At 45.0% G+C, this 115,343-nt stretch carries 101 protein-coding genes and 1 other RNA gene (1 of these 102 running past the window's edge); 93 read left to right on the forward strand and 9 right to left on the reverse strand.

Annotated elements, in window-relative coordinates; translation table 11 throughout:
* Window positions 1-175: 175 nt before the first annotated feature.
* Window positions 176-1,312 (reverse strand): hypothetical protein, encoded by a 1,137-nt coding sequence (locus GC098_RS33155; RefSeq protein WP_171648250.1) that lies wholly within the window; start codon window positions 1,310-1,312, stop codon window positions 176-178.
* A 222-nt stretch (window positions 1,313-1,534) separates the two neighbouring features.
* Here GC098_RS33155 and GC098_RS33160 point away from each other — a divergent pair, with 222 nt between their 5' ends.
* The 8 genes from GC098_RS33160 (at window position 1,535) to GC098_RS33195 (ending at window position 17,523) form a co-directional block, all read left to right on the forward strand.
* Window positions 1,535-2,560, forward strand: coding sequence for a LacI family DNA-binding transcriptional regulator (locus tag GC098_RS33160; protein ID WP_171648252.1), 1,026 nt, complete (start codon window positions 1,535-1,537; stop codon window positions 2,558-2,560).
* A gap of 32 nt (window positions 2,561-2,592) precedes the next feature.
* Complete coding sequence (locus tag GC098_RS33165; RefSeq protein WP_171648254.1) at window positions 2,593-3,477, forward strand: carbohydrate ABC transporter permease; 885 nt, start codon at window positions 2,593-2,595, stop codon at window positions 3,475-3,477.
* Window positions 3,467-4,297 carry a carbohydrate ABC transporter permease gene (locus tag GC098_RS33170; RefSeq protein WP_171648256.1) on the forward strand — a complete coding sequence of 277 codons (831 nt, stop codon included), beginning with the start codon at window positions 3,467-3,469 and terminating at the stop codon, window positions 4,295-4,297. Before GC098_RS33165 ends, GC098_RS33170 begins: the two co-directional genes overlap by 11 nt.
* A gap of 99 nt (window positions 4,298-4,396) precedes the next feature.
* Window positions 4,397-5,746, forward strand: a complete 1,350-nt coding sequence (locus GC098_RS33175; protein ID WP_171648258.1) for an ABC transporter substrate-binding protein — start codon at window positions 4,397-4,399, stop codon at window positions 5,744-5,746.
* Between the two features lie 95 nt (window positions 5,747-5,841).
* The gene (locus GC098_RS41380; RefSeq protein ID WP_171648260.1) at window positions 5,842-9,552 is read left to right on the forward strand and encodes a glycoside hydrolase family 31 protein; all 3,711 of its coding nucleotides are present in this window, start codon (window positions 5,842-5,844) and stop codon (window positions 9,550-9,552) included.
* Complete coding sequence (locus GC098_RS33185; protein ID WP_171648262.1) at window positions 9,549-10,175, forward strand: thioesterase II family protein; 627 nt, start codon at window positions 9,549-9,551, stop codon at window positions 10,173-10,175. Before GC098_RS41380 ends, GC098_RS33185 begins: the two co-directional genes overlap by 4 nt.
* 156 nt (window positions 10,176-10,331) lie before the next feature.
* Window positions 10,332-13,613, forward strand: coding sequence for a TIM-barrel domain-containing protein (locus GC098_RS33190; protein WP_216625509.1), 3,282 nt, complete (start codon window positions 10,332-10,334; stop codon window positions 13,611-13,613).
* Between the two features lie 55 nt (window positions 13,614-13,668).
* On the forward strand, window positions 13,669-17,523 hold the full coding sequence (locus GC098_RS33195) for a TIM-barrel domain-containing protein (protein WP_171648264.1): 3,855 nt from the start codon (window positions 13,669-13,671) through the stop codon (window positions 17,521-17,523).
* Between the two features lie 75 nt (window positions 17,524-17,598).
* Here the strand turns inward: GC098_RS33195 and GC098_RS33200 are convergent, their stop codons facing one another.
* Window positions 17,599-19,521, reverse strand: coding sequence for an FAD-dependent oxidoreductase (locus tag GC098_RS33200; RefSeq protein WP_171648266.1), 1,923 nt, complete (start codon window positions 19,519-19,521; stop codon window positions 17,599-17,601).
* Window positions 19,522-19,713: 192 nt separating this feature from the next.
* On the opposite strand from GC098_RS33200, the gene rsgA reads away from it, so the two are divergent.
* From rsgA to rnpB, 26 genes are all read left to right on the forward strand, one after another.
* Window positions 19,714-20,775 carry a ribosome small subunit-dependent GTPase A gene (gene rsgA / locus GC098_RS33205; RefSeq protein WP_171648268.1) on the forward strand — a complete coding sequence of 354 codons (1,062 nt, stop codon included), beginning with the start codon at window positions 19,714-19,716 and terminating at the stop codon, window positions 20,773-20,775.
* A 95-nt stretch (window positions 20,776-20,870) separates the two neighbouring features.
* Window positions 20,871-21,188 carry a hypothetical protein gene (locus GC098_RS33210; protein WP_171648270.1) on the forward strand — a complete coding sequence of 106 codons (318 nt, stop codon included), beginning with the start codon at window positions 20,871-20,873 and terminating at the stop codon, window positions 21,186-21,188.
* A gap of 162 nt (window positions 21,189-21,350) precedes the next feature.
* Window positions 21,351-21,701 carry a histidine triad nucleotide-binding protein gene (locus GC098_RS33215; protein ID WP_171648272.1) on the forward strand — a complete coding sequence of 117 codons (351 nt, stop codon included), beginning with the start codon at window positions 21,351-21,353 and terminating at the stop codon, window positions 21,699-21,701.
* Between the two features lie 114 nt (window positions 21,702-21,815).
* The gene (gene rpsU / locus GC098_RS33220; protein ID WP_029195880.1) at window positions 21,816-21,989 is read left to right on the forward strand and encodes a 30S ribosomal protein S21; all 174 of its coding nucleotides are present in this window, start codon (window positions 21,816-21,818) and stop codon (window positions 21,987-21,989) included.
* Between the two features lie 8 nt (window positions 21,990-21,997).
* On the forward strand, window positions 21,998-22,441 hold the full coding sequence (locus tag GC098_RS33225) for a GatB/YqeY domain-containing protein (RefSeq protein ID WP_171648274.1): 444 nt from the start codon (window positions 21,998-22,000) through the stop codon (window positions 22,439-22,441).
* Between the two features lie 286 nt (window positions 22,442-22,727).
* Window positions 22,728-23,393 carry an NfeD family protein gene (locus GC098_RS33230; RefSeq protein ID WP_171648276.1) on the forward strand — a complete coding sequence of 222 codons (666 nt, stop codon included), beginning with the start codon at window positions 22,728-22,730 and terminating at the stop codon, window positions 23,391-23,393.
* A gap of 45 nt (window positions 23,394-23,438) precedes the next feature.
* A complete protein-coding gene (floA, locus tag GC098_RS33235) occupies window positions 23,439-24,428 on the forward strand; it encodes a flotillin-like protein FloA (protein ID WP_216625510.1) in 990 nt (329 codons plus the stop codon).
* Window positions 24,429-24,449: 21 nt separating this feature from the next.
* Complete coding sequence (locus GC098_RS33240; protein WP_171648278.1) at window positions 24,450-24,911, forward strand: YqfB family membrane protein; 462 nt, start codon at window positions 24,450-24,452, stop codon at window positions 24,909-24,911.
* 153 nt (window positions 24,912-25,064) lie between these two features.
* Window positions 25,065-25,343, forward strand: a complete 279-nt coding sequence (gene yqfC / locus GC098_RS33245) for a sporulation protein YqfC (RefSeq protein ID WP_171648280.1) — start codon at window positions 25,065-25,067, stop codon at window positions 25,341-25,343.
* 32 nt (window positions 25,344-25,375) lie between these two features.
* Window positions 25,376-26,569 carry a sporulation protein YqfD gene (yqfD, locus tag GC098_RS33250; RefSeq protein WP_171648282.1) on the forward strand — a complete coding sequence of 398 codons (1,194 nt, stop codon included), beginning with the start codon at window positions 25,376-25,378 and terminating at the stop codon, window positions 26,567-26,569.
* Window positions 26,570-26,575: 6 nt separating this feature from the next.
* Window positions 26,576-27,541 carry a PhoH family protein gene (locus GC098_RS33255; protein ID WP_171648284.1) on the forward strand — a complete coding sequence of 322 codons (966 nt, stop codon included), beginning with the start codon at window positions 26,576-26,578 and terminating at the stop codon, window positions 27,539-27,541.
* Between the two features lie 58 nt (window positions 27,542-27,599).
* Window positions 27,600-29,810: an HD family phosphohydrolase gene (locus GC098_RS33260; protein WP_171649054.1), complete on the forward strand. Its 2,211-nt coding sequence runs from the start codon at window positions 27,600-27,602 to the stop codon at window positions 29,808-29,810.
* 42 nt (window positions 29,811-29,852) lie between these two features.
* Window positions 29,853-30,380 (forward strand): rRNA maturation RNase YbeY, encoded by a 528-nt coding sequence (gene ybeY / locus GC098_RS33265; RefSeq protein WP_171649056.1) that lies wholly within the window; start codon window positions 29,853-29,855, stop codon window positions 30,378-30,380.
* Window positions 30,380-31,084, forward strand: a complete 705-nt coding sequence (locus tag GC098_RS33270; RefSeq protein WP_171648286.1) for a diacylglycerol kinase — start codon at window positions 30,380-30,382, stop codon at window positions 31,082-31,084. Before ybeY ends, GC098_RS33270 begins: the two co-directional genes overlap by 1 nt.
* Before the next feature lie 32 nt (window positions 31,085-31,116).
* Window positions 31,117-31,530 carry a cytidine deaminase gene (gene cdd, locus GC098_RS33275; protein WP_171648288.1) on the forward strand — a complete coding sequence of 138 codons (414 nt, stop codon included), beginning with the start codon at window positions 31,117-31,119 and terminating at the stop codon, window positions 31,528-31,530.
* A 6-nt stretch (window positions 31,531-31,536) separates the two neighbouring features.
* On the forward strand, window positions 31,537-32,436 hold the full coding sequence (gene era / locus GC098_RS33280) for a GTPase Era (protein WP_057303091.1): 900 nt from the start codon (window positions 31,537-31,539) through the stop codon (window positions 32,434-32,436).
* 95 nt (window positions 32,437-32,531) lie between these two features.
* Window positions 32,532-32,684, forward strand: a complete 153-nt coding sequence (locus tag GC098_RS33285) for a YqzL family protein (RefSeq protein ID WP_082562144.1) — start codon at window positions 32,532-32,534, stop codon at window positions 32,682-32,684.
* 52 nt (window positions 32,685-32,736) lie between these two features.
* Window positions 32,737-33,486 (forward strand): DNA repair protein RecO, encoded by a 750-nt coding sequence (gene recO, locus GC098_RS33290; protein ID WP_171648290.1) that lies wholly within the window; start codon window positions 32,737-32,739, stop codon window positions 33,484-33,486.
* Between the two features lie 178 nt (window positions 33,487-33,664).
* Window positions 33,665-34,480: a pyruvate, water dikinase regulatory protein gene (locus GC098_RS33295; protein ID WP_171648292.1), complete on the forward strand. Its 816-nt coding sequence runs from the start codon at window positions 33,665-33,667 to the stop codon at window positions 34,478-34,480.
* A 91-nt stretch (window positions 34,481-34,571) separates the two neighbouring features.
* Window positions 34,572-35,036, forward strand: a complete 465-nt coding sequence (locus GC098_RS33300) for a YaiI/YqxD family protein (protein ID WP_057303088.1) — start codon at window positions 34,572-34,574, stop codon at window positions 35,034-35,036.
* Window positions 35,037-35,085: 49 nt separating this feature from the next.
* A complete protein-coding gene (dnaG, locus tag GC098_RS33305; RefSeq protein WP_171648294.1) occupies window positions 35,086-36,933 on the forward strand; it encodes a DNA primase in 1,848 nt (615 codons plus the stop codon).
* 37 nt (window positions 36,934-36,970) lie between these two features.
* Window positions 36,971-38,086, forward strand: a complete 1,116-nt coding sequence (gene rpoD / locus GC098_RS33310; protein ID WP_028558036.1) for an RNA polymerase sigma factor RpoD — start codon at window positions 36,971-36,973, stop codon at window positions 38,084-38,086.
* Between the two features lie 114 nt (window positions 38,087-38,200).
* Window positions 38,201-39,031, forward strand: coding sequence for a hypothetical protein (locus tag GC098_RS33315; protein WP_171648296.1), 831 nt, complete (start codon window positions 38,201-38,203; stop codon window positions 39,029-39,031).
* A 3-nt stretch (window positions 39,032-39,034) separates the two neighbouring features.
* Window positions 39,035-39,799 (forward strand): tRNA (adenine(22)-N(1))-methyltransferase, encoded by a 765-nt coding sequence (locus tag GC098_RS33320; protein WP_171648298.1) that lies wholly within the window; start codon window positions 39,035-39,037, stop codon window positions 39,797-39,799.
* Window positions 39,775-40,884, forward strand: a complete 1,110-nt coding sequence (locus tag GC098_RS33325; protein WP_171648308.1) for a Nif3-like dinuclear metal center hexameric protein — start codon at window positions 39,775-39,777, stop codon at window positions 40,882-40,884. Before GC098_RS33320 ends, GC098_RS33325 begins: the two co-directional genes overlap by 25 nt.
* A gap of 89 nt (window positions 40,885-40,973) precedes the next feature.
* Window positions 40,974-41,391, forward strand: an RNA gene (gene rnpB, locus GC098_RS33330) — RNase P RNA component class A.
* 478 nt (window positions 41,392-41,869) lie between these two features.
* Here rnpB and GC098_RS33335 read toward each other — a convergent pair.
* Window positions 41,870-43,780 (reverse strand): S8 family peptidase, encoded by a 1,911-nt coding sequence (locus GC098_RS33335; protein ID WP_171648310.1) that lies wholly within the window; start codon window positions 43,778-43,780, stop codon window positions 41,870-41,872.
* Window positions 43,781-43,954: 174 nt separating this feature from the next.
* Here GC098_RS33335 and GC098_RS33340 point away from each other — a divergent pair, with 174 nt between their 5' ends.
* From GC098_RS33340 to GC098_RS33410, 15 genes are all read left to right on the forward strand, one after another.
* Entirely contained in the window at window positions 43,955-44,455 is a 501-nt protein-coding gene (locus GC098_RS33340; protein ID WP_029195899.1) for a YpuI family protein, read from the forward strand.
* 78 nt (window positions 44,456-44,533) lie between these two features.
* On the forward strand, window positions 44,534-45,628 hold the full coding sequence (locus GC098_RS33345; RefSeq protein ID WP_171648312.1) for a glycoside hydrolase family 15 protein: 1,095 nt from the start codon (window positions 44,534-44,536) through the stop codon (window positions 45,626-45,628).
* A 47-nt stretch (window positions 45,629-45,675) separates the two neighbouring features.
* Entirely contained in the window at window positions 45,676-45,891 is a 216-nt protein-coding gene (locus GC098_RS33350; protein ID WP_171648314.1) for a DUF1540 domain-containing protein, read from the forward strand.
* A 21-nt stretch (window positions 45,892-45,912) separates the two neighbouring features.
* A complete protein-coding gene (locus tag GC098_RS33355; RefSeq protein WP_171648316.1) occupies window positions 45,913-46,344 on the forward strand; it encodes a hypothetical protein in 432 nt (143 codons plus the stop codon).
* A 337-nt stretch (window positions 46,345-46,681) separates the two neighbouring features.
* Window positions 46,682-47,974 (forward strand): hemolysin family protein, encoded by a 1,293-nt coding sequence (locus tag GC098_RS33360; protein WP_171649058.1) that lies wholly within the window; start codon window positions 46,682-46,684, stop codon window positions 47,972-47,974.
* Window positions 47,975-48,101: 127 nt separating this feature from the next.
* A complete protein-coding gene (locus GC098_RS33365) occupies window positions 48,102-48,809 on the forward strand; it encodes a lytic transglycosylase domain-containing protein (protein ID WP_171648318.1) in 708 nt (235 codons plus the stop codon).
* 162 nt (window positions 48,810-48,971) lie between these two features.
* The gene (locus tag GC098_RS33370; RefSeq protein WP_171648320.1) at window positions 48,972-50,150 is read left to right on the forward strand and encodes a cysteine desulfurase family protein; all 1,179 of its coding nucleotides are present in this window, start codon (window positions 48,972-48,974) and stop codon (window positions 50,148-50,150) included.
* Window positions 50,147-51,355 (forward strand): tRNA uracil 4-sulfurtransferase ThiI, encoded by a 1,209-nt coding sequence (gene thiI, locus GC098_RS33375; RefSeq protein ID WP_171648322.1) that lies wholly within the window; start codon window positions 50,147-50,149, stop codon window positions 51,353-51,355. The genes GC098_RS33370 and thiI overlap by 4 nt, the downstream gene beginning before the upstream one ends.
* Window positions 51,356-51,422: 67 nt before the next feature.
* Window positions 51,423-52,103: a TerC family protein gene (locus tag GC098_RS33380; RefSeq protein WP_171648324.1), complete on the forward strand. Its 681-nt coding sequence runs from the start codon at window positions 51,423-51,425 to the stop codon at window positions 52,101-52,103.
* A gap of 129 nt (window positions 52,104-52,232) precedes the next feature.
* On the forward strand, window positions 52,233-54,659 hold the full coding sequence (locus GC098_RS33385) for a DUF8726 domain-containing protein (protein ID WP_171648326.1): 2,427 nt from the start codon (window positions 52,233-52,235) through the stop codon (window positions 54,657-54,659).
* Window positions 54,656-55,609 (forward strand): ABC transporter ATP-binding protein, encoded by a 954-nt coding sequence (locus GC098_RS33390; RefSeq protein WP_171648328.1) that lies wholly within the window; start codon window positions 54,656-54,658, stop codon window positions 55,607-55,609. Before GC098_RS33385 ends, GC098_RS33390 begins: the two co-directional genes overlap by 4 nt.
* Complete coding sequence (locus GC098_RS33395) at window positions 55,584-56,417, forward strand: ABC transporter permease (protein ID WP_171648330.1); 834 nt, start codon at window positions 55,584-55,586, stop codon at window positions 56,415-56,417. Before GC098_RS33390 ends, GC098_RS33395 begins: the two co-directional genes overlap by 26 nt.
* 74 nt (window positions 56,418-56,491) lie before the next feature.
* Complete coding sequence (locus GC098_RS33400) at window positions 56,492-58,204, forward strand: DUF8809 domain-containing protein (protein ID WP_171648332.1); 1,713 nt, start codon at window positions 56,492-56,494, stop codon at window positions 58,202-58,204.
* A gap of 33 nt (window positions 58,205-58,237) precedes the next feature.
* Window positions 58,238-59,227 carry an AAA family ATPase gene (locus GC098_RS33405; RefSeq protein ID WP_171648334.1) on the forward strand — a complete coding sequence of 330 codons (990 nt, stop codon included), beginning with the start codon at window positions 58,238-58,240 and terminating at the stop codon, window positions 59,225-59,227.
* Window positions 59,224-60,135: a DUF58 domain-containing protein gene (locus GC098_RS33410; protein WP_171648336.1), complete on the forward strand. Its 912-nt coding sequence runs from the start codon at window positions 59,224-59,226 to the stop codon at window positions 60,133-60,135. The genes GC098_RS33405 and GC098_RS33410 overlap by 4 nt, the downstream gene beginning before the upstream one ends.
* A 148-nt stretch (window positions 60,136-60,283) precedes the next feature.
* Here the strand turns inward: GC098_RS33410 and GC098_RS33415 are convergent, their stop codons facing one another.
* Window positions 60,284-61,489, reverse strand: a complete 1,206-nt coding sequence (locus tag GC098_RS33415) for an MFS transporter (RefSeq protein WP_171648338.1) — start codon at window positions 61,487-61,489, stop codon at window positions 60,284-60,286.
* Window positions 61,490-61,625: 136 nt separating this feature from the next.
* Here GC098_RS33415 and GC098_RS33420 point away from each other — a divergent pair, with 136 nt between their 5' ends.
* From GC098_RS33420 to GC098_RS33455, 8 genes are all read left to right on the forward strand, one after another.
* Complete coding sequence (locus GC098_RS33420) at window positions 61,626-63,563, forward strand: vWA domain-containing protein (protein WP_171648340.1); 1,938 nt, start codon at window positions 61,626-61,628, stop codon at window positions 63,561-63,563.
* Window positions 63,547-66,417 carry a VWA domain-containing protein gene (locus GC098_RS41385; RefSeq protein WP_171648342.1) on the forward strand — a complete coding sequence of 957 codons (2,871 nt, stop codon included), beginning with the start codon at window positions 63,547-63,549 and terminating at the stop codon, window positions 66,415-66,417. The genes GC098_RS33420 and GC098_RS41385 overlap by 17 nt, the downstream gene beginning before the upstream one ends.
* Before the next feature lie 100 nt (window positions 66,418-66,517).
* A complete protein-coding gene (locus GC098_RS33430; RefSeq protein WP_171648344.1) occupies window positions 66,518-67,000 on the forward strand; it encodes a hypothetical protein in 483 nt (160 codons plus the stop codon).
* A gap of 164 nt (window positions 67,001-67,164) precedes the next feature.
* Window positions 67,165-69,006, forward strand: a complete 1,842-nt coding sequence (gene typA / locus GC098_RS33435; protein ID WP_171648346.1) for a translational GTPase TypA — start codon at window positions 67,165-67,167, stop codon at window positions 69,004-69,006.
* 131 nt (window positions 69,007-69,137) lie between these two features.
* Complete coding sequence (locus tag GC098_RS33440) at window positions 69,138-69,413, forward strand: YlaH-like family protein (protein ID WP_171649060.1); 276 nt, start codon at window positions 69,138-69,140, stop codon at window positions 69,411-69,413.
* Between the two features lie 115 nt (window positions 69,414-69,528).
* Entirely contained in the window at window positions 69,529-69,960 is a 432-nt protein-coding gene (locus tag GC098_RS33445) for a hypothetical protein (protein ID WP_171648348.1), read from the forward strand.
* A gap of 1 nt (window position 69,961) precedes the next feature.
* Window positions 69,962-70,243, forward strand: coding sequence for a hypothetical protein (locus GC098_RS33450; protein ID WP_171648350.1), 282 nt, complete (start codon window positions 69,962-69,964; stop codon window positions 70,241-70,243).
* Between the two features lie 179 nt (window positions 70,244-70,422).
* Window positions 70,423-70,566: a hypothetical protein gene (locus GC098_RS33455; RefSeq protein ID WP_171648352.1), complete on the forward strand. Its 144-nt coding sequence runs from the start codon at window positions 70,423-70,425 to the stop codon at window positions 70,564-70,566.
* Window positions 70,567-70,606: 40 nt separating this feature from the next.
* On the opposite strand, the gene GC098_RS33460 is transcribed toward GC098_RS33455, so the two are convergent.
* Window positions 70,607-71,152, reverse strand: coding sequence for a YhcN/YlaJ family sporulation lipoprotein (locus GC098_RS33460; protein ID WP_171648354.1), 546 nt, complete (start codon window positions 71,150-71,152; stop codon window positions 70,607-70,609).
* Window positions 71,153-71,265: 113 nt separating this feature from the next.
* Between GC098_RS33460 and GC098_RS33465 the strand changes: the two genes are divergently transcribed.
* Window positions 71,266-72,597 carry a PhoH family protein gene (locus GC098_RS33465; RefSeq protein ID WP_171648356.1) on the forward strand — a complete coding sequence of 444 codons (1,332 nt, stop codon included), beginning with the start codon at window positions 71,266-71,268 and terminating at the stop codon, window positions 72,595-72,597.
* Window positions 72,598-72,651: 54 nt separating this feature from the next.
* Here GC098_RS33465 and GC098_RS33470 read toward each other — a convergent pair whose 3' ends face one another.
* From GC098_RS33470 to GC098_RS33480, 3 genes are all read right to left on the reverse strand, one after another.
* Complete coding sequence (locus GC098_RS33470) at window positions 72,652-73,140, reverse strand: hypothetical protein (protein WP_171648358.1); 489 nt, start codon at window positions 73,138-73,140, stop codon at window positions 72,652-72,654.
* 37 nt (window positions 73,141-73,177) lie between these two features.
* Complete coding sequence (locus GC098_RS33475; RefSeq protein ID WP_171648359.1) at window positions 73,178-74,272, reverse strand: coiled-coil domain-containing protein; 1,095 nt, start codon at window positions 74,270-74,272, stop codon at window positions 73,178-73,180.
* A 101-nt stretch (window positions 74,273-74,373) separates the two neighbouring features.
* Window positions 74,374-75,339 carry a hypothetical protein gene (locus GC098_RS33480; protein ID WP_171648361.1) on the reverse strand — a complete coding sequence of 322 codons (966 nt, stop codon included), beginning with the start codon at window positions 75,337-75,339 and terminating at the stop codon, window positions 74,374-74,376.
* An 89-nt stretch (window positions 75,340-75,428) separates the two neighbouring features.
* Here GC098_RS33480 and GC098_RS33485 point away from each other — a divergent pair, with 89 nt between their 5' ends.
* Window positions 75,429-76,580, forward strand: a complete 1,152-nt coding sequence (locus GC098_RS33485; protein ID WP_171648363.1) for a class I SAM-dependent methyltransferase — start codon at window positions 75,429-75,431, stop codon at window positions 76,578-76,580.
* A 45-nt stretch (window positions 76,581-76,625) separates the two neighbouring features.
* On the opposite strand, the gene GC098_RS33490 is transcribed toward GC098_RS33485, so the two are convergent.
* A complete protein-coding gene (locus GC098_RS33490; protein ID WP_029196536.1) occupies window positions 76,626-76,856 on the reverse strand; it encodes a DUF2626 domain-containing protein in 231 nt (76 codons plus the stop codon).
* A 351-nt stretch (window positions 76,857-77,207) separates the two neighbouring features.
* Between GC098_RS33490 and GC098_RS33495 the strand changes: the two genes are divergently transcribed.
* The 34 genes from GC098_RS33495 to GC098_RS33660 form a co-directional block, all read left to right on the forward strand.
* Window positions 77,208-77,861 (forward strand): RsfA family transcriptional regulator, encoded by a 654-nt coding sequence (locus GC098_RS33495; protein WP_171648365.1) that lies wholly within the window; start codon window positions 77,208-77,210, stop codon window positions 77,859-77,861.
* 104 nt (window positions 77,862-77,965) lie between these two features.
* Window positions 77,966-78,913, forward strand: coding sequence for a ketopantoate reductase family protein (locus GC098_RS33500; protein ID WP_171648367.1), 948 nt, complete (start codon window positions 77,966-77,968; stop codon window positions 78,911-78,913).
* Between the two features lie 14 nt (window positions 78,914-78,927).
* Window positions 78,928-79,329 (forward strand): DUF3397 domain-containing protein, encoded by a 402-nt coding sequence (locus GC098_RS33505; RefSeq protein ID WP_171648369.1) that lies wholly within the window; start codon window positions 78,928-78,930, stop codon window positions 79,327-79,329.
* A 416-nt stretch (window positions 79,330-79,745) separates the two neighbouring features.
* Window positions 79,746-81,428, forward strand: coding sequence for a peptide ABC transporter substrate-binding protein (locus tag GC098_RS33510; protein WP_171648371.1), 1,683 nt, complete (start codon window positions 79,746-79,748; stop codon window positions 81,426-81,428).
* 102 nt (window positions 81,429-81,530) lie between these two features.
* Entirely contained in the window at window positions 81,531-82,463 is a 933-nt protein-coding gene (locus GC098_RS33515; protein WP_171648373.1) for an ABC transporter permease, read from the forward strand.
* A gap of 3 nt (window positions 82,464-82,466) precedes the next feature.
* Window positions 82,467-83,399 (forward strand): ABC transporter permease, encoded by a 933-nt coding sequence (locus tag GC098_RS33520; RefSeq protein ID WP_171648375.1) that lies wholly within the window; start codon window positions 82,467-82,469, stop codon window positions 83,397-83,399.
* A 16-nt stretch (window positions 83,400-83,415) separates the two neighbouring features.
* Entirely contained in the window at window positions 83,416-84,450 is a 1,035-nt protein-coding gene (locus GC098_RS33525; protein WP_171648377.1) for an ABC transporter ATP-binding protein, read from the forward strand.
* Window positions 84,443-85,405: an ABC transporter ATP-binding protein gene (locus GC098_RS33530; RefSeq protein WP_171648379.1), complete on the forward strand. Its 963-nt coding sequence runs from the start codon at window positions 84,443-84,445 to the stop codon at window positions 85,403-85,405. The genes GC098_RS33525 and GC098_RS33530 overlap by 8 nt, the downstream gene beginning before the upstream one ends.
* 144 nt (window positions 85,406-85,549) lie before the next feature.
* Window positions 85,550-87,184, forward strand: coding sequence for a bacillithiol biosynthesis cysteine-adding enzyme BshC (bshC, locus tag GC098_RS33535; RefSeq protein WP_171648381.1), 1,635 nt, complete (start codon window positions 85,550-85,552; stop codon window positions 87,182-87,184).
* A 12-nt stretch (window positions 87,185-87,196) separates the two neighbouring features.
* Window positions 87,197-88,459 (forward strand): adenosylhomocysteinase, encoded by a 1,263-nt coding sequence (locus GC098_RS33540; RefSeq protein ID WP_047672343.1) that lies wholly within the window; start codon window positions 87,197-87,199, stop codon window positions 88,457-88,459.
* Between the two features lie 248 nt (window positions 88,460-88,707).
* Window positions 88,708-89,877, forward strand: a complete 1,170-nt coding sequence (locus GC098_RS33545) for a DUF4349 domain-containing protein (RefSeq protein WP_171648383.1) — start codon at window positions 88,708-88,710, stop codon at window positions 89,875-89,877.
* A gap of 124 nt (window positions 89,878-90,001) precedes the next feature.
* Window positions 90,002-90,439, forward strand: coding sequence for a division/cell wall cluster transcriptional repressor MraZ (gene mraZ, locus GC098_RS33550; RefSeq protein WP_029196525.1), 438 nt, complete (start codon window positions 90,002-90,004; stop codon window positions 90,437-90,439).
* A 130-nt stretch (window positions 90,440-90,569) separates the two neighbouring features.
* Window positions 90,570-91,520 carry a 16S rRNA (cytosine(1402)-N(4))-methyltransferase RsmH gene (gene rsmH / locus GC098_RS33555; protein WP_171648385.1) on the forward strand — a complete coding sequence of 317 codons (951 nt, stop codon included), beginning with the start codon at window positions 90,570-90,572 and terminating at the stop codon, window positions 91,518-91,520.
* A gap of 88 nt (window positions 91,521-91,608) precedes the next feature.
* Window positions 91,609-92,043: a septum formation initiator family protein gene (locus tag GC098_RS33560; RefSeq protein WP_171648387.1), complete on the forward strand. Its 435-nt coding sequence runs from the start codon at window positions 91,609-91,611 to the stop codon at window positions 92,041-92,043.
* A gap of 16 nt (window positions 92,044-92,059) precedes the next feature.
* Window positions 92,060-94,342: a penicillin-binding transpeptidase domain-containing protein gene (locus GC098_RS33565; RefSeq protein WP_171648389.1), complete on the forward strand. Its 2,283-nt coding sequence runs from the start codon at window positions 92,060-92,062 to the stop codon at window positions 94,340-94,342.
* 85 nt (window positions 94,343-94,427) lie between these two features.
* Window positions 94,428-96,356 carry a stage V sporulation protein D gene (locus GC098_RS33570; RefSeq protein WP_171648391.1) on the forward strand — a complete coding sequence of 643 codons (1,929 nt, stop codon included), beginning with the start codon at window positions 94,428-94,430 and terminating at the stop codon, window positions 96,354-96,356.
* 111 nt (window positions 96,357-96,467) lie between these two features.
* Window positions 96,468-97,955, forward strand: coding sequence for a UDP-N-acetylmuramoyl-L-alanyl-D-glutamate--2,6-diaminopimelate ligase (locus tag GC098_RS33575; RefSeq protein ID WP_171648393.1), 1,488 nt, complete (start codon window positions 96,468-96,470; stop codon window positions 97,953-97,955).
* Window positions 97,952-99,346, forward strand: coding sequence for a UDP-N-acetylmuramoyl-tripeptide--D-alanyl-D-alanine ligase (locus GC098_RS33580; RefSeq protein WP_171648395.1), 1,395 nt, complete (start codon window positions 97,952-97,954; stop codon window positions 99,344-99,346). The genes GC098_RS33575 and GC098_RS33580 overlap by 4 nt, the downstream gene beginning before the upstream one ends.
* A gap of 99 nt (window positions 99,347-99,445) precedes the next feature.
* On the forward strand, window positions 99,446-100,381 hold the full coding sequence (mraY, locus tag GC098_RS33585) for a phospho-N-acetylmuramoyl-pentapeptide-transferase (protein WP_171649062.1): 936 nt from the start codon (window positions 99,446-99,448) through the stop codon (window positions 100,379-100,381).
* 3 nt (window positions 100,382-100,384) lie between these two features.
* Entirely contained in the window at window positions 100,385-101,779 is a 1,395-nt protein-coding gene (gene murD, locus GC098_RS33590; RefSeq protein ID WP_171648397.1) for a UDP-N-acetylmuramoyl-L-alanine--D-glutamate ligase, read from the forward strand.
* Between the two features lie 99 nt (window positions 101,780-101,878).
* Window positions 101,879-102,976 (forward strand): stage V sporulation protein E, encoded by a 1,098-nt coding sequence (gene spoVE / locus GC098_RS33595; protein ID WP_171648399.1) that lies wholly within the window; start codon window positions 101,879-101,881, stop codon window positions 102,974-102,976.
* A 7-nt stretch (window positions 102,977-102,983) separates the two neighbouring features.
* Window positions 102,984-104,054, forward strand: a complete 1,071-nt coding sequence (gene murG, locus GC098_RS33600; RefSeq protein ID WP_171648401.1) for an undecaprenyldiphospho-muramoylpentapeptide beta-N-acetylglucosaminyltransferase — start codon at window positions 102,984-102,986, stop codon at window positions 104,052-104,054.
* A 204-nt stretch (window positions 104,055-104,258) separates the two neighbouring features.
* The gene (gene murB, locus GC098_RS33605; RefSeq protein WP_171648403.1) at window positions 104,259-105,164 is read left to right on the forward strand and encodes a UDP-N-acetylmuramate dehydrogenase; all 906 of its coding nucleotides are present in this window, start codon (window positions 104,259-104,261) and stop codon (window positions 105,162-105,164) included.
* Between the two features lie 15 nt (window positions 105,165-105,179).
* On the forward strand, window positions 105,180-106,448 hold the full coding sequence (gene murA, locus GC098_RS33610) for a UDP-N-acetylglucosamine 1-carboxyvinyltransferase (protein WP_171648405.1): 1,269 nt from the start codon (window positions 105,180-105,182) through the stop codon (window positions 106,446-106,448).
* Between the two features lie 88 nt (window positions 106,449-106,536).
* The gene (locus tag GC098_RS33615; protein WP_376774054.1) at window positions 106,537-107,454 is read left to right on the forward strand and encodes a cell division protein FtsQ/DivIB; all 918 of its coding nucleotides are present in this window, start codon (window positions 106,537-106,539) and stop codon (window positions 107,452-107,454) included.
* 277 nt (window positions 107,455-107,731) lie between these two features.
* Complete coding sequence (gene ftsA / locus GC098_RS33620) at window positions 107,732-108,979, forward strand: cell division protein FtsA (RefSeq protein ID WP_171648409.1); 1,248 nt, start codon at window positions 107,732-107,734, stop codon at window positions 108,977-108,979.
* Between the two features lie 30 nt (window positions 108,980-109,009).
* The gene (gene ftsZ / locus GC098_RS33625; RefSeq protein WP_171648411.1) at window positions 109,010-110,131 is read left to right on the forward strand and encodes a cell division protein FtsZ; all 1,122 of its coding nucleotides are present in this window, start codon (window positions 109,010-109,012) and stop codon (window positions 110,129-110,131) included.
* 234 nt (window positions 110,132-110,365) lie between these two features.
* Window positions 110,366-111,289 carry a sigma-E processing peptidase SpoIIGA gene (spoIIGA, locus tag GC098_RS33630; protein ID WP_047672362.1) on the forward strand — a complete coding sequence of 308 codons (924 nt, stop codon included), beginning with the start codon at window positions 110,366-110,368 and terminating at the stop codon, window positions 111,287-111,289.
* Between the two features lie 139 nt (window positions 111,290-111,428).
* The gene (gene sigE / locus GC098_RS33635) at window positions 111,429-112,151 is read left to right on the forward strand and encodes an RNA polymerase sporulation sigma factor SigE (protein WP_047672364.1); all 723 of its coding nucleotides are present in this window, start codon (window positions 111,429-111,431) and stop codon (window positions 112,149-112,151) included.
* A gap of 161 nt (window positions 112,152-112,312) precedes the next feature.
* Window positions 112,313-113,095, forward strand: coding sequence for an RNA polymerase sporulation sigma factor SigG (gene sigG, locus GC098_RS33640; RefSeq protein ID WP_057303043.1), 783 nt, complete (start codon window positions 112,313-112,315; stop codon window positions 113,093-113,095).
* 135 nt (window positions 113,096-113,230) lie between these two features.
* Entirely contained in the window at window positions 113,231-113,530 is a 300-nt protein-coding gene (locus GC098_RS33645; protein WP_047672367.1) for a YlmC/YmxH family sporulation protein, read from the forward strand.
* A 119-nt stretch (window positions 113,531-113,649) separates the two neighbouring features.
* On the forward strand, window positions 113,650-114,495 hold the full coding sequence (gene pgeF, locus GC098_RS33650; RefSeq protein ID WP_171648413.1) for a peptidoglycan editing factor PgeF: 846 nt from the start codon (window positions 113,650-113,652) through the stop codon (window positions 114,493-114,495).
* A gap of 44 nt (window positions 114,496-114,539) precedes the next feature.
* Window positions 114,540-115,226, forward strand: coding sequence for a YggS family pyridoxal phosphate-dependent enzyme (locus GC098_RS33655; protein ID WP_171648415.1), 687 nt, complete (start codon window positions 114,540-114,542; stop codon window positions 115,224-115,226).
* 38 nt (window positions 115,227-115,264) lie between these two features.
* Window positions 115,265-115,343, forward strand: the 5' end (the start) of a protein-coding gene (locus GC098_RS33660; RefSeq protein ID WP_171648417.1) for a cell division protein SepF. The gene runs 344 nt beyond the window's last position; only the first 79 of its 423 coding nucleotides appear in the window; its start codon is at window positions 115,265-115,267; the stop codon falls past the right edge of the window.

Consider the following 115,343-nt stretch of genomic DNA (forward strand, 5'->3'; position numbering starts at 1 on the left):
TTATACAACATCGTTCAACCGCGAAAAATGGATTCACTCATCCAGCGACCAGAATTGAGCATACAACATGACACTGATGAGCAAGCGAAGGATTAAACCTATACGTCTTGGGCGTAAGTTGCTTGGCATCAGCCTTGACAAACACGCTCGTCAAGGAAGGAATAAGCCGTTTTCTTCATATAAGTTTCATCTCATATTGATGGACTTTCCAAGCCCCATTTACACGTTTTAAAACATAAGTGAACTGAGCGTCATGGGTGCCTGATAGGATGTATAAAGCCTTAAAACTTAATGTCTCTGAATCTTCAAGTTTGAGCTCCTGATTTTTAATTTCTTTGACTTCACCAAATGGTTTAAGATCAAGTGAACTGCTGGAAAGAAGATGGTGAATTCCTGATTGGGGTGCGTGTATGGCAAGTATTTCTTTGGCTTTGGCTTCGGTGAAAGACTGCATAAGCCACTCTTGAAGTTGATCTTTTTGTGCAGGGCTAATTCGTTTGAAATGAAATGAACCTAAGCTTTTGGTGAATTGATTGTTAACTTGCTTGAACCAATCTTGCATGAGTTGAACTGATCCAGCATCCGTCTCTTTGCCAGCATCCAAAGCGAGTGGAGACAAAGGGAAAGTTTGAAGTGTTTTATTAAATTCAGTTTGTACGATTTCCGTGGCAGGGGGTGGCGTAGTTTCCACCTTGTTAATATGGCTAACTTCCGCGACATCGGAAACTCCTTCGAGGATGTCAGCGTAAACCGAAAAGTATTTATGGATGACGATTGTTGCACGTCCCGTAGAACCGGGAATCCCGAATCTACTCTGATCTTCGGACTTAGGTATATGCAGAATCATTCTGTTGGAATGTCCTTTAAAAACTAGAGGCTGAGGTAATCCAAAGGAGGATTTCTCATCTGCAATAAACACTATTTGATTGCTATTGTAATCTGCATCCTCGTAGTTAACCATAAACGAACCGGATATTATTGCCTCACTTTCCATGGTGTAGGCAACAGATCCTTTACCGTAAGTTTCTTGCTGCTTATCCGTGATTTTCCACGCGGCTACTTGATCTCCGATACGAATAGATGCAGGATCATACCAACGCATCGTTGGTTTTAAGTCGATTGGAACAACTGGGGTTGGCGAGCTTGAACGAACAGGATCTGAGTTTGTTGGTATCGTTGTACTAGGCAGGATAGTTGCTGCAGGATTCGATGGTTTAGGGGGAGGCTGCAGCGTTATGTTCAAAACAAGCAGGAGAATTGCAATTGCAATGATGATCCCCGCGTATAACTTCAAACTTCGCTTAACTTTCATACGAAAAGCACCCCCAACAGATGTCATTCACTATTGATTAGACGGCTGACGCTGCATGAAGTTGCAAGGAATTCGCCCATTTCAATTAGACATTAAAAATAATTTAGTTAAACGCGTAACTGATAAATCAATTTAATGGTAAAAAGATAGCGCTATCATATTGTAATATCGACTATTGTGTCTTATAATCTAGTTAAACGTGTAACTAAAGAGGGTAGAGGAATGAAGAAACCAACAATTAAAGATGTGGCCAAAGTCGCAGGCGTTTCAGCAGCCGCAGTGTCCTATGCTTTAAACGGCAGAACGGATAAAGTCTCCAATGAGACGATCGAACGCATTAAGAAAATTATTGAAACCTTAAACTACATACCGGATTTCTCAGCGAGAAGTTTAGTCAAAAACCAATCCAAGTTGATTGGCATCGTGATTCCACAGACAGAATCTCACAAGCAGCTTATACTTGAAAATCCTTTCTACAGCGAAATGATAAGTGGAATTGAAGGCAAGCTTCGTGAGTATGGGTACCACCTCTTGTTATCTGGCGTTAACCAAGGGGAAAGTTATCTGGATTTATCCGTTCAACGTAATCTGGATGGTGCCATTATGATGGGTATTTATCCCGAACAGTTTTATGACGGCTTTAAGAAGATTAATATTCCGATTGTCCTGATCGACAGTTACATTAACGACAGTTATTTCAAGCGAATCGGCATTGATGACGAATACGGCGGATATTTGGCAACGAAGTATCTAATTGATAAGGGTCACTCTAACATTGGACTTGTGACAGGAGCGATTCGTAAAGACGGTGTTGTCGAGAAACGTTTCCTCGGCTATAAACGTGCGATTCGTGAAGCGAATTTCTTTTATAATCCGGACTATGTGTTTGAAGAATCCATGAGTTATGAGCATGGTATGGCTGCAGGACAGCTCATTGCAAACAAGTTTCCCGAAATCACCGCTGTATTTGCTACGGGGGACATGGTTGCATTCGGAGCGATTCGGAGCTTGATGGACATGGGTAAAAAAGTCCCGGAAGACATCTCAGTCATTGGCTTTGATGATATCACGATGTCGAAGATGTTTATCCCGCCTTTAACAACAATCCGGCAAAATATTACTGAAAAAGGCGCTATTGCGGCCGAACACCTCATCAACATGATTCAAGGCGGCGTGGAGCAAGAAGCGAATGAAATCATGCTGCCGCTAACGATTGTGGAGAGAGCAACAGTTAGAGCCAAGGAATAATTAACACGTAGGAATCGGAAAAGGAGAACGTCATGGTCGGACAAAAAAGATTTTCCAAAGCAGTTGTCATTATCGGATTTTTATTGCCAAGTTTAGCGGGTTTGTTTCTGTTCCAACTCATCCCGATGCTTTCATCCGCTGTCATCTCCTTTACGAATTGGGATTTGTTAACCCCGGCGAAGTTCGTTGGGGTGGATAATTACACGGAAGCTTTGCAGGATGAGAAAACGCTTACATCACTGATGAACATTCTTCAGTACATCCTTGGTTACTTGCCGTCTGTTCTTGCTTTTGGTTTATTGTTCGCCGTTTTACTGAATAGAAAGCTAAGGGGTATTAAGCTTTATCGAATTTTCATCTTTGTACCCGTCATCACCTCGTGGGTAGCTGTTTCCATCGTATGGCGCTGGCTGCTGAATGGACAGAGCGGACTCATTAACTACCTGTTATCACTAATCGGAATACAAGGACCTGTATGGCTGCAGGACTTTGTATGGGCAATGCCCTCAATTATCGCGGTAAGTGTATGGAAGGATATCGGCTATGTGACTGTCATACTTCTTGCGGGGCTGCAGGATATTTCGGAGGATTATTACGAAGCAGCTACGATTGATGGCGCAGGTGGATTTCAGCAGTTTTTTCGTGTAACGCTACCGTTGCTCACGCCTAGTATTTTTTTCGTGCTTGTCATTTCCCTCATCAATGGCTTCCAACTCTTTGATCAGGTGCTAGTTATGACAGGTGGCGGTCCGGCTGGGCAAACGAGCACGCTTGTACAGCAAATTTATGGGAATGCTTTTCAAAGCTATAAAATGGGCTTTGCCTCTGCGCAGTCATGGATTTTATTCGTAATTATTTTCGCCGTCACCATCGTTCAGCAGCAGCTTCAGAAAAGGTGGGTTACCTATGACAGATAAATATATGCCGTATCGGAACCTGCTTTCACATCTCATTTTGATTGTGGCGGCTGTCGTTCTCATGTTTCCTTTCGTCTGGATGCTGTCGGGTTCATTTAAGGATAACTTGGAAGTCGTCAGAATGCCGCCTAATTTAATTCCCGATACATTTAAATTCAGCAACTACGTCGAGATTACGAAATACTTTCCGATCTATCGCTTTTTGGGCAACAGTGTAGGCGTTTCCTTAGTGACGACGGCAGCGCAGATTGTTGTGTGTGCGATGGCTGCATTTGTTTTTGCTAAAATACCTTTCCGAGGCAGGGAAACTTTATTTGTTCTCTATTTGATCACGATGATGATTCCCATGCAGGTGACGATGACGCCACTTTTTATCGTGTTTCAGAAACTGCACCTGACGAATACATATCTCGGTCTCATTTTGCCAGGAATCTTCAGTGCTTACGGGACTTTCCTGCTCCGACAACACATCATGACCATTCCCGATCCGTTGATCGAAGCGGCTAGAATGGACGGAGCTTCCTATTTGAGGGTGTTTATGAGCATCATTCTTCCGCTTAGCAAACCTGCTCTTGCAACACTAGCTATTTTTGCTTTCATGGCTTCGTGGAACAATTTTTTGTGGCCGCTTATTATTACGAGCGATAAGGAGTTGATGACACTTCCGATTGGACTAAGTAAGCTACAGGGTAGATGGGCGACGGAGTGGAACATTTTGATGGCGGGGAATGTGATCAGCTTTATACCGATTTTCATTGTGTTTTTGTTCGCATCGAAATACTTCATTAAGGGAATGACCATGAGTGGCGTTAAAGGATAATGAGAGGGGTGATGGAAGTCGTTTGAGACGTAAGTGATGAAAATAAAATGACAATGGTGAGTTAACTGGAGAAAATTCATAAGAAGAGAGGGTTTAAAGATGGTTACTAAAAAAACAGGTTGGGTCGTAGCGTTAGGTGTGGTTGTTTCTCTTGCAGCAACGGGTTGTGGAGCGGATACGAAAAAGGAAGCTACGTCAACGCCAAAACAAGAGCCGACGGCTGCTGCAACGGCAGCGGCAACACCGGAGACAAAGAAAGAACCGGTTACCCTCAAGTTCATGCAGTATACCGCTAGCGGTTCTCAAGAGCAGACGCTCGGCGATATGGTGAAAGCGTTCGAGTCGGCCAATCCTGACGTGAAGGTCAAAGTGGATATCGTCGATTACAACAACTACTACACGAAGCTCAATACACAGCTCGCATCGGGGGATGCGCCTGATGTATTTGAGGTCGGTTACGAAAACTTCGTCTCTTATGCAGCCAAAAATACACTAAAAGACTTGACGCCGATCATTGCGAAGGACACGACGTTCAAGCCGGAAATCTACAAAGGTCTCGCTTATGACTCTTTCAAATATAGCGGAAAACAATATGGAGTCGTAGAGTCATTTTCAGACGTAGTTCTTTTCTATAATAAGGATTTGTTTGACAAAAAGCAAGTTGAGTATCCAAAGGCGGATTGGACGTGGAAGCAAGAGCTGGAAGCGGCTCAGAAGCTAACTGACGCCAAAAGCGGCGTATGGGGAACCTACTCGCCAATTCAATTCTATGAGTTTTACAAAACAATTGCTCAGAACGGCGGAGGTATCTGGAGTGCAGATGGCAAGCCTACTGTAAACAGTAAAGAAAATATTGAAGCCTTGAACTGGATGCTGGATAAAGCGAAGAAGTATAAAGTGTCTCCAGCGCTCAACGACGATACCTTTAACCAGCCAGATGCTGACTTAAACGCATTTAAAGCAGGTAAGCTTGCTATGCTGCGTGGTGGAATTTGGAACTTTGGCCGCTTTGCGGATGCCCCGTTCAAATGGGACATTGCACTCGAGCCTGGTAATACGAAGAAAGCACATCATTTCTTTGCGGATGGTCTTGTTGTTTCTGAAAAAACGAAAAATGCCGAAGCGGCTTGGAAATTTATTAAATTCATGTCCTCCGATCCTTCTGTTGTCAGCAAGCGGATTGAGAAAGGCTGGAGTGTACCTGCTGTTTCTGATGAAAAAGTCATGGAGGCTTATTTCAAACAAACGCCGCCAGCTTCGAAGAAAATCGTGCTTGAAGCATTGAATTCGCTTGTACTGACGCCAGTAGGTCCAATTCCGGACAAATGGAACGACTTGACGAAAGCGATCGGCGACGAGCTGGATAAAGCGAAATTGAAATCCGATTATACAGCGGAAAAAGCACTCAATGAAGCGCAAGCGAAGATTGAAAAATTAGTAACTAAATAGCGTAGTGCGGACATAGAGTCGGCAGGGAAGGGGCATTGTTGCGGCAACGGCCCCTTTCTCATTCATACACATGGGATGGAGTAGGAGGATTTATGGTGCAAACAGTAGATTCAAATCAGAATGTTAAATACTTTTTAGATGAACATACAGGTCAGATTACGATCTCGGGGCAGCTTGCCACTTTTAGAGATATTGCTTTTTTGAGTTACGCGCTTATTCAGCGAGGTGATGTCGAACGTGTATTGCCTGTACTACGTTTGATGAGCAGCGATCAATTTAAGGGACAGTTGGCACTGACGGATGCTGCGCTTCGGATATGGGCTTTCGGAGAATATCTGAAGGTAACGGAAGATCAGGATTTTAGGTTGGAGATAGAAGGGATGATTGAGGAAACCACCTTGTTTCTAGATAGCAATTGGCAGAATCCGCAGCCTCACTGGCTGCATCGTGGAAGCGAAGGTATTTATTTGAGTCATTTGGCGATGTACTTCGCTGCGGTTCAAGCCAATATTCAGAACGGAGTTGGCGAGCGGGGTGTGCGTTTACTGAAGGCGATCCGTGAGCTTGTCTTTGCCAGCTTCATTAAAGAGGGCCGAGTTGTCAGCGAACTAGGTGATACAGCGATTCATGGGGATATCATCACAGCGGCGATTCCATTCGGTATGCTGGGTATCGAAGACCGTATTCTGATCGAAGCGTTGTATAAATTGGAAGAAACACTTGTTAGTAAAGGTGTGAGTTTCAAAGCTGGCGACACGTATTATGGAGGCTGTGAGCGATCCGACCTTACCTGCCTGTTGGCGTGGTACTACGCTAAAAAAGGGGACACGGTTCGGGCGAAGGAACTGCTCGCTCATGTGGAGTCGCTTCAGAAGGAAGATTCGAAGTTGTATGAGGTAGACACTTCTACAGCCAAGGAGCCTTTATTGTTTACGTATTGGCGCGAACATGCAGGGGAACCACCCGTCAGTACATGGGGAGGCGTACTGATGGAGCTTGCACAGGCTGCACTTGTTTCAGGTGATGTCCGTACTGACAGCTTGGACAGCGTCTCTCTGGTGCATCAACCAACAGGTTACGATGACCCTTACGTCATCCTGCCTTACGAGCGGTTTCCCCGTCATCCCGAAGCGGGTGATTCGGTGCTTGTGCGCCTCTTGACTCAGCCTTTTCAGGCGAGTCAGGTCGTGACCGTGCAGGCCGCCGTGGGTGGGATTCCGGCGGCCCAAGCTGTGAGCGCCGTCATGAAAGTGACGGACGGCGGGGAAAAGGTCTGGGAAGCGCAGCTTGGCCCTTTCCTCGCAGGTGACGAGGTCAGCTATGCTTTTGCGCTTCAAAGCGGAAGCAAGTCGCTGAGTTCAGCGACTTACAGCTTTAAAGTGCGGGCATGGACGGCGCTGGAGCGCGTCCATGCTATGTACGAGACGACGGATGGCTTCGTTGTCGAATTGGATTACGGTGCGGAGGGTACTCGCACAGCTCAGTTGTCTTTCCGCGCCGACGCGAGCGGCGCGATCAAGCTGACGTTCGCCGCAGACGGCGAACGCTCGCAGGGCGCGCCGGTGCAGCAGGCGGCGCTGGCAGTTGGACGCGCACGGCTGGAAGCCGAGGTGCGCGGTGGCAAGCTTGCGCTCGCGCTGCGCAGCACGGAGGGCGTGCTGATGGAAGGCTTCGCCGCCGAAGGGAAGCCGCTTATTGAGGCTTTAACCGATGGCTCGGGATGCCTGCATAAGCTTCGCTTGAACTTGAAAACGAGGCCGGAGCATCGCTGGTTCGGCATGGGGGAACGCTTTTCCCATTATGAATATTCGGGTCATGAAGTCGATCAATATGTGTACAATCAGTACCGGGATCAAGGACTGAAGACGTACATGCCGGTTCCTTTTGCCATATCCTCAGGTGGATATGCGATCTTCGTGGATACGGCGCTTTATTCGACCTTCCGTTTTCATACACGATTATCTGATCTTGTTGAAGTGGAAGCGGATGTGTCGCAGGCAAATCAACAGCTGGTTGCGTATTTATTTGCGGAGGAGCCGCTCACGATGGTCGGACAGTTCACCCATCTATCGGGCAAACCTGTATTGCCGCCGAAGTGGTCGTTTGGACCATGGATGTCCAGCAATAACTGGGATTCCCAGGCAGAGGTTTTGAAACAGGCCGAGTTAACGGCGAAGTATCAAATCCCGTCCACTGTGCTAGTTATCGAGCAATGGAGTGACGAAGCGACGTTCTATATTTTTAACGATGCGCAGTACAATGTCAAAGACGGTAACCAACCGTTTCGCTATGATGAGTTCCAGTTCCCAGAGTGGGGCCGTTGGCCGAATCCGAAGGGAATGGTCGAAGAGCTGCATGAGAAGGGTTTGAAGGTGCTGTTATGGCAAATACCCATTCATAAACATATGTATGGCGTTACTCACGGTCAGCGCGATCAGGATGAAATTACACTGCTGGAGCAAGGTTACTGTGTGAAAACGGCCGATGGGGAGCCGTACACATTGCCCTATAACTGGTTTAAAGATTGTCATATTCTTGACTTTACGAATCCAGAAGCGGCGAAATGGTGGTTTAATAAACGCCAATACCTCGCAGATGAGATCGGTGTGGATGGCTTTAAAACAGATGGCGGCGAATTCGTCTTCGGTCACGATCTGCAGTTCTATGATGGCTCTACTGGCCGCGAAATGCGCAATTTGTATCCGAATTTGTATGTGGGCGGCTATTACGATTTCATTCAGCAGTATGCCAAAGATGGAGGCATTACCTTTAGCCGGGCGGGCTACACCGGAGCGCAGCGGTACCCGATGCACTGGGCTGGCGACGAGCGTTCGACCTTTCAGGCCTTCCGCTCTTCGATGATTGCTGGGTTATCCAGCAGTATGTCGGGCATTCCGTTCTGGGGATGGGATCTGGGTGGCTTTCATGGGGACATTCCGACGGCGGAGCTGTTTATAAGATCCACACAAATGGCCGCTTTTTGCCCAGTGATGCAGTATCATGCCGAAACAAAAGGCGAGTTCAATCAAGACCGAACGCCGTGGAACATCGCTGAACGAACAAATCAACCACTTGTTATCGATTTATACAAAAGGTACGCGGACATTCGGATGAACTTATTACCTTACATCTATGATCAAGCGATTCGTACCAGCCGAACAGGGTTGCCTATGATGCGTGCGATGTCCCTTCAATTCCCTTCTGATCCGCATTGTACCGAAATGATTAGTGAGTACATGTTCGGAGAAAGCTTGCTGGTCGCTCCCGTTACGGAGGAGGGTCATGGTGCAAAAGAGATTTATTTTCCGGAAGGGTCATGGTTATCTTTGTTCGATCAAGATGAGGTCCAAGGTCCTTGCCTAATGAAAGTTGCTGCACCTTTGGAAACGATCCCTGTTTATCAGAAACAGGATAGTGTCATTGCGCTCAATCTCGCTGAGAATTATTCACTTGGCGATCATGTGGGCAATATCGTAAACCGCTATGAGCATTTATGTTTCCGAGTTTATGTTGTGGGTGAACTGCAGGCAGAGTTTGAGGATGACCTAGGCAATCGTGTGAACATTTCAGCAAAAAGAGTCAGTGGTCAGATTCGTTTGCACTGGTCAAGCAGTCTTAGTCATAATCAAGCAATAACCTTTATTTTACATCAACCAGATGGTGTATCCATCGTTTCAAATTCAGAAACGGAACTCTCACCAGTCGATCATGTGGAACTACTGCTTCCGGGTCATTATTTGATTAGCCAAAAGAATCTACTCATTACTGTCTCGGAATCGGCAGGAAGTCTGGTGATAGCGCAGTGATTTTGTTCGGGTTCCCTCACTGTGGAGATCACTCAAAGTCTTACCTTACTTGGAGCAGAGGATTACCCGCTCGTGTTAGGTTCCAACATATTGAACTGAGTCAAGCCCGATTATCCATGCGCGAGGTTTCCTCTGAACTGTGGGAGCAAGCTCTGCACGAGACCTGTCAATACGTCAAGCAGCAGCTGATGCCTGGTGAAGAATATGTGTTTATCGGCCACTGCTGGGGCAGCTTGCTTGCCTTCGAGGCCAGTCATCGCTTGAAAGCAGAAGGCATTGCTGAGCCACGGCACTTATTTCTATCTGGCTGCAGCGCCCCACATCTTCTTCGGCCTCGCGGTGTACTGAATCGCATGCAGGGGGATGCACCTGAGATTGGCTGCCTGCCTGTGGAGGAATATCGTGGTCAGGTCAATAGAGAGCCACTTCGTGCTAGGTTCAGTGTTTTTACAGGTAAGAAGGATGAACATGCGCTAGTTGATCATTTGTCGGAGTGGAGCCGTTATACCGCGAAAATATGCGATGTGCACGTTTGTGAAGGCGATCATCACTACTGGCAATCGGATTCAAACAAATGGCTGCAGCTCGCACAGACGATTGTAGAAAGGGAATATCTGATGTAAGCAAACGGCGGTCACGATTATATAGGATTCGTGGTCGCCCAATATTGAAAGGGGGGATGCTTGGAGCGGCGCATACATGGCGAGGAATAACAGTAGTGGAGCCTCTAAGTCATTCGTGTTTAGCAAACAAATTTCGGTACGAAAGGGGAAACGTTTATGTATGTAAGGAATTTATCAGTACCATTCCGATTTTCTCTCTCTTTTTTGTTCTGTTTCTGTCTCTTCGTCCCCCCTATTTATGCCATTGATGGTGTCCATCATGCGCCATACGGCATCGATGATCTGTACGAGATTCAGGCAACGGAGCGGAGTCCAAGAGATCCCGTTGCTGGCGACACCGTGTATATCAAAATAACAACGTGGCCCATAGAATCTGGACAAACGGCTTGGGTGACCTGGACGAAAAATGGTGTCAATCAAGCTGCTGTCGGAGCAGCTTACAAATACAACAGCGGCAACAACACTTACTGGGAAGCGAACCTTGGTACTTTTGCTAAAGGGGATGTGATCAGTTATACCGTTCATGGCAACAAGGATGGTGCGAATGAGAAGACTAGCGGACCTTTTACTTTTACGGTAACTGGATGGGAATCCATTAGCAGTGTCAGCTCCATCACGAATAATACGAACCGTGTTGTGCTGAATGCGGTGCCGAATACAGGCACTTTGACGCCGAAGATCAACCTGTCATTTTCAGCGGACGATGTACTCCGTGTTCAGGTTTCTCCAACGGGAACAGGAACGTTAAGCAGTGGACTTAGTAATTACACGGTTTCAGATACCGCATCAACCACTTGGCTTACAACCTCCAAGCTGAAGGTGAAGGTCGATAAGAATCCTTTCAAACTTAGTGTGTATAAGCCTGATGGAACGACGTTGATTGCCCGTCAATATGACAGCACCACGAATCGTAACATAGCCTGGTTAACCAATGGCAGTACCATCATCAACAAGGTAGAAGATCATTTTTATTCGCCGGCTTCAGAGGAGTTTTTTGGCTTAGGCGAGCATTACAACAACTTCCGTAAACGCGGAAATGATGTGGACACCTATGTGTTCAATCAGTATAAGAATCAAAATGACCGAACCTACATGGCAATTCCTTTTATGCTTAATAGCAGCGGATATGGCATCTTCGTAAATTCAACGTATTATTCCAAATTCCGGTTAGCAACCGAACGTTCCGATATGTTCAGCTTTACGGCTGATACAGGGGGGAGTGCTGCCTCGACACTGGATTATTATTTCATTTACGGAAATGATTTGAAAAATGTGGTGGGGAACTACACGACCATTACCGGTAAGCCAACAGCGCTGCCGAAATGGGCTTTCGGGTTATGGATGTCAGCTAACGAGTGGGATCGTCAATCCAAGGTAACTACAGCCATTAATAACGCGAATACCAACAATATTCCGGCAACGGCAGTTGTGCTTGAACAGTGGAGTGATGAGAACACGTTCTACATTTTCAATGATGCCACGTATACCCCTAAAACGGGCAGCGCTGCACATGCATATACCGATTTCACTTTCCCGACATCGGGGAAATGGACGGATCCAAAAGCTATGGCGGACAATGTGCATAACAATGGGATGAAGCTGGTGCTCTGGCAGGTCCCTATTCAGAAATGGACTTCGACGCCTTATACCCAGAAAGATAATGACGAAGCTTATATGACTGCTCAGAATTATGCCGTAGGCAACGGCAGTGGAGGTCAGTACCGGATACCAGCAGGACAATGGTTCGAGAACAGTTTACTGCTTGATTTTACAAATACGAGCGCGAAAAACTGGTGGATGTCTAAACGCGCTTATCTGTTTGATGGTGTAGGAATTGACGGCTTCAAAACAGATGGCGGTGAAATGGTATGGGGGCGCTCGAATACCTTCGCAAGCGGTATGAAGGGCGATGAAATGCGCAATCAATACCCAAATGAGTATGTGAAGGCGTATAACGAGTACGCACGCTCGAAGAAAGCTGATGCGGTCTCCTTCAGCCGTTCGGGCACACAAGGCGCGCAGGCGAATCAGATTTTCTGGTCCGGTGACCAAGAGTCCACCTTTGGTGCTTTTCAACAGGCTGTGAACGCAGGGCTCACGGCAAGTATGTCTGGCGTTCCTTATTGGAGCTGGGATATGGCAGGCTTCACAGGTACTTATCCAACGGCCGAGTTGTACAAACGTGCTACCGAAATGGCTGCTTTTGCACCGGTTATGCAGTTTCATTCCGAGTCTAACGGCAGCTCTGGTATTAATGAGGAGCGTTCGCCATGGAACGCACAAGCGCGTACGGGCGACAATACGATCATTAGTCATTTTGCCAAATATACGAATACACGTATGAATTTACTTCCGTATATTTATAGCGAGGCAAAGAAATCAAGTGATACCGGCGTTCCGATGATGCGCGCCATGGCGCTTGAATATGGGGCGGACACGAACACGTACGGTTTGACGCAGCAGTATATGTTCGGGGGTAATTTGCTTGTTGCTCCTGTCATGAATCAGGGAGAAACAAACAAGAGTATTTATCTTCCGCAGGGGGATTGGATCGATTTCTGGTTCGGTGCTCAGCGTCCTGGCGGTCGTACAATCAGCTACAATGCCGGCATAGATGATCTACCGGTTTTTGTGAAGTCCGGCAGCATTCTTCCGCTGAATTTAAACGCGCAATATCAGGTGGGTGGAACCATTGGCAACAGCTTAACGAGCTACACCAACCTCGCATTCCGCATTTATCCGCTTGGTACTACAACGTATGACTGGAATGATGATATCGGCGGTTCGGTGAAAACCATAACGTCTACAGAGCAATATGGGTTGAATAAAGAAACAGTCACTGTTCCAGCGATTAATTCTACGAAGACATTGCAAGTGTATACGACTAAGCCTTCCTCTGTAACGGTGGGTGGTTCTGCGATGACAGAGTACAGTACATTAACCGCCTTAATCGGAGCATCGACAGGCTGGTATTACGACACAGTACAGAAATTCACTTACGTCAAGCTTGGTTCAAGTGCATCTGCTCAATCTGTTGTACTAAATGGCGTCAACAAGGTGGAATATGAAGCTGAGTTCGGAACGCAAAGCGGCGTAACTACGAACACGAACCATATGGGTTATACAGGTACTGGGTTTGTGGACGGCTTTGAGACCCTTGGAGACAATGTTACTTTTGATGTTTCCGTCAAAGCCGCAGGTACTTATACCATGAAGGTTCGCTATTCATCCGGTGCAGGCAATGGGTCAAGAGCCATTTATGTGAATAACACGAAAGTGACGGACCTTGCTTTACCGCAAACAACGAACTGGGATACGTGGGGTACGGCTACGGTCAACGTCTCGCTCAGTGCAGGTCTCAACACGGTGAAAGTCAGCTATGATGGTACCAGTTCACTCGGTATTAATCTCGATAACATCGCGATCGTAGAGCAATAAAAAGTTGGGAGGGCATGTCCCTCCCTTAATTTCTAATCGAAAGGGAGTATCATTGATGAGTCCTCCAAACAAAGAAGTTCCACGTATCTTTGCTTTATTCACAGCATTTACGTTGTTTGGTTCAACCCTTACCTTGCTTCCTGCTTCTCCTGCTCATGCTTATGTCAGCAGCTTAGGCAATCTCATCTCTTCGAGCGTAACCGGAGATACCTTGACGCTAACTGTTGATAATGGTGCGGAGCCGAGTGATGACCTCTTGATTGTACAAGCGGTGCAAAACGGTATCTTGAAGGTAGATTATCGACCGAATGGCATAGCGGCAAGCGCGAAGACACCGATGCTGGATCCAAACAAAACTTGGTCAGCTGTAGGAGCTACGATTAACGCGGCAGCCAATCCAATGACCATCACGACCTCCACTATGAAGATTGAGATTACCAAGAACCCCGTGCGAATGACGGTCAAAAAGGCTGACGGCACTGCGTTATTCTGGGAACCTTCTGGCGGTGGTGTATTCTCAGACGGTGTTCGCTTCGTTCATGGCACTGGTGACAATATGTATGGCATACGGAGCTTTAATGCTTTTGATAGCGGGGGTGACCTGCTGCGGAATTCGTCCAGTCATGCCGCCCATGCGGGTGAACAGGGAGATTCCGGTGGTCCGCTTATTTGGAGTACAGCGGGTTATGGATTATTAGTCGATAGCGATGGCGGCTACCCCTATACAGATAGCACAACCGGCCAAATGGAGTTTTATTATGGTGGAACCCCTCCTGAGGGACGTCGTTATGTGAAACAAAACGTGGAGTATTATATTATGCTCGGAACCCCCAAGGAAATTATGACCGGCGTAGGGGAGATCACGGGAAAACCACCCATGCTTCCTAAGTGGTCGCTTGGCTTCATGAACTTTGAGTGGGATACGAATCAAACGGAATTTACGAATAATGTGGATACGTATCGTGCCAAAAATATCCCTATAGATGCTTACGCCTTTGACTATGACTGGAAAAAGTATGGAGAAACCAACTACGGTGAATTCGCGTGGAATACGACTAATTTCCCTTCTGCTTCCTCAACTTCACTAAAGACAACAATGGATGCTAAAGGCATCAAAATGATCGGAATTACGAAACCTCGAATCGTTACCAAGGATGCTTCTACGAATGTGACGACCCAGGGGACGGACGCGACAAACGGCGGTTATTTTTATCCGGGCCATAACGAGTATCAGGATTATTTCATACCCGTTACTGTACGCAGTATCGATCCTTATAATGCTAGCGAACGTACCTGGTTCTGGAATCATTCTACAGACGCACTCAATAAAGGGATTGTTGGTTGGTGGAATGACGAGACGGATAAAGTATCTTCGGGTGGAGCATCGTACTGGTTTGGCAATTTCACAACAGGCCACATGTCTCAAACCATGTACGAGGGTCAAAGGGCCTACACGAGTGGAGCACAGCGCGTTTGGCAAACGGCTAGAACTTTCTACCCAGGTGCCCAACGGTATGCGACTACGCTTTGGTCTGGTGATATTGGCATTCAATACAATAAAGGCGAACGGATCAACTGGGCTGCTGGAATGCAGGAGCAAAGGGCAGTTATGCTATCCTCAGTGAACAACGGCCAGGTGAAATGGGGCATGGATACCGGTGGATTCAATCAGCAGGATGGCACGACAAACAATCCGAATCCCGATTTATACGCACGGTGGATGCAGTTCAGCGCTTTAACACCTGTTTTCCGTGTACATGGGAACAATCATCAGCAGCGCCAGCCATGGTACTTCGGATCGACGGCGGAAGAGGCTTCCAAAGAGGCTATTCAGCTGCGGTACTCCTTGATCCCTTATATGTACGCCTATGAGAGAAGTGCTTACGAGAATGGGAATGGGCTCGTTCGACCCTTGATGCAGGTATATCCGACTGATGCTGCTGTCAATAATTACACGGATGCTTGGATGTTCGGTGACTGGCTGCTAGCTGCGCCTGTGGTAGATAAACAGCAGACGAGTAAAGATATCTATTTGCCGTCTGGTTCATGGATTGACTATGCGCGAGGTAACGCAATAAACGGCGGTCAAACCATCCGTTACTCGGTTAATCCGGACACGTTGACAGACATTCCTCTCTTTATTAAAAAAGGTGCGATTATTCCAACACAGAAAGTACAGGATTACGTTGGGCAGGCTCCCGTCACTTCCGTTGATGTGGATGTGTTTCCGGATACGACGCAGTCGAGTTTCACATATTACGATGATGATGGCGCCAGTTATAACTACGAAGGCAGCACTTATTTTAAGCAAAATATGACTGCGCAGGATAATGGTGCAGGCTCGCTAAGTTTTGCGTTAGGGGCAAAGAGTGGCAGTTACACGCCAGCTCTTCGATCCTATATCGTTAAGCTGCACGGTTCTGCAGGAACTTCTGTAACGAATAACAGCGCAGCTATGACGTCTTATGCAAGCTTGGAAGCACTAAAAGCTGCCGCTGGAGAAGGTTGGGCAACTGGGAAGGACATCTATGGGGATGTCACCTATGTGAAAGTGGCGGCAGCTGCAGCTTCTTCTAAATCTATTGCTGTTACAGGTGTTGCTGCCGTGAGCGCAACTTCGTCGCAATATGAAGCGGAGGATGCGTCGCTTTCTGGCGGCACAGTTGCTACAAAAGCTTCCGTTAACACTAATCATACAGGATATACCGGAACTGGATTTGTTGATGGTTTGGGTAATGCAGGCGCGGGTGTCACATTCTATCCCAAGGTGAAAACAGGCGGTGACTATAATGTCTCCCTACGTTATGCGAATGCTTCAGGCTCAGCTAAGTCAGTCAGTATTTTTGTAAATGGAAAAAGAGTGAAGTCCACCTCGCTCGCTAATCTCGCCAACTGGGATACTTGGTCTACACAATCCGAAACTCTGCCGCTAACTGCTGGTGTGAATGTTGTGACCTATAAGTATTACTCCGATGCGGGCGATACGGGCAATGCTAACCTTGATAACATTACGATACCCTTTGCACCAACCGTCGGTAAATATGAAGCAGAGAGTGCTGAGCTTTCTGGTGGCAGTGCAATGAACACGAACCATTGGTACTATAGTGGTACAGCATTTGTAGACGGATTAAGTGCTGTAGGTGCGCAGGTGAAATACAATGTGAATGTCCCTAGCGCTGGGAGCTATCAGGTAACGCTGCGATATGCTAATGGCAGTGCAGCAACTAAAACGTTGAGTACTTATATCAATGGATCCAAGCTAGGACAAACCAGTTTCACGAGTGCTGGTACGAATTGGAATGTCTGGCAGGATAATGTGCAAACGGTAACGTTAAATTCAGGGGCAAACACGATTGCGTTTAAATACGACGCCGCTGACAGTGGGAACATTAACTTAGATCGTCTGCTTCTTTCAACTTCGCCAGCGGGAACGCCGGTTTCTGAGCAGAATCTGCTAGACAATCCTGGTTTCGAGCGTGACACGAGCCAAAGCAATAACTGGGTTGAGTGGCATCCAAGTACGCAAGCTGTTGGTTATGGCGTTGATAGCGGCTCAACAACCAATCCGCCGGAATCCCCATGGACGGGTGATAAGCGGGCATACTTCTTTGCAGCAGGCGCTTATCAACAAAGCATCCATCAAACTATTAGTGTTCCTGTTAATAATGTGAAATACAAATTCGAAGCCTGGGTCCGCATGAAGAATACGACACCTACGACGGCCAGAGCCGAAATTCAAAACTATGGCGGATCTGCCATTTATGCGAATATCAGTAACAGCGGTGATTGGAAATACATCAGTGTAAGTGATATTATGGTGACCAATGGTCAGATTGATGTTGGATTTTACGTGGATTCACCTGGCGGAACTACGCTTCACTTTGATGATGTGCGCGTGACCAAACAATAAACAAATAACCAGCTCCCCCGCGAATGGGAGGGCTGGTTGTTTGTTCGTTACGATAATCCATCCATGTGGAGCGGATTAAACATTTTGTAGTGCTTGCTGAACTTCTTGCACAATGGATGCCGCCGCGGAACGGGCACTAGAGAATGCACGTTCTGCAAGTTCACCCTTACCTGTGCAGCCGTCTCCGCAGAAGTAGAAAGGCACATTTTCCACGCGTGTCGGCAGTAGATTATTGGAAGCAACGTTTTTCACGCTGGATACCATCGCTTTCTTCGAAACCCGTTTCACGGCTGTGACATCGCGCCAGCCTGGATAATGTTTGTCAAATAGGGCTTCCATTTGGAGGTTCTTTTCTTCTAAATACGCTTTGCGCTGCTCTTCGTTATCAAAGCGGTCGCTTAAGTATGCGATACCTTGCAGCAGCTGCCCGCCTTCTGGTACCAGTGTGTGATCTGTCGCGGAAACATCGCTGATGAACAGCTTGTTATCCATGTCGCTGATGTAGCTGAACGGTCTCGCGACAACGCGGCTTAACCCAACGTCATACACCATGACTTCAGTTGCGGTATTGGATTCATACGGAGCTAGGAACGGTTCCCATGCTGTACCTTTCAGAAGCTTGACGACTTGCTGAACCGGCATAGCGAAAATCACTTTGTCAAAGGCGACTTCACGGTTTTTGGTTTGCAATACAAATTTACGATCTGCGTATCGGAGGCTTTCCACGCCTTCTTGAAGGGCAATTTCCCATTTGCCGGACGTTGTCAGCTTTTGTTTAAGCTGATTCGTAATAACGGCCCAGCTTCCCAATACATAATTGACAGGCTTCGTGGAAAGGAACAAGTTGTGATAGTACTCGCTGATTACTGCTCCAGAAACATTGCGAGCATCCTCAGGTGTTATAAAAAAGTTGGAGCAAACCAGATGCTCCCATAACTCTTTAACATCCTCGTCCGCATTGGACTCTGCCAAATAATCAGCAAGAGTTGCGTAGTTTTTTAAGTTGTGAATATTCGCGATAATGGCTGTAATTTCACCGACGAATCTTACTTTTTGCATCGTGCTGAGCAGATCAGTTTTTAAGAGGTTTATCGCGTCAAGTGGTGCTGGCGTAAGCTGATTATTTTTCGCATAAAAAACTTTGCGTTTATCTACTTGCTTAGAAGAAAAAGATAGTCCAAGTTCACGTTCCATGTTTGTTAACGTATGTCGATCAATCCCGTAGATGGCATGTGCGCCATAATTGAGTGTAAATCCTGCTTTTTCATACGTAAAAGCTCGCCCACCAAGCTGTGGACTGCGCTCGAAAAGAATGCCTTCGACATGCGGATTCTCAGATAAATAAGCGGCCGCTGTCAATCCTGCTAAGCCTCCGCCAATAATAGCTACTTTCATTTTGTTTTCCTCCTTGGGGACTGGTTCTACCTGCAGAGATGCGTAAGGTTCCTCAGAGCGCAATCCTACCCACAGCCAGGCTAAGTTGTTTTTCATCATGGAGAGTAAATCGGCTTCATCTTGATTGCACCATGTGCGGACTGTTCCCGCATACATGCAAACGAGCAGTTCAATTTTTCTTGGTTCAGGAAGCCAATGTAATAAGCTTTCAGAAAGTACGTTTAATTGCTGTTGTTCTTCCGTTTTTATAGTTTCATTTTGTAAGGATAAAGCTTGTAAACTGCGGACTAATCGGGGTGAAGATTGAATGTTGGACGATAAGTCTAAGAATAAGCGATTAATGTGTCCTTCAAGGGATTGGACCTTGGAGGGAGGTTGCTTCACCCATTCTTGAATTAATTGAATCTGTTTACTGTAAAGCGCTGAAATGATGGCATCTTTGCTTTTAAAATAATGATAAAACGTTCCCTTTGATGATCCCGTCGCCGCGATGATATCGTCTACGGATACATGCTCATAACCTTTTTCCATAAACATGGTTAAGGCGACTTCCATCATCACATCACGCTTTTTGCGGGTAGAGGCTCTCATGAATTGGCTCATCCGCTCACTCCATTCCAACCAACGATTTACTCTTATTATATGCAAAAATAGACTTCCAGTCTACAATTTAATTGACCATTCGCATAAAGTTTGAAGAAGGAAAAAACAATCTAAATCATTATTTACCGTGTGATGTCGATACTAGCGGTCTATACTTCAGAATAGAACCACTTGAGAGGATGAAATACACACTTGAAAAATGAAGATTTAGGATGGAATTCCTTTTTTGAAAAAGCATTCGAACCTTACCTAAACGAGGGATACCAGGTTGGACGGGTGTCCTTGGAACATAAACATATGTATCGCGTCCAGACGGAAGTTGGGGAAGCGCTTGCCGAGGTATCGGGTAAAATGCGGCATCTAGCTTTCCGTCGCGAAGACTACCCGGCTGTAGGCGATTGGGTCGTATTGTCCATCAGGGGAGAAGAACAACGAGCAACGATCCATGCTGTATTGCCACGCAAAAGTAAGTTTTCCCGTAAAGTCGCTGGTCAAGTCACTGAAGAACAAATTGTTGCCTCGAATGTAGATACAGTGTTTCTGTTCACAGCGCTAAATCTAGATTTTAATGTACGCCGTATAGAACGTTATATGGTGTTAGCTTGGGAGAGCGGGGCAAATCCGGTTATTGTTCTAAGTAAAGCGGATTTATGTGAGGATCCGGAAGCACTGGCTGCAGAGGTCGCGGCAGTTGCCGTTGGTGTGCCCATTCATATTATCAGCTCGGCAGAAAACCGCGGACTAGACGAGCTTGCTGCTTATATTACTCCAGGCCAAACAGTCGCGCTTCTCGGCTCGTCCGGTGTTGGCAAATCAACCTTGGTGAATCGTATCTATGGGAAGGATATTCTAGATACAGGGGATATCCGTTCGGGGGATGACAAAGGGAAGCATACGACGACTCACCGCGAGCTTATCACGCTGCCTGGAGGAGGCATATTGATAGATACGCCAGGTATGCGTGAACTCCAGCTGTGGGATGTTTCAGAAGGGTTAAGCACGTCATTTCAAGATATCAAAGAGCTTGCAGAAATGTGTTACTTTCAGGATTGTAAGCATGAAAATGAACCGAAATGCGCTGTGAATCATGCACTAGATGAAGGGACTTTGGCAGTTGAACGATTTAATAACTACGTAAAATTACAAAAGGAACTCGCTTATTTGGCGCGCAAAGAAGATAAAGGGCTTCAAGCAGCCGAGAAAGCGAAATGGAAAAAGCTGCGCCAGTCCTTAAAAAGTCAGCATAACCGTTAAAACTTTTCGTAGTTAGATAAGCCCTAACGCGTTCACAGAGTAGCCTTTTGCCTATGCTGAAATATGCTGTTGGTAAAAAGGAGTGTGATGAGCCTATGAAACATCAGGAAGCACATGAGATATGTAAAAAGCATATGTACCGTTATGTGAGCGTCACAATGACAAGTGGTGTGGTTTATGACGGTATTGTGGAAAATGTGGATGATGACCATCTGTACTTAGCCGTTCCGATTGGTGGAATGGATCAGGAACAAATGAGAGCTTTTTTACCCTATCCGGGTTTTGGCTACCCATACGGATATCCAGGTTATGGATTTCCAGGTTACGGTTTCGGCTTTCCAAGGCGCCGCTTTGCCAGACAAATCCTACCGCTTGCTGGATTACTAGTCTTATCCTTACTCCCATATTATTAATAGAATGAAACCTGTTCAATCTAGAAATATCTTACAATCAATAAGATGTTTCTTTTTTTTGCAATTATTCCATTTAAAATTGTAGATTGGATTGGATTTTTTAGCTCTTTTCCGATAAAATTAAAAGTAGTAGTTTCACGAAAGTGGGGGACAAGCCGAACAATGAGTGATTGTATTTTCTGTAAAATTATTGCGGGGGAACTTCCCTCTAAGAAAGTGTATGAGGACGAACAAATTGTTGCTTTTCATGATATTCAGCCAGCTTCGCCCATTCATGTCCTTATCATTCCTAAGAAGCATATTGCTTCATTAGCCGATGCGGGAGAAGAGGATTGGAACATGATCGGGCAAATTCAGCGAGTGGCTGCGCAAATTGCTAGAGAACTAGAAGTAGAAGAATCTGGTTATCGAGTTATAACGAATATTGGAGCTAACGCGGGGCAAATTGTTCACCATCTTCATTATCATCTAATGGCTGGGGCACGTTTATCGCCATTAGGGGTGCATAATTAAGCTTCCTTTCACGAATCGAAAGGTTTGCGATTGACACCCTAATTACTATGACCTATAATGAGATTTGATGAACCGTTTTGTCTTAGATGGTCTGTTCGGAGGGAGGGAAAACTGTTGTCAGAAACTCGAGTTCGTAAGAACGAAACTATAGATGCTGCACTTCGTCGCTTTAAGCGTTCCATCGCTAAGGATGGCATTCTTGCAGAAGTTAAAAAACGTAAACATTATGACAAGCCTAGCGTTAAGCGTAAGCTTAAATCTGAGGCTGCTCGTAAGAGAAAGTTCTAGGAGGCAATATGAGCTTAAGCGATCGATTGAACGAAGATATGAAGCAAGCGATGAAGAGTCAGGACAAGTTCAAACTCTCCGTAATTCGAATGGTAAGATCTACCATTAAGAATTCAGAGATTGAACTGAAAAGAGCCTTAGATGACAATGAAGTGCTTGACGTTCTAACTCGTGAAATCAAACAGCGTAAGGATTCCCTCCATGAATTTACGAAGGCCGGCAGAGATGATTTGGCCGAGAGCCTGAAGGCAGAACTTGTTATTCTAGCTGAGTACATGCCGCAACAGCTTTCTGAGGAAGAAGTGAAAGCCATTGTACAGCAGACCATCCAGCAAATTGGTGCTTCTTCCAAAGCGGATATGGGCAAAGTGATGACGGCATTGATGCCTCAGGTTAAAGGACGCGCTGATGGTAAACTTATCAATCAGTTAGTTCAACAATTATTAGGTTAATACAAAATATGTTAGAAAAGACCGAGTGGACCAAGTCCTCTCGGTTTTTTGTTTCCGCATAAGAAAGTTTAAGTTTTCGGATCTCGAAAACCGCTTTCTTATTGGCGATATAACCTAATATAGGGATGTTTGGTCGTAGACCAAAGTTTCACTTCGCTAAACGCGGTCGCGCATCCCTGAATGGCCTCGATAGAGGTTTTTTCATTCTCTTTAACAAAAACGAAACAGTTTGTGTGTTGGAACGTACATATTAATGATAAGGAAGATTCAGGGAAAGGAGTGAAAGATGATGTTTGTAGAAAACTTATCTGCCTTTCTGACTCATCCCGTTACAGCGACGGTATTATTAGTGGTTGGGATCATTGGAATTGCATTGGAGCTGCTTTTTTTCAGCAGTGGATTGCTCGCCTTAGCGGGGGTAGCTGGTTTTGCTCTTTATTTTCTCGGGTTTTATTTAGCTGGTTTTGCTGGTTTCGGTGACTTGGCTGTCTTTGGAATCGGGTTACTTCTTCTTATCCTAGAATTGGTCGTTCCGAGTTTTGGGATTCTAGGTGTATTAGGTGCAATATGCCTCTTTGGCGGGGTTCTGATGGCATCTTCAGATCCCTCACAAGCGGCGATAATGTTGGGTATCGCCTTGTTGTTAGCAATCGTTGCGATCTCCTTCGCGATCAAAACCTTTAAGCACCGCGGTATTTGGAATCGTTTTATTCTAAGGGAGCAGCTAACGACGAACAAAGGATTTACTTCCAGCCCAGATCGATCCTATTTGATTGGAATGACGGGAGAAGCGATTACTCCGCTCCGCCCGGCCGGGACTGCAATTATTCAAGGTGAGAGCGTGGATGTGGTGACGAATGGCAGCTTTATTGCCACAGGAAAGAATATAGTCGTTGTTGAAGTAGAAGGAGTTCGCGTTGTAGTACGAGAGAATGATAGCAATAACGCATAAAGACTTTGAGCTACGCTCAAAGATCCCTATATTAGGAGGAACAAAATGAATATAGAACCAGGATTATATTTGGTGTTGGTTGCGGCCATCGTTATTATTGCACTTTCGGTATTGTTGAGCATTGTACCTGTCATGCTTTGGATTTCAGCACTTGCTTCTGGAGTAAGAATTAGCATCATTACTTTAATTGCTATGAGGCTTCGTCGCGTGACCCCAAGTAGGATCGTCAATCCGATGATTAAAGCTACTAAAGCGGGTATTGATTTAAGTGTCAATCAGCTAGAAAGCCACTTTCTTGCAGGCGGTAACGTTGATCGGGTTGTCAATGCTTTAATTGCTGCTCACCGCGCGAAGATTCACTTGGAATTTGAGCGTGCAGCGGCTATCGATCTCGCAGGGCGGGATGTCTTGTTAGCCGTTCAAATGAGTGTAAATCCACGTGTCATTGAAACACCTAATGTTTCAGCAGTGGCGAAGAACGGCATTGAAGTAAAGGTTATTGCCAGGGTTACGGTTCGAGCCAACATTGACCGACTTGTTGGGGGGGCGGGCGAGGAAACGATTATCGCTCGTGTAGGTGAGGGGATTGTAACTACAGTTGGTTCCAGTGACTCTCACAAAGATGTCTTAGAGAATCCAGATTTGATTTCTCGAACGGTTCTGGGTAAAGGGTTAGATGCCGGAACAGCTTTTGAAATATTATCGATTGATATCGCGGATGTGGATGTAGGTAAAAATATTGGCGCCCATTTACAAACGGAACAGGCAGAAGCTGATAAGCGAATCGCTCAGGCTAAAGCTGAGGAAAGACGTGCGATGGCCGTTGCTGCCGAGCAAGAAATGAAAGCCAGAGTTGTAGAAATGCGCGCGAAAGTTGTCGAATCAGAGTCACAGGTGCCGCTTGCGATGGCTGAAGCACTTCGAAATGGTAAACTAGGTGTCATGGACTATATGAATCTTAAAAATATCGATGCAGATACACAAATGCGTTCTTCACTTGGCAAAATAAATGATGGTAAGAGTGAGAAAGAATAGTAGTTTTGAAGAGGTGATCAGATGGAACAGCTCATTGGAATTTTGTTGAAGAACTGGTATCTGGTTATTATTGCATTCGCCTTTTTCTATCAAATTCGAAGTAAGGGCCGGCGAGCGAATCAGGAAACCAAGGCAAGGACGGGTATGCCATCCTTTGGTGATGCCCCTAATGGCGCTAGGCGACCATTAGAAGCGAAGAAGTCAGACCAGAAGGGGTTTGGGTCGACCTTGCAATCGGGACGCGAGCAAGACGAGTATGGTCGTTCTAACAAAGCTAAGGCGGGCTCGACTAAGCCCAATCAGAAAGCTTCTCCATTCAGCTCATCTACACAGATAATAAATGAAAGCTCACCTGTTTACGCAGATGTGATCTCTACGCCGAGTCCTTTTCCTGAACAACCGAGCCGAGATCAGCTCCTGCAAGGAATTGTGTGGGCTGAAATTCTCGGTCCGCCTAGGTCAAAGAAGCCTTATCGCAGATAATGTATGTAAGAACGCCCTCTCGACTGATCGAGAGGGCGTTCTTTGCTTTGCAGGTTTTTCACATAAAACTGGCGCTCTCCGCATAATTTGGTAGAAAGTCTCTGCGCATTTTCTGTATTTATGATCATCTAGTTAGAGGGGGTACTCCCAGCTATGCGTCGCTTGACCCGCAAATGGAACCAGTTCACGGCCAAAATCCTTGATCTTCCTCAGGATGTGGTACAGGACTTGCCGCGAATTACGATGATCGGCAACGTACAGCTTTATGTAGAGAATCATCGGGGTGTACTTCATTTTTCAAGTGAGAAGTTGAAGCTCGAATTAACAAAAGGGACGTTAGAAGTGTTCGGGAAGCAATTAGTTATTCGAGCTATTCTCTCAGAAGAAGTGTTTATTGAAGGCTTGATCGATAATGTGAAATATGAACCATAGATGAGAGTATGGACTGAACAGGAGGCTGAGTCATGAAACAATCCCTTTTCATTGCTCGTTTGCGAGGTTATGTGCGCATTCAAATACGAGGTGAAGGTTGTGAAAGATTAATTAATCCCATGATGGAGAAGGGATTCTCCATATGGGATATTCAAGCTGGAGATGAGGGGAAACTTGAGCTTTTCATCCTGATCAAAGATTTTTTCAGACTTAGACCGCTGTTAAAACGGACAGGCTGCAGGGTGCATGTTACGGAAAGGCACGGGCTGCCTTTTTTTATGGATAGACTGGGCCGTAGAAAAATTTTTTTTGCAGGAATGGCCGCTTTCATCATAGGTCTTTATTTATTGACTTCGCTCGTATGGCAAGTTAGTGTGGAAGGGAATGATCGTATCTCTGAGTCGGAAATTTTGCAAGCTGCGTCCAAACAGGGCATACATACGTTTCAATGGAAGTTTAAATTGAAGAAAGCAGAGGATTTATCGCGCGAAATTCAAGGGTTGCTGCCTCATGTGGCTTGGGTGGGTGTCGAAATTCGTGGTACCCATATCACGATCAAGGTTGTCGAGGCAACCATTCCTGACAAGGGACCACTTATGAATCCTCGGAATTTGGTTGCTGCCAAAAACGCGCTCGTTACCGAGATTTTATCAGATAAAGGCAAACCCATGGTGAAGCCGAATACGTATGTGCGAAAAGGGGACGTGCTGATCTCGGGAACCATTGGCGATGAACAAAATAGCCAAGTGGTGGTTGCAAGTGGTAAAGTTAAGGGTATCGTTTGGTTTACCTCACGAATCGAAACGCCACTAACGAAAACATATAGAGTATATTCAGGTGAAGTTATGGCTCGCAACTATCTTGTTTTTGGGACAAGAGCACTGCAAGTAAGCGGTTATGGTAAACAGAAATTCGAACATTTCGAAACGATTCCAGAGCGTAAAACGTTGGCTTGGCGGTCTTTTTCACTTCCGCTCGGTTGGCTTCATGAAAAGGTGATGGAAGTTCATATTGTCGAGGAACCTATTGATCCAGCGATTGCAAAAAAGGCGGGCTTAGAGCAGGCTAAAGCGAAATTACTTGGAGCTGAAGGAGCAGATGCTAGAATTGTCGGCGAAAAAATTTTGCATGAAAAAACAGAGAATGGTAAAATTTATATAGACGTGCATTTTGAAGTCGAAGAAAATATCGCCGAAGAACAACCAATTGTGATACGAGGAGAATGAGGCCTGTTGGTAGAATACGCGCAATCTGTGAAAATTACATTGAAAAATCCGGTTGAAGGACTAGCCTTGTTCGGACCGCAAGACAAATTTCTGCATGTCATCGAACGGGAGATTCCTGCACAAATCTATACGCGTGAAGCCGAAATAACGATACAAGGGGCTGCTGCGGAAGTGAACTCACTTCAGCAGCTTTTTGAGGTTCTCCTACAGCTCATCCGTAATAACTATACGTTGACAGAGCGAGATGTTTTGTATGCGGTTGAACTTGCGAAGCAGATGAAAACCGACCAATTGCTTGATTTGTTCAAAGGTGAAATTACAACAACACATAAGGGTAAGCCTATACGTGTCAAAACGATCGGACAAAGGAAGTATGTCGAGACGATTAAGAAGAAAGATATCGTCTTCGGTATTGGACCCGCAGGAACAGGTAAAACCTATTTAGCTGTTGTGCTTGCCGTGACGAGGCTTAAAGAAGGGGCTGTCAAAAGGATTGTATTAACGCGCCCTGCTGTCGAGGCTGGGGAAAGTCTGGGCTTTCTGCCGGGGGACTTGCAGGAAAAAGTTGACCCCTATTTACGCCCATTGTATGATGCTCTTAATGATGTCCTGGGACCTGACCAGGTAGCCAAGTCATTAGAACGAGGACTTATTGAGATTGCACCACTGGCTTATATGCGCGGGAGAACGTTAGATGATTCTTTCATCATTCTAGATGAAGCGCAAAATACAACGCCTGAACAAATGAAAATGTTTCTGACAAGACTTGGTTTTGGTTCCAAAATGGTGATTACCGGGGACGTTACGCAAATTGATTTGCCGCGTGGCAAATCGTCTGGTCTCGTAGAAGCAAACCGCATTCTCAGTGGTATCGAGGAACTTGGTTTTATTTATTTTGATGAGCAGGATGTGGTTCGACATTCACTTGTTCAGAAAATCATTGTTGCGTACAATGCTGAAAATGATAAGTAACTGAGCAGGGTTGTTAGGTAGAGAGGAATGACCTTCCGTGAAGAAAAATGAAGTGCAAATGAAAGGCAAATTTCATTACCAGCTAAACGGATGGAAATACAGTACAGGTATACGGGTACTGTTGTTTCTCTTGCTGGCGTTAATTTTTTATATGTCCCTTTACGTCAAGCTTGTGCCTCAAGTTTATGATATTGTGTTAGGAACGACGAGTGAAAAAACCATTTATGCGCCTAGGCAGATTGAAAATGCAATTGCTACTGAACAAGCGAAAGAAGATGCTGCCAAGCGCGTCCAACCCGTTTATCGAATTGTAAATCTCAAAAATGATACGCTGATTGATGTTATTTATGATAAATTATTGCAAATCAATGCGGATGAAGAAGTGAAATTTGATGACAAAGTCAGCATTTATCGCCGGGTTATTCCGCAGCTAATCAGCGATACGCAAAATCAATCTATCAAGTCACTTCGTATCAGCGGTCAATATAACGATTTATTGCTTGAACAAATCCAGCAGGGGCTTGCCGAACAGAATTACCCGCTACCGGAGGAAACTTATTTTAAGCTTCCAAGGTTGACCAAGGATGATTTAGCGGCTATGCGTCCTGTGACGAAAGACATCGTTAATAAATTGATGAATGATCAAATCTTGGATGCGCAGACGGCCCGAGCTAAAGTTGCTGAGCTTGTGAATACATCGAACCTAACGAAGAATACTTCCCGTGAAATGGTTACCGAGATCTCCAGAGCCCTCATAACGCCGAATAAATTTTTTGATCAAAAGGGCACCGAGGATGCCAAAGGACAAGCTAGAGAGAGCGTGAAACCGGTATACATCAATAAAAATGAAGTTCTCGTTAAAGTCGGGGATGTCATAACGGAAGAGATATACGCTAGACTAGATAAACTGGAGCTTTTGAAGGACAAAGCGAATTATTTGCCGCAACTAGGGCTCAGTATTCTTTCGGCTCTCTTGTCATTCGCCATATATATGTTTGTCCGACAAAGCACATTGCCGATCAAATACAATAATTCTCAGCTCGTGATGCTCATTCTTATTTTTCTTATCAATGTTATTGGAATGAAAATGATCTCTCTCGTGCAAAATCTAGATTATCCTTATATTGGTTATCTGGCTCCGACCGCGTTAGGAAGTATCCTGATTGCCATTTTACTGGATGCTCCGCTAGCGTTCATTGCATCGGTCTTATTCTCCTTAATGGCTAGTATTATCTTTAACACGGAGCACGTGTTGCTTTTTGACTACCGTTTCGGATTAGTTAGCTTGGCTATTTGTTTTAGTGCAGTGTTTACGATTCAAAGGGCAAGCCAACGGGCCACCATCCTGAAAGCTGGTCTTATGATTGCTTTCTTCTCCATGTTAACAATTACATCGATGCTGTTGATGGAAGATCATTTTCAGAAGAAAGAAGCCCTTATGTCGCTTTCTTTCGCAGCTGCTGGCGGTTTATTAACGGTTGTGTTCGTTATTGGGCTGCTGCCCTTTTTCGAAGTCGCATTCGGTATTTTATCACCGCTCAAACTGGTGGAGCTCTCAAATCCGAATCATTCGTTACTGCGCAAGCTGCTTACGGAGACACCGGGGACTTATCATCACAGTGTAATGGTGGGGAATTTGTCGGAGGCTGCAGCTGAATCCATCGGAGCTGACGGGCTGCTGTGCCGAGTTGGTTCTTATTATCATGATATTGGCAAGACAAAGCGCCCAAGCTACTTTATTGAAAATCAAACCAATATTGAGAATCCGCATGATCGAATTGATCCGAATTTAAGTAAGTCCATCATCATAGCGCATCCTCGTGATGGCGTTGAAATGTTGAAAGATTTCAAAATGCCTAAGCCGATCAGAGACATTGCTGAACAGCATCATGGGACGACGCTGCTGCACTTTTTCTATCATAAAGCGATGAAACAAGCCGAAGAAGAGGGCAGTGAGAAAGAAATCCGCGAAGAGGATTTTCGTTACCCAGGGCCCAAAGCGCAATCCAAAGAAGCAGCAATTGTGGGTATAGCGGATAGCGTGGAGGCTGCTGTTCGATCACTGCGTAATCCTACGCTTGAACAAATCGATTCAATGGTGCACAAAATTATTAAGTCCCGTTTGGACGATGGACAATTTAATGAGTGCGATCTCACGCTCAAAGAACTCGATAAGATTGCCAAAACATTAAACGAAACCTTGTTAGGGATCTTTCACTCAAGGATCGAGTATCCAAGTGAGCTAGCTCCAAAGAAGTCAGGGGCTTGATGATATCGACGACAAATTAAAGGAGGGTACATAATGGCAAGTATGGATTTAACGTTAGAGTGGAGCAGTGAGCAAGAAGTGAAAGAAATTACGACTGCTTTTATTGAAAAGCTTGAAGAGCTGCTGCGCTTAGCAGGCGAGCTTGAAGGTGTTAAAGAGGGGGAAGTTGCCCTTACATTCGTAGATGATGAAGCGATTCAAGAGCTTAATAAACAGTACCGTGACTTAGATAAACCGACCGATGTCCTCTCGTTTGCAATGAGCGAGTTCGGAGATGATGAAATTCGTATCAACTACGAGGATGATGGTGAAGCCGACCTAGATGATCTTCAAGACGGTGAGACGGTGTCTGAAGGGTTCATTGAGCCTTTAGGCGATATTATCATTTCGGTTCCCCGTGCCATCGCTCAGGCTGAAGATTATGGACATTCCGTTGAGCGTGAGCTCGGATTTCTATTCATTCATGGGTTCCTACACTTGATCGGCTATGATCACCAAAGTGAAGAGGAAGAGAAGATTATGTTTGCTAAGCAGGAGGATATTTTGCAGAAGGCAGGTTTGACCCGCTAATGTCGGACGGCTTCCGTAAATGGCGCAGGAGCTTCAGGTATGCCTATGAAGGAATCAAATATGCCTTAGATACGCAGCGCAATATGAAATTCCATTTTTGCGTTGCTTTTCTTGTTTTGTTGGCAGCGCTTTTAATCCATCTTCCCAAAACCGACATTCTGTTTATTCTGCTAGCGGTAACGCTAATGATTGTTACTGAGCTCATCAATACGGCTGTGGAGAAAACCGTGGATCTGGCTATGCCAGATCGCCATCCGTTAGCCAAAATTGCGAAGGACGTCGCCGCGGCGTCCGTATTGGTGTCCGCAGGTTTTGCCGTGATTGTAGGCATGATTGTATTCTATGAGCCTATCGATCACTTGCTGCGAAATTCAAGAATGCAGGATACTCCGGTATCCGCGGGAACGATATGGGTCCTTATTGCCCTTGTTGTCTTGACGGTTATTGTAATTGAGACACGCTTCTCAGATAAAGGGAAACTGGTACGACCTAGCTTGTTGACAGCTGTTGCCTTCGCAATTGCTACAGTTATTACGATTTTCGTCTCGCAAACGATAGTTGCATTGCTTGCATATACGCTCTCTGTACTTATTTTTATTATGTTATATGACAAAAGGAAGAGACCATTTCCAGCACTAATTCTAGGAGCACTCATTGGCATCATGGTCACAATCCTCGCTTTTTCCTGCCTTAACATGCTATAACGTTAATATAAAATGAAAGTAGGTTGATGGCAATGAATAAACAAGAACTCATTGAACACGCGAAAGAAGCGATGAAAAGAGCCTATACACCTTATTCGAATTTTCAAGTTGGTGCGGCGCTTCTTGACGCAAACGGTCATGTGCACTATGGCTGTAACGTAGAAAATGCTGCATACGGACCGACCAACTGCGCTGAGCGAACTGCGTTGTTCCGTGCGATCGCAGATGGTCATAAGGCAGGTTCCTTTCAAGCTATAGCGGTGATGGGGGACACAGAAGGTCCTATTTCCCCATGTGGTGTGTGCCGCCAGGTATTGGTGGAGCTATGTGAACCGGATATGCCAGTTTACCTTGGTAATATGAAAGGTGATTTTGCAGAAACTACCGTGTCGGCCTTATTGCCGGGTGCTTTCACAACGAAAGATTTGCATATAAATGGAGGATAACTAGAAGTGGCTAAAAAAGAATTTAAATCAGGCTTTGTCGCTATCATCGGACGCCCGAACGTTGGGAAATCAACGCTGATGAATCAAATTATCGGGCAAAAAATTGCTATCATGTCAGATAAGCCTCAGACAACAAGAAATAAAATTCATGGGGTTTATACATCCAATAACGGCCAAATTGTTTTCCTGGATACGCCAGGTATTCATAAACCGACTTCCAAATTAGGCGATTACATGAGTAAAGTGGCGCATGGGACGCTCGGAGAAGTAGATGCGGTGTTGTTTTTGGTTGATGTTGCCGAAGGGATTGGCGGCGGTGACCGTTATATTATCGAGCAGCTAAAGCATGTTGAAACGCCAGTCATTCTGGTGCTAAACAAAATTGACCTTGTTCAACCTGAGGCGCTGCTGGCGATTATTACAAATTACAAAGATTTGTATAATTTTGCTGAAATCGTACCAGTTTCTGCTCTCAAGGGCAACAATGTAACAACACTGTTGGAACAAATTGTTCGTTATTTGCCAGAAGGTCCGCAATACTACCCAGCCGACCAAATAACGGATCACCCGGAACAATTCGTATGTGCTGAACTCGTTCGTGAGAAAATATTGCATTTGACGCGTGAAGAAATTCCGCATTCCATTGCTGTCCAAATTGAAGACATGCGTGTCGAGCCTAATGGTGTAGTCCATATTTCTGCGGTCATATTTGTTGAACGAGATTCGCAAAAAGGTATCGTCATCGGCAAACAAGGAAGTTTACTCAAAGAAATTGGACGGCAGGCTCGCCGTGATATCGAGACGCTGCTTGGTTCCAAAACTTTCTTGGAACTGTGGGTTAAAGTGAAAAAAGACTGGAGAAATCAAGACAGAGTTCTGCGTGATCTTGGCTTCCGCCACGACTAATAGTTTTTTTCCTAACAGTTCCAGTTTTTTCTCGCATAGAGAAGCTTCCTCTGCGCATCCTAAGAACATCACGTTCAATGGGGAGGATGCTGAACATGAAAGATTTTTCGTGGACGTATTTTTCAAAGACCGGTGATGTAGATGCCTATCTGCTGTACAAACAAGTTTCCGGAGAACCGGGTATGGACACCGATGTACAGGAAGAGGATCAAAGTAACGAAGAGCCGCTCGAAGGTCTGAATATGTAAACTCATATTCATTAGCTCGTAAGTTCAGAGCGGCATTCATGGGGGAAGTCATTTGCTGCGCAGCGTACAGGGGATTGTACTCCGTAGTATGGACTATGGAGAGGGAAACAAGATCATTAGTCTATTCACTCCCGAGCTGGGTAAGGTTGGTGTCATGGCTCGGGGTGCTAAGAAAGTGAAAAGTCGACATGCCGCCGTTACGCAGCTTTTTACGTACGGCGATTTTGTTTTTTTCAAACAAAGGGGTCAGATGGGATCTCTGAATAGTGCTGAGATTATCGAAGCCCATCATGCTTTACGAGAAGATTTACATATGTCTGCACATGCTTCCTACTTGGTGGAGATGACAGACCGAATGCTTGGAGATGAAGAGGGCAGCACTTATATATTTGAGCAGCTGAAAGCTGGACTAATGGCTATTGAAGAGGGCAAGGACATGCAGATCGTCGTTCACCTCTATGAAATGAAGATGTTTGATATAGCCGGTTATCTCCCTGTGACAAATGCTTGTGTCTCCTGTGGAGAAACATCGGGGATTACAACCTTTAGTCCTGCAATGGGCGGGACTTTATGTGCTCGCTGTCGATACAAAGATGCTGCGGCTATTCCTATCGGTGAAGGAGCGCTTAAGCTTCTGAAAATATTTCCTCGCATGGATATGCGCAGACTTGGTGCCGTGCAGGTAAAGGAAGAAACGAAAGCACAGTTGAAGACCTGTATGCGAGCTTATATGGATATCCATATTGGTGTTCAGTGGAAATCCAGAGGCTTTATCGAGCAAATGGAAAAATATAATATCTAGTGTTGATATCTAATTTGACATGTGAATTCGGCTTTGATATGATGTGGTGGAAATCACCTCGCCCTTGTGCTGTCCGCATATCGGTGAGGTTTTTCTCATGCTTTCGTTCTGTTTGCGTCTACTTTACATACAAATGACTAATGTAGGGCCTCGTCCCTGCTGAAAGGGGCTTAGGGAAATGGACCACCCACTACCTACTCGCGTATATGTTGTTTCGGATTCAGTTGGGGAAACGGGAGAATCTGTCGTGCGTGCTGCTGCGATGCAGTTTCATCCTGTACCCGTTGAAATTATGAGAGCTCCATTTATCCATGATTTTGAAGGAATAGATAAAGTCATCAATGCGATTAGAATACATGGCGGAATTGTCGTGTTTACCTTAGTTATTCCTGAATTGCGAGACGATCTGATTGCCAAAGCGAAGGAGTACGATATCCCGCATATTGACTTGCTTGGGCCGATTGTTGCTACCTTAGGGCAAGCGCTACACCAAGAGCCTCGCAGACAACCGGGAATGATTCACCCGCTCGATGAAGATTATTTCAAAAAAGTTGAAGCGGTTGAATTCGCGGTCAAATATGATGACGGTCGAGATTTTAGCGGCATACAAAAAGCAGACATTATCTTATTGGGTGTTTCTCGTACGTCCAAAACACCCTTATCTATGTACTTGGCGCACAAAAGATTTAAAGTCGCTAATGTTCCATTGGTACCTGAAATGCAGCCTCCTGCTGCGATTTATACGGTTCCAAAGGATAAGATCATTGGACTGCGGATTGACCCGGATAAATTGAATGTCATACGCCAAGAACGGCTGCGAACATTAGGGCTTGCAGAAAATGCAACCTACGCCAATGTAGAACGTATTAAAATAGAACTAGCTTTTGCTGACAAAATTATGAGCAAAATTGGTTGCGTCATCTTTGATGTTTCCAACCGTGCCGTTGAGGAGACAGCAAGTTTAATCATGGACCATATCGAACGAGTCCAGTAAGGTTTTATGTTTTCCCTTGCAGGATTTTTTGTAAGTCCATCGTATATAATAGTACGGTGAGATTTCGTCTAGAGGGCAGGGGCTGAACTGTATGCGAGCGAGAAGTATTATCGTTGATGCTGATGCTTGTCCAGTAAAATCCGAGATTGAGCAAGCAGGTAGGCAGTTTGGTGTACAAGTTGTGCTAGTTGCTTCTTTCGATCATCGGATGAAGGAGAACCCTGGCGTGAAGGTCGTTCAAGTGGACCGTTCCGATCAATCTGTCGATTTATATATTGCCAATCAGATTCAGCAAGGTGATATTTTGGTGACACAAGATTTTGGACTCGCCGCCTTAGGATTGGCTAAGGGATCTATTTGCTTAACGAATCGAGGGCAGGAATATACCGATAGTTCGATTGATTTCTTATTGGATCGTCGCCACGCATCGGCGAAAATGCGCAGAAGCGGAAAGCATTCGAAGGGGCCAAAACCTTTTACGGAGGCAGATCGTCAAAATTTTCTACATGGTTTGACAAAACTTTTAAAATATTTGCAGGAAATCGAAAACAAGTAGCGAATAGTAATTAGTCGGAAAAGCGACCTGAATTGTAGGTGGAACAAAAATGAGGTACGGACGCATACCTGAAGAGGTCATTGAGGCTGTACTTAAGCGCCATGACATTGTTGATGTCATTGGTAGGCACGTACATTTGAGCAAGCAAGGGCATTATATGAAGGGGCTATGCCCGTTCCACTCTGAGAAAAGTCCTTCTTTCACTGTCACACCAGAAAAACAAATTTATCGTTGTTTTGGTTGTAATGTGGGTGGGAATTTGATTCGATTCGTAATGGAAATCGAAGGACTTAGTTTCTCCGAGGCCGTTAGCAAGCTGGCTGAAGAAGCGGATATCCCAATCACTTGGGAAGAAGCGACAGAGGAGCAAAATGAGCAGCAGCAAGAGAAAGCAACATTATTAAAAGCTTATGATTTTACCGCAAAATTGTATCATTATATTCTTGGCAACACGGAACAAGGCAAAGTGGCTAAAGGTTATTTGGCCTCAAGAGGAATATCGGATAAGCTGATCGATACTTTCCAAATTGGTTATGCACCGGCCATGTGGGACACACTCGTTCAACAGCTAGATAAACGAGAGTTCGACTTAGCCCTGATGGAGAAGGGCGGTTTAATCTCTGCCAAACATGAAGGTAACGGCTATGTGGATAAATTCCGGGAGCGCATCATGTTCCCTATTTGCGACTCTACTGGCAAAGTTATCGCATTCGGAGGCAGATCGATGGGCGATGCGCAGCCCAAATATTTAAATAGTCCGGAGTCCATTCTTTTTAATAAAAGTCGGACAATGTATAACCTACATCTGGCTAGACCCAATATGCGTAAGCTTCAACAAGCAGTTCTCTTTGAAGGCTATGTGGATGTCATAAAAGCATGGGAAGCGGGAATTAGTAATGGTGTCGCTACGATGGGGACAGCATTAACGAAGGAACATGCCGCTCTGTTGAACCGAAACGCTGACCAAATCGTCGTTTGTTATGACGGGGATAACGCGGGACAATCAGCTGCATTCAAAAGCATCCCTATTCTAGAAGAGACAGGCAGCCGAGTCACGGTAGCCATGCTGCCAGATGGCAAGGATCCAGATGATTATGTAAGAAACTATGGTTTTGACCGATTCGTACGGGAGATTATTGAGCCAGCCGTACCATCGATGAAATATAAGCTATTGTACATCCGTAAAAATTTTAAGTTGCACGAGGACGGTGACAGACTTCGTTATCTGCAATCTGCTGTGAAATTAATCAGTCATCTTCAATCTCCGATGGAACGTGAACATTATTTGAAACAGTTGGCTTCTGAATTCCCGGAATCTTCGTATGAGGCGATGAAGTTAGACCTTCACGAAATCTTGCTGCAATCGGAAAAAAACCGACCAGAGGGGGATAATAAACCAATTCTGTGGAATAATGTTATGAATAATGGGAGAACAGTGGAACGAACACCCAAAAAATCACCTTCGCTTTTGCCCGCTTATCATAATGCAGAACGGTTAATATTGGCGGTAATGATGCATGACCGTGAGGTCTGCTCACAAGTGGAAGCACAATTAGGTGATCAATTCAATGTTGAAGCTCACGCAGTCTTAGCTGCTTATTTATATGCTTACTACGCTCAGAATGCTGAGCCGGATGCAAGCCGATACATTGCCATGCTGCAAGACGAACAGCTGGAGAGCTTGGCTAGTTCCATTGTCATGATGGGTGCTGGTCATGGAATTAACGAACAAGTGATTGACGACTATATTCGCCAAATTCGCAAAGTTCCAATGCAAGAAGAAGTTGAACGTAAGAAAGAAGAACGAGTTCGCGCTGAACGCGCGGGCGACCATCTTAGAGCTGCACAAATTGCTATTGAAATTATTGCCCTAGAAAAACGATTGAAGTCAACTTAGAATTACTGCAATGACTAGGGAGGAGGGAGTCCGTACCATGGCGAATGATCAGCGTACAGAACTAGAGACAGAATTGACCCTGGACCAGGTGAAAGACCAGCTTATTGAGCAGGGGAAAAAGCGGTCCTCACTAACTTACAAGGATATTATGGAGAAATTAGCTCCCTTTGATCAGGATCCTGAACAAATCGATGAGTTTTTCGAACAGCTTTCGGAGCAGGGTATCGACGTAGGGAACGAATCCGATGAGGATTCCATGAATCCAGAAGAAAATGAGCGCGATGAATTTAACTTCGATGATGATCTGGCCTTACCGCCAGGGATTAAGATTAATGATCCAGTTCGGATGTATTTGAAAGAAATTGGTCGAGTACCGCTTCTTTCTGCGGAAGATGAAGTAGGGTTAGCCAAACGGATTGAAAATGGGGACGAAGAAGCAAAGAGACGTTTAGCAGAAGCTAACCTGAGACTCGTTGTCAGTATCGCCAAAAGATATGTAGGTCGAGGCATGCTGTTCCTAGATTTGATTCAAGAAGGTAATATGGGGCTTATTAAAGCTGTGGAAAAGTTTGACCATACCAAAGGATATAAGTTTAGTACGTATGCGACTTGGTGGATTCGTCAGGCGATTACCCGTGCCATTGCTGACCAAGCGAGAACGATACGTATTCCGGTACATATGGTCGAAACGATTAATAAACTTATCCGTGTTTCCCGTCAATTGCTGCAAGAATTGGGGCGTGAACCTACTCCGGAAGAAATTGCCAAAGAGATGGATTTGAGCACAGATAAAGTTCGTGAAATCATGAAGATTGCACAAGAGCCTGTGTCGTTAGAAACACCGATTGGTGAGGAAGACGATTCCCACTTGGGAGATTTCATTGAGGATCAAGAAGCGTTGGCTCCAGCTGATGCTGCCGCGTATGAGCTTCTGAAGGAACAGCTTGAGGACGTTCTAGATACGTTGACGGAAAGAGAAGAGAATGTACTTCGCTTACGTTTTGGTTTAGATGATGGACGTACACGTACGCTTGAAGAAGTAGGTAAAGTATTCGGTGTTACACGTGAACGGATTCGTCAGATCGAAGCTAAAGCTTTGCGGAAGTTGAGACATCCTAGCCGCAGCAAACGATTAAAGGATTTCTTGGAATAAAGACGCTGTGAGAGGGCCCTGCCAAATTCGGCGGGGTCTTTTTTAGTATAAAAACTACTACTAAAGCCAGAGGATGAATTCACCGATAAAGTAGCTAGGAAGGTGAGCGAATAAATGGATGCAGAGAAACGAAAAGTGATTGTAAGGGAAATCCATCATTGGCGCAGAAGCAAATTGCTTCCTGAGCATTATTGTGATTTCCTAATGAATTTGTATGTGGATGAATCAACGCCTAAACCTGCTTCATTAATGGGGGTATCCGCATCCTCGGTAGCAAACAGTAATTGGAAAATATGGTTGGCCATCATGGCGGTGATTGCCGCTCTGGCCTTATCTGCTCTTAATTTTAACTCTTTTGGATTGCCAATGCAAATTGGAATTTCCACGCTTTTTGTCATCATTTGTTATGGATTTGCATATCGGCATTATCAGAAAGCACCTGTTATTTCTTATTTGCTCTGTGGTGTTTCTTCGATTGCTTTGCTTTTTGTCGGTTTGTATTTATTAGATTTATACGCTGTGAGTTCTGCTAATGCATATGTTGGATATTTAGCCTTTTGTAGCAGTGTCTGGCTGTTTAATGGGTTAGTTGGCCGTATGGCCATTTTCCAAATATGTGGGTGGCTGGGGCTAGTCGGCACATATGGGTGGCTATTGCTGCACAAGCTGGATAGCCCTGGGTGGTTCTCACTTGAAATTAGTTGGATTCCGGTTAGTATTGTACTTATATGGATGGCTTGGCTTGCGCATCATACGAATAAGCAAGCAGCTAGTGCGCTTCTCTTAGTCGGGAGTATCGTTTGGTTTGCTCCTGAAGCGATGACGTTTCTGACAGATGTGGATATGAGCTCTCGTTTCATTCAATTATCGTTTACAGGCAAATTAGTTTCTGCAGGCGTGGCATTGTTTTTGCTGCGTAAAAAATGGGTAGAGTGGGTAATGTAACATATGGTGAAATTATCGAAAAGATTGCAAATGATTGCAGACAGAGTTCCTTTAGGATCAAAGGTAGCGGACATTGGTTCCGATCATGCCCTATTGCCAACTTATTTGGCACAACAGGGTATTATTTTGTTTGCTGTGGCTGGCGAGGTGAATCTAGGGCCTTTTGAAGCGGCAACACGGCAGGTTCTTGAAAGCGGATTGTCCAAGAAAATCAGTGTAAGATCCGGTGATGGACTCGCCGTTATTGAGGCTGGAGAAGTGAATGTCATTACGATCGCCGGAATGGGCGGAAGTTTGATGGCGAGTATTTTGGAAGCTGGAAAGCATAAGCTGCAAGGCGTCACTCATCTGATTTTGCAGCCCAATGTTGGTGAAGATCATGTGCGTCGTTGGTTGCTGCAGCAGGGCTGGAAGCTAGAATCCGAAACGATTCTAGAGGAAGACGGCAAGATTTATGAGATATTGACAGCCATAGCTGTACCGGATGAGGAAAAACTTACTTTGGAGGTTCTTTACGCTGAGCGTGAACTGCCAGGTGGGGTTAGGGTTTCGAAGGAACGCTTGCTTCAAATGGGGCCATACTTCATCAGTGAAGCTTCAGAAGTATGGTTTACCAAATGGGAAAGCGAGCTGAAAAAGCTGGCCATGATTGAAGGGCAGCTCCAGCTGTCTTCAGCAGAAGCATCAGTAGCGAAGGCTGAGCAGGTCGGTCAAGAAATGAAGGAGATAAAGGAGGTACTCGCTTGTTTGCAAAAGGTCAAACCGTAATCCAGCTGTTTGAACAGCTGGCACCGAAGCATTATGCGATGCCTGATGATAAAATAGGTTTACAGCTAGGGTCTTTACAGAAAGAAATCCAGAAGGTTCTCGTAGCCTTGGATGTCACCGATGAAGTAGTTGAAGAAGCAATTCAACAAGGTGCTAATCTCATCATTGCTCATCATGCAATTATTTTCAGACCGCTCGCTCATCTGCAAACGGATACGCCTGCTGGTCGTTTATATGAAAAATTAATTAAGCACGACATCGCAGTGTATATCGCGCATACGAATTTGGATGTGGCTGAGGGTGGCGTGAACGATATGATGGCGGATAAGCTCGGTTTGACGGAGCTTACCCATCTGGAGGATGTGCACACGGAGAAGCTGCAGAAGCTGGTTGTTTTCGTCCCTGAGACGCATCATCAGGCTGTGCTGGATGCCCTTTTCACCGCGGGAGCAGGTGGAATCGGGCAGTACAGCCACTGCAGCTTCAACATCCGCGGAACGGGGACGTTCCTGCCGCAGGAAGGGACGCACCCGTTTATCGGGGAAGTAGGCAAGCTTGAACGCGTACAGGAAGTACGCGTAGAGACCATCGTAACCGCCAGCGTCCAGCGCAAGGCGGTTCAGGCTTTATTGAAGGCCCACCCCTACGAGGAGGTGGCCTATGACCTCTACCCGATGGACCTCAAGGGTAGAGTGTTCGGTCTGGGCCGCGTGGGCAAGCTGCCCGCGGCCACGACGCTTCGCGAGCTGACGGAGCTCGCGAAGCAGGTGTTCGACGTGCCGGCGGTGCGCGTCGTTGGCGATTTGGAACGGCCCATCCGTAAGGTGGCCGTTCTGGGGGGCTCTGGCGGCCGCTACATGCGGCACGCCTTGTTCGCCGGCGCCGATGTGCTGGTCACCGGCGACATCGACTATCACACCGCGCACGATGCGCTTGCGGCGGGTTTGACTTTGATCGACGTTGGACATAACGTCGAGAAGATCATGAAGCGCGGCGTGGCCGATTATCTCGCCGCGCAGTTGGTCAAGACGGACACACAGGTGCTGGCATCCGAGGTGGATACAGAACCATTCCAGTTCCTTTAGGATGAGGGTCTTAGATGCAATTGGTATTTGAGGAAACGAACAGCAGTTGTATTTCGAAGGCATTCCTAGTATACTAGCAAATGCATCGGAAAGTTTGACAGACAATCGCTGGCTGTGGGTAAGCCACAGCGAGAGGAAAGTCCGGGCTCCATAAGGCAGGGTGCTGGATAACGTCCAGTCAACGCGAGTTGAAGGATAGGGCCACAGAAATGGACCGCCGATGGTTTCCCGCAAGGGATTCACAGGCAAGGGTGGAACCGTGGTGTAAGAGACCACGAGGTTCTATGGTGACATAGATCCTGGTAAACCCCACTTGGAGCAAGACCTAGAGGAACGCAAGCCGCTTTCGAGGTGGCAGTCTTAGCCTGAGACGCGTTCGGGTTGGTCGCTTGAGCTGTGCAGCAATGTATGGCCTAGATAGATGATTGTCACTTCAATGGTGGCAGGGGACAGACGCCCGCTATGACCACTGGAAGTACAGAACCCGGCTTACGGCAAACTTTCCATACTGTCGGTTACCCGCAAGGCTTAGGCCTTGCGGGTATTTAATTTTTCTGGAAGAAAATTTAGAGCCTCCAGAAGCTTCTATTTCCACAAAAAGTGGATAATGAGGTGGAATAAGAGTCCCAAAAGACTCCTATTTGATACCGAGATCATCTTTTTGGATAAATTCATGCAAATAAGAGTCTTCAGAAGCTTCTATTCCCACAAAAAGTAGCTAATGAAGAGTAATAAGAGTCACTAGAGACCCTTATTTAATTTTAGAGTGAGGAGCAAATCAAGGAGACGGAGGCTCATTTCTTTGATGTTTTCAAAGGGCTTGCGGAACGTTTAGGTGAGCAGGACACGAAGGAATTGATTCGGCTTCTTAGAACGAGTCTTACTTTTCTAAAAGAAGAGAAATAAAACACCCTTCGCTTATATCATATAAGAGGATGTTCACCAAAAAAGGTTGATCAGCTCAGAGGCTGACCAACCTTTTACTTTAGTAGGCATACTTTTTCGTAATGAGATGCATTTGACGAGATAAGCTTTGCGGAAAGTAAGAAACCTGATTTGAGCTCTGCTCGGCCATTTTGACAGCTTTCACGACATCTATTAATCCGAAGCCGAAATATTTGTCTTTACCTTTTGTACCAAGGTCTTGTGCCGTTTGTCTGATGATTTCGTAAACCTCGGTGTTTTTCAAACTAGGATTCGTAGAACGAACCAAGGCTGCCAAAGCAGTGACATGAGGGCTAGCCATTGATGTACCCGATAACGCGGCATATTGGTTGTTAGGATACGTACTTGCGATACTGACACCAGGAGCCGTCACGGCAATATAGTCGCCATAATTCGAAAAGGGTGCCTTGTTATTTTGAGAATCACTCGCGGCTACAGCTAACACCTCCGGATAAGCGGCTGGATATCCAGGTCTTTCTGTATTGTCATTACCGCTCGCCGCGATGAGTGCCACATCTTTATTGTAGGCATATCGGATAGCATCGTGCAGAAAGCTCGAATCCGCGTAATTACCAAGGCTGAGATTCATAACTTTAGCGCCATGATCGGCAGCCCATATGATACCTTGAGCGACAGAATAGGTACTACCTGCCCCTGTTTGGTCTAAAACTTTGACCGGTAATACTTTGTTATACCATGTCATACCTGCAACACCCAGATTGTTGTTAACTAGTGCAGAAATAACACCGGTGACATGTGTACCATGTCCAACATCATCCTGCGGGTTGTCATTATCACTAATAACATTATAGCCAGGTAAAAGTTTATTACTCAGATCAGGATGCTTCAAGTCAACTCCTGTGTCGACAACAGCGACAATCACATCTTTTGATCCGCGCGTTAATTGCCAGCCCTGAACGGTCTCGATTAGGGGCAGATTCCATTGATACTTACTGTATAAATTATCATTTGGCATAAAATTAGTGGTTATATCTGTTGAGGTCGAAGTTCCCGTATCTGTTGAACTGGAATCATCTTTATTCGCAGCTTCTTCTTGATCGTCATAATAATCATTGGTTAAGTAGAGGAAATGAGGCTCCACATAGACGACATCCCATTTTTTGAAATAAGCCATTAATGCTTTGGCTTCCATGCCCTGCGTGCGAAATACATACGTATAACCAAGCTTTTGGGCTGAAATGGCTTTTATTTCGTTTTTAATTTGTGTCAGCTGAGCATCTGTAGGATCATGCTTAAAGCGGACCACAACTTCATTTTGATGATAGTGGCTTGTTCCTTGATTATCCTCTGGATGATCGACGACTTTATCTTGTAGAGTGTCCGTATCCACTGACTCAACTTTCCAACGATTTTCGCTAGGATAAGGCTCTAGACGCAAGTTTTTTGATTGGTGATCGGTTACTTGATAAAGCACATCCTGATGAATAACACCTACAACCGAGCTATCTCTATTAGTAGCAGGAGTACCCTGAACGAAATAAACTTGCTGTGCCGCGCCAAATTTAGGTGATTGATAATGTTTACCTTCATCAACGGCTGCTTTAGCTTCTTTCAAATAAGAGGTGGCCTGTTCTTTGTAAGAACTTGGCACTTCACCTACTGTAATCCCTTTTTCCAGTGGTTGACTTTGTTTCGACCAAATAAGCACATCCATTTTTTCATGTTCTGTTTTCATTTCGCTAAGTACTTTTAACACGGGCTCTCCGTTTTCAATCTGACTAAGCATTCGCGAGTAATCGATGGAACATTGGCTTCTACATAGATCATCAGTCAGTTTCACGTCCTGTTCCAACAGAGCTAACTTGGATTTTGTTTCATACGTGGTACTGTACACTTCGGGTCCAGGTTGGTTCTCGTTATTTGAATGGTGTGGGAAAAGGATAATGCCTAGACCAAGAACTAAAGACATAGATGATAGATAACGCCACATGCTCAGGCCCTCCTTTTTAACTAACTTATTTTCTGGTGACGAAACGATATTTACCTTTGACTAGGGTGAGGAGTGGAGGATTGTTTTATACATGGAAACTGGAGTTTTACATATACCACTTCGGGTTAATTTATGGTAGGATAGGAATAGCGCAATTATAGGAGGTCTTCATAAATGGCTGTATTTAATGTGAAAAATATTTGTGATTCAACGCGTACGAAGTTAAAAGAAACTACTGCCAAAATGGAACTGTTTCTGAATCAAAATTCGCTCGCACAGTTAAATGTGGAGAATGATCCTGCTATGGATGAGTTTTACCGCGGTTATTTGCAGGATACTCGCCATCTACTCGTATTTTGTGAAGTGGCTTATGAGAAATTGGGCGTTAGCTTGAGACGTCCTACTTTTAATGTGGATTTTTCGGAAAAAGTACTGTATGAGGTTTATCATACATGCGTCAATACATTTTTCTACCCTAAAAATGAATGCTATTCCGAAGATGGTCGTTACGCTTATACAGGACAAGATGCTATTCGTTTCCGCAAAAAGCCTTCACGCGAAGTGCGTGATTTGACGATTGAGCTGTCCAAAGTATTCGAAGAACTTCGTGAAGATCTGTCTTACTATGAAACAGACTACATCACTCAACGTCGTATGCAAGGCGAAAAGGTATAATTTTAATCGAATTGGCAAAATACAAGAAGGGATGCGACTAAAAGCGCATCCTTTTTCTTTTAAAAGGAGACTTGGTGCATGGAGCGTGAGCAATTAATCAACAGCAGTATCTCGATAATTAAGCTGAACCAGCATCCTAGCGGGGGTTACGTAGCTTCACCGTTATTTCCACCTTACTCTTACAGTTGGCTCAGAGATGGAACTTTTATCGCGAATGCGATGGATCGCTCGATGGAAACCGAAAGTGCTGAGCTTTTCTATCGTTGGGTACATCACGTTTTGAAGGACAAGCGTCCGCGTGTGGATGCGTTAATTCGTAAACAGGAAGCCAAAGAATGGATAGACCGCTCTGAATTTTTTGGGACACGTTATCATTTAGATGGTCGTGATGATTTATCTGAGTGGGGACATTTTCAACTGGATGGTTACGGAGCGTGGCTTTGGGGTCTTACGGAGCATATCCGTATAACGGGTCATTCCGAACTATTGAATGAATTGCGGGAGAGTATTGAGATTTCAGTTGATTATTTGATGACGTTCTGGCATTTTCCGAATTTTGATTGTTGGGAAGAATTTCCTGATTATGTTCACCCGGCAACATTAGCTTGTGTTTATGGCGGTTTAAAGGCGCTTGGTGAACTAGAGAATCGTGCTCCATTACTGGAGAAAGCGGCGTTAATTAAAAAGTTTATCATGGATCACACAGTCTATGAGGGGCGTTTCGTTAAATCCATTCATTGCTTGGGAGAAGTATGGCAGCCTGCTTTGAATGGTGTGGATGCAAGTTTGTTGTGGCTTGCTGTCCCGTTCGGCGTCTGTGAGGTTAATGATCCTATTATGTTGAAGACGGTACAAGCGATTGAAGCCGATCTAAAGCATGGAGGCATCCAAAGATATGACGAAGATCGCTACTATGGGGGCGGAGAATGGCTGCTACTAACCGCATGGTATGGATGGTACCAGGCAGAGCTTGGTAATCGTGAAGAGGCTCAGCGATGCTTAGAGTGGGTCATGAGTAAAGCCGATAAGCTGGGTCGATTGCCGGAACAAGTGGCTGAAAGTCTTAGAGATCCCTCATCTCACCCGGAATGGATTGCCAAATGGGGAGAACCAGCGCTGCCACTGCTTTGGTCTCAAGCGATGTTCTTGGTGCTTTCTGACAGCTTAAAATAAGCATAGTTCACCCTAACAGCGGGCAAATTGTTAAAGGGGTGATGATTATGCCGGATGTAAAATGTGCAGTTGCCAATTGCGAATACTGGGCGCAAGGCAACAACTGTAGTGCAGGAACGATTATGATTGAAGTCGATCAGCACGCTGCCGCCAATTACAATGAAGAGTTTGCAGGGGAATCATTTGATACGGATCATCAAGATGCAGCAAACAAAGTAGCTAATACTTGCTGCCACACTTTCAAAGCTAAGAAAAATCATTAAGGTGCGTAACATGGAGGCAGCATGAATAAAGACGATGTCCCTCTGGATCATGCCACCAAGGAGCGATTCCAAAAGGATCAGCTCCGCGTTGAAAGCGGATTGAACCATAAGGAAGAATACGCAGCCGAAATTACAGCACCTATCCGAAGAATCAACTATGCCGAACAGTATAAAGCCAATAAGCCAGAGAGGCTTGAAACCCACTCCGATGTGTCTGATGAAGAAGTTGCGGAATTGGTAGAGGCTGTCACACGTAACAAAGCAGTAGGCTATGTCGCTTTGTTCGTTGCCTTGGCTTCTCTTTTTGTATGGCCTGTGTTGTTAGGTGTTTCGGGTATTGTGCTTGGTGTTATTGCGTTTCTTATGGGGAATAAAAGACTGGGGTCTTGGTCAATCGCGCTTGGTTTTATTGCCGTCGCCGCCTATTTTTTGTTAGTACCCTTTTATGCATGACCGATTACAAACAAGCCGAGCGATCGGCTTGTTTTTGTTTTTTCTGAAAAAAATCGCTTAAATTCGCGTTTCAAAGGGATAAATAGGGGGTAGAGACTCATTAAGGCATCGTTTTAATGCGTATACTCCCATTTGCTCGTACTATTTGGCTTCAGGAGTCATATTCGCACCTTTGAATGATTACAGTATTATTATATAATGAAAAGTGATAAATCAAATTCAAATCGAAAATTAAGGGAGGTGTACCTATTCTCCTTGGTGCGGTAATCGTGCTTGATAGGGGATAGGTAAGGTATTGGAAGATCCTTTGCCCGGAACGTTAATCAGTTTTCTGTTAATGTTTGGACTGGTCATATTAAATGGTTTTTTTGTCGCAGCTGAATTCGCGATGGTCAAGGTAAGAGGTAGTCGCATTGATTCGCTTGTTGGAGAAGGCCGCCGCAATGCGAAATTTGCACAAGGAATCATGAATAATCTCGACGCCTACTTAGGTGCTTGTCAGCTCGGGATTACACTTACTTCGTTGGGACTTGGTTATGTCGGGGAACCGACGTTCGCCAAAATTCTGGAACCGTTATTCGCTCCTCTGAATTTGCCAGATTCGGTGTTCCATACGATTACCTTCATTATTGCTTTCTCCTTAATGACCACATTGCATATTACATTAGGCGAACAGTTCCCTAAGACGTATGCGATTCGTAAAGCTGAACAAATAACTCTGCTATCTGCAGGGCCCATGGTATTTTTCTACAAAGTGATGTATCCGTTTATTTGGTTATTGAATGGTATATCGAACTGGATGTTACGACGTGCGGGAATCGAGCCTGCAACTGAACATGAATCAGCGCATACGGAGGATGAAATTCGTGTCCTTATGAAAGAAAGTCACAAAAATGGACTTATAGATAATACAGAGCTCACGCTTGTTGATAATATATTTGGATTTGCAGAGACGACTGCCAGGGAAATAATGATCCCAAGAACAGAAATGGAATGTTTGTATGCCGGACTTTCCTATTCTGAGAATCTTGCGATTGCCATTAAAGAAATGCGTACGCGCTACCCGGTATGTGATCCGGACAAAGACAATATTATTGGCTTCGTCCACATCAAGGATTTACTCAAGCCGGATGCGAACCTGAAAGGGATCAAGAAAATTATCCGACCGATAACGACGGTTCCAGATTCGATTCTTATCAGTGATTTGTTAAAAATGATGCAAAAAAGAAAAAGCCAGATGGCACTGCTCATTGATGAGTATGGTGGAACATCAGGTCTTGTGACACTGGAAGACATTATGGAAGAAATTGTTGGAGAAATTCAAGATGAGTTCGATGAAGAGCGTCCTACAATCGAAATCAAGGATGAAAACACCTATTCCATTGATGGATTACTGCTAATTGATGAAGTGAATGAGTATTTTGGACTTGAAATTGAGTCGGATGATTATGATACAATCGGCGGATGGATTTACTCAAAAACTGAGATACCGCCAAGCAAGAATCAGCAAGTAAGTTACAACGATGAGTTTTTATTTATTGTTGAAGAGACGGATCATCTACGGATTTCTCGTGTCATGGTACGAAAATTGTCGGATGAGAGTGAGTTCCTGCAGCAAAACATTTCTTGAGGTGGAAGAGAGACTATCAAATGACGGTCTCTTTTTTTGTAATTCCTTATAAATTGGGGATGGTCGTCAGGGCACAAAACGTGTACAATGAAGACAACGATGAATGGATAGAAACGAGGTCTGACGGATGAACAGCACGAACAGCATTGATCCTAGAGTAATGAAAGAATTGCTCCAGCTTCAGTTGATGGGTAAAATGAGTTTACTATCCGGTGAAACCGCGGCATCCAGTATGGATGATTCAGGCGATTTTAGTGCATTGCTCGACACGATTATGGGACAATCTGGTGGAACTGGCGTTACAAGCCAAGACACTTTATCTTCCATGTTAGGTAATACGACAAACAGTATGCCAAGTTCTTTAGGAGCTTTGAATAGAGCTTATACACCGCTACAATCAGTGAGCAAAGCATCCTCGGTTTCACAGTTTGACGGTTTAATCCAAGAGGCAAGTTATAAATACGGTGTGGATACCTCGCTAGTCAAGGCAGTTATTCAGCAAGAATCAGAGTTCAATCACCAGGCCGTATCGCCGGCAGGTGCCAAAGGTTTAATGCAGCTTATGGATGGGACAGGCAGCGGCTTCGGTGTGACGAACCCATTTGATCCTAAGCAAAATGTGGATGCGGGTACTCATTTCCTTAGCAACTTAATTAAAAAGTACAACGGAAATGAAGGAGTTGCTCTTGCGGCTTACAATGCCGGGCCTGGACGTGTTGACCGATTAGGCATTAAAACTGATCAGGATCTCGCAAACAAACTCCATTTACTGCCAAGGGAAACGCAAGGCTACATCTCTAAGGTGATGGGTCACAGGCAGAATTTTTCGTTATAATCGTTAGCTAAAAAGCTGATTTTCGCATGTTTATGCGGAGGTCGGCTTTTTGTGTTACCAAGGGAATGCTTGAGTTATGCCCTGTTTTAGGCTTTAATGATGAAAGGAATTTAAATTGATTGTGCGCGGCAGCAAGAGCGTGAAAAAGGGGAATCAGCAAAAATGCTTTATTTGGACTACGCGGCGACAACGCCACTTTATGAAGAAGTCATTGATACGATAGCCGAAGTGATGAAGGAACATTATGGAAATCCATCTTCGATTCATCGATTAGGGATACAAGCGGAGAAGCTGCTAAACAGCTCCAAAGAGGTGATTGCAGGAGCATTAGGTGTGCTGCCTGCTGAAATTATATGTACGTCCGGCGGAACGGAAAGTAATAATTTGGCGATTAAAGGTGCCGTTTACAGCTATCAAAACCGGGGTAAGCATCTCATTACTACGCAAATCGAACACTCCTCGGTGAAGGAAGTTTTTCTCGAACTGGAGCGTGAGGGTTTTCGAGTTACTTATTTACCTGTGAATAGCAAGGGGTGTGTTGAGCTAGAGACCCTTCAAGCAGCAATAACAGAAGATACCATCCTTGTCAGTGTGATGTATGTCAATAATGAAGTAGGTACGATTCAGCCTATCCAAGAAATCGGCCGATGGTTAGCTCAATATCCAAAGGTGTTATTTCATGTTGATGCCGTTCAAGGCATTGCAAAGCTTCCTTTTCACCCTAAAGAGTGGGGCGTTGACTTATGCAGTGCATCTGCTCATAAATTCAGAGGTCCTAAGGGAGTTGGGTTTCTGTACCGCAGAGAGGGTGTTCAGCTCAAGCCGCTGCTTCTAGGAGGCGGTCAAGAATATGGCATTCGCTCCGGTACGGAAAACGTCCCACTCATTGTAGGAATGGCCAAAGCGCTCCGACTTTCCGTAGACAACCTTACTGCCAAAACAGAGCATAAGTATCGGTTAAGACGTATGATTGTGGATTGTATCTCATCGATCCCTGAGCTTACCCTAACAGGATCCGAACAGGAAGAGGAGATGGCTCCCCATATTGTTCACTTTGCCTTCGTTGGAATGAAGGCTGAGGTTGTCGTTCATGCTCTCGAGCAGCGACAAATCTACATTTCTACGAAATCAGCCTGTGCTTCAGAGGAATCAGATCCAAGTACGGTGATGCTAGCTTTAGGCTGTAGTCGAGAGAGAGCTGTCAGCGGACTTAGAGTTAGCTTCTCTGACGAACATCAAGAAGAAGAGATAGCATTATTCGTCACCGCATTGCGGGAGGTCGTGAAGGAACTTGCTCCCATGCTCAGCAAATCATCAGTCAGAAGGGGGAACCGAAGATGAAACCGGATTGTTTAATTTTGCGTTTTGGCGAGATGATGCTCAAAGGAAAAAATCGGAAGAGTTTTGAGCGAAGCGTCATGACTCAAATTCGTAAAGTTTTAGGCTCATTTCCTGATTTAAGGTATATTCCCGAGTTTGGACGCGTATATGTGGAGCTAGGGGGAGCAGCTTATGAAGAAGCTTCAGCAGCTTTGCAACGCGTTTTTGGACTTGCGTCGTTTAGTCCTGCCTATCATGCTCCAATGGAGGTCGAAGCCATTCAAGAGATGGCGCTGCGTATGATGCAGGCATTGCCTAAACAACCAGCAACCTTTAAAGTGACCGTTCGCAGAGTGAACAAATCATTTCCATATGATTCACAGCGAATGAATTATTTGGTTGGAGGCTATGTGCTCCAAGCATCACCGGGTCTTCAGGTGGATGTTCATGATCCTGAGGTTGAGTTGCGGGTGGAGATACGCGAAGAGCAAGTACTCATGTATGTAGAGGTTATTGAAGGGGCAGGGGGATTCCCGTCTGGAACTAGCGGAAAAGCGCTGTTGATGCTATCTGGGGGAATTGATAGTCCGGTTGCCGGTTGGTTAGCGATGCGTAAGGGACTTTCTATCGAGGCTATTCACTTTCATAGTTATCCTTACACCAGCGAGCGTGCGAAGGATAAAGTGATTGAATTGGCACACCAACTGTCTGCTTATACGGATTCCCTGAAGCTTCATTTGGTTCCATTTACGGATGTACAGACATCTATCCACCGTGAGTATCAAGATAATTTATTAGTAACGCTTATACGAAGAGCGATGTATCGCATTGCCGAACAGATTGCAGATCGAGAAGGTTTAAGTGCGTTAGTGACCGGTGAAAGCTTAGGTCAGGTGGCTAGTCAAACACTGCCAAGCCTAAATGTCATAGGGCGTGTTGTAACTCTGCCGCTTTTACAGCCGCTCATGATGATGGACAAGCAAGAGATTATTCGAATAGCCGAATCCATAGGCACTTTCCCGATCTCAATTTTGCCTTACGAGGATTGCTGTTCCTTATTTCTTCCTCCATCCCCAAGTACCAATCCTAACTTGCGTATGGTTGAGAAAATCGAAATGAGCATGGACTTTTTACCTGAATTAATTGAGAAAGCAGTCTTACAAACAGAAACCATTGAAATTGTTCATGGACAAATGAAGAAGGTGTCGGACTCCCATTTATTCTAACTATATTCGCCGCTAGGATCGCAGACATCGTCACCTGCTTGCCATGCATCTTGGGAGGTTGTAAAGCATGATTGATGCGCTCATTTTGTTTTTACAAATTATGTTGATCAATATTGTGCTTAGCGGTGATAATGCCGTTGTTATTGCATTGGCGAGCAAAAATTTGCCGCTTGCCCAGCGTAAGCTTGCCATATGGTGGGGAGCTTTCGGGGCTATAGCCTTGCGGTTGATCTTAACTTTAGTTGCCGTAAGTCTGCTCGATATTCCCTATATTCAAGCAGGGGGATCCATTCTGTTGTTCTGGATTGCAATAAAACTACTTACGGATGATGACAGTCATGCTAATGTGAAAGAAGCCTCTACGCTTGGTAAAGCGATATGGACGATTGTTGTAGCGGATTTCGTTATGAGTTTGGATAATGTTCTTGCGATTGCAGCTAAAGGGAATGGGAACAATACAGTCATCATTCTTGGTATAGGTCTCAGTATCCCCATCATTATATGGGGAAGTACGCTAGTGATGGATCTGCTGCATAGATTTCCAATTCTCGTATTTATGGGGGCTGGCATTCTGGGATATACAGCGGGGGAAATGTTCGTTAAAGATGAGAAAATGATTGATTGGCTGCTGCATGATTATGAGATGCTGCATGTATGGATCCCTATTGTGGCGGCCTCGCTCGTTATTATGATCGGTTTAACCTTCAAATGGGTGCGATTACTGCAATTCAAAGCAAGAAATGAATAGAGGATTTGGAAAACCGCCAAGCTGAAGTTATCAGCGAAGCGGTTTGTTTTTTATGCTAGAAATTGAAACTTTTTTCCAATTTTGTCGTCTAGTTATGAAGTAGGTTATGAATAGAAGGGAGTTCACAGCGTGAAATTAAGTTCGTTTAAGAAACGTACATTTCGACTCACATGTTTTCTAGTGTGTGCGATCCTAGCTTTATGTTTCCAAGCTTTGGTTCCCATCTCAAGTGTAGTTAGTGCGGATGAAGCGATGATTGAGATCCAATCGGAAGTTGGCTTCGGTGCTTCCAATGTCAAGCAGGGGCGTTGGACGCCTGTTACAATGACACTGCATAATCAAGGAGCTGACTTATCCGGCGATCTCGTGGTACAGGTAGCCAATCCGAATCGTAGCAAGGATTTTAGCTATGTGGAGCATGTCGAGCTTCCAAAAGGCAGCACGAAAGTGGTAACCATGCTCTTACCTGGTTACGCGTATACAAAGAGCAATAATACGATAGCCTTTTATGAAAAATCACTAAAAAATGGAAATAAAAAAACGTTAGACGGCAAGACCTATCTGGAAGCCTTCCCTTTACCAAAAGAGACTTTACAGGTTGGCGTTTTAGCTCGAGATGTAGATACACTAAACTTCCTTTCGCTGCTCGGTCAGTCGGGCAAGAAGCTCAATGTTCTTCATCTTAAACAAACAGATATTCCGCGTGAGGCTTTGGGTTTAGATGGTTTAGATGTCCTTGCTTTAAACGATTTTGCCTCGGATACACTGACTGGTGAGCAAGTACAAGCCATCCTGCAATGGACAAAAAGAGGCGGGACCCTCCTCTTAGCTGGCGGTGCTGGCTATCCGAAGACTGCTGCAACTTTCACAGAAGCGTCTCCTGTGACATATCAAGGTACAACGACAGTGAAGGAGCTTCCTGAGCTCGCTAAGGTGGGGGAGAAGGAACTGATCCTTACACAGCCGCTCACGCTTTCACAAGCAAAGCTGGTTAAAGGAGCTGAATCGGTTGTTACCGACGGAACGTTTCCAATATATGCGAGAGGTGCGTATGGGAGCGGGTTCGTGACCTACGTGGCGTATGATCTATCTCTAAATCCACTTGCCTCATGGAACGGGAATGCTAGATTATGGGAGCAAATGCTGTCAGGACCATTAGAGTCTGCGAATGCCTTTAATTTAAACCAGATGAGGTACGGCAATGATCCCTACTATGAGTTGGACCGGGCATTAGAATATTTCCCATCCTTGCAGCCGCCTAAACTGCCTATACTTGCAATAGTTTTACTGATTTATGCGATTGTTGTTGGGCCGCTACTATATATGATTTTACGTCGACTAGATCGGAGAGAATGGGCTTGGTTCGTCATTCCTGTAGCAGCTATCGCGACAAGTATCGGAATTTTTCAATTTGGAGCGTCCAATCGCGGGAGTACAATGGCTCAAACGTTTAATACGATTACATTAAATGGCTCAGGCTCAGGGATCAAGCAGTCCACGTTGTCTGTATTTTTACCAAAGGGCGGCAGTATGGAGCTTAAATTCCCTGGAAAAGCAGCCGTATCTCCTTTTATGCAAGGAGAAGTTTATCCTAGCTTACAACTGCATGATCGAAGTGAGCTTATGATTAGACAAGAACAGGAAACAGCTATCGTAGGATTACAGGATATCCCATATTCTTCGATAAGCAAATTGACAATGGACGAGGAACAGCCGGTTCAGTTAGGGACGCTTGACTACAGCATATCGGAATTATCCGCCAAAGGAGCAAAAGGGCAAATAACGAACAATACGAAGAAGGATTTGACAGATGTAGCCGTGCTGGTTAATCAGTCGTTTGTCAAAATCGGTTCCGTAAAGGCCGGAGCTTCAGCCAGTTTTGATACGGCGAATGGTTTCGGAATCTCCAATGGACCCGATGTTGCGCAGATTGCTTATCCATATCCTAGTGGGAATAACGGTTATGATACGGGCTTGCATCAGCGTTCCATGTTAAGTACGTATTTACATCGCAAGTCCACGTTTTCAGGAGGGTTTGATCCGATGATTATAGGGTGGTTAAAGGAGCAGACTTCCTTAAACCTATCTTCAAGCGGTAGCATACCGGCTGAGCAGTTGACGCTTATAGCCCAGGACATGAAGATTGATTATGTGGCACCTGACGGTAAAATTATAATTCCAAGCACGACGATGGTACCTGAATTGATCGATAATCATTTGAAAATGAGCTCCATTCAAATCCAAAATGGTCCTTTCATGGAAATGGGCAGCGGAGATGTTACGCTTAATTATCAATTGCCTTTCATTGCGGGTGCCAGTTATCAAACGATGGAAATGACGGGCGATCCCAATCCGGATGTAACCTTGGATTTATGGAATTCACAGACCAAGGCCTGGGAGCCATTCACCTTAAAATCATTCCAATCCTGGGAGGGAGACAAGCTGCAGCCATATTTGCTAGAGGGGAAATCGATTCGCATGAAAGTAACCACGGTACAAAATCATACCATGTTCCGAATCCCTGCCGTTTCTCTGGAAGGATCGGTGAAACGATGATTACGACTACGGAATTAACGAAAAGATACGGTAACTTCACAGCACTTGATTCTTTAACCATGCAAATCGATAAAGGAACCGTATTTGGTTTTGTAGGCCCCAACGGAGCGGGTAAATCGACAACGATGTCCATCCTTGCGACTCTTTTAAGCCCGACATCGGGTACAGCCAAGGTTGGTGGATATGATGTTACGGAGAAGCCGAAAGAGGTTCGTAAGCTGATTGGGTACATGCCGGATTTTTTTGGCGTGTATGACAATTTCAAAGCCACAGAGTATCTGGATTTCTATGGCGCAAGCTATGGTATTCCTAGATCCGAACGATTAAAGCTGATTCCTCAGCTCCTAGACCTTGTCAATTTATCGGAAAAAGCAGACTTCTATGTGGATTCATTATCAAGAGGAATGAAGCAGCGTCTTTGCTTAGCTAGATGCTTGGTTCATGAGCCGGAGGTACTTATTCTCGATGAACCGGCTTCAGGACTTGATCCTAGAGCACGAATTGAAATGAGAGAAATACTTAAAGAGCTCAAAGCTATGGGTAAAACCATCATTATTTCATCGCATATTTTGCCTGAACTGGCCGAAATGGTTGATGAAATCGGGGTTATTGAATATGGGAAGCTTATTGCAAAAGGGAAAGTATCCGAGATTCAAAGCAGGATGAAAGCCAATCGTGTACTGCAAGTACGTATGGTGAATAGGACGGAAGAAGCATTGGTGTACCTTGAACAACAGCCTCATGTCACAATGGTGTTTAACGATGAGAAAGGTTTGCACATTCACTTTGGCGGGACGGATGAGGATCAATCTCTTTTACTTGCACGGTTGGTTGAAAAAGGCTTTCCTCTCCTTTCGTTTAGCGAAGCATTGACGAATTTGGAAGATGTATTCCTCGAAATAACGAAAGGAGGCGGAGCGCACGATGAACAGCAAGTTAAATTGGATTAATCCTGTCATGGAAAAAGAATTTCGCTTGCGCATGCGGACCATTCGATCTCCGATCTCAATCCTGGTTTATCTGCTAGCCATCGGCCTGTTTGCCCTCGGATTTGCTTATATAAACATGAGTAACCAGCAGGCAGGGGTGCTTAATGCAGCGAGAAGCAGTGAACTTTTTTACTTTTTAAGTGGAGCGCAGCTTGTCTTGATCGCTTTTATGACGCCAGGTTTGACAGCTGGGGTTGTAAGTGGAGAACGTGAAAAACAGACTTTAAATATGCTGCTTACGACGCAACAGAGTTCGGGGACGATTATTCTCAGTAAGCTGTTTGCTTCCCTGAGTTTCATGCTGCTGACAGTAGTGGCTACGATGCCGCTGTACAGTATTGTTTTCTTATATGGGGGCGTCTCTCCCAAACAAGTTCTCTCTGTATTTGTTTTTTATGTATTCGTTATGATTCTCTTTGGTTCTGTTGGGATTTTCTTTTCAACAATTCTAAAGAAGACGGTTATCTCCGTGATAGCGACCTATGGTTTTGTACTATTTGTTTTTGGGTTTACAGCGCTTGCTGGCCTTTTCTTCGGTAATTTAGGAAGGCAAGGGATGAATGAGGAAATACTTGGTTATTTCCTGAGTTTTAACCCGATGGCTGTCCTTGCAAGTTTGATGGTTCCTGATTTTGCCAAGGAATTGTTTAAAGGGCATAAGCTGCTGCAAATGTGGCATATTTTCGTTGGCAGCTACACGGTTCTCCTGATTGTCCTGATCTGGCTTAGTGTGAGGTATTTAAGGCCGATTATGAAACGGAAGAAATAGCATTTGATAAGAATCTAATGAGGAAGAAATTTATTGTAAAGTAAAGTTAATGATCAGAGAGGAGCTGTCAGCACTTGAAATTTGCAACATTAGATATGCTGCTAAAGCCTGTACGAATGCGGTTGTTAAAAGCAAAGGGACTGGATTATTTCATTCGTAGTTTGACAATGGGTATTGAGCTTGCTTGCATGTGGATGGTGTGTGGACGCCTCTTCTTGATTAGTGGATATCGTTATGGCGCGTTGCTCAGCTTGGTAGCAATCGTTGGGATTGGGCTTATTTGGTTGTTGTTTCGTCGACCTACGGATGTGGATGCGGCAAGACTACTTGATCAGCATGGGTTGGAAGATCGGATATTAACAGCTCTCATTCATCAGGATCAAACTTCATTGGTAGCCTCTCTGCAAAGGCAGGATGCCCTTGAGAAAGGGAATCTTTTTGTAGAGGAAAAGTTGAGTGAGGTTGTTTCCATGAGGGTTCCGAGAAATAGATGGTTGCCCGGAATTTGCGCATTGTTTGTATTGGTTTTGCTATTCCTTCTGCCAAATCCGAAAGATGTGATTCTACGTGATGCTGTAAAAGATAAAGCATGGGTAGAAGTGCAGAAAAAACAGGTGGATGAACTTGTTAAGCAATTGGCAGCGAAGCCTTCTCCGCTCCCAGTCATAAAGCAGATGACAGAGGATTTAAAAGAGCTGGAGCGTAGATTAAGTCAAACTCCGACATCGGCGAAGGCCTTGGATGAACTGGAAAAATCATTGAAGAAGATGGAAACGAGTATTGGGGATATGGAAAAGCAAAAACAACGCTCCGAGCAATGGGCAGAGTCGATGCAGCGAACGGAAGCGCTTCGTGAATTAGGCAAAGCGCTCGAGCAGAAGAGCTCGGAGAGTATTCAGCGCGAGGCAGCGAAGCTTGGCGAGCAGGTGCAGAAGATGACGTCGCAGCAGAAGCAGCAGCTCACAAGTGAGCTAGAGCGTCTTGCGGCCTCCGCTGCGGCCGCGTCGCCGGAAGCTGAGCAGCAGCTTCGCGAGCAGCTGCAGCAGGCCGCCAGCGCGCTGCGAAGCGGCGAAGACGCTGGTGCTGCGCTGGCCAAGCTGCAAGCCGGGCTTGCTGCCGCTAGCGCAGCGCAGCAAACTCTAGCGCAGCAGCAGGCGCAGGCTGCTGATGCTGCGGCGAGCCTCGCCGCGGGTGCGCTGCCGCAGGCACGCGAGCTTGCTGCGAGCGGCGCGCAGCCCGGGCAAGCGTGGGCGCCCGGCGGCCGCGCGGAGCAGCTTGCCGCGGCAGGCGCTGCTGCGCCGAGAGCTAGCGCGTCGCCAGCTGCGGGCAGTGCGGGCGCGAGTGCGGCGCCAGGCGCAAGTGCAGGCGGAGCGCCTGCTAGCGGTGGCAATGGCAACAGCAGCGGCAGCCCCGGTGGCGCAGGTGCGGGTGGTACTGGCACCGGCGGCGCGAATGCGGGTGGTGCAGGCAGTGGCAGCGGAGCAGGCGGCACACAGGGCGGCACACAGGGCGGCACCGGCGCGGGCTCGCGAGGACTCGTGGCGACGCCACGCGAGCGCTCAGGTACCGGCGGCACGTACGTCGACGGCGGGCCAACGCGCGGCAGCGGCGGAGAAGTGAGTCAAGGCGGCTCAGCGCCGGCTTTGGACGGTGCATCTCGGCCGTATGAAGATGTTTATGCTGATTACGCGGCAGAGGCTTCTAGTGCATTGAATCGTTCCGAACTTCCACAACATATGCAAAATTTAGTAAGAGACTATTTCCTTGAAATTCAACCACAGCGTTAAGAGGAATGAACGATGAAGGGGGAGCGGTAATAGATGGTCGATTCGAAAGAGCAATTAGATGCGTGGGGATCAGCAGTCACACAGATGAAAGAACAGATCGGTCGCGTCATCGTTGGCCAGCATGAGGTTGTGGAACAGTTGCTATGGTGCATATTAGCGGGAGGACATGCTCTTATTGAGGGGATTCCCGGTCTCGGCAAAACGATGCTCGTAAAAACGATCGCAGATACCGTGGACCTAAGCTTTGCACGTATTCAATTTACGCCTGATTTGATGCCGGCAGATATTACGGGGACGAATGTCATTCAGTTTGGAACGAAAGGTGATACGTCCTATAAATTTCAAAAAGGTCCTCTATTCGGCCATGTTGTGCTCGCTGATGAGATTAATCGCGCAACACCGAAGACTCAGAGTGCCCTCCTTGAAGCGATGCAGGAAAAAACAGTTACCGTTGGTTCAGAAACCTACCATCTGCCATCACCTTTTTTCGTCTTAGCTACGCAAAATCCGTTAGAGCAGGAAGGTACTTATCCGCTGCCAGAAGCGCAGCTTGATCGGTTTCTTCTTAAAATTAATGTAACCTATCCAACCAAAACCGAGTTGAAAGAAATTGTCCTGCGCACAACGTCAGCTAAGCAGCAGCAGGCCGAAAAAGTCGCGGATGGCGCTCTTTTACAGGATATTCAACTGGGGTTAAAAGAAATTCTTGTCGCTGAGGATGTACTTGATTATGCGGTTCAATTGCTTATGAATACGCATCCTGAAGAAGCGACGGCGCCCGAAGAGGTCAAACAATATATTCGTTTTGGCTCAGGTCCCAGGGGCGTTCAGTCCATGATAGGGGTTGCAAAAGTGAGAGCTTTCCTAGCGGGTCGTTTTCATGTTTCTAAACAAGATTTACATGTGGTGGCCATTCCCGCATTGCGGCATCGTCTTTTTCTGAATTTTGAAGGTCAAGCTATGGGGGTTTCACCAGATAAGATCATTCAAGCAATTATCAGTTCCATGGAGAATAGGCGATGAGCAGCGGAGCAAATTTACTTGACCCTACACTTATGCGTCGGCTGGATCAAATGAGTATAGCTGCAAAAAACCGAATACGTGGGACGATGCAGGGGAAAAGGCGATCAAGGGATATGGGTTCTTCCATGGAGTTTGCAGATTATCGTTTATATACGCCTGGTGATGATACTCGGCAGCTAGATTGGCATGCTTTTGGTAGAACGGGAAAGCCGTTCATCAAGCTTTTTATGGATGAACAGGAGCTGCAGGTTAATTTATGGTTAGACGCATCCAAGTCGATGGATTTTGGCAGAGGAGAGGGAGCAGATAGCCTTCGGCTCTCCAAATGGGAGTATGCCAGACAGTTGGCAGCAGGAATTGGTTATATGTCATTGAACCGTTTTGACCGTGTAAGCGCGGCTGCTTTTACAACTCAAATGACCAAGCAACAGAAACTACTTCGTGGAAAAGGCAGCTCTTTAAAGCTTTTTGAATTCTTGGCTAGTTGTCAAACGGAGGGAACCGGGGATATTGGGGCCGTTTTTCGAAATCCATCCATTTTACCGCGGCAGGCGGGGATGACTTGGTTATTTTCGGATTTTTTGTACGAACAGGGCATTGAAGAATCGTTAAAGTACTTGCTTGCTGCGAAGCAAGAAGTCGTTGCCGTCCAAGTCCTTGCCCCCGAGGAAATTAACCCGGACCTTACAGGGGAGCTGCGTTTAATAGACAGTGAGTCTGGAGCAGCTAAGGAAGTAGCGATGAGCAGTAAAGTGCTGCAAGCATACAGAGAAGCTGCTTTGCAATATACACAAACGCTTAGGGCATTTTGTTATGAACGGGGTATTACTTATTTGCTAGCCATAACCAATGTTCCTCCTGGTGATTTTCTACTCGGTGAGCTTCGTCGCAGCGGGTTGGTTCGTTGACGATATTTTTTACTCGGTATCCGAGCTTATACACCAACGTTACTATTCGCACATCAACAATAAGCTCGGAAATTGACTTCCGAGCCTAACGTCTATCCATCATTTACGATCGGTCAAAATGTTATCCGATAAGGTTACGAGAAGCATGCTAGTGCTGTGCCACCTGAACGCCTCGTCGAGCTTGCCAAAAGCACCATCCATAAATAAGGATGAAAACAAGAATAAGCACAGTCGAGTAACGGTACATCAACGCATAACTCCCGCTTATGTTAGCGAGAGCTCCCAAAACCATCGCTCCTAATCCAATGCCGAGATCATTGGCCGAGAAGAAGGTTCCGTTGGCTGCGCCGCGGCGATTTGGCGCAGCACGTGCGATGGTCCAAGCCTGCAATGCTGGCTGCAAGGATCCGAAGCCAATGCCATAGCATATCGCTGCTGCGGCCAAACTGGCCTCTGAGTGAGCATAAGAAAGAAGCAGGAGACCAGCAAGGGTAAAGAGAGCGCCGGGTAGGAGCACCCATTCGGGTCCTTTTCGATCAAAAAGCATACCGGTAATTGGCCTTACTATGAGCACCATGGAGGCATTGCATAGGAAGAACCAACCGACATTCGAAATGCCGGCTTCGTGGCCGAACAGCGTAATAAAGGTCACAATTCCTCCATAACAAATTGCTGTACATAGCAATAAACCGGAGGGAAGCATTGCGGTTCGTTCCCATAAGCGATCCATAAGCTTCGGCCTTTGAGCCGACTTTTCGACAGGCATCGGCTTGGTATAGGTAATAAAAAGAGAACTAAACAAGGAAAGCAGTGCTAAACATGTTGAGATTAAAAGCACACGGGGGAAGCCATAGGTTTGCATCAACCACAGTCCTGTAAGTGGTGCAAGCGCCATAGCGAATGTGTTGGACAACCCGTAATAACCCATACCTTCTCCACGGCGCTCAGCTGGAATGATGTCGGCTATAACCGTTCCTAAGGAGGTTGTGGACATACCCCAACCGATCCCATGAACAAAGCGTGCAGCAAGAATAAGCGTAACAGCAGCCATATAGGTGTAACCGGCAATGGTTAGCGCGCAGATTGCGAGTCCAACCAGAAGTACATGTTTTCTTCCGAACAAATCTAGCGCTCGCCCAGCAAAAGGGCGGGTAAGCAGTGAAGAAATCGTGAATATGCCAATGACGAGACCGACTTGAATATCATTACCGCCTAATTGCGACACATGTGTAGGTATCGTTGGTATGAGCATTTGAAAACTAAAGAAAAGCAGTAAGTTGGATAGAGATGTAATTAGAAAAGCTTTGGTCCAAAGCGGTTTTCGCTTCTTTTCATCTACGCATAACGGTTCCATGTTACCTCCCATGTTGTCCATAAGCAAACCTATTTGACAGGGGAAAAACGGGCTGCACGCGTAGTAGTATGCCCATGCTAGAGAATTTGAACGCAAGATAAAGCGATGTCCTTCGCTCTTGGAAAGGTGAGTGCTTATGCATTTCGCATCGTTAAGCGGGTTATGGTTCTCGCTTTCAATCCCCTTTATCCTGGTGCTTTATTTGTTAAAACGACGTTATATCGATACAGAAGTATCTAGTCATATGCTCTGGCGGCGTATTCTTCGTGAGCAGGAGGCCAATCGGCCATGGCAGCGTCTAAGCCGACAATTATTACTCCTGCTTCAGCTGCTTGCAGCGTTATTACTTGTGCTTGCCTTGATGCAGCCGTTTATCCGTGGTCAGCAAACAGCGAAATCACATATTTTTTTCGTGTTAGATGCTTCAGCGAGTATGCAAACATCAACGGATCATGGGACTAGATTAGAAGAAGCGAAGCAAGGTATCTTAACTTACGCACGCGAAGAAGCCCAGAATCGTAGCTATTCGCTTTTAATCATAAAGGATCAACCAGAATTGCTTCTACAACGAGAATCAAAACTGTCCTCATTACAAGCCGCTTTGAATAAGGTTGCTCCCTTTTACGGCAAAACGAATGTACAGGAAGCCTTGTCTCTAGCCTCTGCTCTAACGAGGGAAGAATTCGATGGGGAAGTACGCATTTATACGGACAGCCAGTGGGTCGATAACGCCGAAGGGATTACCTTTTCAATCCCAGTCAGTATCCAGGAGCCTGAGATTCAGAGACGAGCAGGTGATGAAGTCACCAACCAGCCTGAGAATGTGGCAATTACTCAATTCGGTGTTAAAGCAGTTCAGGATGCTGCGGAATTTAAGGCTGTTGCCGTATTGAAAAATTGGGGGGCTACGAGTGTTTCTGTAAAAGCAACGCTTTACGCGGATTCGCAAGCAGTTCGAACGGATTCCGTAAACCTTAAGGGAGGCGAGCAAAAGTCAATCTACGTAGATAAGCTGGTACGGGCTGATGTATACAAGCTGCAGCTTGAAGGAAAAGATGTTTTGGAAGCTGATAATACCGCTTATGCCTTTCCTGAAGGGACTGGTCGAGTCCAAGCAGCTTATGTTGGCGAAGGTAACCTTTTCTTAGAAAAAGCACTCACATTGGCAAAGACGGATATTCTTCATGTACAAAAAAGCAATGACGGAACCTACCCACCGCCCTTAGGGCCTACTCCTGACCTAATTATTGTAGATGGTGTGACTGAATCAGCTTTAAAATCAGATGTCTGGCAGCGTCTATTTTCGTCCAAACCAGTTTGGCGGTTTGCTTCCGCTGCAAAGTCTGACTTAGCGCCTCAACAAACGATTTCAGCATCACCTTTTTCGATAGTGGATCACCCGATCACGCGTTACATTCGACTGCAGGACGTGAACGTTGCTATGGCTCAGACTAGATCGCTAAAGCCATGGGAGAAAGCCATCATTTCGTCAGCATCCGTACCACTTGTTCTTGCAGGTACAGAAGAAGGTATACCAAATCTGACATTTACGTTCTCGCTTGAGCAATCGGATCTTGCGCTGCGCTCGGAATTTCCCATTCTCGTTCAAAATGCTGTTGCTTGGTTGACCCAGCACCATGGTGGCAATCTTGGTCGTATTACAGCTGGGGATCGAAAAGAAATTGTTCTTCATCCGGAAGCGACGAAGGCGATCTGGAAAACAACCATGGAAGGTGTTAAAGAGGAAGAGGCAGAACGAAATGGAGACGCGTTATCCAGTATGCAAACTGCGCCTAAGCTTCCAGGTCTTTATGAATTTGTTGAATACAATACAGGTGGACAAATCGTACAAACTCGTCTGCTTGAAGTTGTTATGGATCCCAGGGAATCCAATGTGAATGGGAAAATAGAAAACAAGGTGGTCTTCAAACCAGGTAGTGAAGTCGATGCCAGTATAGATCGAGCTAAAGATATCTCATTAAGTAATACGATGTTAAATCCTTGGCTTATCGTGATCTTGCTTATGCTGCTAGTTCTGGAATGGGAGGTGTATCGACGTGGGCATTCAGTTTGAATATTTGCCCGTCTTGCTGCTGATTCTACTTCTTCCTTTTTATGTGGGCTGGTTGTGGAAAAGCTTACACCGTCTTCAAGGCGGGCGAAAGAAGCTTGTTGTTTCTCTGAGAGCCTCTGTAATCATTCTTCTGATCTTCGCCCTTGCGGAAACCCAACTTTATACAAAGCTAAATCACAAAAGCATCGTATTCACGATAGATCGATCAGACAGTGTGAAGGAAGAATTGAGGGAAGCTCAGTGGATTCGCGAAGCAGTCAAAGCACGTTCTTCTGAAAAGGACGAGGCGGGGGTCGTTTCGATGGCACTGAAAGCTTCGATAGAGAAGTCCATGGATGCCAGAGAGGTGAATGGATTTCAGTTTACAGCCCAAACGAACACGCAATTTTCCGATATTGCCTCGGGCTTGCAGCTTGCTTCAGGTTTATTTATGAACGGAAAATCCGGGCGCATTATTTTGATGTCAGATGGTGAAGAAAATGTGGGTGACCTGTTGCGTCAAGGTAAGCTGCTGCGCGACCGTGGTATCCAAGTAGATGTTGTCCCTCTCGCTGCCAAAGAGCACAAAGACGCCTCCGTTGAAGCAATTCGAGTTCCAGATAAGTTGTATCAGGCAGAAGCCTATACGTTGGAGGTAGTCATCCGTTCTACAAGTACAGAGGCGGCTCAATTAAGGGTTTTTGAAGACAATCGCGAAATGACAGCTGGGTCGGTTCAACTGAATAAGGGGGAAAACAGATTCGCCTTTCAATCGCTTGCCAAGGAACCGGGTTTTCATCGGTATCGAGCGGAAGTGTACTTGGAAGGGGATGAGCAATCGGCCAATAATGCGCATTATGCATTTAGTAAAGTAGAAGGTCCTCCGAAAGTACTTATTGTTGAAGGGAAGGTAGGTATCTCCAAAAATGTGGAGGGGGCGCTGCAATCCGCACTTATCCCATTTGAAACGATTGGACCTGAGCTGCTTTCCAATGATTTTGTAACGTATACCAGTTATGAAAGTATTATTTTAAACAATGTTGCTGCTACTCAAATACCACAATTGAAAATGGAAATGATAGAGCAGGCTGTCCGAGATTACAGTGTTGGGTTGGTCATGCTTGGTGGAGATAACAGCTTTGGATTGGGAGGTTATTTCAAAACGCCTATCGAGCGTGCTCTCCCTGTGTATATGGACCTGCGCGGGAAGCGGGAGATACCATCACTCGGTATTGTACTTGTTATGGATAAATCGGGCAGTATGTCAGGTGAAAAAATGAAGCTGGCTCAGGAAGCCGCGTCGCGAACAGTCGACTTACTCAGGGAAAAAGATACTCTTGGGGTACTTGGATTCGATTCTTCCCCGCAATGGTATGTAGAACCGCAGAAGCTAAGTGATAAATCAGGCGTCATCCAAAAGATTAATGCAATACCCGCTGATGGCGGAACGGAGATTTATACAGCGGTAGAGGAAGCATTCGCCAAGCTTTCCAAGGTGGATGCCCAGCGTAAGCATATTATTTTGTTGACAGACGGACAGTCCTCCACGACTCAGAGCTATGAAGCATTGACCGCCGATATGCAAAAAGAGAATATCACGATGTCCACTGTGGCCATCGGAACCGATGCGGATCAATCGCTGCTGAAGCAGCTAGCTGATTTGGCGAAGGGGAGGTATTACGCGGCTGTGGATCAGACGACAATCCCGGCGATTTTTAGCCGAGAAGCGGTGCTGATATCACGAACTTATGTGGTTAACCAACCTTTCGTACCGGCTTTGGCGGGAGGAACAGACTGGCATACCTTGTTGGGGCAAGGGCTGCCTTCGCTAAACGGATACATTGCCACAACCCTTAAAGAGGCTGCTGAGGTGGTACTCACAAGCCCGGAACCTGATCCTATTCTAGCGAGATGGCAGTATGGTTCTGGGCGAACTGTCGCATGGACTAGCGATGTGACAGGAGCGTGGTCAGCGAACTGGGTAACGTGGCCAGCCTTTTCACAAGTGCTTACTGGAATGATAAAGTGGACGTTTCCGCAATTTCAATCGTCTCCACTTGAGCTTAACGGGCATTTGGTCGGTCAAGAGTTGACCTTAGAGGCCAAAAGTGGAAATAACATACTTGACGGTTCACATGGTGAACAAGGAGAACTTCGAGCTATTGTTACGGATGAATCTCTCGGATCGCAAGAAATCCATTTTACGTCCACAGCACCTGGTGAGTATTCAGCACAGGTATCTGTGGATAAGTCTGGCGTCTATATCGCCAAGACTGAATTGCTCGCAGCCGGCAGCGAAGAGGGTACCGAGAAGCGGGTCGTCGGCAGCTCAACGTCCGGCTTCGTGATTCCATATTCTCCAGAATATCGGATCACGGACGGACAAGGCCTCAGCAAGCTCCAGCAACTTGCTGAGCTTACAGGCGGACGGATGCTCTCGCTAGAGCATCCGGAGGAAGCCTTCGCCTTCGCTTCTGCCGCGCAGAAGCGACTGACACCCATCAGCGAGTACTTGCTGATGGCGGCGCTCGCTCTGCTGCTGTTGGACATCGCAGCGCGGCGCTTGGCTCTGCCGCCCGGCCTATGGGCCCGGGCGTTCGCTTGGAGGCGGGTCGCTCCAGCAGGCCCGCCACAGCAGACGGAGACGCCACTGGCGCGTCTCCGCGAGCGCAAGCAGCTTGCGGAGCACAAGCTGCAGCGCAAGACCGAGCGCTCTGCCGCAGGCAGCGCTCCGTCACCGGCCGTGGCTGCGCCGCCGCGGCCTCCCGCGGAGCAGCGCGAAGCTGCTCCGGAGCCCTCACCCCCAGCGGCGAGTAATGCGCCGCCGGACAGCATGAGCCGTTTGCTCGAAGCCAAACGGCGAGGCCGCAAATAGCGCCAAACATCTAGCAATTTCTCGCCAGGTACGATAAACTATTTGTTGAAGGGTGTCGAAGTTGATCCCTTAGTGACAAGTGAATTAGGAGGGGATTTGAATGGCTAGAAATAGCTACTCCATTGGTATCCTGTTAATTGGCCTGGCCGCCCTATTGCTTCTTGGTAAATTAGGTTTTTTCCATGTTCTTCTTTCGTTCTTTTGGCCGCTAGTCTTACTCATTCCTGGGCTGCTGTTCCACGTATTCTTTTTTAAGCGGTCACTGCCCACAGGCGTTCTTGTACCTGGAGGTATATTAACGACTTACGCAATAATGTTCTTTTATTGCAATATATTTGGTTGGGGGTCAATGAGCTATTTATGGCCGGGATTCATTCTTGGTGTAGCCATCGGATTGTATGAGATGCACCTTTTCGATCGTGGAAGTGATCGTGGTGTTTTGATAGGTGCTATGGTGTTGGGAATCATTTCAGCTGTATTTTTCGGGTTAACTCTACTAATTCATTTAGGGATCTATGTAATCGCTTTGATCCTTGTGGTAGCTGGACTTGTCATGATTTTCCGCAAGCGAAATGTGTGGTAATTTCAGGTATTTACTTGTAAAAGTTTTATGTAGAGCCGCATTTACCTTGCATAATGTCGAGAAACTGCGTATAATAAGTGTAAATGTCAAGCGTCGGCGCTTTCGTCCGACGCTTGTTTTATGAACAGAGACGAAAATTATAGGGTAGAGAGGGTTTGACATTCATGCACGCAAGAGACAAGATTCGCAATATTGCAATTATCGCACACGTTGACCACGGTAAAACGACACTCGTAGATAAATTACTTCAACAATCCGGAACATTCCGCGATAACGAGGCTATTCAAGAAAGAGCGATGGACTCCAACGATCTCGAGAGAGAACGCGGTATTACCATTCTTGCAAAAAATACAGCAATTAATTATAAAGACTACCTGATTAACATTGTGGATACACCTGGACATGCCGATTTCGGTGGTGAAGTAGAGCGTATCATGAAAATGGTAGACGGCGTTTTGTTGGTTGTTGATGCTTTCGAAGGCACCATGCCACAAACGAAGTTCGTTCTGCGTAAAGCATTAGAAAGCAACCTTTCTCCAGTTGTTGTTGTTAACAAAATTGACCGTCCAAACGCTCGTCCTCAAGAAGTTGTTGACGAAGTTCTTGACCTTTTCATTGAACTAGGTGCTACGGATGAGCAGCTTGATTTCCACGTTGTATATGCTTCCGCATTACAAGGTACATCAAGTCTTGATGCTGAGAAACAAGATGACAACATGGAAGCTATTTATGAAACAATAGTTAGTCACATCCCAGCTCCAACAGAAGATGTTGATCAACCGCTTCAGTTCCTTGTTACATTGATGGATTACAATGAGTACTTGGGTCGTATCGGCGTAGGCCGTGTGAACCGTGGTAAAATCCGTCAAGGTCAGACTGTTGCTGTTATGACGCGTGAAGGCGGTCAGAAACAAGCAAGAATCGAGAAACTCTTCGGCTTCACAGGCTTGAAACGTATTGAGATCGAAGAAGCAGCTGCAGGGGACATTATTGCCATTGCAGGTATCAAAGATATCAATATTGGTGAAACGGTAGCAGATCCTGCGAATCCGGAAGCATTGCCAGTCCTGAAAATTGATGAGCCAACGCTGCAAATGACATTTATCGTAAATAACTCACCATTCGCAGGGCGCGAAGGGAAATGGGTAACTTCCCGTAAAATTCGCGAGCGTCTTTACAAAGAACTTGAAACAGATGTTAGTTTGCGCGTTGAAGATACGGATAGCCCGGATGCTTTCGTTGTATCAGGCCGCGGTGAGCTTCACTTAGGTATTTTGATTGAAAACATGCGCCGTGAAGGCTTTGAATTGCAAGTTTCCAAACCAGAAGTTATCATTCGTCAAATCGACGGTCAAAAAATGGAGCCGATTGAGCGTTTAATCATCGACGTTCCAGAAGACAGCATGGGTTCCGTTATGGAGAGCTTAGGTTCCCGTAAAGCCGAGATGGTCAACATGATCAACAACGGCAGCGGTAACGTTCGTCTTGAGTTTTTAATCCCTGCACGTGGTTTGATCGGTTACAGAACGAACTTCTTAACGTTGACTCGCGGCTACGGTATTATGAACCATGCTTTTGACAGCTATGGTCCATACCAAGGAGCTGGTGTTGGCGGACGTCACGAAGGCGTACTTGTTTCCAGCGAATCTGGCGTATCTACTTTGTACGGAATCCTTTCCGTTGAAGATCGCGGTATCTTGTTCGTTCATCCACAAACGGAAGTTTACGAAGGCATGGTTGTTGGTGAGCATACGCGCGACAATGATATCATCGTTAACATCTGTAAGGAAAAAGCGGTAAACAACATCCGTTCCGCAAACAAAGAAGAAACAGTAAAAATGAAAACTCCTCGCATGTACTCTTTGGAGCAAGCGCTTGAGTATTTGAACGATGATGAATATTGTGAAATCACTCCGAAATCCGTTCGTATTCGTAAAAAGATTTTGAACAAAAGCGAGCGCGAGCGTGCTGAGAAACACCGCAAAACAGCTGAAGCTAACGTGTAATTCACAAAGTGTTCTAAATATGGGAAATGTGGGCTATAATGCCGCATTTCCCTTTATTTATTTGTAATTTTGAGGGATAATGATAATTGACTTTACTTTTTGAATGAAATGGAGTGTATGTTTTGACTGCCTTGAACGAGTGGTTTGGAAATCACCTGTACATCACTTATCTGTTAATCTTTATATTTATGTCTTATGTGTATAACAAAGTTTTCAAGACGCGTAAATTGCCGGTTCTCAAGACAGCTATCATCTATGTCCTGCTGGCCATTGGATCGGTTATGCTGCTTGTTTTTCAAATTGTAGGACTACCTATCGTGCTCTGCCTGACTGTTGCCATATCGTTAATGTTTCTGGTGCGTATTCGTTATTTCATCGAGAAAAGAAGCGGCAATAGACCAACTTAATAAGGAATAAGGAATAAGGAATAAGGAATATGCTTACAATGTTAGTTTTTCTAAAGTAAAACTCAAGTTAAGCTTACGAAGCAAGTTTTCTCACGAAAACTTTTAGGAGGGGCAAATGACTCGATACTGGTTAACTCCGATAGTGGGCTATTCTCCTTTGGTGTTGGGGGCTGATCGTTTGGACTGCTCTCCGCTCGCGAAACTAGAAGCTTTCCGTGAATTGGCGAATGGGAGACACCCCAGATTGCTATCTATGTTTAAAGCTAGTCTGCTGTTGAGTGACGATGAAGAGATATGTGGTTCAGAGCTCGTAGAACTTGATTTAGCGCGTTCTGATGCCATTGTATTTAATGGTGACCCGTTTCATTTATCTCATTGTGCAGAAGCCTTTCTAGATCGTCTCCTGAAGCGAAAGGAAGCTTTGGAATTGGTGTCATCGCTTAATGACAGCGCTTTAGATGCCCAGCATATCATTTGGAAAAATCAATGGCTTCGTTGGCTGGAATTAGGCTGCGATGTTATTTTACTTAGAGAGGATGGGCGTTAAAATGAAACTGCAAGACGCCTTTTTTAATTGGCTGCAAATGCATATTGTAAGTCAAGCAAGACCGGATGACGAAGCGGCCAAAGAGACGCTTGATTTTTTTGCGCTTATTTTGCGTGAAGATCATAGGGTCAGTCATATGGAAATTGTGGACGAATCGGATCGGATGAAAATTCATATCGCCTATGAACAAGAAAGTATCAAGAGTAAACAAAGTTTTGATCGTGAAGCGGCGGAAAAGCTGCTTGATGATATTAATTCGAATCCGATTTACAATAATCAATAGACGTTCATGTTGACGACATAACTTTTTTAAACCGACGTACACTAAGGTATATCTGGCTGAAAAAGGAGTGTTCTCATGATTTGAAAATAGATACATAAGGGTGGAACGCTTGCCACCGGCTATGCTATACTGTAAGTGTAAGGAGCGTTTTCAACCACCTAGCAGGAGGCGCAAACGATATGGCTGAACACAACACAGCTTTAACGAAGCAATGGATGGATCGCGCCCAAATGATGACCGAGCCTGAATATGAGAAAACTTGTGTAAGCCGAGTCACTGTGAATCCAGTCGGCCGAGTTTTTGATGCGATAAAAAAAGCCTAGATCTGCGTATGCAGTCAGGCTTTTTGTTATCTTCGGTGGATTAAGGGTTCGGAATTTCCGCCTGATTCGCACCTTTAGGTCCCGCATTGTCTGGCATATTGCGAATATCGCGCGGCAGCTGAGGCATTACACGGCCCATGATATCTGCCATTTGCTCAGCGAATCCGGTAATCGGTCTTCCTGCTTGGATGTTATCCCGAATGTTGCGTAAGCGTTGATCTAAGTCCAAATCTGCGGTAACAATGGCATTAACTCCGTATGGGTCTTTCTTGAGCGCTTCAGCTACCGAGTACTTGACGGTGCCGACTTTGGCTCGATCCAAATCTTTCTTAATGTTGATGCCGACAACTGCGGTATTACCGAAGACGACGCAGTGTGCGCTTTCAACCTGAGGGACGCTTGTGGCTAAGTTTTCCAAACGTTCTGCAACAGCCTTAGAATCTTTTATCTCGAGCTTTTGTGGGGCGATTTGTTGAACTTTTACTTGATTTTGATTCGGATTTTGAGAGGGGGCACCACTTTTCGGCGCTTGACTACAGCCAGCCGCGAGGGTCAGTATTACTATAACTACGCACAATAGTCTCACTTGAATCGTTCCTTTCTTTCCTGAATCTCGCGTTTAGTTTGTCCGGCACAGCTAGGTTGTATGTATTTCATATAACCAATGATCTAACGCCAAATCTGGGAGGGGACACACCAATGAAAAAAATTTACGTGTTGGATACCAATGTTCTGCTTCAGGACCCTAATGCTTTATTCGCGTTCGAAGATAATGAAGTAGTCATACCCGCCGTGGTGTTGGAGGAAATCGATTCTAAGAAACGAAATGCGGACGAAATAGGCCGTAATGCGAGACATGTTTCGAGGTTGCTGGATGGACTAAGGACCAAAGGTAACTTGTCCGATGGCATCACACTTGATCATGGCGGCAGCATTAAAGTGGAACTCAACCATCGCAGCTTCGCGAAGCTGCAGGATACATTTGCAGAATTAACGAACGATAACCGAATTCTCGCGGTCGCGCTCAACTATCATCTAGAAGAGCAGGCTAATGAATTTCCGAGACCTGTCGTTATCGTGAGTAAAGATACATTAGTTCGTATTAAAGCAGATGTCCTCGGTATACCAGCACAGGATTATTTAACCGATCGCATTGTTGCACAAACGGATATGTACACTGGATATATAACGCTATTTGTACATCCTTCTATCATTGATGAGTTTTATTCTTATCGTTTCTTGACAGTGACATCGCTTAATTTGGGCTATATGCTGCATCCTCACGAATTTGTCATTTTGCGGGATGAGCTGGGTTCTTCCAAATCAGCTTTATTGAAAGTGACGCCCGATGCCAAAAAGCTGGAGCCGCTCTACATGAGTAATGATCCCATTTGGGGGATTGCCGCGCGTAACGCGCAGCAACGAATGGCTCTTGAGCTCCTGCTCAATGACGACATCCCGCTCGTCACCCTGACTGGGAAAGCGGGTACAGGTAAGACGTTGCTCACGTTAGCTGCGGGCCTTATGAAGATTGAGGATGATCGTAAATATAAAAAATTGCTAATTGCTCGACCTGTTGTTCCAATGGGCAAGGATATTGGTTATCTGCCTGGTGAAAAAGATGAAAAGCTGCGTCCCTGGATGCAGCCGATCTATGATAATTTGGAATATTTATTCGATACCAAAAAACCGGGAGATATTGAAAAAATACTAGCGGGTCTCGGTAGTATTCAAGTCGAAGCTCTGACGTACATTCGCGGACGCTCGATTCCTGGCCAATTCATCATTATTGATGAGGCGCAGAACTTATCTAAGCATGAGGTGAAAACGATCGTTTCCCGCGTGGGAGAGGGCAGTAAAATTGTACTTCTAGGTGATCCAGACCAAATCGATCATCCATATCTCGATGCATCGAGTAATGGATTAACTTATGTGGTTGAACGCTTCAAGCAGGAAGGTATTAGTGGGCATATCACTCTTGAGCGTGGTGAACGCTCACATCTAGCGCAATTAGCAGCCGATCTGCTCTGATAAATTCAAAAAGCCCACACTCCCGATAAGGGGATGTGGGCTTCTTTGTTTGTTCTAAGGCAGCATCTCGATGTGGCATCGATAAGCTTTGGCAATACCCTGCATGAGCTCTTCGAGCTGCCGATCCACGACGTACACAGTACGATCCTGAGCTTGGTACTGAGCGAGCAAGTGCTCTTCGATCTGAAGGGCAGCTTGGTCGACTTCAGCTTGGGGGCTATCTGCCGTAAATCGGAATTGTACGACAAGCTTATCGTATAAATAATTGTGCTCTGCGCGGCTTGTAAAACCATAATCGCTAAATAGATCCGTCAATTCAGCGTCATCCGGCAGCAGCCGAAGTTGCATCAGGTTCGTCTCAATATTGAAATGAGCCATAACATCGAGCGCTGCAAGCTGTTGTTCTTCATTCCTGACAATAAGCATTTCTTTGTCGCGGTCAAATAATTCAACTTTACCTGCGAGAGATTTAACGATTTGCGCGTAAAAACCAGGTATTTTTCCTTCGGGCAGATCCATCATCAGACCAATTTTCGGTTCCATTCGTAGTCCTCACTTTACTTCGTTATCCTCTGCTACTTTACAGGGATAATTTGAGTTTTACAACTGCGATGCCGTTCTTCGTCTCTACACTAACGACATCAAGATAATTGACGATTTTTTTCGGGATGAAACCAAGCTGGAATTCTTTCATAAAGTCCTCAATTGTGGTATCGGGCAGTTGGAAGCCATTGAATTCAAGTTTATCCACAACAAAGCGGACTTCATTCATGTCGGGATGCTCCTTCAACAAAAACATTCCTTCTAACGCGATTTGTACTTGATCTTTTTTACCTTTTGCAATGATCGACCCATCGGCAAATTCAAAATTCAAATTCTGTAAAAGTTCATTTTTTGAATGAAGGTAAGCATTGAAATCCGTATCACTAATCGTTATGACCGGGTTTTTGATGGAAGATAAGTCCATGAATTTATTTTCTTTCGTTACATACTGTGGCAACTCTCGAAAAGCGGATGATAAACTATTCAAGTACTCGCGGAATAATGGGATACCTTCTTGTTTCCATTGGTCATTTAAGCTTTTTATTTGGGCTTCTATGACTTGTGCTTGTGCACTGACGGCTAGTTGTTTGTCCAGCTCTTCTTGAAGCTTTACGAGTCTCTCACGCTGTGTGAGGAATTTCTCTTTCGTTTTTTGGAGCTCGACGCGAGAAGAATCAAGTTCGGTTCGCAGGCTTTTCAATTTCTTAAATGATTCGGTGAAAGCTGATAAGGCGCGATGATCATTACTAATAATCATTTGCAGATACTCAAACATTCGCAATGCATCCGTAAAGGAACTAACGGTAAACAGCAGCATCCAGATCGAATCTCGATCCCCTGTATAATAAGCTCTCAGCACTTTTCCGGCATGTTTTCGGGTGTTTTCAACATTGCTGTTCTGCTTGATGATATCTAGTTCATTTTGTTTGATTTGATCAACGATGCTTGCATCTTGTTCATTTAATCGGGCCACTTCTTTGTCAATTTCGAAAATGGTAAGCCCTTTTTGGACGAGATCCTTGGCTTCGTCTTGTGTAGGAGTCTTTTCCTCGGCTGAGATTGTATGAAGTGGTAGTGTTATTTGAGTAAGCAATAGAATAGACAACATCATAGCTACGAATTTATATGTCATTGAACGAATTCTCCCCCTAAGAACAGATTATCATATTTCTATTAAATGAAGCACAAAAAAATACTTACCTCTGGGGAAGAGGTAAGTATTTTGCCTTAGATCTATTTTTTTGCCGGTGTAATTAATTTAAGGATTTCATCGAAGCTTTTAACGTTTTTCGGTATTTCTTTCGTTAACGGAGAAGCTTGATTGATAGCGTCGTAGGTTTGGTGAAGAAGGATATGGTTATCCTGAGCTTTGCCATCAACTGTTACTGTGAATCCTACATCAATTGTTTGGTCACGAATAAAGCCAGCGTCATCAATGGCGACAACCATTTTACCCGGAGCCTTGAGCTGCAAGTTATTTGCTTGATTTTTTTTGAGTTGTTCGGCTTTATCGGCTGTAAGGAATCCATTACTTTGTAAGTACCCAATAAACTCCGGGAGTTTTGTTTGCATCAGGGTATTCAATTCTTTTTCATTTTTACTGGTAAGTTCGACGCTAATGGATTTGGCAGAAGAGCCGTCTTTCAGCTTAACCGGTTCCTTGGCTTCTTTATACCATTTTGGATCAATCCCGCTAAATATAAGATTACCAAGTGTCGTTGACAATTGAGAAGTATTTTTCAAGGTGTCTACGGTTAAGGGACTAGTACTGTTCTGACTCATTTTTTGTAGATCGATTGCATAGTACTCGTCAGGTGTTTTATTTAATGCTGGCATATTAAAATACAATTTGCTATCTTTAATGAGAATTGGAATCTCAAAAGGGGATGTAGAACCCTTAGGTGTTATTTTCAAGTTCGTCTGGAACTGGAGTGGCTCCACATTGCTAATGCCCTTCCAATCGATTGTGCTTTCTCTGACCAAAGATAACAGCCCGTTAGTTAAAGGGTTGGACGATTTCATCAATCCATCGCTTATGGCTAATGTTGTGCTCCCATCGAAGGTGTAAGATTTCATCTCTTTTTGTTTATTTAGTGATTGTTCGAGTGCTTCTTTGACCTTCGTGTTATCTGTACAAGCTGTCAACGATATTAGGCTGATCGCCGTTACCGCTGTTAAGGTAATCCACTTCTTTGACATGCTTTTCTGTCTCTCCTTCCATAAATCCTTCTTCATTATAATGGTTTCCTTATGTTTTGTCTTTAAGTAAAGAATTGGAGGGTTCTTCATTGAATCATCAGCTCGGGCACCCATGTGTTGTGACAGCCTTAAAAGAGGCCATTCAGTCAGCAGAATTTCAAGCCATCGCCTTCAGAGACTATATGGAAATTTGTCTATACAGCGAACCGTATGGGTATTATCGCAATGAGAGGCCGAAAATCGGCAAACAGGGAGATTTTTATACAAGTTCCTCTATTGGTTCAGTGATGGGGGAAATGGTGGCATCATTTATTTGTAAGCAGCTGAATATTGAAAGTCCTCATACAGAACCCGTTCACGTCGTTGAATGGGGAGGGGGTAACGGGCGAATGGCCTTTCATATATTGGGCGAAATAAAGCGAAATGAACCCGCCGTTTATGCTCGTTTAACCTATACAATCATTGAATCAAGTGCTTACCATCGTCAGCAGCAGCGATCAATGCTTGAAGAGCATGCCCAAGTTATTCAATTCACAAGTGAAACAGAATGGTTGGCTCAGACGCCGCAAGATCAGGTTTATGTTCTTGCGAATGAACTATTGGATGCTTTCCCGATCCACCGAATTCGCTATAAAGATTTGCTTTTTCAGGAGTCCTATGTGAAATGGCAAGAGGAGGAGCAAATTTTTCAAGAAATTTGGCGTCCTATTAGCTCGCAACGTATATTAGACTTTCTAGAACGTTCCAAAGTTCAATGGTTGGATGGTCAAATAGGGGAGATAAACCTTGAAGCTGAGAGTTGGGTCTCACGTGTAGCTGAACGGATCCGAAGCGGGAGTTGCATGATCATTGATTATGGCGATACAGCAGAAGAACTATTCGCTCCTCACCGTTTTAATGGAACATTCATGTGCTATCGCAAACATCAAGCTCAGGATGACCCCTTCATCCACCAGGGTGAGCAGGATATGACATCGCATGTTAATTTCACTTCTTGCGAATTAGCTTCAAGGCAGAGTGGATTTACTGACTGCCAACTTCAGACGCAAAGGGAGTTTCTGGTGGAGCAAGGGATATTACAAAGGCTTCAAGACCACTATGATCCTAACCCTTTCAGTGAAGTGTCCAAGCGGAACCGCTCAATTAGGCAGTTGCTCCTAAGCGACCAAATGAGTGAGCTGTTCAAAGTGTTCGTCGCAAGTAAGCATTCTCGTATCAATGAAAAAAAGGTGAGCCGCTGAGAAACAGTCGGTTCACCTTTTTGCTTGTTGTTATTGTTGTGGGGTTTAGACAGACATTTTGAAAAATGACCAATACGTAAATCCGCTGAAGGAAATAATCATATATCCCCAGAACAACAATATGTAAGTTCGTTCTGACAAGCGCATATAGCCTAGAATGACGAATACGGCAGTTTGAAAAAAGAAAATCAGAGACATAGGTATCATATCGCCAGCTAAGCTCATTAGTGCGATAACAAGTGTCCAAAAACCTAGAACCCGAAACATGCGATCCATTCTCGTAACATCCCCCTCTCATACCACGTTGCACTTTAACTACAACACATTATACCGTTTGAAATGAGCGGTGTAAACCGTCAAACGGTGACGAAATTGAAAACATTTCATCAGATAGTAGTAGTATGCCTTTTTATCGGGATCCCATGTATGAGTGACAAAAAATTTGGCAATACCATTTAGTATCAAATAGATTCTATGAACTCTAGTACGGGCATAGAAATAATAATAATGGCACGAATCAATTTATCCCTGCTCTCTACAAATTGATTCTTTATTATGATGCATCCCCAATAGGTGAGTCTTTGTCTACGCCAAAGATCCCTATATTATGTTAGGAGGTTTGACCATATGTCAGCAATTAGACAAGATGCTTGGAGCGATGAAGACGACTTAATCTTAGCGGAAGTGACACTGCGTCACATACGAGAGGGAAGTACACAATTATCTGCATTCGAAGAGGTTGGAGAGCGCATAGGGCGTACAGCGGCAGCATGTGGATTTCGATGGAACAGTTTTGTAAGGAAAAAATATGAAGCGGCTATTCAGATTGCTAAAGCGCAGCGCCAGAAGAGAACGCAGCTCAAAAAGCATGCGGCCGTCTCGATTTCCGGTTCTTCTTCCATTGGATTACTGGATGGACCAGAGTTGTCTACGGGCAAAGTAGAGACATTTACGGAAGAGACATTATCAATTGATGCTGTGATCCGGTTTCTAAGACAATGGAGAAACACGTACCAAGATATGAATCGTCATATTAAAAATTTGGAAAAAGAGCTGCAAGACAAAGAGGACGAACTAGATAGACTTGGCAGAGAAAACAACAAGTTGAATAAACAAGTTAATGAGGTTGAGACGGATTATCGTGTTGTGAATGATGATTATAAAGCATTGATTCAAATTATGGATCGTGCTAGGAAAATGGCCTTCCTTGTTGAAGAAGAGGAAGAAGAGAAGCCGCGGTTCAAGATGGATGCGAATGGTAACCTAGAAAGAGTAGAATGAGTTTCCGTCGGTCCTTACATATAGAAGCTTCAGAACAAGGAGAGCCCTTGGACTGGGGCTTTTTTGTTGTATAATGGGAATTGTATGTAAAGGGGGGACGTGAGATGCGCATTATGATTATTGGTGCAGGCTCCTTAGGACTGCTATTCGCTGCTAAGTTGTCTGCTTTTTGTGAACATATGACTGTCATTGCAAGAACGATAGAACAAGCAGATAAGCTAGATCAGAAGGGAATCGAGTTGGTTGGAACTGCAGAAGCAATTAGGACTACTCGTAGTGGGGTCATAGATTTCCGCTATTATATAGAAGGGGCAGAAACTGCTAAATCGTCTTTACATCATTTTGATTACATATTTCTCATGGTCAAACAGCCTGCAATTACACAAGAACTAATCAACAATTTGAAGTCTCTAATGTCTAAAGACACCTACTTAATAAGTTTCCAGAACGGAATAGGGCACGAAGAGAGGTTAGGTGAAGAGCTGGGGCGGGATCGCTTGCTGCTCGCTGTGACGACGGAAGGGGCTAGACGAGAGGGCTTAACGGCGGTTACTCACACAGGCCATGGTATCAGTTATATAGGAACATCTGAAGATTCTGATCATTTTGTAGATTCAATACATATTTTGTTAGTTGAGATGCTTGAGAAGGCAGGATTTCATACAAAGATGTCGAAGAACATGGATGTAAGGATTTGGAGCAAGCTGACGATAAATGCAGTAATTAATCCGCTTACAGCAATTTTACGTGTAAAGAACGGAGATCTGCTGCTTTCACCCTGGACGCGCTCACTCATGAATGACCTTTATCAAGAAACTCGTATGGTGGCGACCGCCAAGGGGATTTTACTGCCTGATGAGCTATGGGACACGCTGCTTAGCGTCTGTGAAGCCACTAGCTTAAACCATTCATCTATGCTTCAGGATATTGAACAGTCCCGACGAACCGAGATTGATCATATTAACGGAAGCCTAGTAAAAATGGCAAAAGAATTAAAACTTGAGATTCCGACTCACCAAACCGTGTACCAATTAGTGAAAGCCCTAGAATAAGTAGGTGATTCTTAATGATGAATGTGCTAGCCAGTTGGATATCTACGATATATGCGGTCTTAGCAGTGGCGCCGTTTATTACGTTTATCTTTATGTGGTTTCTAGTCTTTCTTTTTCTTAGAGATAAGAAAATGACAACAAGACTTACCATGGACGTGACGACGTTATTTCTGCTAGGCTCTGTTTCTTTGATGTGGAATCAATTATTTCATACGAATTTTGGTTTCTGGCTAATTGCTCTCGTGCTGCTCATCGCTTTTGGGATCATCGGTGGTTATCAGACGCATCTGAAGGGGAAAACCGAATTATTAAAGGTTAGCAGGGTAGTATGGAGACTTAGTTTTCTGGGTCTATCAGCACTTTACATCCTGCTGTTTTTCCTGCATATCGGGAAAAATTATATATTTTCTACCTAGGCAACACAATTTTGTGGAAATAATGTGAATAAATCAATTTTTAGCGTATGTTTGTAATATTTATTTGAGAATTGTAGAAAATAACAATGAAATCCGTCTAGATTTTATTGACCGATGGTTGTATAATTAGAAACCGTAAAGGACCTTTTTCTTCATATTATTTTAACATGGGTGAATTAAAATTTTATCCAAGGTGAATGAAAGTAAAATTAGTTCTGGACAAAGCATAGTAATATGTTATAATTCCTTGCGTAGAGTCTAGTAATTTTTTTTACCAGAGGTTCGAGTCAGATATACTGACATGTGTGAAGCGGTTTCATTTATTTTTGGGTACAAGGTGTGAGGTTTATGTTAGTGAAACTATCAAAACACCTAACCATAGATGTTTAGATACATATTTTAAAGGAGGAGTTTATATGAAAGCGACGAAATGGGTTTCTACAGCAGTAGCATTAACGCTTATGGGTAGTGTGGCAATTGGTTGTGCCAAAAAAGAAGAACCAACAGCATCACCAACTGGGGATACTAAAGGTACAACGGCTCCTGCGGCATCTAACAAACCACAAGAGATTAAAATCAACTTTACTGCAGAGCCACCTGTTATGGATAGCTCCAAAGCAACTGCTAATGCTGCTTTCACATTCATTAGCGCATTTAATGAAGGTCTTTATCGTTCTGACAAAGACGGCAAAGCGACTCCCGGACTTGCAAAAGATTTCCCTAAAATTTCTGCTGATGGTCTAACTTACACAATCGACATTCGCGACAATGCGAACTGGTCAGATGGTCAACCAGTAAAAGCACAGGATTTCGTTTATTCTTTCAAACGTACATTAGATCCAGCAACTAAAGGGCAATACAGTTTCGTAGTAGCTTGGATTAAAGGTGGAGAAGCTGTAACGAAAGCAAAAACACCTGAAGAGGTTAAAAAAGCTCAAGACGCACTTGGCGTAAAAGCAATTAGCGACAAGCAACTTGAAATTAAACTTGAGAAACCAGTTACTTTCTTTACACAAATGCTTGCGTTCGGAACTTTCTTGCCACAAAGAGAAGATTTCGTTACCAAAGCTGGCGATAAATATGGAGCAGAAGCTGATAAAGTAATTGGTGCAGGTCCATTTATTTTAAGCAAATGGGATCATGGCCAAACACTTGAACTAGTTAAAAACGATAAATATTGGGATGCTGCTAACGTTAAGCTTACGAAAGCAACTGTCAATATCGTAAAAGATACAAATACAGGACTTAACCTATACGAAACAGATGCAGCTGATTTGGCTGAAATCAATCGCGATCAACTTAAACTATATGCAGGCAAACCAGACAACTTGCCAAAACCTGAGTTGACTAACTCTTACTTGATGTACCAAACGAAAAAAGTTCCTGCCTTGGCTAACAAGAAAATTCGTCAAGCTTTAGGTATGGCAATCGATCGTCAAGCGTATGTAGATACTGTTCTTGCTAACGGATCTGTGGCTTCTACAGGTTTAGTGCCAGGTGGTACTTCGGATGGTGCAGGCGGGGATTTCCGTAAATCTGCTGGCGAAACACAACCTAAATTCGATGCTGCTAAAGCTAAACAATTGCTTGCTGAAGGTTTGAAAGAAGCTGGATTAACAGCTCTTCCAAAAATGAAAGTGAACGCGGATGATACAGAAACTGCGAAAAAATCACTTGAGTTCATCCTTGCACAATGGAAACAAAACCTTGGATACGATGCAGAAGCGAACCCAGTTCCGCATGCATTGCGTATCGAGTTGTCCTCCAAACATGACTTCGACATCGTTCTTTCCCTATGGGGCGCGGATTACAACGATCCAATGACATTCTTGGATATGTGGGTAACTGGCGGAGAATTTGATGAAGGCGACTACAGCAACCCGCAATATGATACACTAATTAAGCAAGCTCAAACAGAAGTTGATCCTTCTAAACGTGCGAAAGCAATGATTGAAGCTGAGAAAATCCTGATGGATGATCAAGGTGTAGCACCACTTTACTTCCGTACTCGTGCTTACTTGAAAAAGCCTTCAGTTAACGGTTTGATTCTTCCATCATTTGGTCAAGAATGGGAATTGAAATGGACATCTATTAAGTAGTCCAAACAGCATATCATTTTAAGAAGAAGGGGCCGTTCGCACCTCGTGGGAGCGGCCCCTTCTAAATTTCTAAGCAGTTAATTTTAATAAAGGAGGAGCATTATGGTTAAGTTCATTCTTCGCCGTTTCTTATATGCGCTTATTACGTTATGGCTTATTGCATCATTCACATTCGTATTGATGAAAAACTTACCAGGTAATCCACTAGGAGAAGGCGCCGAAAAGATTCCTAAGGCTACGAAAGAGATGCTGATGAAGCAATACGGTTTAGATAAGCCACTATGGGAACAATACTTGACATTCATGAACAACATCATCCATGGCGATCTAGGAGCTTCCTTTCAATTCCCTGCTCACAAAGTTACTGATATTATCAAACAAGCATTCCCTTCTTCACTAGAACTTGGGTTAATCTCTATCGCTATTGCCATAGTTGCAGGTCTCACATTAGGGATTATTGCATCTCTGAAGCATAATAAAGCAGGCGATTACACGGCAATGTTCATTGCGATTCTGGGTGTATCTATCCCATCCTTTGTTCTTGGTCCATTGCTTTCTTATTATATCGGTGTTAAATGGGGTATTCTCCCAGCAGGTTTATGGAAAGGTCCAAGTTATCGAATTTTACCATCAATTGCGCTGTCATTTGGAACCATTGCCATTTTGGCACGTTTGATGCGTACGTCCATGTTGGACGTTCTGAATCAGGATTATATTAAGACAGCCAAATCCAAAGGTTTGAGCAATTTTACAGTTGTTGTTAAGCACACGATAAGAAATGCTATTTTACCAGTTATCACAATTATAGGTCCAATATTTGTAAACGTAATCACTGGAACGCTGGTTGTTGAGCAAATTTTCGGTGTGCCGGGCTTAGGAAAACATTTCGTTTCTTCCGTTTCTTCCAACGATTACACCATGATCTCTGGATTAACGATTTTCTATTCAAGTATACTTATCTTAGTCATCTTTATCACAGACGTAGTGTATGGCTTTGTAGACCCTAGAATTCGTCTTGGGAAAGGCGGGAAATAAATCATGCAAACACCAAATAATGCAACTGAGAATAACTACAAGTTTGCTCCCGTTTCAAATAAATCTTTAACTGGCGAAAAAATTGTTAGACCTTCGCTCAATTATTGGCAGGACGCATGGAGACGACTTAAGAAAAATAGACTGGCTATGGCTGGCTTAATTATATTGGTTGCCTTGATCGTATTAGCGATTATTGTACCTTTTGTTTCAAGCTACGATTATCAGACACAAAACTTAAAAGTAAAAAATGTGTCTCCAAGTGGTGAACACTGGTTCGGTACAGACGACTTCGGACGCGATGTTTGGACCCGTGTATGGTGGGGAACACGTATCTCCTTATTTATCGGGATTGTAGCAGCTTTAATTGATTTGGTTATCGGTGTTCTTTATGGTGGTATTTCTGCGTACTATGGCGGGAAAGTTGATGAAGTAATGCAGCGTACGATTGAAATCGTCTATGCGATTCCTTTCTTGTTGATCGCGATTCTACTCATTATGGTTATCGGTTCCGGTGTTTCATCTATTATTTTGGCTATGGCAATAACGGGGTGGGTTCCAATGGCACGTTTGGTGCGCGGTCAAATGCTCACGTTGAAAGAGCAAGAGTTCGTGCTTGCATCCCGTACACTTGGCGCATCTCCAATGAGAATTATTATGCGCAGCTTGATTCCTAATGCGTTAGGTATCATCATCGTGCAAATTACATTTGTTGTTCCAGCTGCTATCTTTACTGAAGCGTTCCTTAGCTTCATTGGTCTTGGTGTTAAACCGCCGCTCGCATCGCTGGGTAACTTGCTATCGGACGGCGCCAACTATATCCGGTTATATCCGCATCGCCTTATTTTCCCGACTATTATTTTCAGCTTGATTCTATTAAGCTTCAATTTACTCGGCGATGGGCTTCGTGATGCGCTTGATCCAAAAATGCGCAAGTAAGAAGGGGTGAATAATGATGAGCACCAATAACAATTTACTTGAAGTAAAAGATTTGAGAGTTTCTTTCCGGACATATGCGGGGGAAGTTCAAGCTGTTCGCGGCGTATCTTTTTCTTTGAAAAAAGGTGAAGTGTTGGCGATTGTAGGTGAATCCGGCTGCGGTAAGTCCGTTACGGCACAAACGCTCATGCGTTTAATTCCTACTCCGCCTAGCTATATAAAAAGCGGTTCTATCATGTTTGACGGGAAAATGGATATTACCAAGCTTTCAAACAAACAGATGGAGAAAATTCGCGGATCCGAAATGGGTATGATTTTCCAGGATCCAATGACTTCTTTGAATCCGACGATGAAAGTCGGCGATCAAATTACAGAAGGTCTAATTAAGCATGAAGGTTTGAATAAAAAGGCTGCAACTGAGAAAGCGATTGAAATTCTCAAGCTTGTAGGCATTAACTCTCCAGAGGGCCGTATTCACCAATATCCACATGAGCTCTCCGGTGGTATGCGTCAACGTGTTATGATTGCTATCGCACTTGCTTGTTCGCCTAAACTGCTTATCGCAGATGAGCCAACAACGGCTCTTGATGTGACGATCCAGGCGCAAATCATTGATTTGATGAAGACGATCTCTGTTAAAACGGACTCATCTATTATCTTAATTACACATGACCTTGGTGTCGTAGCTGATATGGCTCAACGTGTTGTCGTTATGTACGCTGGGAAAATTATTGAGCAAGGTACAGTAGATGAAATTTTCTACGAACCGCAGCATCCATATACATGGGGCTTGCTTCGTTCAGTGCCGCGTTTGGATACGAATAGTAATGAAGAGCTTGTGCCGATTCCAGGTACACCTCCAGATCTGTTCGCACCTCCAAAAGGGTGTGCTTTTGCAGCCAGATGTCCATATGCGATGAATCATTGTTTGGAAGAAGATCCAGAGCATACGTCGCTTTCTGAGACACACAGTGCCGCTTGCTGGCTGCTGCACCCAGATGCACCGAAGGTTGAACGTCCTGTAGGAGTGGGGGGGCATCAACATGTCTAAATCTAATCAACCGATTTTACAAATTCGTAATATGAAGAAGCATTTTAATCTTGGCAACGGTAAAATATTGAAAGCTGTTGACAATTTCTCTATAGAAATTAACCGCGGTGAAACATTTGGACTTGTAGGGGAATCCGGATGTGGGAAATCGACAGCGGGTAGAACGATTATCAAGCTTTATGATGCAACAGAAGGCGAAGTTATTTTCGACGGTGAAGATGTTCATAAGTTGAAGGGGAAGAAGCTGAAAGACTTTAATCGGAATATGCAAATGGTATTCCAAGATCCTTACGCTTCTTTGAACCCTCGTATGACGGTGGGGAATATCATTGCTGAAGGTATTGATATTCATGGATTGTACAAAGGTCTTAAACGTAAAGAACGTGTGATGGAATTGCTTCGCGCCGTTGGTTTGAACGATGAGCATGCCAATCGTTTCCCGCATGAATTTTCCGGTGGTCAGCGTCAACGTATCGGGATTGCCCGTGCGCTTGCAATTGAACCGAAATTTATTATTGCGGATGAGCCGATCTCTGCATTGGACGTTTCCGTGCAAGCACAGGTTGTTAACTTGTTCAAGAGATTACAGAAAGAAATGGGCTTGACTTATTTATTTATCGCGCATGATTTGGCGATGGTTAAGCATATTTCCGATCGTATCGGTGTTATGTATCTTGGTAACCTCGTTGAGGTGACGACGTCTGATGCTCTTTACGCGAAGCCGCTTCATCCTTACACACAGTCGCTGCTTTCTGCGATTCCGATCCCAGATCCGGAAATTGAGCGTACACGTGAGCGCATCATTCTTCAAGGTGATGTACCAAGTCCGCTTAATCCGCCTAGTGGATGTCCGTTCCGTACGCGCTGTCCACAAGCAATGCCGCAGTGTGCGGAATCGATGCCGCCATCCAAAGAAGTGGAACCAAATCACTTCGTAGCTTGTCATTTGTATTAAGATTGTTCAGCCGTCCCCGTAGGGGGCGGCTTTTTAATGTTCAATTGTAATTATTTAAAATACAGTTTTGACGATTGCGAACCTTACGTGTACAATCAAAGAATAGTCGTTTTATTTGGTATGAAGAGGAGACACTAGTCGCATATGCAAATGGAAACTTTTCATTGGAAGAAAAATCAGAAGTTAGCGGAAGATTACATAGCTCAGACAGATAAAGCTAAAGCTTTATTTCCTTACCACTTCGGAAACTTGGAGGACTGGCGGTCCCGAGTTCAATGGTTAGACGAAGTAAAGACTTCACCTCAAGTTGATCGAAGGCTCTTGGTGCAAGTCTTGAGAAAATACAATGAGAGAATAGGAAATACACAGGCTGCATTTGATCATATCTCGTCATTGGCTGATAAGGATACACTTGCGATTGTGGGGGGCCAGCAAGCCGGGTTGTTTGGTGGTTCGCTGCTTGTTCTGTACAAAGCTATAAGCATTGTTCAACTGGCTCGTGAATGGAGTGGGAAATTACAACGCCCGGTTGTGCCGATTTTTTGGATCGCCGGTGAGGATCATGACTTCGATGAAGTTAACCATACGTATACGTTATCGAATGCTCAGCAAATTGAGAAAATCAAGGTTGATCATCCGACAGGACGACGCACATCCGTCAGTAGGCTGCCTCTTGAACCTGATGCATGGAAAGAGGCTTTGGCGGCGTTAGATCAATCCCTGATGGATACAGAGTTTAAAGCTTCGCTAATCGCTAAGCTGGAGGGAACAACAGAGGATGGGGCAACATTATCGGATGCTTTTGCTCGCTGGATGGCTATCCTCTTTGGGGAATACGGGCTTGTTCTTATAGACTCCGATGAACCTTCCTTACGAGCTTTGGAAGCGTCCATGTTTGAGAAGCTTATCCTTCAGAATGAAGCATTCTTGGGATCGTTACAGAAGAGTCAGGATGAAGTTGAGCAAGCGGGATATGAGAGTCAAGCTGAAATAAGCAACGACGGAGCTAATTTGTTTATATTTGCAGATGGACAGCGGCTGCTCTTACATCGTGAAGGTGAACTATTTACAGATAAGAAGAAGGACAATAGTTATACTAAACAGCAGCTTCAAGATTTAGCATTAACAACACCTGAGAATTTAAGCAACAACGTGATGTCGCGGCCTCTAATGCAAGAATTTCTATTCCCTGTTCTCGCTACTGTGTTAGGACCTGGTGAGATTGCTTATTGGTCGCTGACGAAGCATGCTTTCGAACAGTTTGGCATGAAAATGCCGATCATTGCACCGCGCATGGAGTTTACTTTGATCGAGGGTACGGTTCAGAAACAAATGAACAAATATGGTTTTACATTTGAGGACGTGCTTGAGCGCTTTGAGCACAAGAAGCAAGAATGGCTGGATGCGCAAGATACATTGCAACTAAATGAGCGGTTCGATGCTGTAAAATCGGAATTCAGTGTGAACTACGCACCTCTTGTGGAATCTCTAGCTGCGATCAACCCCGGGGTTAAAAAGCTGGGAGAAACGAATTTAGCGAAAATCCTCGAGCAAATCGAATTCTTACGTAATAAAGCAGGAGAAGCATATAAGACGCAATTCGATGCGGCGTTGCGACAATTAGAACGCATAAGACTAACGATATTACCGTTCGCCAAGCCGCAAGAAAGAGTGTATAATGGGTGTGCTTATATGAATCGGTATGGGAATGAATGGCTCCGAGATTTAATTGAGACGCCGATTCCTGTTGACGGTTTGCATCGTATTTATTATTTATAGGAGGAAACGAACATGACAACTGTAGAAAAGAGTATTGTTGCTGATATAACCCTAGCACCGGAAGGTCATTTGAAAATTGATTGGGTCCAGGCGCACATGCCTGTTTTGAATCGTATTCGTGAGCAATTTGAGAAGGAACAGCCTTTTAAAGGATTGAAAGTGGCTATTTCCTTGCATTTAGAAGCGAAAACAGCTTATTTAGCCAAAGTAGTAAAAGCCGGTGGAGCTGAAGTAACGATTACGGGCAGCAATCCGCTATCTACACAAGATGACGTTTGTGCAGCGCTTGTTGAGGATGGTATCACTGTTTTTGCGAAATACAATCCGAGTCCGGAAGAATATAAAGAGCTGCTGATTAAAGCGCTCGAAACGAAGCCTGACCTGATCATTGATGATGGCGGCGATTTGGTTTCTATTCTTCATTCCGAACGCAAAGATTTGGCTGTACAAGTGCGCGGCGGAGCTGAAGAAACAACAACTGGTATTCTTCGTCTGAAAGCGATGGAGAAAGAAGGCAAGCTTGAATTCCCGATGGTCGCAGTTAACGATGCTTTCTGTAAATACTTGTTCGATAATCGTTATGGTACAGGTCAATCCGTTTGGGATGGCATCAACCGTACAACCAACTTGGTTGTAGCTGGTAAAACAGTTGTTGTTGTCGGGTATGGCTGGTGTGGTAAAGGTGTGGCTATGCGCGCTAAAGGTTTGGGCGCGAATGTAATCGTAACTGAAATTGATGCAATTAAAGGTGTCGAAGCCTACATGGATGGCTTTGCTGTTATGCCAATGCTTGAAGCAGCGAAATTGGGCGATTTCTTTGTAACAGTTACGGGTAACCGTGATGTGATTCGTGGAGAGCACTACAAAGTAATGAAAGATGGCGCGATTCTATCGAATGCAGGCCACTTTGACGTGGAAGTAAACAAACCGGAACTTGAAGCAATGTCTTCATCCAAGCGTACAGTAAGACGCAATATTGAAGAGTACCAATTGACGGACGGTCGTAAAGTATACATTCTTGCTGAGGGACGTCTAGTTAACCTAGCTGCAGGCGATGGTCATCCGGCTGAAATTATGGATATGACGTTTGCGCTGCAAGCTATGTCACTTAAATATGTAAATGATGAATACAAGAAATTAGGTAAAACTGTTGTCAATGTACCTTATGTGCTGGATGAGCAAGTAGCTCGATTCAAGTTGGAATCTCTTGGCACTAGCATTGATTCGTTGACAGAAGAGCAGAAGATGTACCTGGACAGCTGGGCGGAGCATTAAGATCAAGGGAGCTTTTTGGAGACTTGGAGAACTTTCAAAAGCCTTCAAAAGCTTTGGAGAACCTTTCAGACCACTTTAAGAGTGGGCTGGGAGGTTTTCTTTTTTTGTGTAACGGTAGAACAAGGATTGGCTAAGGTTTATTTTATCAGCAATTATTTGTTGAAGTGACTAGGCGACTTGCAACCTTTCCATCTTAACCCCCGTTTATAGGGTGTATAACCTATATTTGGTAGCGAGGGGTTGGCAAGATGGGGGTCATTAAAAGCAAAGAGAACGGTAGGTTCATGCACAGCAGTATTGCGGCTAACAAAACAAAAAGGAATAGGTTAGTACGGAAAATTTCTTTCCTGCTAGCGACGTGTATGCTAGTAATTAGTATACTATCAGGCTGTAGCGCTGCAAAGGACGAATCGTCAGCGCCATCATCAAAAGAAATGAAAATGTCTGCGACTAGCGACGCTTTGAAGGCAGAATCTGCAAAGTCAATTGACGCTAAGTCCGCGGCTCCTGCTGCAGCTGCTGGAGGGAAAACAAGCAGCGCAGATGCCACATCCAAAGGGAAAGAGGGAACGGCAGAAATAGCGCCTACTGACGTAAAAAACGCGCCGATCACAGTCATGCCAGCAACGGGAAGCGATGATGCAGCCGGATTTAATCGTAAGTTGATCTACCGTGCTAACTTGGTTATGCCTGTAGAGGACTACAGTAAGGCTCAGACAGCCCTCCGTGACCTTATAGCGCTTAGTGGGGCTTACATTCTGCAATTCTCGGAAAATGCAAATACGGGGGAACAGGGCGGGACGTATACAATCAAAGTCGCAGCAAACGGGTTTGTCTCTTTGTTAGATGGCTTAGAGAAGATGAGTCCATCGCTTCAAAGGAACGTACAGGGACAAGATGTGACGGAGGAGTATGTGGATCTTAACTCACGCCTCAAAGCAAAACAAATGGTTGAAACGAGATTATTAGGCTTTATGGAGAAGGCTTCAAAAACAGATGAGCTGCTTGCTTTCTCAAATGAACTATCCAAGGTACAAGAAGCGATTGAACAGATAAAGGGTCGGATAAGGTATTTGGATCAAAATGTCTCGTTCTCGACGATTGAGCTTCGTATGTACCAGCAAACGGGTAATAAGCCGCTGCTATCTGATCCTCATAAGTTAACACTAGAGGAACGCATTCAAAAAGCATGGAATTCTAGCCTAAATGTACTAGTTGCTGTTATGCAAGGTATTCTCGTTTTCCTTGCAGCTGCATTTCCGATTCTCATCATTGGCCTATTGATTGGCGTACCGATCTGGGTATTCAGACGCAAAAGAAATAAACAACTGCAAGAGATGCGAGTACAACTCAAAGATCAAAATGCTTCTTTAAACGCACTTGAAGATGAGAAACAAGGAACAAAAGACGCAGAATAGACCTAAAATTGAAAATAATTTTGAAAATCCTGCTCTCAAAGCAGGATTTCTTTTATTTTTAGCGAATATTGATTCAAATGTGGTGGAAAGTGGTACAAAGTGGAGGAAAAGGGGGCGACATGCTATGTTCATGGGTGAATATCAACATAGCATCGACGAGAAAGGCCGAATGATCATCCCGGCCAAGTTTCGCGAAGCCCTCGGCGACTCATTTGTCATCACCCGCGGTCTGGATCAGTGCTTATTCGTTTATCCGCAATCGGAATGGGCGATACTCGAGCAGAAGCTCAAAGCACTGCCGCTAATGAAATCAGATGCGCGTGCCTTCACCCGGTTCTTCTTCTCCGGTGCAACGGAGTGTGACCTCGATAAACAAGGCAGAGCGAACATTCCAGGCAACCTCGTGGATCATGCCAAACTTGAAAAGGATTGTGTGGTTATCGGTGTTTCCAACCGAGTTGAGATTTGGAGCAAGCAAATTTGGGAAAGCTATGCCAATGAATCAGAACAGTCGTTCAATGAAATAGCTGAGAAACTCGTCGATTTTAATTTTGATTTATAGAGGCTTACGTAGAAAGCTTTGCTAAAGCAAAGCTCAGATTATGCTTACGAAGTTAGTTTTGCCAAGGCAAAACTCAGCTAATGCTAACGTAGAAAGCTTTGCTAAAGCAAAGCTCTTAGGAGGACACCAAGTGTTTCATCATGTGACGGTACTTAAGGAAGAATCTGTTGAAGGTTTACATATAAAGCCGGATGGCGTTTACGTGGATTGTACGATGGGAGGAGCAGGGCATAGTTCCCTGATTGCTTCGAAGTTAGGTCCAAATGGCTTACTGATTGCACTAGACCAGGATGATGTTGCTTTAGCTAATGCTCAAACCGTGCTAGCGCCCTACCTGGATCGAGTGAAAATCGTGAAAAGCAATTTCAGAGAGCTGGAGAAGGTGCTCCAGAATGAGCCTAGAGCGCTACGTGATGGCTTGCCGCAGGTGGATGGGATTCTCTTCGATCTTGGCGTGTCATCTCCACAACTTGATGATGGGGATCGCGGTTTCAGCTACAACCACGATGCAGAGCTTGACATGAGGATGGATCGTTCGACAGAATTAACTGCCAAAACGATTGTCAATGAGTGGCCAGCAGACCAAATTGCGCGAATTTTGTTTGAGTATGGGGAAGAAAAGTTTTCCAGGCGGATCGCAGGCGTCATTGTGGAAGCTCGGACCAAACAACCCATTGAAACCACAGGTGAGCTGGTGGAGCTTATCAAGGAAGGTATTCCCGCTGCAGCGAGAAGGACCGGCGGTCACCCCGCGAAGCGAAGCTTCCAAGCGCTGCGTATAGCGGTAAACGATGAATTAGGAGCTTTTGAAGAAGCACTGGAGCAATCACTCCGTTGCCTTGCCCCACAAGGCCGAGTTGCTGTAATTACCTTCCATTCACTGGAAGATCGCATATGCAAACAATTTTTTGTGAAAAACGTTGAAAAATGTACCTGTCCTTCGGATCTTCCCTATTGCGTTTGCAAGAAGACCGGAGTTGTAAAATTAGTAACACGAAAACCAATTTCACCAAGCGAACATGAGCTTGAAGTCAATCAAAGGGCAAGATCCGCGAAGCTGCGAATCGCTGAAAAGCTTTAAATTACCCCACAAAGTGAAGACAAGCTCTGAAGCTTATTCCTATTACTTTGCGGGGGGCCCAAAATAAACACAAGGGAGGAAATAAAACATGCCATCTTACATCCAAGGCAATTTGGCTCTCGATCCAAAACGTTCAGCCCCAGCACCAAAAGTGAAGATAAAAGAAACAACAAAGGTTGTTTATCGCAATAAAACGTTGCCGACACAGGAGAAGATGCTCTATTTGTTCACAGTAATCCTTTGTGTCATTGTGGCAGGCGTTATTATCTGGCGTTACGCGGCTATTTATCAGATGAATGCTAATATTTTGAAAATGCAAAGTGAAATTCGTGAGATGCAAGCTCAGAACAGTGCTTTGAAGCAAGAAGTAGAGAAACTGCAAAGTCCTGAACGTATGAAGGGTGAGGCTGTTCGGCTAGGGTTTAATTTAGGAGATGAAAAGAAAGTAAGTTTAGTCACTCCAGAGAAAACAAAATCAAATACAAGCAGTAGCAAAAATAATAAAGTAGTTTCTAAACCGTAATGGGCAGGTATTCGATATGACAAAAAAAATTAAGCTGCGATCTTTGCTAATTGGAGGGTTCTTCACCCTTCTTTTTGTTGTCCTCATTTCTAAAGTCTATTGGATTCAAGTGGTAGAAGCTTCATGGTTGCTAGGGGAAGCCGAGAAGAAATGGGAAACAGATAAGGTATTAACCCCTGTTAGAGGAAGTATACTGGACAGAAATAACAAAGTACTTGCCGTTGAAGCAACGTCGTATACCATTGCACTTAATCCCAAAATGATTGATGGCTATCATATCGCTGAGAATGTTACACAAGGATTAGCGGAAATTTTGAAAGAGTCGGATGTAACGAAGCCTACGCTTGTCAATAAAATCCGTGAACGGGCAACGAAAATGAAACCGGATGGTACGGATTTTGCTGTTTATACAGAGATTAGAAATGAAGGTTGGAAGATAGAGAAAGAGAAGGCAGATCAAGTTCGTACGTTAATTTCAGAGCTTCAAACAAAACTCAAGTTAAGTGCAAAAGCTAACGTAGGAATTACTATTTTAGAAGACAAGAAACGCTATTATCCAGGTGAAACGCTAGCTTCTCACATTCTTGGGTATACGAATAAAGAAGGCGAAGCAGCAATAGGTTTAGAACTTAAACTAGACCAAACCCTTAAGGGTGTTCCTGGAATGTTAAGCTATGAGAAGGACGGGAAAGGTGTTGAACTTCCTGATTCCAAGATCAATTTCAAGCCAGCGCAAGATGGGAACAATGTGCGACTCACAATTGATAAAAATATTCAGTTTTATTTGGAGAATGCACTTGAAAAAGTAAATGATAAGTGGCACCCGAAGAGCCTAACGGCGATTGCTGTTGATCCGCAAACCATGGAAATTCTAGGAATGGCTAATACGCCAACCTTTAACCCCAATACCTATTGGACGATTAAAGATCAAAGTGATTTCAAGAATAATGCGGTAGCCTCTCGCTACGAGCCTGGCTCTACTTTTAAGCTAGTGACATTAGCTGCTACAGTAGAAGAGGGTCTATTTAATCCGAATGAAATGTACCAATCAGGTATGATTCGGGTAGAGGATAGAGAACTCCATGACCATAATCGGGTTGGTTGGGGGAAAATCTCCTTCTTGGATGGTCTTAAGCGCTCTAGTAACGTTGCTTTCGTCAAATTGGGTATAGAAAAATTAACTTCACCTAAGCTGAAAGATTACATCACGAAATTTGGGTTTGATCAAAAAACGAATATTGATATGCCGAATGAAGTTTCCGGTTTAATCGATATGAAATATCCATCTGAGTTTGCAACAGCAACATATGGACAAGGAAAGGTCGTTGTTACAGCCATTCAACAAACAGCCGCTTATGCTGCGATGGCCAACGGTGGTAAATTGATGTGGCCACACATTGTTAAGGATATTGTCGATCCGAAAACAGGGAAAAGCATTCAGTCTTTTGCGCCACAAGTCGTTAGGCAAGTTGTAAGTGAAAAGACAGCTAAACTGGTGACCGGATATTTAGAACAAGTTGTATCCGACCAAGAAATTGGTACAGGTAAGCTTGCTTTTATGGAGGACTACCGTGTCGCAGGAAAGACAGGAACAGCTAACTTAGTCCTTCCCGGTGAAAAGACCTATTCCACGGATTCGTGGGTTATTTCCTTTATTGGGTACGCTCCTGCTGAAAATCCTCGTATCTTAGTTACATTGATCGCCGATCAACCTGACTTAGGCGGCAATTATCACTTAGGAGGGCAGGTATTAGCTCCTGCTTTTAAAGAAATTGTTGGTGAATCGCTGCAGTATATGGGCGTTGCATCGAATAAGCAAACGAAAATGGTAACGAAGCCAGCTAATAAGCTAACGGTGCCTAATTTTGCAGATGTGACATCAGAAAGCGCCAAGGCTACAGCAAAGGAGAGCGGTTTGTCACTTGAGGTTTTCGGTAAGGGAGCCAAGGTTGTGGATCAATTTCCGAAAGCAGGTACTGAAATCTTATCTACACAACGAATATATGTTGCGATGCAAACTGTTGACGAAATGCCGCTGCCTAACTTGGTCGGTAGATCACTTCGAGATGCCGTTGAAACCTGTTCCTTCTTTAAAGTTGACTGTCAAACCGCCGGTGAAGGATATGTCTCGGATCAGGCCACAACAGGAGAAGGCGAGGGGAGAAGTGTGACGTTGCAGCTTAAACCATTAAGCGATAAATCTTCAACTGCAAGTTCATCAACACCTACACCTTCGCCAACACCGGCGTCAAATACGAAAACAGAAGCGCAGCGATCTACGGCCAAAAAGACACCTTAACGGAGAGCTTGTTCTAACCCCTGTTTGTCCCGAATAGTCATGTTAGGAATGATGTTGACTTATTGGGAAGGGAGACTGAACGTTCATGCGTGTTTCTAACGTTACCGTTCGTCGCAGATTGTTTACTGCGCTCATTATTGGCACTGTCATCTTTACAGCACTTATTCTCCGTCTAGCTTATGTCCAGCTTTGGATTGGACAAGACTTAGCGAATAAAGCAGAGGATAGTTGGCGGAGAAAAATTGACTTTGCTCCCAAGCGAGGCGAGATTCAAGATCGCAATGGGATAACGATGACCTACAGTATGAGTACACCTACGATAGTGGCTATTCCTGTTCAAATTCAAGACGCCCGAAGCACTGCAGCCAAACTTGCCGAAGTGCTGCAAGGGAACGAAGATGACATTTATAAACAGATTACAAAGAAAACATCCCAAAACGATATCAAGCCTTCTGGACGCAAAATAACGATTGAAAAAGCGCAAGAAGTACGAAATCTAAATCTTCCTGGTATTGTAGTAGCAGAAGATAACAAAAGATATTATCCTTTTGGCTCGTTAGCTGCCCATATTCTTGGTTTTGCTGGATTAGATAAAGGATTGACAGGCATTGAAGCAAAATATAACAGCCAATTAACTGGAATAGCAGGAAGCATATCCTATATGACTGATGCAGCAGGAAGAACGTTGGAAGGGACAACGGATACCTATACGAAGCCTAAAGACGGCCTCAATATGAAGCTGACAATTGACAGTCACTTGCAATCGGTGCTGGAAAGAGAATTGGATCAGGCTATGGTACAGTATAAGGCGCAAAATGTTATTGCCATCATGATGGATCCCAATAATGGAGAAATCCTTGCTATGGGGAGCAGGCCTACGTATGAACCAGGCAATTATAAGGATTTTCCGGCTGAAACCTATAACAGGAACTTACCGATTTGGAAAACGTATGAGCCGGGTTCTACTTTCAAAATTATTACGCTAGCTGCAGCACTTGAGGAAAAAAAGGTTGATTTAAAAAATGAGCAGTTTTATGATCCCGGATTTATTGAGGTCGGAGGGGCTAGACTCCGCTGTTGGAAACGCGGAGGTCATGGCAGTGAAACGATGCTGCAAGTCGTCCAAAACTCCTGTAACCCCGGATTCGTCGTTATGGGACAGCGTTTAGGCAAGGAAAAGTTGTTTGATTACATTTCAAAGTTTGGCTTTGGGAAGAAGACGGGAATTGACCTCGGCGGCGAAGAAAACGGCATTATGTTTAAGCCGTCTCAGGTAGGTCCTGTTGAGCTTGCGACGACGGCATTCGGTCAAGGTGTATCGGTCACTCCGATTCAGCAAATTACGGCGGTCTCTGCGGCTATTAACGGAGGAAGACTTTTTAAACCGTATGTAGCAAAATCATTTACGAATCCGGATACGGGTGAGATCGTTAATGTTGTAGAGCCTGAGCTTGTACGTAATGTCATCTCGGAAGAAACATCGAAACAAGTGCGCGAGGCGCTTGAGAGCGTTGTTGCTAAGGGCACAGGACGCAATGCGTTTATCGACGGCTATCGCGTAGGCGGGAAGACGGGAACAGCGCAGAAGGTCATTAACGGCCGTTATTCGCCGGATGAGCATATTGTCTCCTTTATTGGCTTCGCGCCGGCCGATAATCCGAAGATTGTCATCTATGCAGCTGTGGATGATCCTCAAGGGATTCAATTTGGTGGTCTGATTGCAGCTCCACTTGTGAAGAACATGATGGCTGATGCTTTGCGATATATGAAAGTCGAACCGGATAAAAACCAGCTTGATAAAGACTATCGCTATGGTGAAATACCGATTGTTGAGGTGCCGGACTTGGTTGGAGCCTCAGTTGATGATATATTAGAAGATCTGAACATGAATTTTAGGTTGGCTAAGTCTGGCAGTGGCAAATATGTAATCAGTCAAGCGCCGAAGCCGGGTTCACGAGTAGATCAAGGCTCTACAATACGCATTTTTCTCTCAAACAACGCGCCACCGCAATAATGTGGTTTAGTTGACTGGAAAAAAAGATTTGCGAGTAAGACATGTTTAGCTTTTCCATAGGCATAAAATTGTCAATAATAGGTAGCAATAACATTAAGGAGAGGGTTGCTCATGAAACTTCAGGAGCTTGCTTCCGCACTGCTCATTACCCACATACATGGAGATGCTGAAACAGAGATTACTGGGATTGAAGCAGACTCTCGTAAAATAAAAACAGGGGATTTGTTTCTATGTATCCCTGGACTGACAGCAGATGGTCACGATTATGCTCCAAAAGCGATTGCGCTTGGGGCTTCTGCGCTTGTAACGGAAAGAGTGCTTGACTTGCCAATTCCTCAGCTTGTTGTGAAAGATGCGAGATATGCAATGGCGGCATTATCAGCCCATTTCTATGGCTATCCCAGCAAAGAACTGAAATTAATTGGTATTACGGGTACGAATGGCAAAACGACATCGACCTATTTAATTGAGAAAATATTGCGGGATCAAGGCTTTACGACGGGACTTATGGGAACGATTCAAATGAAAATCGGCGATACGTATACGGAAATGGAGCGCACAACACAAGAATCCGTCGATCTACAGCGGAGCTTCCGCCAGATGTGTGAGCAAAAGACGGATTACTGCATTATGGAAGTGTCCAGTCATGCTTTGGAATTAGGTCGAGTGAAGGGTGTTCATTTCCGTTCGGGTATTTTTACGAATTTAACACAAGATCATTTAGATTATCACAAAACAATGGATGCTTACGCAGCGGCAAAAGGATTGCTCTTCTCTAGATTGGGGAATGGTTTCTCAGACGATCTCAAGGAGCGTCAGTATGCTATTCTAAATGCAGATGATGCTGCTTCCCAAACGTTTAGTAATCTGACAGCCGCGCAAATTATTACATATGGTATAGAGAACGAGTGTGATGTAAGGGCGACAAATATTCGAATTACAGCCCAAGGCACGGAATTTAAGCTTATTTCCTTTGCAGGAGAGGCTTTTTTCAGAATGAAGTTGGTTGGTAAATTCAACGTGTACAATGCGCTCGGGTCTATTGCTGCGGCACTGGCGGAAGGGATTCCCCTTGAAGCGATCCGGAATAGTTTAGAAGATATTACGGTAGTAGATGGACGTATGGAGGTTGTGAATGAAGGACAGGATTACTTAGTCTTGGTTGACTATGCTCATACCCCAGATGGACTAGAGAATGCCCTGTCTACAGTACGTGACTTTGCAGAAGGTAAGGTAATCACTGTGTTTGGCTGCGGTGGTGACCGTGATCGAACGAAACGTCCTCTTATGGGTAAAGTTACGGCCAAGTATAGTGATTATTTATATGTGACTTCAGATAATCCGCGTACGGAAAATCCAGATGCCATTCTTGCTGATATTGTTCCTGGTCTAAAAGAGGTTAATTACCCGAAGGAACAGTATGAATTAATCGTGGATCGCAAAAAAGCGATACAAAAGGCTATTGAAGGGGCAGGCCCTAAGGATGTAATATTGATAGCGGGAAAAGGCCACGAAACGTATCAGGATGTCATGGGGGTCAAGCATGATTTCGATGATCGATTGGTGGCTAAGGCTGCGATAAGGGGGAGAGGACGATGATAGAGCGCACGTTGGAACAAATGACAGACATGCTAGGCGTTGAATGTGTGAAGGTGTTCTCGAAGTCAGCTGCAAGGGACATTTTAATAAAAGGTATATCTACCGACACGCGAACTATACGACCCGGAAGTCTGTTTGTGCCGCTGATCGGGGACCATTTCGATGGTCACGCTTATGCCTCAGAGGCTTACAGTAAAGGGGCTGCGGCTGCCTTATGGCAAGATGACCACCCTCACCCCCCAGAAGGCATGCCCATCATTCGCGTCAAGGATACGCTAACAGCCCTGCAGCAGTTGGCTAAGTCTTATCGCAAGCAGCTGCCGGTTCGCATTGTTGGCATTACTGGGAGTAATGGCAAAACGACAACCAAAGACTTAGTTGCGGCCGTTTTGGGTAGTGCGTTTCAAGTGCATAAAACAAAGGGAAACCTGAATAATCATATTGGTTTACCGCTCACGCTGCTCGAGCTTGAGGAAACTACGCAATTCGCCGTAGTCGAGATGGGGATGAGTGGACGTGGCGAGATCGAGCTGTTATCCAATCTAGCTGAGCCGGAAGCGTCGATTATTACAATGATCGGCGAATCGCACATGCTTCAGCTTGGCTCGCGGGAAGAAATCGCTCGGGCTAAGGCCGAGATCGTTAGCGGAATGCCAAGCAGTGGGCTGTTCGTCTACAACGGCGACGAGCCATTGATTGAACAGGCCCTCGCGGAGCGAGGCCACGACGGGCTGCGCCGTATCCGTTTCGGCAGCGGCGCGGGTAATGATCTGTTCCCGACCGACATCCGGATGGATGCGGACGGGGCGCACTTCCAGATCAATTCACCGGGGTACCCGGAATTGTTCATTCCCTTGCTCGGTACGCATAATGTGATTAATGCGTTAGCAGCCATTGCCATCGGCGAAGCCTTCGGTGTCTCGCCTGAGGGAATTGCAGCGGGGCTTCGCTCGCTGCAGATGACAAGCATGCGCATCGAGAAGCTGACAGCAGCCTCGGGGCTGACTGTGCTTAACGATGCGTATAACGCCAGCCCGGCATCCATGCGGGCTGCGATTGACTTGACCGAGCAGCTGCGCGGCTTCGGTCGCAAGTTCCTCGTGCTCGGCGACATGCTGGAGCTTGGCGAGCACGAAGAGCAGTTCCATCGCGGTATCGGCGCGATGCTGTCTCCGGAACGTGTAGACTATGTCTTCACGTTCGGCCGTCTTGGCCGCTTCATCGCGGATGAAGCGGCTCAGCATTTCCCGAAGGCGTGCGTGCGCGCCTTCGATGACAAAGAGCAGCTCGCGGCAGAGCTCGCCGCTATCGCACAAGCCGAAGACCTTGTGCTCGTAAAAGGCTCGCGAGGCATGCGTCTCGAGCATGTGGTTAATGTCTTACTCGCCTAGATGGCGTTTGTAATTAATTATTGGATGAAACAGTAGATCGTTTTCGAAAGACGAAAACGAGCAGGGGGAACCAACGTGGAAAACGCAATTTTATTAACGATGGGCGTAGCTTTTGTGCTTTCGCTTATTATGGGACCGCTTTTTATACCCATTTTGCGGCGTATGAAATTCGGACAACAAATTCGTGAGGATGGCCCCCAAGGGCATCTGAAAAAACAAGGGACACCGACGATGGGCGGGGTCATTATTTTGCTCGCGCTGGCCCTTGCTACGCTTCGTTTTGCCGATAAAAATACGGATCTTCTAATCCTGTTAATAGCCTCATTAGGCTATGGGTTAGTTGGCTTTCTCGACGATTATATTAAAATTATTTTCAAGCGATCACTTGGTCTTACAGCGAAACAAAAGCTGTTCGGTCAGCTCTTGATCTCCGCTATCGTCTGTTACCTGCTTGTCATGCAAGGACATAGCACGGACTTATATATTCCATTTGTGTCGTTCCACTTCAACCCAGGCTGGTTGTACTTTCCGTTAATGGCCATTCTTATGTTGGGTGCATCGAATGCGGTGAATTTTACAGATGGCCTCGATGGACTGCTTGCAGGGACAAGTGCCATTGCATTTGGTGCTTATACGGTTATTGCTATGAATAATACACAGCCGGAAGCGGCTATTTTTTCGGCAGCTATGGTTGGGGCCGTACTCGGTTTTCTCGTTTTTAATGCTCATCCAGCCAAAGTATTTATGGGTGACACAGGATCGCTCGGGATTGGTGGCGGCCTTGTGGCTGTTGCCATTTTGACCAAAGCTGAGCTGCTTCTTGCCATTGTTGGCGGTGTGTTCTTGGTTGAAATTCTTTCTGTTGTGATCCAAGTCGTTTCTTTCAAGACGAGAGGTAAGCGTGTTTTCAAAATGAGTCCGATCCATCACCACTTCGAATTGGTTGGTTGGTCGGAATGGCGTGTTGTTATCACATTCTGGGTCGTAGGTCTCGTGCTTGCTGTACTCGGATTATATATGAATGAGGTGTTGTAGAGCATGAAACATCCGCGGGATTATCGTGGACTTGAAGTGATTATTTTGGGCTTGGCTCGCAGCGGTGTCGCTGCGGCTAAGCTTTTTCATCAAAAAGGAGCCTTGGTCACGGTCAACGACAAAAAAGAGCGAAGCGCATGCCCTGAAGCCGACGAACTTACGGCTCTGGGTATTTCTGTTGTATGCGGCTTTCATCCGGAATCCTTGGTGCATGCGGGGGTTTCACTCGTTGTGAAGAACCCAGGAATTCCGTATACGGTAGAGCCGATTCGCAAAGCACAAGAGCTCGGAATCGAAGTCGTGACAGAGGTTGAGGTTGCTTATCAATTCTGTGAAGCTCCAATTATTGGTATAACAGGTTCGAATGGCAAGACCACGACGACAACATTGATTGGTTTAATGTTGGACGCAGCTGGTTTATCTCCCGTTGTAGCGGGTAATATCGGGCGCGCATTAACCGAGGCTGCGCCTGAAGTTACAGCTGATAACTGGATGGTTGTTGAGCTAAGCAGCTTTCAACTGAAAGGAACGACTTCGTTCCGACCAACGATTGCACTTTTGTTAAATGTGTACGAAACTCATCTGGATTATCATGGTTCAATGGATGACTATATCGCTTCGAAAGCTAAATTATTTGCGAATCAAACCGAAGAAGATACAGCAATCTTGAATTGGGATGATGAGGTGTGCCAGTCTTTAATTCCTAGTCTGAAGGCTAAATTGTTCCCTTTTTCTATGAAAGAGAAGCTCACTTTTGGCGTCTACTTCGATGTAGAGACTGAGGCCATTGTTTATGCAAATGGACTAGGCCAAGTGCAGTCGATTATGCCGGTAAGTGAAATGGGGATCCCAGGCAGCTTTAACGTCGAGAACGCGTTAGCAGCGGCGGCAGCAGCCATTACCACGGGTGTTCAGCTGGATGCCATAGCAGATGTGCTCAGAAGCTTCCAAGGCGTAGAACACCGTCTGGAGCTCGTTAGAGAGCTGAAGGGTGTGACCTTCTATAACAATTCCAAAGCGACGAATGCAGCGGCTTCGATAAAGTCGATTGAGGCGTTCAACCAGCGTGTTGTTCTGATTGCAGGAGGTTTGGATCGAGGGTCGGATTATATGGAACTTCTGCCTACTTTTCGTGAGCGGATTAAAGGTATCGTTACTTTAGGTCAAACGAAAGAGAAAATTACGCATATTGCCGAGCTGGCAGGGATTAGCCGCATTCAAACCGTCGATACTGCTAAGGATGCAGCGGATGCGGTGTCGCAAGCCGTTCAGCTAGCCTGGCAAATGAGTGAACCCGGAGATATTGTTCTACTTTCACCTGCTTGTGCAAGCTGGGATATGTTCCCCTCCTATGAGGACAGGGGACGCATGTTTAAGGAGTCCGTGCATAACCTTTAAATAGGGCTTATCCACATATGCTGTTTGGTTGGCGATACTGTCGCTGCTTGCTGATATGTTTCATGGATGACGCCCACAACACACGAAGAGGTGTCTGTTATGGGTAAAGCACGGTCCGCTCCTGACATTTGGATTATTGTTCCAACCTTGTTGCTTTTGACAATCGGCGTTATTATGGTTTACAGCGCTAGCAGTGTTCTTGCGTTTCGTGAATTTGGCGATTCCCTGTACTACTTGAAACGTCAATTTATATTTGCTGTTTTGGGTGTTATCGCTATGTTTTTTACGATGAATGTTGATTATTTAGTTTGGAAAAGATTTGCCCGAATAGCGCTTTTTATTTGCTTTGCCATGTTGATTATCGTTCTGATTCCCGGCATCGGGGTTGTTCGTGGTGGAGCTAGAAGCTGGTTAGGTATAGGTGCCTTCGGTATTCAGCCGTCCGAATTTATGAAAATTGGGATGATTCTCTTTCTATCCAACATGTTATCCGAAAACCAAGCGAAAATAACATTATTCAGAAAAGGCTTATTGCCACCGCTTGGCATCATGGGCTTAGCGTTCGGTCTCATTATGCTGCAGCCTGACCTTGGAACAGGTGCTGTTCTCGTCGGAGCCTCGCTGCTCATCATCTACACATCGGGGGCGAGATTGCTTCATCTCTCGTATCTGGGTATGATAGGGGTTGCGGGTTTTATCGGGCTCGTCATCGCTGCCCCATACCGTTTGAAGCGAATTACAGCATTCTTGGATCCGTGGCAGGATCCCTTAGGTGCAGGTTATCAGTCGATTCAATCGCTATATGCTATTGGACCAGGTGGTCTTGTAGGGCTTGGTCTAGGTATGAGTCGTCAGAAGTACAGCTATTTGCCAGAGCCGCAAACGGATTTCATTTTCTCCATTATTGCTGAGGAACTTGGATTTATCGGCGGTACGCTTGTGCTGCTGCTCTTTACGATTCTTGTGTGGCGCGGAATGCGGGCAGCTATTACAGCGCCGGATACGTTTGCCAGTTTGATCGCTGTAGGCATTATCGGTATGATTGCCGTTCAAGTCATTATTAATATTGGTGTTGTTATTGGGATGTTCCCAGTAACCGGCATTACTTTGCCATTCATAAGTGCAGGAGGGTCTTCATTGACGCTTATGCTGACATCGGTCGGCATCCTGCTCAATATATCCCGCTATTCGAGGTGACAGGGGAATGAAAACGATTGTCTTTACCGGAGGAGGCTCCGCAGGACATGTTACACCTAACATAGCGCTGATGCATAAGCTTGCGCAGTTAGGTTGGGAAATTAAATACATAGGTTCAGCTACGGGCATCGAGAAAGACATCATTGAACGCGAAGGGGTACCTTTTTATTCGATTTCGTCTGGGAAATTACGTCGATATTTTGATCTGAAAAATTTCAAAGACCCTTTCAGAGTGATGAAAGGCGTCTATGAGTCTTATAGATTGCTCCGTCGTTTGAAGCCCGCCATCGTCTTTTCGAAGGGCGGGTTCGTTTCCGTCCCGGTCGTGCTTGGCAGTCGGATGAACAAGATCCCGGTGATTATTCATGAGTCCGATATAACGCCAGGGCTTGCGAACAAAATTTCAATACCTTTTGCAACCAAGGTTTGCGTTACCTTTCCGGAGTCCTTACAGCATGTTCAAAGAGACAAGGTTGAGCTGACAGGTTTACCGATTCGTGAACACATTCTAAGTGGTAAAGCGTCTCGTGCTTATCAGCTTTGTGATTTTCATTCGCAGAAACCGGTCATTTTGGTAATGGGCGGCAGCCTAGGATCGCAAGTGATTAATCAAGCTGTCAGAGGCAACCTAGGGCGATTACTAGCTCAGTTTCAGATTGTACACCTATGCGGGAAAGGCAATATTGCGTCAGAGCTTGCCAATACCCGGGGTTATAAACAATTTGAATATTTGAATGAGGAGCTCCCAGATATTTTGGCAATGACAGAACTTGTTATTTCCAGGGCTGGTGCCACATCTATTTATGAATTTTTAGTCATGGAAAAGCCGATGCTGCTTATTCCTTTATCTCTGCAGGCAAGCCGGGGAGACCAGATTCTAAATGCAGAGTCATTTCAGAAAGCTGGCTACGCGGACGTTCTACAAGAAGAGGCGTTAACAGCTGATACGCTCGCAGAGCGTGTGGAAGCTCTTCATGCGAATCGAGAGACCCACAAGGCAGCGATGCAATCACGCAAAGAAAGCGATGCGGTTGCATCGATCGTAAAACTGATTGAAACCTTTAGCTTATCGACTTGATTTTGCTAAACCGAATAGGCGATTGTCACACTCTATCCGATTTTACATAAACTACACTATAACCGTGACAGACACCTAAGGCTTAATATGGCGCCAAACAACGAAGACCGGCCATCTTCGACTCGGTCCGTATTATGAAATTATGATGCTTGAAGCTGCTTTTCAAGATAATTTCGCCCTACGTTCTGTGAAGGAGGTTTTCCCATGCAACAGTTAATATCCGACTTACAGGCAGCAAATATTGGCGAGATTCGAACGAATGAACGACTAGCCCCTTATACGACATGGAAAATCGGCGGTCCGGCTGATTGCCTCGTTATCCCCCAAACGAAAGAGCAGGTAGCTGCTGCCATCCAATTTCTATATGAACGCGGTGTTCCATGGACGGTCATCGGAAGAGGATCCAACCTGCTTGTAAGTGATAAAGGCATTAGAGGGGTCGTTATTAAACTTGGCAATGCGTTAGAAACGCTTCGCTTTGATGGTGCGATGGTCTACGCAGGTGGTTCCTATTCGTTCATTAAATTGTCCGTACTAGCGGCCAAGGAGGGTTTAACCGGACTGGAGTTTGCTTCTGGCATTCCCGGTTCTGTGGGAGGCGCCGTCTACATGAATGCAGGGGCTCATGGGTCCGATGTGTCACGCATACTCAAGCAGGCTGAAGTCATCCTGGACACAGGGGAATTGGTCACTATGCAGGCGGAGGATTTGCAGTATGCCTATCGACATTCCATTTTGCAAACAATGCCCGGCATTGTAACGGAAGCTGTCTTTGAATTACAGGTAGGAGAGCGCAAAGAAATAGCGGGAGCCATGGCGGCTTACCGGGATAGGCGCCTCCGCACGCAACCGCTTCAATTAGCTTGCGCTGGGAGTGTATTTCGCAACCCCGAAGGGGGATTCGCAGCTAAGCTCATCGAAGAAGCTGGCCTGAAAGGCAAACGTGTCGGTGGAGCTGAAATTTCTAAGCTTCACGCCAATTTCATTGTTAATACCGGAGATGCTACAGCCGAGGACGTTCTCACTCTCATAGGCGAGGTACAGCTAATCGTACAGAATCAGTACGGCATATCGCTAGTACCGGAAGTTCTGATGATGGGTGAGAGGTAAATCGGAGGTGGAACTTTGGAGAAGCTCGTTATCGAAGGTGGAAGACCTCTTACGGGAGCCATCCAGATACACGGCGCTAAAAACGCCGCATTACCAATTTTAGCAGCTTGCATCCTGGCTAGCGGCACTCATACTCTGCATAATGTTCCTAATTTGCTCGATATCGACACCATGCTGCGCATTCTTAGCGCGCTGGGCTGTCGTGCTGAGCAGCAAGGGGATACGGTATCTATCACAACATCCACAGCTCATTCCTCTCATATCCCAGAAGAATTGATGGGGCAGATGCGTTCTTCCATCTTTCTAATGGGTCCGCTACTCGCTAGATTCGGCAGTGTTACCGTCTATCAACCGGGTGGCTGCGCGATCGGTGAACGTAAAATCGATTTGCACCTTAAAGGTTTGCAGGCTCTCGGAGCCAACATCGAAGAATTCGCTAACAAAATTGTTTGCACCGCAGATTCATTGCAAGGCAGCGAGATTGTACTAGACTTCCCAAGCGTTGGTGCAACAGAAAATATTATGATGGCTGCTGTTAAGGCAGAGGGCATCACAACGATTTATAATGCTGCCCGTGAACCTGAGATTCAGGATTTGCAAAACTTCCTGAACACAATGGGCGCTGATATCATTGGCGCAGGTACGGACACCATAACGATTCGCGGAGTGGAGTCATTATCTCCTTGTTCATATCGCATCATACCTGATCGCATTGTAGCTGGAACATTCCTTGTGGCAGCAGCTGCGACCAAAGGAAGCATTACACTCGAAAGGGTGAACCCTGCTCATTTAACCTCGGTTATTCATGTCCTCAAGCGCGCAGGTGTTCAAATCATCACGGACGGTGATATAATACATGTAAGCTGTCCGACAAGACCGAAGGCGGTCGAGCGAATTGTTACTTCACCTCATCCGTCCTTTCCAACAGATCTTCAATCGCAAGTCATGGTGCTGTTATCTCTAGCAGATGGACTAAGCGTAATGAAAGAAACGATATTCGAAGGTAGATTTAAGCACGTTGATGAACTTTCCCGTATGGGAGCGGACATCCGTGTAGATATGAGCTCAGCCTTTATACGAGGGGTTCCTAGGTTATATGGAGCTACAGTTGAAGCGACTGATTTGCGAGCCGGTGCAGCACTTGTCATTGCCGGTCTGGCTGCGCATGGCACAACGATCGTTGAGCAAATTCATCATATTGATAGAGGCTATGATAGAATTGAACATATGCTTTCCATGTTGGGAGCCTCCGTGCATCGCCAAGCACCCGTCCCAAGCGAGTAGAATGTTTGAATGACTTCCGCGGATCCCTTCCTGCATGCAGGTGGGGATACACGGTTTTCATTTGTTTGTCATACGAAAATAATAGGTGGTGCCCATCTTGTCTGAAGACCGCAAAGTACCCGCTCTGCCTGTTCCTAAGCCGCGTGCGCGTACGAATCGGAAGCTGCTCATCTTCTTGTTCGTTTTTTTTATCACAGTTCTTATTATTTTGTTTTTTCAATCTTCGCTTAGCCGAATTAGTGCCATTGAAGTTGAAGGAAATGAACTTATGGCATCAGAAACAATTGGACAAGCTAGCCAAATTGCCGTAGGTGATCGTTTCTTTGCCGTTAGCTCACAGGCTATCCAGCAGCGCATTGCCAAGATGCCCATGATCAAAACGGCAGTTGTGAAAAAGCATTTTCCAGGCATTATCCGTATTACTGTTGAAGAATTCCCTAAAGTCGCGTTCCAAATTGGAGCAGATGGCAAGAAGCAGGCTGTGCTCGCTGATGGTGCTGTCGTGCAGCTTTCTGCAGGAAGCATTCCGTTGGACATGCCTATTTTGACAGGATGGACGGACGGCGATCCGAATAAGGCCGCACTTTGCAAAGTGCTTGGTGAAATCCCGGAGAGTGCGCTTTCTGACATTTCCGAAATTAAACCGGACCCGTCAGAGCCATATCCTGACAAGATCAAATTGTATACAAGATCTCAATTCGAAGTGTATACAACCATTGCCTATTTACCTGAGAAAATTGACAATTTGCCTGCCTATATAGCAAGCTTACAAGAAGATCATATTACGAGTGGTGTTATCAAAATGCTAGAAGTAGAGTATCACGCTCCTTTCGAACCGAATGAAGAGTCCAAAAATGATTCGAACAATGCATCCGGTCAGAAGTCTGGGGGCAATACCCCGAGTCCTACACCTGATTCGAGCAAAGATGGGGGTAAGACAAGCCCGAAGCCGACTCCAAAAGCGACGCCCAAATCGCCACCAAAGGAAACCGCGCGTCCTTCCTGACAAAAAAACGTTTAATGGGCTACTCAATCACTTAAAAAAATGTTAAAATTAGATTTATGGTTAAATAGGAATCTATCAGTACCTAAAATTTTTTTAAGTGATTACTAGACAGGATCTATATCGTTTTCTCATCATTAAGACTAGATATGTAAATGACTTTTTTTACTAGCAAAAAAAATGTAGAAAAAAGAGGGAATATGGCGGTTGTGTGGAATACGTATAGAAGTATTTGTGAGGAATTCACTTTATTACCCAAGTTACAGGAGGTGCCAGGGGCTTGAGCAACAATGACATCATTGTTAGTTTAGACATCGGTACATCCAAGGTTCGAGCTATTATTGGGGAAGTCGTAAACGGAACCATTAATATAATAGGTGTGGGATCTGCCGAGTCAGAGGGTATTCGTAAAGGCGCAATCGTTGATATCGATCAAACTGTGAATTCAATTCGCAGCGCCGTTGATCATGCTGAACGAATGGTCGGCGTACAAATTTCCGAGGTTTACGTAGGAATTTCAGGTAATCATATTGCTCTTCAATCTAGTCATGGTGTTGTCGCTGTTTCTAATGAAGACCGAGAAATCGGAGAAGAGGATATCGATCGTGTTATTCAGGCGGCTAGAGTCATCGCATTACCTCCCGAACGTGAAATTATTGGAGTTGTACCAAAGCAGTATTTAGTTGATGGACAAGAAGGCATTAATGATCCTCGTGGCATGATTGGTGTTCGCTTAGAAGTGGAAGCAACAATTATCACTGGAGCGAAGACAGGGATACATAATTTAATCCGTGTTGTGGAAAAATCCGAACTGAAGGTTGCAGGCCTCATCTTGATGTCGCTAGCATCTGGACAGTTAGCCTTATCTAAGGATGAGAAAGCTGTTGGAACGGTTCTGGTTGATGTAGGAGCAGGGGCAGCAACGATTGCCGTATTTGAACAAGGTAATCTTGTGGCTACGTCGACGATTCAAATCGGTGGCGAGTACATCAGTAATGATATCGCAATTGGACTCCGGACTCAGCTCGAAATCGCAGAGAAAATAAAGCTGAAATACGGTTGTGCTTCTGTAGATGATTCAGCGCCCGATCAAGTATTTAAGGTTACGAGAATGGGAAGCAATGTGGAAAAAGAGTTTTCGCAAGTAGACCTCGCGAATATCATTGAACCCCGCGTTGAAGAAATTTTCCAAATGATCCGTGCGGAAGTTCATCGTTTGGGATATGGTGATTTAGCTGGTGGTTATGTGCTTACAGGCGGAACCGTTTGTATGCCAGGCATACTTGCGGTCGCACAAGATGAACTCGCAACATCTGTACGCATCGCTGTTCCGGATTTCATTGGAGTACGTGATCCTTCCTACACTAGTGGCGTTGGTATCATTCAATTCGTATCCAAGTATATGAAAAATCGGAATTCGGGGCTCTCGAAGAAAGTAGTAACGAAGACAACAGCAAAAAAATCCTCCGATAGTACCAAACCAGGTTTTCTTGAACGGGTAAAAAATTTTTTCAGTGAATTTATATAGTGAACGCAAAGTTAGGGGGATATGACTCACATGTTTGAATTTGATATGGATTTAGACCAATTGGCTCAAATAAAAGTCATCGGTGTTGGTGGCGGCGGAAGCAATGCAGTAAACCGGATGATCGAGAACGGTGTTAAGGGCGTTGAGTTTATCACCGTTAATACAGATGCCCAAGCTTTACACTTAGCTAAGTCTGTGCATAAATTACAAATCGGGGATAAACTGACACGCGGTCTTGGTGCAGGTGCGAACCCTGAAGTAGGTAAGAAAGCAGCAGAAGAGTCAAGGGAGACAATTCTGAATACGCTTCGCGGCGCAGACATGGTATTCGTTACAGCCGGTATGGGTGGCGGTACGGGTACTGGAGCTGCACCGGTTATAGCCGAGATCGCTAAAGAAGTAGGCGCTTTAACCGTAGGTGTAGTTACTCGTCCGTTCACGTTCGAAGGACGCAAGCGCTCTTTACAAGCTGAGCAAGGTATTGCAGCATTGAAAGAGAAGGTAGACACACTTATTATTATCCCGAATGATCGGCTTTTAGAGATTGTAGATAAGAAGACTCCTATGCTTGAAGCCTTCCGCGAAGCGGATAACGTACTTCGTCAAGGTGTACAAGGGATTTCAGACTTAATCGCGGTACCTGGATTAATCAATCTGGATTTTGCGGATGTCAAAACGATTATGACGGAACGCGGCTCGGCCCTCATGGGTATCGGTGTGGCAACAGGTGAGAATCGTGCAGCTGAAGCAGCCAAAAAAGCGATCTCCAGTCCATTGTTGGAAACTTCTATTGAAGGAGCTCGCGGGGTTCTGATGAACATTACGGGTGGCGTGAATCTTAGCTTGTACGAAGTCAATGAAGCAGCTGATATTGTTGCATCTGCATCTGATATCGAAGTGAACATGATTTTCGGAGCTGTTATTGATGATAAACTCAAGGATGAAATTCTCGTTACGGTTATTGCAACTGGTTTCGAGCATAAGGCAGCGCCTATTCATCAACCCATCAAACGTCCTGGCACGGGTCAACCAGAAACTCCTGCTCCAGACAATCGGTTGAACAACTTGAAACCTTTTGGTTCTCAACCTTCTAACGACCAATTAGATATTCCGACGTTTCTGCGTAATCGCGGACGGAATACCGACAAATAATTACACAATAATTGTAAAGAGACCGAAGCCCTACATGATGTAGAGGCTTCGGTTTTTTGTTGTTCCTAGGGCTTTTCTAGCTCGTGATAGGCCGCGTCAACTGACAAAAAAAGTATCATCCTACTAGCAAGTTTAGACAGACTTTGAATTTAGATTCCCCTATACTGATTTAGAACCTTAAAGTTTCGTCAGAAAAATTACTATAAAAGCATCCGTCTTGGAGGTGAGGAAATTGTGGTCGTCTATGCGGATCTCATTTTCCTGCTGAACTTTCTGATGGATGCAGCCATGCTTATCGTAACGGCTAAAACGCGGAAAATATCGTTCAAGTGGTGGAGAATCGTAGGTTCGTCGGTTTTGGGAGCTTCCTATGTGGTCATTATGTTCTTGCCAGTGCCGTTGTTTCTTTTTACATTTTCTGTGAAATGTATGTTCTGTGTCGGTATGATTATGACTGCTTTCGGGTTTGGCTCCTTACAAAATTTATTGAGAAACATCGGAACGTTCCTTTTAGTGAATTTTGCTGTAGCCGGTGGTATGTTCGGCATTCATTATGTACTGGCATCCTCATCCGATGTGATGGAGGGGATTGTGTTTACGCAAACAGGTGTAGCCATGTTTCAGATGCAGGTTGGAGGCATCCTGTTTGTGCTCATGTTGCTGCTTCCTTTGCTATGGTGGTTCAGAACAGTGTTTCAGAGTTCGAAGCAGCGTGAGGTGTTGACATCTTATTTGGCAGAAGTAACGATTCATGTGGGTGATTATACAGCCTCTTGCAAAGGTTTAATAGATACGGGAAATCAATTGTATGACCCGTTAACACGAACCCCTGTAATGGTAATGGAAGTGTCTGAGTGGGGGGATGTATTGCCTGTAGAATGGCTCCAAAGGATTAGATCAGCAGATGTTGATCAGATCATAAGTGGTTTGGGTGTGGAGGAATTTGTTTGGCAAGATCGCTTGCGTCTCGTGCCCTACCGTGGCGTTAATCGGAATACCCAATTCATGCTGGCCATTAAACCGGATAAGGTGGTGATCACCCATAATCATTTGCAAATTGAAGCGTCTAAGGTGCTTATCGGACTCGATGGAGGAAAGCTTTGCAGTGACGGCACTTATCAAGCGATTATCCATCCAGCATTGATTTCGGCAGGATAGCGCTTTCTTAATGGAAGGTGAGTAATAAGTAACGTAAACCACTTCTTCGGTTTAGGAAATTTGTTTTGCTAGCAGCAAAACTCTACATATGCTTACGAAGTCAGTTTTGCATACGCAAAACTCTTAGGAGGAAACTAACATGTTCTTGAAGTGGAAAATGCTTTTTCAACTAGCGTATTATCGTATTTTAATGCTACTAGGCCTCAAAGGCGAAGAAATCTATTACATTGGCGGCAGTGAAGCGTTACCGCCCCCACTTACTAGAGAAGAAGAAGAGTACTTATTGGAAAAGTTACCGTCCGGGGATGCCGCAGTGCGAGCTATGCTGATTGAGCGCAACCTGAGATTGGTTGTCTATATAGCTAGAAAGTTCGAAAATACTGGCATCAATATCGAGGATTTGGTTTCTATCGGTGCCATCGGCCTAATAAAAGCGGTGAACACCTTTGACCCGGAGAAAAAGATCAAGCTAGCTACATATGCTTCCCGCTGTATTGAAAATGAAATTCTCATGTACTTACGACGAAACAGTAAAATACGTACGGAAGTTTCTTTCGATGAACCGCTTAATATTGATTGGGACGGAAATGAACTTCTGTTATCTGATGTTTTGGGGACCGAAAATGATACCATTTACAGAAATATTGAAGAACAGGTAGATCGAAAGCTGCTGCATAAAGCACTTGATAAGTTAACAGAGCGGGAACGCATCATCATGGAGCTCCGTTTCGGCCTGCAAGACGGGGAGGAAAAAACGCAAAAGGACGTCGCTGACTTACTGGGTATTTCACAATCGTATATCTCCAGATTGGAAAAGCGCATTATTAAAAGGCTTCGTAAAGAATTTAATAAGATGGTCTGAAAAATATTTTTTGACAGGTCATGTCGAATTTGTTCAGCAGTCACGGGAGGGAGCGAGTCGAAACCCTTTTGTCAAGTAGCTCCATCAGGGATAGGACAGGAATAAATCAACCGCTCACGGGGATAATTAACAGTAATGTTTCTCCTTGGGAGGTAATCACGGTGACCCGAAATAAAGTTGAGATATGTGGTGTTGATACCGCCAAACTGCCTGTTCTGACCAATGCTGAAATGCGCGAACTGTTTTCTGATTTGCAGACGAAACAGGAGCGAGCTGCAAGAGAGAAATTGGTCAATGGGAACCTAAGGTTAGTTCTAAGTGTGATCCAGCGGTTCAACAATCGCGGAGAGTATGTGGACGATCTCTTCCAAGTTGGCTGTATTGGTTTGATGAAAGCCATTGATAACTTTGATTTAAGTCAAAACGTCAAGTTCTCGACCTATGCTGTTCCGATGATTATAGGTGAGATTCGCCGCTACTTACGAGATAATAACCCGATTCGCGTTTCTCGTTCCTTAAGAGATATTGCTTACAAAGCTTTGCAAGTCAGAGACAGCTTGACGAATCAGAATTCACGCGAGCCTACGATCTATGAAATCTCCGAGGCGCTTAATGTGCCTAAAGAGGATGTCGTATTCGCGCTTGATGCCATTCAAGACCCGGTATCGTTATTCGAACCAATTTATCATGATGGCGGAGATCCCATCTATGTCATGGACCAGATCAGTGATGAGCGCAATAAGGACATGTCGTGGATTGAAGGAATTGCACTTCGTGAAGCTATGCGTAAACTAAATGCTAGGGAGAAGATGATTCTCTCCATGCGATTTTTTGAAGGGAAAACGCAGATGGAGGTGGCCGATGAGATCGGCATTTCCCAAGCTCAGGTTTCTAGGCTTGAGAAATCTGCCATCTGTCAGATGCAGAAACATGTGAAATCGTAATTAACATAAAGACTGGATCGGCTGTGACAAGCCGTGAAGGTCTTTTTTTGATTTTCAGGACATTTTGCCCACACCGCACATATACTAGTACAAAATCAGTTAAAAATCCTAATGAGATTCGTGGTGAATAGCCTCATGAAAATATCTGATTTCCAGACGAAAGATGTAATCAATATTGTCGATGGTAAAAAGCTCGGGCAAATCAGTGATTTGGAGCTTGATCTGCGTCAGGGTCGTATCGAATCGATAGTTGTACCTAATCAAAGCCGATTTTTCGGATTGTTCGGTTCAGGGACAGATGTCATTATACCTTGGAAGCATATTGTGAAAATTGGTGCGGATGTCGTTCTTGTGAAATTAGAAGATGTCCGGCCTTATCGTCAAACGGATGATAACGAAGGTGTTTATGAGTTCAATCAGCAATTCCGTAATTGACGGAAGGCACACGAGCGAAGGCTGCTGCATCATGGGCAGGCGAAGCAAACATCGTGTGTCTTTTTATTTTGTGCTAAAGTAAAAGGAGTAAAGATCCAAGTGTGGGGAGAGAAACGACCGTGGAACCATTTGTGAAACAAGCGAAAGAAGATGGGCCAGTCCTATTTACGATAGCAAGCTGGATGGAGCAGTACAGTGAATTAACCGTTGGTTTTACATCCCGCCATGGAGGAGTGAGTAGGGCACCGTATGCGACGCTCAATAGCGGACTGCATGTAAACGATGTACCAGAGCATGTGGTTAGGAATCGGGAGTTGATCGCTGAGGCCGTAGGACAGCCGTTTGAAGCATTCACGTATGCAGAACAGGTACATGGTAATGAAGTCACTATAGTAAGCTTACAGGAAAAAGGAATGGGCAGAGCATCCAGGGAAACGGCCATTCAAGCGAAGGACGGCTTCATTACTAATGAGAAAGGAATCGTTCTTTGTGCGCAATTTGCAGATTGTGTACCGTTATTTTTCTACGATCCTGTTAAGCGTGTTGCCGGGCTTGCTCATGCAGGTTGGAAAGGCACGGTGTTAAACATTTCCATGGCTACTATATCCTTAATGACACATACTTTTGGTAGTCAGCCCACAGACATTCGCGCGGCAATTGGTCCATCCATAAGAGCCTGCTGCTATGAGGTTGATGAGACTGTAGCTAATCGTGTGAATCAAGTACTTAAGGATATCAAAGCATCATCAGAAGAGCGTCAAGCTGTTATGGTCGACAAAGGAAATGGCAAGTATATGCTGAATTTGCAAGAATTGAACCGAAAATTGTTACTGCAAGCAGGAATTTTGTCGTCCCATATCGAAGTATCACAGTTATGTACGAGTTGTAGCACTGATCTCTTTTTTTCACATCGAAAAGAAGGCGGTTCTACAGGTAGAATGATTGCTTGGATTGGTCTTCTTTGAGGAGATTGATGCAAGCGCAGCGTTGAATTGAGGTGTCTGCATAAGTGAGTTTACTAGCCCGTAAAGATGAGGTTGAAGCCCGTGTCGCCGCATCATGTAAGCGGTCAGGACGGGAAGAGAACGAAGTTAAGATTATTGCTGTAACGAAATATGTTTCCTTAGAGACGACCAAAAGCGTATTGGATGCAGGACTTCTGCACATCGGTGAGAATCGTTGGCAGGATGTCAAGCCGAAGTGGGAAGTGCTCCACGAACGGGGAACATGGCATTTCATTGGACATCTGCAAACGAATAAAGTAAAGGACGTTATTGGTAAATTCGCCTACATTCACTCGTTGGATCGGATATCTCTGGCCAAAGAACTGGACAAGCAGGCTGCAGCTTTAGGAATTGAAGTAAATTGTTTATTGCAAGTGAACGTTTCCGGCGAAGAGTCAAAGTATGGTATTGCACCTGAGCATTTCTTCGATTTTGCTACAGAAGTTAGTGGGCTAAAACATATACATATCACAGGTTTGATGACCATGGCTCCTTACGAGATGGAGGCCGATGCAACAAGACCTGTCTTCCGTGGATTGAGAGAATTGCGAGATCGTCTGAATGAACGGAGAATTTTCCCATACGAGATAACGGAGTTATCCATGGGCATGTCTGGAGACTTTGAAGTAGCGATTGAAGAAGGTGCAACTTGGGTTCGTTTGGGTACTGTTTTGGTAGGGAAAGAACTTTAGTTAACCTGATTTAAGAACATGATAAGGAGGGAACTATAGTGGGTGTTTATAACCGATTTATGAATTTTCTTGGGCTGCAAGAAGAGGAAGAGGTTGTGGAGCGGGAGCGTATTGTGG

Source organism: Paenibacillus phytorum (genome assembly GCF_013141715.1).
In the GTDB taxonomy this organism is placed as follows: domain Bacteria; phylum Bacillota; class Bacilli; order Paenibacillales; family NBRC-103111; genus Paenibacillus_E; species Paenibacillus_E phytorum.

What these genes read in the sequence shown, in the direction of transcription:
- GC098_RS33155 (WP_171648250.1), bottom strand. Translation starts at nt 1,312, where the DNA reads ATGAAAGTTAAGCGAAGTTTGAAGTTATACGCGGGGATCATCATTGCA.
- GC098_RS33160 (WP_171648252.1), top strand. Translation starts at nt 1,535, where the DNA reads ATGAAGAAACCAACAATTAAAGATGTGGCCAAAGTCGCAGGCGTTTCA.
- GC098_RS33165 (WP_171648254.1), top strand. Translation starts at nt 2,593, where the DNA reads ATGGTCGGACAAAAAAGATTTTCCAAAGCAGTTGTCATTATCGGATTT.
- GC098_RS33170 (WP_171648256.1), top strand. Translation starts at nt 3,467, where the DNA reads ATGACAGATAAATATATGCCGTATCGGAACCTGCTTTCACATCTCATT.
- GC098_RS33175 (WP_171648258.1), top strand. Translation starts at nt 4,397, where the DNA reads ATGGTTACTAAAAAAACAGGTTGGGTCGTAGCGTTAGGTGTGGTTGTT.
- GC098_RS33190 (WP_216625509.1), top strand. Translation starts at nt 10,332, where the DNA reads ATGTATGTAAGGAATTTATCAGTACCATTCCGATTTTCTCTCTCTTTT.
- GC098_RS33195 (WP_171648264.1), top strand. Translation starts at nt 13,669, where the DNA reads ATGAGTCCTCCAAACAAAGAAGTTCCACGTATCTTTGCTTTATTCACA.
- GC098_RS33200 (WP_171648266.1), bottom strand. Translation starts at nt 19,521, where the DNA reads ATGAGCCAATTCATGAGAGCCTCTACCCGCAAAAAGCGTGATGTGATG.
- GC098_RS33210 (WP_171648270.1), top strand. Translation starts at nt 20,871, where the DNA reads ATGAAACATCAGGAAGCACATGAGATATGTAAAAAGCATATGTACCGT.
- GC098_RS33215 (WP_171648272.1), top strand. Translation starts at nt 21,351, where the DNA reads ATGAGTGATTGTATTTTCTGTAAAATTATTGCGGGGGAACTTCCCTCT.
- GC098_RS33225 (WP_171648274.1), top strand. Translation starts at nt 21,998, where the DNA reads ATGAGCTTAAGCGATCGATTGAACGAAGATATGAAGCAAGCGATGAAG.
- GC098_RS33230 (WP_171648276.1), top strand. Translation starts at nt 22,728, where the DNA reads ATGATGTTTGTAGAAAACTTATCTGCCTTTCTGACTCATCCCGTTACA.
- floA (WP_216625510.1), top strand. Translation starts at nt 23,439, where the DNA reads ATGAATATAGAACCAGGATTATATTTGGTGTTGGTTGCGGCCATCGTT.
- GC098_RS33240 (WP_171648278.1), top strand. Translation starts at nt 24,450, where the DNA reads ATGGAACAGCTCATTGGAATTTTGTTGAAGAACTGGTATCTGGTTATT.
- yqfC (WP_171648280.1), top strand. Translation starts at nt 25,065, where the DNA reads ATGCGTCGCTTGACCCGCAAATGGAACCAGTTCACGGCCAAAATCCTT.
- yqfD (WP_171648282.1), top strand. Translation starts at nt 25,376, where the DNA reads ATGAAACAATCCCTTTTCATTGCTCGTTTGCGAGGTTATGTGCGCATT.
- GC098_RS33260 (WP_171649054.1), top strand. Translation starts at nt 27,600, where the DNA reads ATGAAAGGCAAATTTCATTACCAGCTAAACGGATGGAAATACAGTACA.
- ybeY (WP_171649056.1), top strand. Translation starts at nt 29,853, where the DNA reads ATGGATTTAACGTTAGAGTGGAGCAGTGAGCAAGAAGTGAAAGAAATT.
- GC098_RS33270 (WP_171648286.1), top strand. Translation starts at nt 30,380, where the DNA reads ATGTCGGACGGCTTCCGTAAATGGCGCAGGAGCTTCAGGTATGCCTAT.
- cdd (WP_171648288.1), top strand. Translation starts at nt 31,117, where the DNA reads ATGAATAAACAAGAACTCATTGAACACGCGAAAGAAGCGATGAAAAGA.
- GC098_RS33285 (WP_082562144.1), top strand. Translation starts at nt 32,532, where the DNA reads ATGAAAGATTTTTCGTGGACGTATTTTTCAAAGACCGGTGATGTAGAT.
- GC098_RS33295 (WP_171648292.1), top strand. Translation starts at nt 33,665, where the DNA reads ATGGACCACCCACTACCTACTCGCGTATATGTTGTTTCGGATTCAGTT.
- GC098_RS33300 (WP_057303088.1), top strand. Translation starts at nt 34,572, where the DNA reads ATGCGAGCGAGAAGTATTATCGTTGATGCTGATGCTTGTCCAGTAAAA.
- dnaG (WP_171648294.1), top strand. Translation starts at nt 35,086, where the DNA reads ATGAGGTACGGACGCATACCTGAAGAGGTCATTGAGGCTGTACTTAAG.
- rpoD (WP_028558036.1), top strand. Translation starts at nt 36,971, where the DNA reads ATGGCGAATGATCAGCGTACAGAACTAGAGACAGAATTGACCCTGGAC.
- GC098_RS33315 (WP_171648296.1), top strand. Translation starts at nt 38,201, where the DNA reads ATGGATGCAGAGAAACGAAAAGTGATTGTAAGGGAAATCCATCATTGG.
- GC098_RS33320 (WP_171648298.1), top strand. Translation starts at nt 39,035, where the DNA reads ATGGTGAAATTATCGAAAAGATTGCAAATGATTGCAGACAGAGTTCCT.
- GC098_RS33335 (WP_171648310.1), bottom strand. Translation starts at nt 43,780, where the DNA reads ATGTGGCGTTATCTATCATCTATGTCTTTAGTTCTTGGTCTAGGCATT.
- GC098_RS33340 (WP_029195899.1), top strand. Translation starts at nt 43,955, where the DNA reads ATGGCTGTATTTAATGTGAAAAATATTTGTGATTCAACGCGTACGAAG.
- GC098_RS33345 (WP_171648312.1), top strand. Translation starts at nt 44,534, where the DNA reads ATGGAGCGTGAGCAATTAATCAACAGCAGTATCTCGATAATTAAGCTG.
- GC098_RS33350 (WP_171648314.1), top strand. Translation starts at nt 45,676, where the DNA reads ATGCCGGATGTAAAATGTGCAGTTGCCAATTGCGAATACTGGGCGCAA.
- GC098_RS33355 (WP_171648316.1), top strand. Translation starts at nt 45,913, where the DNA reads ATGAATAAAGACGATGTCCCTCTGGATCATGCCACCAAGGAGCGATTC.
- GC098_RS33360 (WP_171649058.1), top strand. Translation starts at nt 46,682, where the DNA reads ATGTTTGGACTGGTCATATTAAATGGTTTTTTTGTCGCAGCTGAATTC.
- GC098_RS33365 (WP_171648318.1), top strand. Translation starts at nt 48,102, where the DNA reads ATGAACAGCACGAACAGCATTGATCCTAGAGTAATGAAAGAATTGCTC.
- GC098_RS33370 (WP_171648320.1), top strand. Translation starts at nt 48,972, where the DNA reads ATGCTTTATTTGGACTACGCGGCGACAACGCCACTTTATGAAGAAGTC.
- thiI (WP_171648322.1), top strand. Translation starts at nt 50,147, where the DNA reads ATGAAACCGGATTGTTTAATTTTGCGTTTTGGCGAGATGATGCTCAAA.
- GC098_RS33380 (WP_171648324.1), top strand. Translation starts at nt 51,423, where the DNA reads ATGATTGATGCGCTCATTTTGTTTTTACAAATTATGTTGATCAATATT.
- GC098_RS33390 (WP_171648328.1), top strand. Translation starts at nt 54,656, where the DNA reads ATGATTACGACTACGGAATTAACGAAAAGATACGGTAACTTCACAGCA.
- GC098_RS33395 (WP_171648330.1), top strand. Translation starts at nt 55,584, where the DNA reads ATGAACAGCAAGTTAAATTGGATTAATCCTGTCATGGAAAAAGAATTT.
- GC098_RS33405 (WP_171648334.1), top strand. Translation starts at nt 58,238, where the DNA reads ATGGTCGATTCGAAAGAGCAATTAGATGCGTGGGGATCAGCAGTCACA.
- GC098_RS33410 (WP_171648336.1), top strand. Translation starts at nt 59,224, where the DNA reads ATGAGCAGCGGAGCAAATTTACTTGACCCTACACTTATGCGTCGGCTG.
- GC098_RS33415 (WP_171648338.1), bottom strand. Translation starts at nt 61,489, where the DNA reads ATGGAACCGTTATGCGTAGATGAAAAGAAGCGAAAACCGCTTTGGACC.
- GC098_RS33420 (WP_171648340.1), top strand. Translation starts at nt 61,626, where the DNA reads ATGCATTTCGCATCGTTAAGCGGGTTATGGTTCTCGCTTTCAATCCCC.
- GC098_RS33430 (WP_171648344.1), top strand. Translation starts at nt 66,518, where the DNA reads ATGGCTAGAAATAGCTACTCCATTGGTATCCTGTTAATTGGCCTGGCC.
- typA (WP_171648346.1), top strand. Translation starts at nt 67,165, where the DNA reads ATGCACGCAAGAGACAAGATTCGCAATATTGCAATTATCGCACACGTT.
- GC098_RS33445 (WP_171648348.1), top strand. Translation starts at nt 69,529, where the DNA reads ATGACTCGATACTGGTTAACTCCGATAGTGGGCTATTCTCCTTTGGTG.
- GC098_RS33450 (WP_171648350.1), top strand. Translation starts at nt 69,962, where the DNA reads ATGAAACTGCAAGACGCCTTTTTTAATTGGCTGCAAATGCATATTGTA.
- GC098_RS33455 (WP_171648352.1), top strand. Translation starts at nt 70,423, where the DNA reads ATGGCTGAACACAACACAGCTTTAACGAAGCAATGGATGGATCGCGCC.
- GC098_RS33465 (WP_171648356.1), top strand. Translation starts at nt 71,266, where the DNA reads ATGAAAAAAATTTACGTGTTGGATACCAATGTTCTGCTTCAGGACCCT.
- GC098_RS33470 (WP_171648358.1), bottom strand. Translation starts at nt 73,140, where the DNA reads ATGGAACCGAAAATTGGTCTGATGATGGATCTGCCCGAAGGAAAAATA.
- GC098_RS33475 (WP_171648359.1), bottom strand. Translation starts at nt 74,272, where the DNA reads ATGACATATAAATTCGTAGCTATGATGTTGTCTATTCTATTGCTTACT.
- GC098_RS33480 (WP_171648361.1), bottom strand. Translation starts at nt 75,339, where the DNA reads ATGTCAAAGAAGTGGATTACCTTAACAGCGGTAACGGCGATCAGCCTA.
- GC098_RS33490 (WP_029196536.1), bottom strand. Translation starts at nt 76,856, where the DNA reads ATGGATCGCATGTTTCGGGTTCTAGGTTTTTGGACACTTGTTATCGCA.
- GC098_RS33495 (WP_171648365.1), top strand. Translation starts at nt 77,208, where the DNA reads ATGTCAGCAATTAGACAAGATGCTTGGAGCGATGAAGACGACTTAATC.
- GC098_RS33500 (WP_171648367.1), top strand. Translation starts at nt 77,966, where the DNA reads ATGCGCATTATGATTATTGGTGCAGGCTCCTTAGGACTGCTATTCGCT.
- GC098_RS33505 (WP_171648369.1), top strand. Translation starts at nt 78,928, where the DNA reads ATGATGAATGTGCTAGCCAGTTGGATATCTACGATATATGCGGTCTTA.
- GC098_RS33510 (WP_171648371.1), top strand. Translation starts at nt 79,746, where the DNA reads ATGAAAGCGACGAAATGGGTTTCTACAGCAGTAGCATTAACGCTTATG.
- GC098_RS33515 (WP_171648373.1), top strand. Translation starts at nt 81,531, where the DNA reads ATGGTTAAGTTCATTCTTCGCCGTTTCTTATATGCGCTTATTACGTTA.
- GC098_RS33520 (WP_171648375.1), top strand. Translation starts at nt 82,467, where the DNA reads ATGCAAACACCAAATAATGCAACTGAGAATAACTACAAGTTTGCTCCC.
- GC098_RS33525 (WP_171648377.1), top strand. Translation starts at nt 83,416, where the DNA reads ATGAGCACCAATAACAATTTACTTGAAGTAAAAGATTTGAGAGTTTCT.
- GC098_RS33530 (WP_171648379.1), top strand. Translation starts at nt 84,443, where the DNA reads ATGTCTAAATCTAATCAACCGATTTTACAAATTCGTAATATGAAGAAG.
- bshC (WP_171648381.1), top strand. Translation starts at nt 85,550, where the DNA reads ATGCAAATGGAAACTTTTCATTGGAAGAAAAATCAGAAGTTAGCGGAA.
- GC098_RS33540 (WP_047672343.1), top strand. Translation starts at nt 87,197, where the DNA reads ATGACAACTGTAGAAAAGAGTATTGTTGCTGATATAACCCTAGCACCG.
- GC098_RS33545 (WP_171648383.1), top strand. Translation starts at nt 88,708, where the DNA reads ATGGGGGTCATTAAAAGCAAAGAGAACGGTAGGTTCATGCACAGCAGT.
- mraZ (WP_029196525.1), top strand. Translation starts at nt 90,002, where the DNA reads ATGTTCATGGGTGAATATCAACATAGCATCGACGAGAAAGGCCGAATG.
- GC098_RS33560 (WP_171648387.1), top strand. Translation starts at nt 91,609, where the DNA reads ATGCCATCTTACATCCAAGGCAATTTGGCTCTCGATCCAAAACGTTCA.
- GC098_RS33565 (WP_171648389.1), top strand. Translation starts at nt 92,060, where the DNA reads ATGACAAAAAAAATTAAGCTGCGATCTTTGCTAATTGGAGGGTTCTTC.
- GC098_RS33570 (WP_171648391.1), top strand. Translation starts at nt 94,428, where the DNA reads ATGCGTGTTTCTAACGTTACCGTTCGTCGCAGATTGTTTACTGCGCTC.
- GC098_RS33575 (WP_171648393.1), top strand. Translation starts at nt 96,468, where the DNA reads ATGAAACTTCAGGAGCTTGCTTCCGCACTGCTCATTACCCACATACAT.
- GC098_RS33580 (WP_171648395.1), top strand. Translation starts at nt 97,952, where the DNA reads ATGATAGAGCGCACGTTGGAACAAATGACAGACATGCTAGGCGTTGAA.
- mraY (WP_171649062.1), top strand. Translation starts at nt 99,446, where the DNA reads ATGGGCGTAGCTTTTGTGCTTTCGCTTATTATGGGACCGCTTTTTATA.
- murD (WP_171648397.1), top strand. Translation starts at nt 100,385, where the DNA reads ATGAAACATCCGCGGGATTATCGTGGACTTGAAGTGATTATTTTGGGC.
- spoVE (WP_171648399.1), top strand. Translation starts at nt 101,879, where the DNA reads ATGGGTAAAGCACGGTCCGCTCCTGACATTTGGATTATTGTTCCAACC.
- murG (WP_171648401.1), top strand. Translation starts at nt 102,984, where the DNA reads ATGAAAACGATTGTCTTTACCGGAGGAGGCTCCGCAGGACATGTTACA.
- murB (WP_171648403.1), top strand. Translation starts at nt 104,259, where the DNA reads ATGCAACAGTTAATATCCGACTTACAGGCAGCAAATATTGGCGAGATT.
- ftsZ (WP_171648411.1), top strand. Translation starts at nt 109,010, where the DNA reads ATGTTTGAATTTGATATGGATTTAGACCAATTGGCTCAAATAAAAGTC.
- sigE (WP_047672364.1), top strand. Translation starts at nt 111,429, where the DNA reads ATGTTCTTGAAGTGGAAAATGCTTTTTCAACTAGCGTATTATCGTATT.
- GC098_RS33645 (WP_047672367.1), top strand. Translation starts at nt 113,231, where the DNA reads ATGAAAATATCTGATTTCCAGACGAAAGATGTAATCAATATTGTCGAT.